Genomic DNA, 113,374 nt, shown 5'->3' with positions numbered 1-113,374 from the left:
CGGCCGAGCACGCCGACCACGCCGTCCGTCCGCTGGCCGAGTGGCGCACCGTGCTCGGCCCCGAACGGCTGGCGCTGCTGGAGGCCGTGGTCGAGGCCCGCCGCACCGGCCGGGCCGCCTACCTGCACGTGCCGCACCCGCGCAATCCGAGCTGAGAGGACCACCGTGTCACCGATCACCGAGGACCAGCACCGCGAGGACCAGCACCGCCGGGCGCTGGAGTTCCGCCGGCTGCACGAGGCCCAGGAGCCCTTCGTCATCCCGAACGCCTGGGACGCCGGCACCGCCCGGCTGCTCACCGGGCTCGGCTTCGCGGCGATCGCCTCCACCAGCGCCGGGCTGGCGCACAGCCTCGGGCGCAGCGACGGCGCCAACCTGGTGAGCCGGGACGAGGTGCTGGCCAACGCCCGCGAACTGGCCGCCGCGACCCACCTGCCGGTCTCCGCCGACCTGGAGAGCGGCTACGGCGCCGACCGGGAGCAGATCGCCGAGACCATCCGACTGGCCGCCGCGGCCGGCCTGGTCGGCGGCTCGATCGAGGACGCGACCGGCGACCCGGACGCCCCGCTGCACACGTTCGCGGAGGCGGTGGGCCGGGTCCGGGCGGCGGTGCTGGCCGCGCGGGAGCTGGACTTCCCGTTCACGGTCACCGCGCGAGCGGAGAACTTCCTCTACGGCCGGCCCGACCTCGACGACACCATCAGGCGGTTGCAGGCCTTCGAGGAGGCGGGCGCGGACGTGCTCTTCGCCCCCGGACTGCCGGACGCCGAGGCGGTGCGGGCGGTCTGCGCCGCGGTCGACCGGCCGGTGAACGTGCTGGTCGCGGGCCCGCTGCTGGAGCTGACGGTCGATCGGCTCGGCGAGCTGGGCGTGCGGCGGATCAGCCTGGGCTCCGGGCTCTCCCGGCTGGCGTTCACCGCCACCATGAACGCCGCCCGGACCATCCGGCACACGGGCTCCTTCGCCCCGCTCACCGAGGCGCTGCCGTACGGCTCGGTCAACGCGCTGCTCGCACCGCAGGACGGTGGGCCGGGCACGGAGTAGCGGGCCGGCGGAGCGGCGGGACACCGGTTCCGGCTCCGGCTCCGGCTCCGGCTCCGGCTCCGGCTCCGGTCAGCCGTGCGCTGTCAGCTGTCAGCTGTCAGCTGTCAGCCGAAGTTGACGACCAGTTGGGTGCCGATCTCCCGGAAACCGAGTGCCACGGCGGCCCGGCGGGAGGCCGGCACCCGGGCGCGCCACTGCGGCAGCAGGTCGTCGGCGAGGGCGTGGGCGGCCGCGGCGGTGCCGGTGACCCGGACCAGTCCGTGCCCGCGCCAGGCCGGCGCGGTGAGCACGCTGATGTGCGCGGTGCGGCTGCGCCAGTGCCGGTAGCCGGCCGCCGCCACGACCTCGCCGCCGACCCGGACCGCGAAGGCCGGTGAGGTGATCTCGTCGAGCCCGGCCTCCCGGCGGTCCTCGTCCCCGGCCGACTCCTCCAGGCGGCGCAGCCCGCGATGGTCGGCGGGCAGCTCCACCAGCTCCCACGCACCCGGCCCGACCGGACGGAAGTCCTCCGCCGCCAAGTAGGCCAGCGCGACCGGGCCGAGGACCCGGACGTCAGGGAAGGCCGCCCCGACCGCACCGGGGTCGGCCAGCCGGCCCGGGGCCACCCCGGCCAGCCGCTCGCGCAGCAGGGCGGCCGCGCGCTCGTCGGGCGCGGTGGCGATCCGGGCGCCACCGAGCTCGATCACGCCGGCCCAGCCCGCCGGCCCGAGGCCCGCCTCCGGGGCTACCACGGGTACCAGTCGGCCCGCCGCGGCGAACTCGATGCCCGGCACCGACGCCATCTCGCACCACAAGCCACGGGCACGAACGATCAGCTGATCATCAGTCATATCCTCGGCCTTGCCCCCGCTCAGGTCCCCGGCGATCTCCCCAGTGGTCTCCCCGGCCATGGCCGCAGTCTGCCGGACTACTTGCCCCGGAGCGACCGAAATCCGGTGTGCACGCCCGGGGTGAGGCCCTGCTCCTCGGCAACCCGGCGCAGCAGGCCGAGCAGCTGCCCGCGCTCCTGCTCCGAGAGCGCCCCGCAGACCTGCTGCTCGTGCGCCACCGCCACCCCGGCCAGCTCGCCGAGCAGGGCGAACCCCTGGTCGGTCAGGTGCAGCGCGTAGAGGCGGCGGTCCTCGGCGTTGCGGCGGCGCTCGATCAGGCCGCGCTGCTCCAGCCCGTCGGCGAACGGCACGAACCGGCTCGGCGGCATGCCCAGGTCGTCGGCCAGCTCGCGCTGGCTGCGGCCGGGGGTCGCCGCCAGCATCCGGAGCAGGCCGGCCTGCGGCGGGGTCAGGTCGAGGGCGGCGATCCGCTGGGCGAAGAGCTCGGTCGCGTGGGCGCCGAGCTGAGCGAGCAGGAAGGCCACGCCGCCGTGCTTCGCGGGGCGGGGGGCACCCTGCGGGCCGGCCGCACTCCCAGGATTCGTAGTCATGCGGACATGGTATCCGCTTGACAACCGTTCCATTCTGTAATCATTATTTTTTGTATAGCGATGACGTCGACGAGCCGGAGCCCCTCATGAGTGCCACCAGCGCCACCCCACCCACCACCCGCACCGGACGCCGACCGCAGCCCGGGCCGCCGCTGCTGCTGCCCGCCACCTCGCTCGCCCTGCTGACCGTCGCCTACACCGTGGTCAACCGGGCCACCCCGCACCCCGACGCCCCGGCCTCCGCCGTGCTCCAGTACGCCGAGCAGCACGGGGGCACCATGCGGCTCGGCGCGTTCCTGCTGCTCGCCGCCGCGATGCCGGTGCTGCTGCTCTCCGCCGTGCTCAACCAGCGGCTACGGCTGCTCGGGGTCACCGGGCCGGGCGCGGCGATCGCCCTGGTCGGCGGAGTGCTCGCGGGCGGCGCGCTGAGCCTGAGCGCCGCCACCGCCTGGGCGGGCAGCCGACTGGCCGCCGACTCGCCCCCGGCGCTGGCCCGCGCGCTGGCCAACCTGTCGTTCGTCTCCGGCGGCCCCGTGTTCGCCGCCGGGTTCGGCCTGCTCGCCGCCGGGATCTCGGTCTCGGCACTGAAGACCGGCCTGCTGCCGCGCGCCCTCGCCTGGAGCGGCGTACTGGTCACCGCCCTCGGCCTGCTCGGTCTGCTCGCGCTGCTGGTCGGCGGGTTCGGCTACCTGCTGCCTGCCGTGCGGTTCGGCGGGCTGGTCTGGCTGCTGCTCGCCGCCTGGAAGCTGCCGCGCACCCGGCGCCGCACCAACGCCTGAAGCACCAAGGCCTGACACACCAACGCCTGACACACCAACGCCTGACGCACCGCCACTCCCATCCGATCCGACCCACCTTCCTTGGAGCACTCCATGTCAGTCACCACCGCTCACCCCAGCCTCCAGGGCAGGACCGTCGTCATCACCGGTGGCTCGCGCGGCATCGGCGCGCGGACCGCGCGGGCCTTCGCCGACCAGGGCGCCCAGGTCTGCGTGGTCGGCCGGGACGCCACCGCGCTGGCCGCCGTCGCCGACGGGATCACCGACGCCGGCGGCACCGCGCTCCCCGCCACGGCGGACGTCACCGACTCCGCCGCGCTCGCCGCCCTGCACCGCACCGTCGCGGACCGGTTCGGGCCGGTCGACGTGCTGGCCGCCTTCGCCGGCGGGGTCGGGTTCCCGGTGAAGTCCACCGAACTCACCGAGCAGCTCTGGCGCGAGTCGCTGGACGCGAACCTGACCTCCGCCTTCCTCACCATCCAGGCCTTCCTGCCGGACATGGTGGAGCGCGGCGCCGGCTCGATCATCACCATGTCCTCCTCGGCCGGCCGCCAGCCCAGTCTGGCCAACCTGGCCTACGGGGCGGCCAACGCGGGCCTGGTGATGCTCACCCGCCACCTCGCCACCGAGCTCGGCCCGCAGGGCATCCGGGTCAACTGCATCGCCCCCTCCTCGATCCTCACCGAGAAGGCCCGCGCCAGCATGCCGCCCGCGGTCCAGGAGCAGGTCGCCGCCGCCCACCCGCTGCGCCGCCTGGGCACCATGGAGGACGTGGCCGAGACGGCACTCTTCCTCGCCTCCGACGCCGCCGCCTACCTGACCGGCCTGACCATCGACGTCGCGGGCGGACGCATCACCAACTGACACCGACTCAGCCGGTATCGTTCACAAATGCCCTTCCCCGACGAGAAGTTCTCCTCCGGCGTGGTCGTCTCCGACTACGACCCCACGTGGCCAGGTGAGTTCGAGCGCCTCTCGCACCGGATCGCCGACCTGCTCGGGCCGCTCGCGCTGACGGTCGACCACGTGGGGTCGACCTCCGTACCCGGGCTGCCGGCCAAGGACTGCATCGACATTCAGGTGCGCGTCGCAGCCGTCGAGCACGACCGCATCGTGCCGCTGATGGCCGCCCAGGGCTACCGCTGCCGCCCCGAGCCGTGGAACCGCACCGAGGTCACGGCCGGGGTGGCGTGCCCCAAGCTGGTGTTCGCCCCGCCACCCGGCGCCCGCGCCTGCAACGTGCACATCCGCCTGCACGACGGCCCCAACACCCGCTACGCCCTGCTCTTCCGCGACTTCCTGCGTGCGGACGAGCGGGCCCGGAACGGCTGGGGCGCGTTCAAGCAGCGCGTGGCCCAGAGCCTGCCCGACCTGATGGACTACGGCCAGATCAAGGCGCCGGCCACGGAGGTGCTGATGTCCGGCGCCGAGCGCTGGGCCGAACAGACCGGCTGGCAGCTCCCGTCCGCTCACCGGCGCTGACGGACGGGCACTACGGTCCGTTCAGCCCGTCGGCGGGCGGCGGGCGACGGACGGCGAACCCCGCGCGGGCCGCGGCGGCGGAGCCGACCGGCCGTCAGCGCTTCAGGTACGCCAGCACCGCCAGGACCCGGCGGTTGTCGTCGGCCGAGGCCTCGATGCCGAGCTTGCCGAAGATGCTGGTGGTGTGTTTGGCCACGGCGCTCTCGCTGATGTGCAGGGTGCTCATGATGGCGGTGTTGGACCGGCCCTCGGCCATCAGCCGGAGCACCTCGTGCTCACGCGGCGTCAGGTCGGCGGTGGTGCCCCGGGCCTCGCTGCGGGCCAGCAGCTTGGCGATCACCTCGGGGTCCATCACGGTGCCGCCGGCCGCGACCGTGCGGGCCGCGTCCATGAACTGGGCGGTGTTGGTGACCCGGTCCTTGAGCAGGTAGCCGACCGCGCCCTGCCCGCCGGCCAGCAGCTCCTGGGCGTAGAGCTGGTCGACGTACTGGGAGAGGATCAGCACCGGCAGACCGGGCCGCTCGCGGCGGGCGTGCAGGGCCGCCTGGAGGCCCTCGTCGGTGTAGGAGGGCGGCAGCCGGATGTCCAGCACCGCGAGGTCCATCTGCTCCTCGCGCAGCGCCTTCCGCAGGGCCGGGCTGTTGTCGACGGCGGCGACCACCTCACACCCGTGGTCCCGCAGGGTACGGATCAACCAGTCCCGGAGGAGGAACTGGTCTTCGGCAAGAACGACGCGCACGGTATCTCCAGGGTCGCGGTGGTCGGTCCGCCCTGCGGACTGTGCAAGGCAAGGGTTCCGTCGAAGCTGCTGAGCCTGCGTTCTATGCCGCGCAGGCCGCTGCCCCGGGCGGGATCCGCTCCGCCGTGGCCGTCGTCGGTGACCGTGATCCGCAGTGCGCCCTCGGTGTGGCGCAGGTCGATCCAGACCTCGGCGGCGCCGGCGTGCTTGCCCGCGTTGGCCAGCAGCTCCCCGAGGGCGAAGTAGCCGGCGGACTCGACCGGCGGCGGCAACCGGCCGGGCAGGCCCACCGTGACGTGCACGTCGAGGAAACTGTCCAGGGCGAGCGAGCGGACGGCGTCGCCGAGGCCGCGGTCGGCGAGCACCGGCGGGTGGATCCCGTGCACCAACTCCCGCAGGTCCTGCAGGGCCCGCTCGGAGGTGGCCCGGACCTGGAGCAGCAGGGTGCGGGCGGCCGCCGGGTCGGTGTCGAGCAGCCGGGTCGCGTCGTCCAGCGTCATGCCGAGGGAGACCAGCCGGGCCTGCGCCCCGTCGTGCAGGTCGCGCTCGATCCGGCGCAGCTCGGCCGCCTGGGCGTCCAGTGCCTCGGCCCGAGTGTCCGTCAACTGCGTGATCCTGCGCTCCAGCTGACTGGTGTACGGGGCGGTGAGGGCGCGCCTGGTCCAGCGGGCGTGCCAGGCGAGGGCGCGCGGGGCGAGCCGGAGGCCGGCGCCCAGGAACGCCAGGCCGAGCGCGGCGGAGGCGAGCATCGCCCCGGTGGAGTGGACGTGGATGAAGGCGTACCAGTTGCCGTCGTCGATCCGGCGCCAGATGAACGGCTGCACCAGCAGGCCGAACAGCCCGTAGTAGAGCAGCGTGAGCGGGAGGACGACCAGCGTGCCGCCGACCCAGGGCTCCAGCAGGGCCCACCGCAGGTCGCGCCAGAAGCCCTCGGAGCCGAGCAGGGTGGCCGGGCCGCGGGCCGACCGCTCCGGGTCGCCGACGGCCGGTGGCTCGGAGGGACCGACCGCGACGCCGGACCAGGTCACCGCGAGGAGCCGCTGCCGGTCGGCGAGCCGGCGCAGCCTCCGGGCCGCCGCGGGCAGCACGCCGAGGCCGACCCGCACCGGGACCAGCGCGAGCACGCAGAGCACCAGCAGGCCGGCGGCCGCGACGACCAGGCCGCCCAGCGAGAGCAGCTGGCACCGCCCGGCGGCGATCCAGCCACCGCCGCCCGGGCGCCCGTCCCCCCTTGCCATGACCACCTGTCGCTCCGTCATGTCAGCGCGCCCCGTGCGCTGCCGGAACCGTCATCCTAACCGTTGGTGCGCGCAGCACCCAGGGCAGCGCAGCGAGCAGGCAGGCCGCGCCGAACAGCAGCATGGCCGTACCGGAGTCGTCCGGCATGAAGACCAGCATCCCGAGGTTGACCAGGGCGTGGAAGCCGCCGGCCAGCAGCAGCCGGTTGCTCCGCACCCGCTCCAGGGCGAGGCCGAGCAGCACCGACATCGCCACGGTGGCGGTCAGGAACCCGCCCGCGTACGCCGGGCCGCGCGTGAACGCCTGCACGTGCCAGCCGCCCCAGACCAGCCCGACCAGCACTGAGGCGGTCAGCGGCCCGAACCGGGTGCGCAGCAGCGGCTGGAGGAAGCAGCGCCAGCCGATCTCCTCCCCGCAGGCGCCGACCAGTTGGGCCGGCACGATGAGCGCGAACGGATCCGCCAGGCCGCGCGGATCGGTGAACGCGAGGCTGCCGTGCACCACCGCGTAGCCGGCGCTGCTGAGCGCGATGATGAGCGGCGCGCAGAGCAGGACCAGCGGCGCGGTGCGGTCCCGCCTGCCGGGCGGGCGCCCGGGCGGCGGGCCGGGCAGGGTGCCGGCGAGGCGCTCGCGGGCCCGGGAGGGGCGGAGCAGAGCCACCATCAGGACCCCGAGGGCGGGCCCGAACTGGGTGAGCTGGAGGACCTCCTCGGGGACCCCCGTCGAGGGTTGGAGCGCGCCGAGCAGGCCCGCGCCGAGGAAGGCGACGAGCACGTACAGGCCTGCCTCGGCCTTCCACCGCGGCCGCCCCCGCTGTCGTCCGACTCCACGGAGGAGGTCCTGCCGGTCGAGTTGGTTGAGCTGGTCGAGCTGGTTGTCGCGTCCGTTCCACATGGGTCCGCCCCTTCCGGGTGTTCGCCGTTCGCCGTCACCATCGACGATCCCGGTTCGCGGGCCCGCTGACACTGCGTCCAGCTGCCCGGTCGGGGTGGGTCCAGACACACCCCTGCCGTGGCCGGCCCGGAGCGCGCGGCAGGCCGGGCGCGGCGCCGGTCCGCCGGTTCCGGGCCCGCCGCGCCTATGCTCGCGGGGGCTGGACCAGGGCGGACGCGCGACCTCGGAGGACCGGGACCGTAGGCATCGACACCGTAGGCATCGACACCGTGGGCGTCAGGACTGCAGGCGTCAGGACCGTGGGCGTCAGGACCGTGGGAATCGACACGTGGGCAACAGGACCGTGGGCATCAACAAGGAACGCATCGTCAGGGCCCTGACCTTCTGGTTACGGCCCGCCTTCGCACTGCGGGTGGTCAACCGCTTCCAGCGGCTGGTCGGCTTCGACCGTTCGATGGCGCTGGCCTCCAGCGCCCTGTCGGCGGTGGTCCCGCTCTCGCTCATCGCGGGCGTCCTGCTGAAGCACTTCGGCTTCCCCGACACCGCCCAGCGGATCATCCACCGCTACCACCTGACCGGCGGCGGCGCGCAGGCCGTCAGCTACGTCTTCTCCCCCGACGCGGACACCACCGCCGGGGTGGGCGTGTTCGGCGTCGTCTTCCTGCTCGTCTCGGTGCTGAGCTTCTCCCGCGCGGTGCAGCGGCTCTACGAACAGGCCTGGGAGCTGCCCCCGCTCAGCGTGCGCAACACGCTCAACGGGCTGCGCTGGGCCCTCGTGCTGGTCGGCTACCTGGCGCTGAGCAGCTGGGTCTTCGCGCTGCTCGGCGCCGGGCCGTTGGGGCTGCTGGCGGCGACGGTGCAGGCCCCGCTCTCCTGCCTGTTCCTGCTCTGGAGCGGCCGGACGCTCACCGCGAAGCGGACCGGCCTGGCGCAGCTGCTGCCGTTCGCCGCCATCGGCGCGGTCGCCGAGGCCGGCTACTCCGTCGCCACCAGCGTGTACCTGCCCCGGGTCTTCGACTCCTCCGCCAACCGGTACGGCGCGATCGGCGCCGTCTTCGCCCTGCTCACGGCGCTGTTCGGGATGATGCTGGTGCTGGTCGCCGCCGCCGCCGCGGGCCGCGAGGTGCGCGACGAGCTGGACCGGATCGGCCGCGGCGAGCGACCGGCCGACGACGAGGTGCGCCGGCAGTGGCAGAAGGTGCTGGCCCAGGCCCGGTTGAAGTGGGCCACGGCCCGCGAGCAGTGGGCCCACCGTCGTGGGCACGAGAGTTGACGTACCGTCGGACAACGGCGCGAGCGACTTGTGCTGGTCGACCGGGCGCCGACGGCGGCCGAGGCGCCCGAGGAGGAGGTCAGGCTCGCCGACCTCCGGGGCCAGGGCGCGGTCGAGGCGGCGCTGGCCGGGGTGGACGCGGTGCTGCACCTCGGCGGGATCGCCGACGAGGCGCCGCTGCCGCAGCTGCTGGAGGTCAACGCGCTGGGCGCGCACCACGTGCTGGAGGCCGCCGTGGCGGCGCGCCCTCACCAGCGCGTGTCGGCGGGGAGTTCCGGGAGGGGCCAGTCGGGGTCGGGCGACCAGCGGGGCCAGCCCCGGGCGAACGGGCCGGCGCGGTCCTCCAGCAGGGCCAGGGCGCGGGAGCGGGCGGTGGCGACCTGGCGGTCCAGCGCGTCGTCGACCATGCCGAGGCGGCGGACCTGGGCGTACTCCTGCTCGTCCTTCCACCACCAGGATCCCAGGTCGGGGGTGGCCAGCAGGTCCAGGCAGAGGTCGAGGGTGTCGATGCCCAGGCCCCGGCGGCGGACGAACGGGAGCTCGAAGTTGACGTACCAGCGCAGGGGTTGGTGCGTGCCGGCGGACTGGAAGCAGTGCACGCTGAAGTGCTCGCCGGTCAGGAAGTACGAGAGGAGCTCGGTGTGCTCCCAGTAGTAGGGCGCCAACTGCCAGCGCCCGCCCGCGAGATCGGTCAGGCCGCGGGCCCGCATGGCGTTGTCGCCGGTGCGGTGGGCGGCGATCCAGGTGATGGGGGCGAGGCCGACGATGCCCGGCCAGTAGGCGAGGGTCAGCACGGCGCCGGTGTCGTCGAGGACGCGTTGCGGCATCGCCGTCCACACCCGCCCCATGTGCACATCGCGGCGAATGGCCGTGTCACCTGCGGCGAACAGGTCGTTGCTCACGTCTGTCATGGTGCCCGGTCCGGGCGGTGACCACTCCTTCGGACGGGCGCACCCGCCGAACCGGGCGCTGCCGGTGCGCCGTTGACCGCCCTTGCCGGGAACTCGGCGGCACCGCACAGACGTTGTCCGGGCCATGAGCATGCTCTTCGGCACCGTGGGCGGCCTGCTGATCCCGGCCCTGGTCACGGCGTTCGCCCTGCTCGCTGGCCTGGCCCGGCGGGTGCTGGCCCGCGCGCGGCCGGCGGCGGAGCGCGGAGCGGCAGCGGGCGCCACCGAGGAACTGCACGCACTGCTCTACCCCGGCAAGCGGATCCAGCTGGAGCAGCGGCAGGTCGAACTGGTGCTGCGGGAGGACGAGCACGACGGCGCGCCGGCCCGGCACGGGATCGACCTGGCCGGCGGGCGGGCGCTGCTGCGGATGCGGCGGAGCGCCGCGAGCGGTGGAACCGAGTGACGGTCAGCTGACGGACCGTCATCTGCGAACGCCACCACGGGCGACTCAGCCACCGCCCCGCTCGCCCAGGCAGACGCCCTCGATCAGCCCCTGTTCGGCTATCCCGGCGAGGAAGGCGAGCACCTGCTCGGCGGCCACCTCGGCGAACTCCGCGCTCAGCGCCGCCGTGATCGCGCCGGCGCCCCGGGAGCCGTCGCAGAGCCGCAGCACGGCGGCGGACCGCTCGTTCAACAGCAGCACGCCCTCGGGATGGAGCAGCACGGGCGGGTCGCACGCCCCGTCCTCGGTGAGTCGGACGCCGGTGCGCAGCCGCCAGCCGATCGGGTGGGCCGGGGAACCACGGCCGACCCAGGGACCGTCCGCGGTCCCCCAGGCTCCGCCCATGGCCTAGACGCCCGCCCCGGCGGACCGGCCCCGGCCGGGTTTCTCGCGGACGGCGCCGCGGACGGCACGGCGGCCGCGCCCGGCGGCGACGGCGCGCCGCTCGCGCAGCCCGTAACGCACTGGGACCGCGATCCCCGCGGTCACGTCGGACGGGCCGGTCGCACCAGTCACACTGGTCAGACAGGTCATGCGGGTCGCACCAGTCCCACTGGGCACACCAGTTGCGCCGACCTCGCCGGTCACCCCTGGCACGCCTGGTGCGCCGAGAACTCCGAACACCCCGGCCGCGCCGGTCGTCTCACGGATGGTCATCCGACCACCACCGCCCCGCGCTGCCTGCGCCCCCGCCGCCCAGCTCCCATCGGCTGCCCCCATTCGTGCTGCAGTGCAGCCATCGGTCCTGCTGCGTATACGGCCGGTTCCATGATTTCGCCAGATGGGGCACCCCGGCAATCACCCCTTGGGGTGAATCCGGCCCGCCGGCCGCATCCGAACCCACGATCAGGCCTTCTCCGGCCCATCCCCCCGAGCGTCCGCCGCCAGTGGGTTGCGATTCCAAACCCACTCCCGCTAGCGTGCGGCCATGCACTCAGTTGGAGAATCAAACCCTATAGCCGACCCACCGGTCCGGCCCTCTGCCGACAGCTCCAGCACCCCCACCACCCAAAGCACCCCCACCCCCGGCACCACTCCCCCCACCCCCGGCACCCCGCGCTCCGTGCTGCTGGTCGTCGCCACCGCAGTCTTCGTCGCCAACCTCGACCTCTTCATCGTCAACGTCGCGCTGCCGGCGATGAACCAGCACTTCCGGGGCAGCACCCTGTCCGCCCTCTCCTGGGTGCTGAACGGCTACGCCATCGTCTTCGCCGCCCTGCTGGTCCCGGCCGGACGGCTCGCCGACCGGCTCGGCCACCGGACCGGCTTCCTGGCCGGCCTGGCGCTGTTCACCGGCTCCTCCGCGCTCTGCGCGCTGGCGCCCGGCGTCGGCTGGCTGGTCGGCGCCCGGCTGCTGCAGGCCCTCGGGGCCGCCCTGTTGATGCCCACCTCGCTCGCCCTGCTGCTGGACGCCACCGCCCCCGAACGCCGCACGGGCGCGGTGCGCGCCTGGGCGTCGATCGGCGGCATCGCGGCGGGGCTCGGCCCGGTGCTCGGCGGCCTGCTGGTCGAGGCCGACTGGCGCTGGGTGTTCCTGGTCAACCTGCCGGTCGGCGCGGCCGGACTGGTGGCCGGCCGACGGGTGCTGCCCCGGCTGCGCGGGCGGGCCGAGGAGCCCTGGCCCGACCTGCTCGGCGCGCTGCTGCTGACCGCCGCGATCGGCCTGCTCGCCGTCGGCCTGGTGCGTTCCGACAACTGGGGCTGGGCCTCGGCCCGGGTGCTCGGCAGCCTGGCCGGCGCCGCCGCCCTGGTGGCCGGCTTCCTGTGGCGCTCGGCCCGCCACCGCGCGCCGGTGGTCGAGCTGCCGCTGCTGCGGGTGCCGGTCTTCGCCGCGGCCAACGCCACCGCGCTGCTCTTCACCGTGGCCTTCGCCGGGATGCTGCTCACCTCGGTGCTCTGGTGCCAGCAGGTGTGGGGCTACTCGGCGCTGCGCACCGGCCTCGCGGTGGCGCCCGGCCCGCTGCTGGTGCCGCCGATCACGCTGACCGCCGCCCCGCTGCTGCGCCGGTTCGGCGCCGGGTGGTTGGCCGCGCTCGGGCTGCTGGCCTTCGGCGCCGGCCTCGGCTGGTGGGTGGCGGCGATCGGCACCGCGCCCGGCTACGCCGCCGAGCTGCTGCCCGGCATGCTGCTCACCGGCGTCGGTGTCGGCCTGGCCCTGCCCACGCTGATCGGTGCCGCCGCCACGGCGCTGCCGCCGACCCGGTTCGCCACCGGCTCGGCGGTCACCACGATGGGCCGTCAGGTCGGCTCGGTGGTGGGCGTGGCGGTCGTGGTCAGCCTGCTCGGCACCCCGCACTCGGCCGCCCAGGCGCTCGACGCCTTCCGGCACGCCTGGTGGGCGCTGATCACGGCCACCGCGCTGGCCCTGCTCGCCGCCGTCGCGCTGGCCGGGGCCCGGCGGCAGGGGTAAACCGCCACTGACGGCTCCTCAACTGACGGTCCACCAGCCACGTGCCCCCGGACGCCCCACCCCGATGGCCCGCCGCCGCCCCCGGTGCCAAGCTCGAACCAGCACCAGCACCAGCACCAGCACCAGCACCCGAGCCCAGCATCCAGCACCCGACGCCCCGTCAGCCCAGCACACCCGAGGAGATCCGCGATGTCCGAGCGAGCCGCCGCCCACCAGGGGGCCGCCGGCCGGGCCCCGGCCGTGGCGGATCCCCAGCACCTGCGCAACGTGGTGCTGGTCGGGGTGAGCGGCTCGGGCAAGACCACGCTGACCGAGTCGCTGGCCCTGGCGGCGGGCGCGCTGACCCGGGCCGGCCGGGTCGCCGACGGCAGCACCGTCTCCGACCACGAGGAGATCGAGCAGCGCCGCCAGCACTCGGTGCGGCTCTCGCTGGTTCCGCTGGAGTGGCAGGGCGTCAAGATCAACCTGATCGACCCACCGGGCCACGCCGACTTCCTGGGCGAGCTGCGGGCCGGGTTGCGGGCCGCCGACGCCGCCGTCTTCGTGGTCTCGGCGACCGACCCGGTGACCGGGCCCGTGCTGGCGCTCTGGCAGGAGTGCGCCGACGCGGGCCTGCCCCGGGTCATCGCCGTCACCCACATGGACGCGGCCCGGGCCGACTTCGACGAGGTGCTGGCGGTCTGTCAGCAGGCCTTCGCCGACGGCCGGGCGGACGCCGTGCAGCCGCTGGACCTGCCGGTGCGCAGCGAGGGCCGGGTGCGCGGCACGGTCGAGCTGATCTCCGGCGAGACGCACGGCCGGGCCGAGCCGCTGCCGCCGACCGGCCCGGCCCGGGAGCGGCTGGTGGAGGCGATCGCCGGCGAGGACGACGAGCTGCTGGAGCGCTACCTGGGCGGCGAGGAGCTGGACCAGGGCGCGCTGACCCGCGGCCTGCGCGGCGCGGTGCTGCACGACGCGATCCACCCGGTGCTGCCGCTGACCGAGGACGGCACCGGCGCGGTGGACCTGCTGGACCTGATCGTCTCCGCCTTCCCGGCCCCGCCGGACCGCCCGGTCCCGGAATCCCTGAACGGCACAGAGCCGCTGACCGCCCCGGCCGGCGACCCGGCCGGCCCGCTGGTCGCCCAGGTGGTGCAGAACACCGGGGATCCGTACGTCGGCCGGCTGAGCCTGGTCCGGGTCTTCAGCGGCACCCTGCAGCCCGACCGGGTGCTGCGCGCGGCCGGTGCCGACGGTGTCGTCGCCGAGGAGCGCTCGGCCGCGCTGACCAGCCCGTTCGGCAAGCAGCAGCGCCCGGTGGACCAGGCCCTCGCGGGTGACCTGGTCTGTGTCGGCAAGCTGACCTCGGCCCGGGTCGGCGACACCCTGGCGGAGCCGGACGGCGCGACGGTCCTGACGCCCTGGCAGCTGCCCGAGCCGCTGCTGCCGGTGGCGATCGAGGCCCGCAGCCGCAGCGACGAGGACAAGCTGTCCCAGGGCCTGACCCGGCTGACCGCCCAGGACCCGACGGTGCGGCTGGAGCAGAACCCGGACACCGGCCAGCTGGTGCTCTGGTGCACCGGCGAGGCGCACGCGGGCGTGGTGCTGGAGCAGTTGGCCGGGCAGCACGGCGTGCAGGTGGACCAGGTGCCGTACCGGGTGGCGCTGCGGGAGACCTTCGGCGGGCCGGCCACCGGGCACGGCCGACTGGTCAAGCAGTCCGGCGGGCACGGCCAGTACGCGATCTGCGAGCTGCTGGTGGAGCCGCTGCCGGGCGGCGCCGGCGTCGAGTTCGTGGACAAGGTGGTGGGCGGCGCGGTGCCGCGGCACTTCGTGCCCTCGGTGGAGAAGGGGGTGCGGGCGCAGTTGGAGCAGGGGGTGGGCGGCGGGCGCCCGCTGGTGGACGTCCGGGTCACCCTGGTGGACGGCAAGGCCCACTCGGTGGACTCCTCCGACGCGGCCTTCCAGTCGGCCGCGGCGCTGGCCCTGCGGGACGCCGCGGCGCAGGCCCGGCTGCGGCTGCTGGAGCCGGTGGCCGAGGTGGGGGTGCTGGTGGCGGACGAGTACCAGGGCGCGGTCTTCAGCGACCTGTCGGTCCGTCGGGCGCGGGTGCTGGGCACCGAGCCGGCCGGACCGGGCCGCAGCCTGCTGCGGGCGGAGGTGCCCGAGCTGGAGCTGACCCGGTACGCGGTCGACCTGCGCGCGCTGACCCACGGCACGGGCTCCTTCACCCGCACCCCGCTGCGCTACGAGCCGGTGCCGCCGGCGGTGGCGGCCAAGCTCGCGAAGGAGTGACTCAGGGCGCGAGCAGCCGCACCGCCTGCTCGCGCATCTCCACCTTGCGGACCTTGCCGGTGACGGTCATCGGGAACCCGTCGACCAGGTGCACGTGGCGCGGGATCTTGTAGTGCGCGAGCCGACCGGTGCAGAAGGCCCGCAGGGCCTCGGCGGTGAGCGGTTCGGCGGCGGGGCGCAGCACGATCCAGGCCATCAGCTCCTCGCCGTACTTCTCGTCCGGCACGCCGATCACCTGGGCGTCCACCACGTCGGGATGGGTGAGCAGGAACTCCTCGATCTCCCGGGGGTAGATGTTCTCGCCGCCGCGGATCACCATGTCCTTGATCCGGCCGGTGATGGCGAGGAAGCCGTCCTGGTCCATCACGGCCAGGTCGCCGGTGTGCATCCAGCCCTCGGCGTCGATCGCCTCGGCGGTCCGCGCCGGCTCCTCCCAGTAGCCGAGCATCACCGAGTAGCCCTTGGTGCAGAGTTCGCCGGCGCTGCCGCGCGGCACGGTGGCGCCGGTGACCGGGTCCACCACCTTGACCTCCAGGTGCGGCCCGACCCGGCCGACGGTGCTGATCCGCTGCTCGAAGGTGTCGTCGCCGCGGGTCTGGGTGGAGACCGGGGAGGTCTCGGTCATCCCGTAGCAGATGGCCACCTCGCTCATGTGCATCCGCTCGATGACCTGCTTCATCACCTCGGCCGGGCAGGGCGAGCCGGCCATGATGCCGGTGCGCAGGCTGGACAGGTCGTGCTCGGCGAAGCCGGGGTCGTTGAGCTCGGCGATGAACATGGTGGGCACGCCGTAGAGCGAGGTGCAGCGTTCGGCGGCGACGGCGGCCAGGGTGGCGGCGGGGTCGAAGGACGGCGCGGGGATCACCACGCAGGCGCCGTGCGAGGTGGCCGCCAGGTTGCCCATCACCATGCCGAAGCAGTGGTAGAACGGCACGGGCACGCAGATCCGGTCGGCCTCGGTGTAGCCGCACAGCTCGGCGACGAAGTAGCCGTTGTTGAGGATGTTGCGGTGCGAGAGCGTGGCGCCCTTGGGGAAGCCGGTGGTGCCCGAGGTGTACTGGATGTTGATCGGGTCGTCCGCCGTCAGTCCGGCCTCGACGGCCGCCAGTTCGGCCGGGTCGCGCAGCTGACCGAGCCTCAGCACCCGCTCCCAGGACTCCTCGCCGATCAGCAGCACCTCGCGCAGCCCGGGGCAGTTGGGCGCGGCCTCGGCGAGCATGCCGGCGTAGTCGGAGGTCTTGTAGACGGGCATCGCGACCACCGTGCGGATGCCCGACTGGCGCAGCACGTACTCCAGTTCGTGGGTGCGGTAGCTGGGGTTGATGTTCACCAGCACGGCGCCGATCCGGGCGGTGGCGTACTGCAGCAGCATCCACTCCGGGCAGTTGGGCGCCCAGATGCCCACCCGGTCCCCGGTCCGCACGCCGAGCGCGAGCAGGCCCAGGGCCAGTACCTCGGTCTCGGCAGCGAACTGCCGGTAGGTCCAGCGGCGGCCGCTGGGGACGTCGACCAGCACCTCGCGCTCGCCGAACCCGGCCACCGCGCGCAGCAGGTTGGCGCCGATGGTGTCGGTCAGCAGGGGGGTGTCGGTGGGACCGCTGGTGTGGCTGGGCGCGGCGAGGGTCATCGGGCGACTCCGGAGGGTGCGGATGCTCTGGCGCTGAGAGGCTGCCACACCGCGGCGGCCGGTACCAGACCCTCCGGCGGATCACTTCAGCAGGCGGGAGAGCCTGCGGTCGGCCAGCGGCTTGCCGCCGGTCTGGCAGGTGGGGCAGTACTGCAGCGAGGAGTCGGCGAAGGAGACCTCGCGGATGGTGTCGCCGCAGACCGGGCAGGGCTGCCCGGTGCGGCCGTGCACCCGCAGGCCGGTCTTCTTCTCGGCCTTCAGCTCCCCGGCGGCCAGCCCCCGGGAACGCTCGACGGCCTCCCGCAGGGTCCCGCCGATCGCCGCGTACAGCGTCGCGGTCTCCTGGCCGGTGAGGGTGGCGGCGAGCTTGAAGGGGGACATCTTCGCCGCGTGCAGGATCTCGTCGGAGTAGGCGTTGCCGATCCCGGCGAGCACGCCCTGGTCCCGCAGCACGCCCTTGAGCTGCCTGCGCTCGCCGGCCAGCAGCTCGTGCAGCAGCTCCTGGCTGAAGCCGGGGTCGAGCGGGTCGGGACCCAGCCGGGCGATGCCCGGCACCTGCTCCGGGTCGGTGACGCAGTGCACGGCCAGCCGCTTCTGGGTGCCGGCCTCGGTGAGGTCGAAGCCCTCGGCGGGGTCGCCGGCCAGCCGCACCCGCAGGGCCAGCGGTCCCTTGCCGGGCTTGGGCGGCAGCGCGGGGAGGTGCTGCTGCCAGCGCAGCCAGCCGGCCCGGGCCAGGTGGATCGCCAGGTACAGGTCGCCCGCGGTGAGCACCAGGAACTTGCCGCGCCGCCCGACGGCACTCACGGTGCGGCCCTCCAGCGCGCTGAGCGGCGGGTCGTAGGTCTTCAGCACGTTGATCGCCACTGGGAGGACCTTGGCGATCTCCCGGCCGACCAGGTGCTCGGTGAGGAAGGCGCTGAGCGCCTCGACTTCCGGCAGTTCCGGCATTCCGTCAGTCTGCCGGGCGCCCGGCGCGGATCCCGGCCGCCACGCCCGCGAGCCCTGGTGCGCGCCCTCGCGGGCGACGACACCCCGGCCCCGGCTCCCTGACGGATCGTGCCCGCACCGCTACGCTGGCCGGGCACCGCGCCTACCGAGGAGCCGCCGATGACCCCGACGCCCCGCGAGGCGCTGCTGACCATCCGTCAGGAGCTCGCCCCCGCCGAGTCGGAGAACCTCCTGGTGCCCCGGCTGGAGCTGGGCCTGGCACCGGTCTCGCTGCTCGCCGAGCTGGCCGCCCAGCAGCACCGGATCATCCGCAGCGACCGGCGCAGCCTGCTGGTGCTGGCCGCCCGCTGCGCCGACACCCCGGCCGGGGGGTACTTCGCGCGGCTGGCCGACGGGGAGTCGCTGGCGCTCGCCGAGCTGCCCGCGCTCGGCGCGGCCTGCGGGCTGGACGAGCGGGCGCTGGCCGAGCGCGAACCGCTGGCCGGCTGCCAGGCCTATCCCGGGCAGCTCGCCTGGTTGGCGCTGAACGGCGAGCCGACCGCCACCGTGCTCGCGCTCACCGCCAACTTCGCCGCCTGGGGCCGCTACTGCGCGATCACCGCGACGGCGCTGCGCCGCCACTACGGCTTCTCCGACCAGGCCTGCGCGTTCTTCGACTTCTTCGCCACCCCGGCCCCGGAGCTGGAGGAGGAGGCGGTCGCCGTGGTCGCTGCGGCCGGACTCGACGAGGCGAAGCTCGCCGAAGGCCGCCGCTACGGACGCCTGTTGCAGTCCTACGAGCTGATGTTCTGGAACACCCTGGCCGCGCTCTCCCCCGCCGCCGAGCCCGCCGTCGACCCCGGACTCGGGCTGGCCTGACCGTCCTTGCCCCACCGGGCCCTGGGTTTGCCCGCCCCGCGCCCCCGGGCGCAGGCTGGAAGGACGGGGGCGGCCGAGGCGCCGCCCACCGCCGGCCCGAGGAGGTCAGGATGCCCACGGTCAGTCCGCGGCGCGCCGAGCACGACGCCGCCGCGGCCGAAGAGGCGGAAGAGGAGGACACCACCCTGCTGGAGGGCGTCACTTCCGAGCAGGTCAGGCACGCGGGCGAGGAGTCCCGCGCAGAGGGTGAGCCCTACGAGGACGCGGAGTGATCGGATGCACACGCTGGAAGAGCAGATCGACCTCGACGTCCCGGTGCAGGTGGCCTGGGAGCAACTGCACCGGGTGCACCAGTACCCGGAGTTCGTCGACGGCCTGAAGCACGCGCACGCGCACGGCAACCACCGGGCCCACCTGGACATCGAGGTGGCCGGCGAGGAACGGGCCTTCGAGACCGCGATCAGCGACCACGGCGGCAACCAGGTGATGGACTGGCGCACCCTGGACGGCGCCCACCTGCACGGCACCGTGGTGCTGCGCCAGTTGGACCCGGGCACCACCCAGCTGCAGGTCCGGGTCGAGTACGAGCCCGAGGCGGTGCAGGAGGCCTTCGGCGGTCCGCACGGGTTCGCCCAGTCCGGCGCGATCGAGCGCACGGTGCGCAGCGACCTGGCGCAGTTCAAGCGCCTGGTCGAGACCGACCGGCCGGTCCCGGGCGGTCCCTGAGCAGCGGTCCCCCGAGCAGCGGGGTCAGCGCCGCGCGGTGACGAAGCTGCGCTGCGGGGTGAGGTAGTCGGCGCCACGGCCGTACTCGCGGGCGAGTTCCGCGCGGTCGTGGCGTTCGGCTTGCCAGCCGTGCCGGTCCAGCCAGGCGACCGGGTCCTCCGCCAGGCCGCCGCGCCAGAGCTCGTAGACCGCGGCGAGCCCGGGGTCCGACTCGGGGGCGGCCGGGATCCGGTCGGGGTGCTCGCTCCTGCCCCGGCCGTGGGTGAGGGCCAGCCGGCTGCCGGGAGCGGCGAGGCCGGTGACGGTGTCGAGCAGGGTGGCGACCTCCGCCGACTCCAGGTAGACCAGCAGGCCCTCCAGCAGCCAGGCGCCGGGCAGTTCCGGGTCGAAGCCGGCGCCGGTCAGTTCGTCGGCCCAGTCCTCGCGCAGGTCCACGGCGAGGGTGGCCCGCGGACCGGCCGGTACGGCGCCGAGGTCGGCCAGCACCCGCTCCTTGAAGGCCAGCACCGGCGCCGTGTCGAGCTCGAAGAACCGGGTGCCCGGCGGCCAGTCGAGCCGGAACGCCCGGGTGTCCAGGCCGGCCCCGGGCAGCACCACCTGGGTGCAGCCGGAGCGGGCCGCGTCGAGCAGGTGGTCGTCGAAGAACCGGGTGCGGATGGTCAGGTGGCGGACCATGTCGCGCAGGCCCGGCGACGGTTCGCCGGTGCGCTCCCGGGTGGCCGCGCCGCTTGCCGCCACGAAGGCGGCGGCGTAGGGGTCGTCGAAGAGGCGGTCCGGCCGGGCGCTCTCCAGCGCCCGCACCCTCGCCACGCCGATCGCGGTCCGGCCGACGCCTTCGGGGATCCGTTCGCTGCTCATGCGGCGCATGCTACGCCGCGGTCCGGACGACGGGCGGCGGGCGCCGGATCCGTCCTGGGGATCCGGCGCCCGCCGTGTGCCGTGGTGCGGCCGTGGAGTTGAGGGGCCGTCAGTGGCCGCCCTCGTCCACCACCTCGACGTCGGAGATGTTGCGCTGGATCGCCTCGGCCGGCAGTGCGACGGCCCGCGCCCAGTAGTAGATCGCCAGCGAGAAGACCGCGATCAGGGCCATGTCCCACCAGAGCGGGATGACGTTCTTGGCGGAGGGGCCGAAGCCGCCCAGCCAGGAGATGACGCCCAGGCCCAGCAGGTAGACCGGCAGCCACTGGGCCGCCTTGAAGGCCATGGTCGGCGCGTTCGGCAGGTTCTTGCTGGTCGCGTACCAGGCGTAGCCGCCCAGCAGCAGGTAGCCGAAGACGATCGCAACGCCGAGGCGCCACAGGGTGTCCCAGCCGGACCAGTAGATGATCAGGCTGGCGACCACGAAGGAGATCGGGGAGATGATCTCGCCGAACGGCAGCCGGTAGGGGCGCGCCATCTCCGGCAGGCGCTTGCGCAGCGCGCCGAAGGCCAGCGGGGCGCCGGCGTACATCAGCACGCTGGCCGAGGTGATGAAGCTGACCAGCTGCTGCCAGCTCGGGAAGGGCAGGAAGCAGACCACACCGGTGACGAAGGAGATGATCAGGCCGAACCACGGCACGCCGCGCTTGTCGGTGCGCTCGAACAGCTGCGGGGCGTAGCCGTTGCGGCTCAGGCCGTAGGAGATCCGGGAGGTGGAGGTGGTGTAGATCAGGCCGGTGCCGCCGGGCGAGACCAGCGCGTCGAAGTAGAGCACCCAGGCGAGGAAGCCGAGGCCCAGGACGGACGCCAGGCCGGCGAACGGGCCGCTGATGCCCTCGTAGGCCAGGTTGGCCCAGCCCTTGGCGAAGCTGGAGCCGGGCAGGGCGCCGATGTAGACGACCTGCAGCAGGGTGTAGATCACGGCGCCGATGGCGACCGAGCCGAGCACCGCGCGCGGGATGTCCCGCTTCGGGTTCTTGCTCTCGCCCGAGAGCTGGATCGCCTGCTCGAAGCCGAGCAGCGCGAAGATGATGCCGCTGGTGCTGATCGCCCCGAGCACGCCCTTGGCACCGAACGGCATGAAGCCGTGCGAGTGGAAGTTCGACGGGTGGAAGTTGGTGATCGCCAGCACGAAGATCGTCACCAGCGGGATGAAGATCTTCCACCAGGTCGCAGCGCTGTTGGTGTGGGCGAGCACCCGCACGCCGAGGAAGTTGACCGCGACGAAGACCGCCATCAGCAGCACCGCCACGGCGAGCCCGGACGGGGTGAGGGTGCCGTTGGCGTGCAGGAAGCCCTCGGCGAAGTGCCAGTGACCGGCGTAGCCGATCATCGCCTCGACCTCGATCGGGGCCACGGTGGCCGCCTGCAGCCAGGAGAACCAGCCGAAGCTCATGCCGGCCAGGCCGCCGAAGGTGTAGTGCGGGTAGCGGGCGGTGCCGCCGGCCACCGGGAACATGCCGCCGAGTTCGGCGTGCACCAGCGCGAGCAGCACGATCGCCACCGCGCCGATCCCCCAGGAGATGACGGCCGCGGGGCCCGCCACCACGACGGCGTTCTTGGCGCCGTAGAGCCAGCCGGAGCCGATGATCGAGCCGACCGAGGCCCAGAGCAGGCCGATCAGCCCGATGTCGCGGCGGAGCTTGCCGCCGGTGCCCGTGCCGGACGCCGCTATTTTGTCAACAACTGCCATGAAAGGGGACCCTCTTCAAAGATGGCGGACGAGAGTGCGGTGAACGCTAGCGGTCGATTAGGCATCTGCAAAGACCCGAGTTCCGAATAGTTATGTTCGACCGGTTCGCTAGCACGCAAAATCCCAAGGCGCCAGCGCCGCCCAGCTGTTGAGATAGCCGCAGGTCAGAGCCGTAGAGCCGGTTAGCCACTTACAGCTGACAAAGTCCGGACCAAGATTTGAGGAGGATTTGAGCTTTTGCCGAATGGCCGCGCCCCCGGAGATCCGCACACGGTCGCGTCCTTCATTCCGGGGGCTTAGCCGGGTCACAATCAGGTGTTCCCCGGGAAGATGCCGGGAAATCCCGGGAGCTGACGGAGCGTCGACTAACCGGCCGGGTTCAGCGTGACGGCCTGGTGCTGGACGACCAGCGGCTGCGGCATCGGGAGGCCGCCGGAGGTGTCCAGGCGCAGCAGGCTGACCTCCGCCTCGGCCGGGCCGCCGGAGTTGAGGGCCAGGTAGCGCGGGGTGTCCTTGCTGCTCCAGGTGTGCTCCGCGCCGTCGCAGACCGCGCGGCTGCTGCCGATGCTCTGCTGGGTGTCGCCGGAGCGCAGGCCGGCGCTGACGAAGACCGCGCCGGGGTCGGTGCAGCGGTAGGTGCCCGAGAGGGTCACCGAGCCGTCGGAGCCGAGCACGGCATCGGGCGAGACGGTCACCTGGTCACTGGATGGGTAAGCGGGGGCGGCGACGGCCGGTACGACCGGTGTCAACCCGATGCAGAAGAGGGCGCCGACCACGGCGGCGCGGGCGGACGGACGGACGGCCATCACTACCTCCGGTCACTGGCGTCACCCGGTGGGTGACGGCTGGTTCGGGCCAGTGGTACCTCGCCGGGGAGGGTTCGTGCCGGATTGTCACCCTTGCGGCGGCGTGTCCCGGTCCGGCCCCCCGGCCCCCTTGCCCCGGCCCCGGCCGCTGGGGCAGGCTCGGGGCGCAGGGGGCACATCGGCGTGCCCCCGACACGACCCGGACAAGGACCTGCCAGATGACGAGCCCTCAGGCCTCCCAGAGCGTGATCCCCCCGCTCTTCGCCGGCCTCTGCGACGATGCGGCGGTCTTCCCGCCCGGCGACCTCCCGCTCGCCGAGGCGGTACCCGCCCACCTGGCGCACCGCACCGCCTGGTACGCGGACCTGGTCGGCCCGTTCCTGGTCGGCGCCGGGCGGCTGGGGCAGCTCACCGAGCAGGTCGGCCAGCAGGTCGGCCAGCAGCAGGTCGGCCAGCAGCTTGACGGGCAGCAGCTTGACGGGCGGCGGCAGCTGGACGTCGGCCTGATCGTGCCGGACGGCAGCGCGGGCCTGGAGCCGGCGCTGCGGCAGGTGGCGGCCGACCCGCGGCTGCGGCTGGCCGGCCTGGAGGTGCTGGCCGACCGGGACGGCACCGCCGCCGAGGGCGTGCGCAAGGTGCGGGCCGAGCTGGACCGGCTGGTGCCGGAGCTCGCCCCCGGCCTGCCGATCGCCGTCGAGGTCCCGCGCGGCCCGGAACTGCTGCTCGCCCTGGACGAGTTGGAGGGCGGCCCGTACCGGGTGAAGTTCCGCACCGGCGGGGTGACGGCCGAAGCCTTCCCCGGCGAGCTGGAGCTGGCCTCGTTCCTCTACGGCGCGGTCTACCGCAAGCTGGCCTTCAAGTGCACGGCCGGCCTGCACCACGCGCTGCGGCACGACGACCCGGCCACCGGCTTCGCCCACCACGGCTTCCTCAACGTGCTGCTGGCCACCCACCTGGCGCTCGGCGGCGCGGAGCACCCGGAGCTCGCGGCGGCGCTCGGGCAGCGCGACGGCGCCCAGGTCGCGCAGGGCCTGTCCGGCCTCTCGCCGGAGCGGACCGCCGCGCTGCGGGCCGCGTTCACCGGTTTCGGCACCTGCAGCATCGCCGAGCCGCTGGCCGACCTGGCCGCGCTCGGGCTGGTGGCCATTCCGCAGAGCTGAGGCCGCGAGAGCCTCTGCCAAAGCCCTTACCAGGGCGGGTACCTGGCAGTAACCTCACGGGTCCCACCCGCTCGGCCGCCCGGGCCGCGCGGGTGCCTCGGGAGGGTCCATGCGCACATCCAGACTCGGCCGCCGCCTGCGCGCGGCGGCCGGCACCGCCCTGCTCGGCGCCGCGCTGCTCGGCCTGGCCGCCGGCCCCGCCGCGGCGGCGACCGGCGAGCCGCACCACACCCGCTACTACCTGGCGCTGGGCGACTCGCTCGCGGCCGGCTACCAGACACTGCCCGGCGGCGGCGAGGAGGTGGGCCACGGCTACGCGCAGGACCTGGCGCGCACCCTGGGCGCCCGGGCCGCGGCCGCGCGGCAGGCCTTCTCGTTCACCGACCTGGGCTGCCCCGGCGAGACCACCGGCTCGATGATCAACGGCGGTTGCACCTTCCCGCACGCCTTCCAGGGCCCGCAGCTGACGGCGGCGACGGCCTACCTGAAGGCCCACCGCAAGGACGACCTGACGGTCACCCTGGACATCGGCGCCAACGACGTGGACGGCTGCGCGAGCGGCGGCTCGCTGGACCCGGCCTGCGCCGCCAAGGGCATAGCCACCACCGGACACGACCTGGGGACCATCCTGCACGCACTGCGGTCCGCCGCCGGCCCGCACACCCGGATCGTCGGCATGAACCTCTACGACCCGTTCCTGGCCGCCTGGATGACCGGCGCCAAGGGCCAGGAGCTGGCCGCCCTCTCGGTGCCGCTGGCCGACACCCTCAACGGCGTGCTGGACTTCCAGGACTGCGTCCACGGCGTGCCGACGGCGGACGTGGCCGGGGCGTTCTCGACCAACTCCCTGCTGCCGCTGGTGGACCTGGGCGGGCAGCGGGTGCCGCTGGACGTGGCGCGGATCATGACCTGGACCAACATGTCGCGCGGCGACATCCACGCCAACGACACCGGCTACCAGGTGATCGCGAACGCCTTCCTGGCGAAGCTGTAGCAGCGCCGCGCGCGGAAGTTCACCCCTGACCGTCAAGCGCGGCGGTGAACTTCCGTGCGCGGCTGGTCAGTACGGACCAGACGCCCTCGGCCACCGCGCCCGGCGGGACGAGCGAGCCGCCGCCGCAGACCGCGAGGGCGCCCTTGGCCAGGAAGGCGGCGGCGTTGGTGAGGCCCACGCCGCCGGAGGCGACCAGCGGGACCTCGGGGAAGGGGCCGCGCAGGTCCGCGAAGTAGTCCGGGCCGAGGGTGCCGGCCGGGAACACCTTGACCGCCGCGGCGCCGAGGTCCACGGCCCCGGCCACCTCGGTGGGGGTCATCGCGCCGAGCACCACCGGCACACCGGCCCGCGCGGCGACCTCGGCCACCTCCGGCCGCAGGCCCGGGGTGACCAGGAAGCCCGCCCCGGCCGCGATGCCCTGGCGGGCCTGCTCCGCGGTGAGCACGGTGCCCAGCCCGACCTGGCAGCCGAGCCCCACCGCCGCGGCGGCCGCCCGTTCCAGCTGGACCATCACGTCCGGTGTGGTGCAGGTGAGTTCGATCCACCGCACGCCGCCGGCCAGCAGCGCCTCGCAGAGCGCGGCGGCATCGGGGATGTGCGGCGCGCGGACCACGGCTATCACCCGGTCGGCGGCGAGCCGGGCACGGAAGTCGGTCGGGTCGGTCGGGTCGGTCGGGTCGGTCGTGCCGGTCGTGTTGGTCATGGTCTTCTCCTTGCGACCCGGCGCCGTCACCCGACCCGCCCGTCCGCCCCGCGCCGCAGCGCCCGGCCCGGGAGCGCGCCGGTGGGCCGGCCGTGCTCCAGCACCGGCGTGCCGTTGACGTAGACGTGCTGGATGCCGGCGGCGGGGCGGCGCGGGTGCGGGTAGTCGGCGCGGTCGGTGATCGTGGCGGGGTCGAACAGCACCAGGTCGGCGCGGTGGCCGGCCCGGATCAGGCCGCGGTCGCGCAGGCCCAGCCGGCGGGCGGGGCGGCCAGTCATCCGGTGCACCGCGCCCTCCAGCGTGAGCACGCCCAACTCGCGGACGTAGTGGCCCAGGTAGCGCGGGAAGGTGCCCCAGGCGCGGGGGTGCGGGCGGGCGCCGACCAGCAGGCCGTCGCTGCCCGCGGTGTGCGCGGGGTGGCGCATGATGGCCCGGACGTTCTCCTCGTGGCCCACGTGCTGCAGGATGGTGCTGCCGAGCGCGTCGGCGAGCAGCAGATCGAAGAACGCCTCGGTGCCGGACTGCCCGCGCTCGGCGGCGAGTTCGGCGATGGTGCGGCCGACCGCGGCGGCCTGCGCCGGGTCGGCGGTGCCGGAGACCTGCACGGTGGTCCAGTCGGCCACCACGCCGTGGCAGCCGTCGCTGCCGGTCTCCTCCAGCTCGTGGCGGATCCGCTCCCGGGCCGCCGGGTCGGCCAGCCGGGCCAGGGTGGCGTCCGGCCCGCCCTCGGCGGCCCAACTGGGCAGCAGGGCGGCCAGGGTGGTGGAGCCGGGCAGGTAGGGGTAGCTGTCCAGGGTGAGGTCGACGCCCTCGGCCAGCGCCGCGTCCAGCAGCTCCAGCAGCTCGCCCGCCCGGCCCTGGTTGACGCCGAAGTTCATGGTGGCGTGGGCCAGGTGGAGCGGGCAGCCGGAGCGCCGCGCGATCTCCACCATCTCGGCGTAGCCGGCCAGCGCGCCCGCCCCGTAGGAGCGCTGGTGCGGCGAGTGGTAGCCGCCGTGCGCGGCCACCACCGAGCAGAGCGCGACCAGTTCGTCGGTGTCGGCGTACATGCCCGGCGTGTAGCTGAGCCCGCTGGACAGGCCCACGGCGCCCTCCCGCAGCCCCTGGGCGAGCAGTTCGCGCATCCGGTCGAGCTCCGCACCGGTCGGCGGGCGCCGGTCCCAGCCGAGCACCAGGGCGCGCAGCGTGCCGTGCGGCACCAGGTAGCAGGCGTTGACCGCGATGCCGCGGTCGAGCCGGTCCAGGTACTCGCCGACGCTGCGCCAGTTCCACTCGAACTCGTCCGGATCGCCGTTCCAGCCCGCCAGTTGGCGCCGCAGCACGGGCAGCGTGCGCTCGTCCACGGGCGCGTAGGAGAGGCCGTCCTGCCCGAGCACCTCGCAGGTGACCCCCTGGGTGACCCGCGACGGGTGCGCCGGTTCGACCAGCATCCGCAGGTCGGAGTGGGAGTGCATGTCGATGAACCCCGGTGCCAGCGCCAGCCCGTCGGTGTCCAGCACCTGACGGGCCGTCAGGTCGTGGCCGACCGAGGCGATCACGCCGTCGCGCAGCAGCACGTCGGCCCGGAAGCGGTCGGCGCCGGTGCCGTCCAGCACGGTGGCGCCGCGGATCAGCAGCTCGGCCATCAGAAGAAGGTCCGCACCAGGTCGACCACCCGGGGTTCGGGGGCGTCGGCGTCGTCGAGCACCGGGATCAGGTTCCACTTGTCGAAGGCCGTGCAGGGGTGCGAGAGCCCGAGCCGCACCACCTCGCCGAGCTCGGCCGGGCTGTCGCGCAGGAAGGCGTGCTGGTCGTTGAGCGCGGTGACCCGGCCGGTCAGCGGGCGGCCCGAGCGGCCGCGCTGCACGGTCGGCAGCCCCTCGTCGTAGGGGAAGTCGCGCTTGCCGCCGTCCAGCAGCGCGAGCGCCGGCTCGGGCCGGGAGACCACCCGGGCCCAGCCGTGCATCGCGGTGCGCAGCGCCCGCGCCCCGCCGCCCCGGGCCAGTGGCGAGATGCCCTGGTAGAAGCCGGAGTCGTGGATCAGGTAGGCACCGGAACGCAGCACGGTGACGGTGTCGGGAACGGCGCCCAGCACCCGGGCGACCTGGTCGAAGTAGGCGCTGCCGCCGGCGCTGAGCAGCATCGGGGCGCGGCCGTCGGTCAGCCGCTCGCGGTGCAGCAGGGCGTGGAGCCGGACCAGCTGGTCCAGGTAGTGCTCGACGGTGGCGAGGCCGGCCGGTCCGGCGTCGTGGGCGAGCGCGCCCTCGTAGCCGCCTAGGCCGGCCAGCCGCAGGCCGGGGGCGGCGGCGATCGCGCGGGCGGTGGCCAGCGCGGTGTCCAGGTCGCGGGCACCGGTGCGCCCGCCGGGCCCGCCGAGCTCGACCAGCACGTCCACCGGCCGCTCCCCGTCGGGCACCGCCTCCTGCATCCGGGCGACGACGGCGGGCGAGTCGGCCCAGCAGGTGAACTCGAACCCGGGGTCGGCATCCAGTTCGGCGCGGATCCAGCGCAGGCCGGCGGGGTCGAGCAGGGCGTTGGCGAGCAGCAGCCGGCGCACGCCGAAGGCCCGGGCCACCCGCAGCTGGGCCGGGGTGGCCAGGGTGATCCCCCAGGCTCCGGCGTCCAGCTGGGCCTGCCAGAGCGCGGGGGCCATGGTGGTCTTGCCGTGCGGGGCCAGCTGGACCCCAGCGGCGGCGCACCAGTCGGCCATGGTGCGCAGGTTGTGGTCGAGGGCGCCCTGATCGAGGGTCAGCAGCGGGGTGGGGAGCTGGTCCAAGGTCGGCCCGAGGGCCAGGTACTGAGCGGCCGTCAGGCCGTGCGCCGCTTCGGGCAGCGCCTTGAACCGCCAGTCCAGCCGTTCCTCGGCCAGTGCGGCCACCTTCGCCCGGTCCACTCGACACCTCCCAGTGCGCTGCAACATGTGCAACGGTCTTTGCACATGCTGCTGTCGCCGTTCTAACATGCGGGCCGAAACGCGGTCAACGATGGGAGCGTGCCTGGTGGAAGCCGTACCCGCAGCGGTCGAGGCGGTCTGCCTCGGCGAGTCGATGGCCGTCCTGCTGCCCGACCGGCCGGGGTCACTGGCCGCGGTCGAGTCCTTCCGCGCCACGGTCGGCGGGGCCGAGTCCAACGTCGCCGGCGTGCTGGCCGCGCTCGGCGTACCGACCGCCTGGGTCAGCCGGGTCGGCGACGACGGCTTCGGCCGGCGCCTGCTGACCGAGCTCGCCGGACACGGCGTGGACACCACCGGGGTCGCCGTCGACCCGGACCGCCCGACCGGCCTCTACGTCAAGGAGGGCGGCCCGCACGGACCCGTCCCCCGCTACTACCGCGCCGGCTCGGCCGCCGCCGCGCTCGGGCCCGAGCACCTCGCCGACCCCGCCGTCGCCCGGCTGCTCGACGGCGCCCGGCTGCTGCACCTGTCCGGCATCACCCCCGCACTCTCCGACAGCTGCCTGGCCCTGGTCCGCGCCCTGCTGGCCCGGCCCGGCCGGCCCACCGTCAGCTTCGACCTCAACTGGCGCCCCGCGCTCTGGCGCCGGCGCGACCCGGCCGTGCTGCGCGAACTGCTCGACGCCGCCGACCTGGTGCTGCTCGGCGCCGACGAGGCCGAGGCGGCGCTCGGCACCGGCGACCCGGCCGAACTGCGCGCGCTGCTGCCCGGCCCCGCCACCGTGGTGGTCAAGGACGCCGGCCACCTGGTGACCGCCGTCGAACGGGACGGCAGCAGCACCAGCGAACCCGCCCTCGCCGTCACCGTGGTGGAACCCACCGGCGCCGGCGACGCGTTCGCCGCCGGCTACCTGGCCGGTACCCTGCGCGGACTGGACCAGCGCCGCAGGCTGCGCCTGGGCCACCTGGCGGCCGCCGCCGCACTCACCTCGACCGGCGACCAGGGCGCGCTGCCGGACGCCGAGCGGCGGGCCGCCCTGCTGGACGCCTCCCCCGCCGACTGGGCGGCCGTGCGGGTCGGCCCCGACGGCTGGTGGCCGCGATGAGCCAGACGGTCGACCGGGCGCTCGCACTGCTCACCGAACTCGCCGAGGGCGAACGCTCGCTGGAGCAACTGGCCACACTGCTCGGGGTGCACAAGACCACCGCGATGCGCCTGCTGCAGAGCCTGGAGCAGGCCCGGCTGGTCCACCGCGACGCCGAGTACCGCTACCACCTTGGCGCCGGCCTGTTCGCGCTCGCCGGCCGGGCCCTGGAGCAGCGCCCGGTGCGCCGCACCGCCGCCCCGCAGCTGGCCGCGCTGAACGCGGCCACCGGGCAGACCGTGCACCTGGCCGCCATGGAGGGCGACGAGGTGGTCTACATCGACAAGTACGAGTCCCGCCAGCCGGTGCGGATGTACTCCCGGATCGGGCTGCCGGTGCCGATGCACTGCACCGCCTCGGCCAAGGTGCTGCTGGCGGCGCTGCCGCCGGAGCGGCGGGCAGCGGTGGTGGCCGGGCTGGAGTTCACCCGGTTCACCGACCGGACCCTGACCACCCCCGCCGAGCTGCTGGCCGAGCTGGCCCGGGTCGCCGAGCGCGGCTGGGCCAGGGACCGGGCCGAGCACGAGCCGTTCATGAACTGCGTGGCCGCGCCGATCCGCGACGCCGGCGGCCAGGTGGTGGCCGCCGCCTCGCTCTCGGTGCCCGACCTGGTGCTGCCGTACGAGGGGGTGCTGGAGCTGCTGCCGCAGCTGCTGGCCGCCACCGCGGCGGCCAGCGGCCTGACCTGACCCGACCTGATGAACCGTCACCCATTCGACCAGGAGCGAGAGATGACCGAGAAGACCGAGATCCGCACGACCGGCGCCCCGGCGCCCGCCTGGGTGTTCTCCCAGGGCGTGCGCAAGGGCCCGATCCTCCAGGTCTCCGGCCAGGGGCCGCAGGACCCGCAGACCGGCGCCTACCTGCACGAGGGCGACGTCCGGGCGCAGACCCGGCGGACCCTGGAGAACGTCAAGGCCGTGCTGACGGCCGGCGGCGCGGGCGTCGCCGACGTGGTGATGTTCCGGGTCTACCTGACCCAGCGCGCCGACTTCGCGGCGATGAACGAGGTGTACGCCGAGTTCCTCGCCGAGAACCTGCCGGACGGCGCGGTGAAGCCGTGCCGCACCACGGTCTTCGTCGAACTGCCGCACGAGGCCATGCTGGTGGAGATCGACGCGCAGGCCGTGCTGGACTGACCGGCCGGCCACGGGTGCCGGGGTCGCCCCCGGCACCCGTCCGCCCCGCGGCTAGACCCGGCAGAGCGAGCGGGCCGAACCCCGCGCGGGCAGCGGCAGCTTGCGCGGGCCGCCCTGGTGCACGGCCACCGGACGGGCCGTCAGCGGCTTGGGCTTGCGCTGCGGCATCGCCTTGGGGGTGATCCGCGGCGGCTCGGTCGCCGGCCCCGGCACGGCGGGCGTGCCGGCCGTGCGGTCGGACATGTAGTCGGAGAGGAACTGCCGCTCCGGGCTGCTCAGCTTGCGCGAACGCCCGGAGGCCCGGTCCCGGGCGACCACCACCGTGCGGGCCGTCATATAGGTGAACGGATCGCGGCAGACGTCCACCCGGACGTGTGCGGAACTGCGGCCCAGCCGCTCCACCGAGAGCCGCACCAGCAGCGGTTCGGGGCGGTGGTGCAACTGCTCCAGATAATCGATCTCGTGCCGCGCGATCAGGAATCCGGCCGGAAAGAGCGATTCCCGCGCGGCCTGCGCGTGGTGCTGAAAGAGGTCGTAGATCCCCTCCTGGATGTAGCCGACCAGCCGGGCATTGTTGATGTGCCCGTTCTCGTCGACGTCGCTCCACCTGGTGGGGCAGCGCAGCACGTGCGCGTTGCGGTTGTCCGGGCGGGCCGGACGGGCGTGCCGGGTCGTGGTCATCGGGCGCTCCACCCTTGCTCGGAGTTGAGGGCCCGCTGCAGCCGGGCGTGGTACGAGGGCGCGGTCTCCCGCATCCGGCCGCTGGTCCAGCCCTCCTCGGCGGCCTCCGCGGCCGTGCGGACGACCAGCGAGTCCATCACCCGGTCGACCTCGTCGCACAGGGCGGCCACCACGCTGATCCGCCCGGCCACGTTCTCCGCTCCGGCCCGGCTGGGGAATTCGGCGAGCGCGCTGACCGCGAGCCGCAGACTGTCGGCGGCGACCGCACTGCTTTCCGGCAGGCAATTGTCGTGCACGGGTTCTCCCGGGGAAATAGCGGTTGGCAGGGACGGCGGCACCCGATTCCCGGGCACCGCCGTGAGACGCAGCGGGCACGACGCTAACCCAGCCCGCCTGCCGTATTCGCCGTTGCTGTGCCGATGGGGGGCACTTCCCCACGTCCGGAGTACGGAGAATTCACCGACATCAGTCAAGTAACCAGCCGAACGGCGGCACTGCCGGAAATTCAGTTCGATCCGGTCAGCCGGCGGCGAGTTCCTTGCCGAGGCAAATGCTCTCGGGCGCGCACCGGTAGACGCCGAACTTGGTGATCGGGGCGTATCCCTCGGAGGTGTACAGCGCGACCGCCTCGGGCTGCTCGGTGCCGGTCTCCAGCACCACCCGGCGCCGCCCGGCCCCGGCGGCGCTGCTCTCCAGGTGGCGCAGCAGCACCCGGGACAGGCCCCGGCCGCGGGCGCCGGGCACCACGAACATCCGCTTCAGCTCGGCGTCGCCGTCCCGCAGGTACTCGTAGCTGCTGTCCTTGGCCCGCCAACCACCGCAGGCCACCGGCTCACCGTCCAGGTAGCCGACCACGAAGACGCCGTGCGGCGCCGCGAAGTGCTCGGCCAGCATCTCGGTGGTGTCGACGTCGCCGTAGCGGCGGACGTACTCCTGCTGCACCGCGGCGGTGAGGGTGACGGCGTCGGGGTGGTCGTAGCCGGTGATGCGAAGTTCCATGGCCGCCAAGCATACGGGCGTCGGATCATCGGATGATTTATCCGGCGAACCGGCTCCGCCCACCCCGTCGCCCCCACGGGCTCAGGCCCGGCCGAACTTCGCCAGCACCTCGGACTTCTGGAACATCTGGGCGGTCGCGAAGGCCGAGGGCTGCCCGGCGTGCGGGTCGGCGCCGGCCGCCAGCAGCTCGTCCAGCACCGCGTCGTGCCCCTTGAAGACGGTGCCCGCCAGCGGGGTCTGGCCGCGGTCGTTGGCCTTGTTCGGGTCCGCGCCGCGGGCCAGCAGCACCGACACCGCCTCGGCGTGGCCATGGTAGGAGGCCAGCATCAGCAGGGTGTCGCCACCCTCATTGGCCAGGTCGACCGGAGCGCCGCCGGCCAGGAAGGCCTCCAGCGCACCCGCGTCCCCGGCCCGGGCGGCGCCGAAGATCCGGCCGGCCAGCTCGACCAGCCGGGCCTCCTCCTGCGCCTCGGGCCCGTCGGGCGTTCCGGTGCTGCCGTTCGATTCGGACATCGCGTTCCTCTCGGTGGTCGGTCGGCCACCGGCACCGTATCCGAGGCGGCCCACCGACCGACAGGGTCACCGACCGGACCGCCGCCGGAGCGGACCCAGCGCGCCGAGTGGCCGAATTTTGCACCCGAGCGGGCGACAACGGGAGAGCCAGGGGACAGAACCACCCATTTGCCCCGTTCCATCATCTATTACTTTTTGTCACGATGAAGGAACATTCCGTGACACTGTCCCCACAGTGACCACCTGTCCCCGCCTCACCGAGGAGCAGACCCGTGATCCTGTCCATCTCCGGCATCGTCCTGTTCGGCACCATCGCCTTCCTCTTCTTCCGGCGGGACGGGCTCAAGGTGTCGCACGCCTTGGTCTGCGCGCTCTTCGGCTTCTACCTGGCGGGCACCGCGATCGCCCCGAGCATCCAGGCCGGCGGCGCGAGCCTGGCCAACCTGCTCGGCGGCATCAAGTTCTGACCCCCCGCCAGCGGCCCGGGCCCGGCGGCCCGGGCCTCCCCCACCGCCGAAGGCCCAGGAGACCATGTCCCTCACCCGCCACCTGACCCGCGGCCGCGACCTCGCCCGCACCGCCGGGGACCACGCCGCCGACATGTTCGCCCCGCTCAGCCTGATCGGGCGCGGCCTGCGGCGGCACGCCGGCTGGACCAAGACCCGCTGGCAGGCCACGCCCAAGGAGAAGCGCGGGCCCACCGCGCTGCTCGCCGTCGCCGCGGTGGTCGGCGTCGTGCTGCTGCCGCACGGCCCGCTGCTGGCGATCGTGGCGCTGCTCGGCAGCGCCGCCTGGACCGGCCGGCAGCCCAAGCCGGTCGCGGCCCCGGCCCCCGACCCCGCCGACGTCAAGCTCCCCGCGCTCTACGCCGCGCTCACCCCCTACCTCGCCGCCCCCGACGACCCCTGCCCGCTCTACCGCCCCGACGGCGGCTACCGCGACGCCTTCGCCGGCTGGGCCTTCGACCCGGACGGCCGGCTGACCGCCCTGGAGATCGGCTACCCCGGCTGGTTCACCGACACCGAGCCGGGCGCCCGCTCCCGGATCGAACAGGTCGTGCAGGGCAAGGCCGGACGGGCCCGCGAGTACCGCTTCGACTGGGACCTGGAGTGCAACCGGCTCCGGGTCACCGCCCTGGCCCCGCTGCCGCAGGACGTGCCCGCCCAGCCCTGGGTCACCGCCCCCGGCGAGGTGCTGCTCGGCTTCACCGACCCGGAGGCCACCCAGCGCCGGATCCCGGTCGCCCACGACGGCGGCCCCGGCCACCAGCCGCCGGTGATCTGGCGCACCGGCCCGCGCTCCGCCGAGCCGCACCTGCTGGTGCTCGGCTCTACCGGGTCCGGCGGCTCCACCCTGCTGCGCACCGTCGCCCTGCAGGCGCTGGCCCACGGCGACCTGGTGGTGGTCGACGGCGCGGGCACCGGCGAGCACGCCTGCCTGGTCAACCGGCCGGGCGTGCACACCGTGGAGACCAGCCTGCACGGCGCGCTGGCCGCGCTGGAGTGGGCCGCCCAGGAGACCGAGCGCCGGCTCGCGGTGCTGAACGCCGCCCGCTACCGCGGCGAGCCCGCCCCCGCCGACGCCACCCGGCCGCTCTGGCTGCTGCTCGACCACCCCACCGAGCTGACCGAGCTGGCCGAGGCCCAGGGGCAGCCGGACCCGCAGGACCTGCTGGAGGTGCCGCTGCGCCACGGGCGGGCCGCCCGGGTCACCGTCGTGGTGGCCGAGTCGATCGAGGCCGCCGACCGGCTCTCCCCCGCGCTGCGCGGCGCGGTCCGGGCCCGGGTGGTGCTCGGCGACCACCCGGCGCCCGAGCTGGCCGACGCGCTCGGCGCCCCGCTCGACCTCACCCCCGCCGCCCACGTCCCGCCCGGGCGCGGCTACGCCCGGATCGGCGCCGGCCCGGCGACCCGGCTGCAGGCGCCGGCCACCGTGGACCCGCTGGACGAGGACGCCCCGGCCCGGCTGCGCGACGCGGTGATCGCCCTGCTCCCGCACCGCGACACCCGGATCGAGGCGCCCGCCCCACCCGTCCCCGACCACCAGCCCCAGGTCCCCGCCGCCCCCGGCGAGCCGGCGGGACGGGTGATCCTGGAGAAGACCCCCGAGGCGAGTCCAGCGCCGCTGCGGTGAACGCCGCACAACAGCTCGGACAAATGGGCAAAAGGAAAGCCGTTCCCGTCACAGGGTGCGAATTCGGCCGCACTCAGGGTGATATCCCATGCCAGATGTGACAAATCGGACGGAGATGGGTACAAACAGGGGCGGCACGACAGACGACGGACGCCCGGCCGGGAATCTTCGTCGGCGGTCGGGCGTTGACCGAACGACGAAGACAGCGACCCCAACTAGTCCTGTGGGCCATAAGCCCTGGAGGCACGATTCATGAGCGAGCGAGCTCTCCGAGGCACGCGACTCGGTGCTACTAGCTACGAGACCGACCGTGGCATTGACCTGGCTCCGCGCCAGACCGTCGAGTACGCATGCCAGAACGGACACCGGTTCGAGGTGCCCTTCTCCGTCGAGGCGGAGATTCCTTCGGTGTGGGAGTGCCGGTTCTGCGGCACCGAGGCCGTCCTGCTCGACGGCGACGAGCCGGAGGAGAAGAAGACCAAGCCGACCCGCACCCATTGGGACATGCTGATGGAGCGGCGGACCCGTGAGGAGTTGGAGGAGGTGCTGGCCGAGCGGCTGGCCGTGCTCCGCTCCGGTGGGATGAACCTCGCGGTGCACCCGCGGGACACCCGCAAGAGCGCCTGACCCCCGCGGCGCCCGGGGTCGGCGCGGAACGAACAGAGAAGGCCTTGGGCCCGATCCTCGGATCGGGCCCAAGGCCTTCTCTGCGTGTGTCTGCGTGTGGTGTCCGCGTGTGGTCTCTCGTCAGGTGCGGTCAGCGCGAGAGCGGCGGCCGCGGGTCGTCGTCCGGGCCGCGCGGCGCGGTCGGGTCGGCCGGGTCGACCACCTCGCCCTGGACCACCTTGCCGTCCGGGCGGTGCATTCGGAACTGCTGCTGCATCCGCAGCGCGTCGGTGAGCGGATCGCCCATCGGGGCGGTGCGGATCAGCTTCTTGGCCGTGCGGCGGCCGACCGCGCGCCACAGCGCCCGGGTCGGCGGGAGCAGCAGGGTGATCGCGATCGCGTCGGACAGGAAGCCCGGCAGGATCAGCAGCAGGCCGGCCAGCACCGTCAGGCTGGTGCCGGTCTCGGCCGAGCCGGACTCCGGCATCCGGCCCTGCTCGAAGGCGGCCGAGGCGTTGCGCAGCGCCCGCAGCCCGGCCCGCTTGATCAGCCGGGAGCCCAGCACCGCGCCGGCCACCAGCAACAGGACCACCAGCAGTCCACTGGTCGCCGAGGCCACCTGGACCATCAGCCAGACTTCCAGCAGCATCCAGGCCACCACCAGCAGCGGCAGCACCCGGCGCAGCCGGCTGCGCCGGGGGGCGCGGGACAGGTCAACGTGCGGGGTCACGGTAGGGATCCACTCCATCGCGGCGCCGGGAACGCGCCGCGCGGGCTTCTCCCGCGCGGTCGGGGCACCACCGGGGACAACGGTTCGGCCCGGCCCCGTGTTCCACCGGAGCCGGGCCGAAACCCCCAGGTCAGGCCGTGGCGGCCGGGTCGGACCCGCTCGGGCGGCGGCGCCGGGAGACCAGCACCGCGCCGCCGCAGGCCAGCAGGCCGATCACCGACAGCGCCCACTCGGGGGCCGCGCCGAGCCGGTCGGCGAGGGTCTTGCCGTCGCGCAGCGGGACGGTGGCGCTCAGCTCGGCGGCGGTCATCTCGGCCGTGCGGCTCTCGATCGTGCCGTCCGGGCGGATCACCGCGCTGATCCCGCTGGTCGCGGCGATCAGCACCGCGCGGCCGTGCTCGACCGCGCGCAGCCGGGACATCGCCAGCTGCTGGTCGGGCTGACCGGTGTCGGCGTAGTCGGCGTTGTTGGTCTGCACCACCAGCACCCGGCCGCCGCCGTTGACGGTGTTGCGCACGATGTCGTCGTAGGCCACCTCGAAGCAGATCACGTCGCCGATCCGGGCCGGGCCGAGCTGCATCACGCCGATGCCCTTGCCGGGGTAGAAGTCGTGGGCGACCCGCTGCAGCCGGGTGATCACCTTCATCAGCACAGAGCGGAACGGCACGTACTCGCCGAACGGCACCGGGTGCTGCTTGGTGTAGTGCGCGCCGGGGCCGCTGATCGGGTCCCAGACGATGCCCTCGTTCTGCACGTGCTGCGCATCCGGACCGTTGACCAGCGCGCCGACCAGGGTGGGCTTGCCGATGGTGGTGACCGCCTCGGTGATCCGGGCGTAGACCGCCGGGTCGCTGTACGGGTCCAGGTCGGAGGAGTTCTCCGGCCAGATCACCACGTCCGGATCGGGCGCCTGGCCGGCCTTGATCGCGGCGGCCAGCCGCTCGGTCTCGCCCGCGTGGTTGTTCAGCACCTGCATCGGGCGGCCGAGGAAGTCCATGCCCGGCTGCTGCACGTTGCCCTGGATCAGCGCCACCTTGACCGAGGCCGGGCCGCCCGCGGTGTCGCCGGTGGTCGGGATCGGCACCAGGGCGCCGCCGCCGGTGAGCGCGGCGGCCGCCAGCACCGCGGCCGTCGGCTTGAGCCAGCCGACCGGACCGGTCGGCGCCGAGCCCCGGTGGACCACCCGCAGCACCAGGTAGGCCAGCAGCGACCCGGTCAGTGCGACCGCGAAGCTCACCAGTGCGGCGCCGCCGAGCGCGGCCAGCGGGGTGAACGGGGTGGCCGTGTTGGCGAAGGCCAGCCGGCCCCACGGGAACCCGCCGAGCGGCTCGCGGTCCCGGACCAGCTCCTCGGCCACCCAGAGGCAGGCGCCCCAGAGCGGCCAGCCGCGCAGCCGGGAGGTGAGCGCCAGCCCGCCGCCGAGCGCCCAGAGGAACATGGCCTCGGCCAGCGAGAGCCCGAACAAGGCGTCCCAGCCGATCACCCGGAGCCAGACCAGCAGCCAGACGAAGAACGGGAACCCGAAGGCGAAACCGGTCCACAGGCCCTGACGGACCGTCCGGCCGTGGGTGAGCAGCGCGAGGGCGGCCACCGCGAGCACCGACAGCGGCCAGATGTCGTAGGGCGGGAAGGCGGCGGCCAGCGCCAGCCCGGCGGCGGCGGCCAGCGCGCTGCGCTTCCAGCCGCCACGGACCTTGGCACGGAACCTGGCCAGCCGGCCCGCTCCCTTCGCCGGGGTCTCGGGGGTCGGGTCGACGGCCGGGCGGGCCGCGTCGACGGGCACTGCCACCTGGTTACCCATCTCTCTGTGGCGGGATCGGTCCTGCCGCACGGCAGGTGTTGGACGAAGGTACCTCCCCGCCCCGGGCCCGCGGTAGCGGCCCCGGGATGAGAAAGCGGCAGGTCAACCGGCCAGGTAGACCGTGCGGCCGCGGACCGCGGTGCGCAGGCAGACCGGCAGCTCGGAGCCGGGGGTGAGGTCGGGCAGGCCAGGGGTGCCGGAGCGCGGATCCGTGGACCAGCCGGCCACCCGGGAATCGGGCGCCTGGACCACCAGCTCGCCGGTGCGCCAGACCGCGTAACTCGCCGGGGCGCCGGGCACCAGCACGCCCTCCTGGTCGCGGCCGAGCGCCCGCCAGCCGCCGCGGGTGTGCGCGGCGAAGGCCGCGCGCACCGAGATCCGGTGCTCGGGGGTGCGGTGGAAGGCGGCGGCGCGCACCGTGCCCCAGGGGTCGAGCGGGGTGACCGGGGCGTCGGAGCCGAAGGCCAGCGGCACGCCGGCCCGCAGCAGGGCGGCGAACGGGTTGAGGCCGGCCGCCCGCTCGGCGCCGAGCCGAGCCGCGTACATGCCGTCCGGGCCGCCCCAGGCCGCGTCGAAGGCGGGCTGCACGGAGGCGGTCAGGCCGAGCTCGACGAAGGCGGCGATCGCCTTCTCGTCCAGCGCCTCGGCGTGCTCCACCCGGTGCCGCAGCGCCTTGACGGCGGGCAGGCCGACCCGGTCGGCGGCGGCCCGCACGCCCGCCAGCACCGCGTCCAGCGCGGCGTCGCCGATCGCGTGGAAGCCCGCCTGGAGGCCCGCCTCGGTGCAGGCCGCGACGTGCTCGGCGACCTGATCGGCCGTCAGGTACGCGGCTCCCGTGGCCCCCTCATCGCCGGCTGGGGCGTCCTGGTACGGGGCGCGCAGGCAGGCGGTGTGCGAGCCGAGGGCGCCGTCCACGAAGAGGTCGCCGCCGGCGCCGACCGCGCCGAGCTCGCGGGCCCGCTCGACGCCGCCGAGCTCGCCCCAGTAGCCGAATACCTCGGGGCCGTCCTCGGCGGCGGCCAGCTCCAGCAGGGCGGCCAGGTCGGCGGCGGAGGAGATCTCCGGGCCGGCGCACTCGTGCAGCGCGGCGATGCCCAGGCTCGCGGCGTGCCGCAGGGTGGCGCGTTGGGCGGTGCGCCGCTGCTCGTCGGTGAGGTGGGCCAACGCGGCCTTGCGGACGGCGTGGTGGGCGTCCCGGGTGAGCGGGCCGTCCGGGTGGTGGCCCGGCAGGTCGGCCAGGCCCGGGGTGGCGGCGCGCAGCGCGCTGGTGGCGAGCGCGGAGTGCACGTCGGTGCGGGACAGGTAGAGCGGGGCGCCGGCGGCTGCCGCGTCCAGCTCGGCGAGGGTCGGCGGGCGGCCCTCGGGCCAGCCGGTCTCGTCCCAGCCGTGGCCGATCAGCACGCCGTCGGTGGCGGCGGAGAACTCGGCGACCCGGCGCAGCGCCTCGGCCAGCGAGGGGCAGCCGGTCAGGTCCAGGCCGGTGAGGGCGAGGCCGGCCGAGGTGGCGTGCACGTGGGCGTCCACGAAGGCCGGGGTGACCAGCGCACCGTCCAGCTCGACCACCTCGTCGGCGACCGCCGCGTAGGCGTCGGCGGCGCCCTCGCTGCCGACCCAGGCGACGTGCTCGCCCTCGATCAGCATCGCGGTGGCGAAGGGGTCGGCCGGGCTGTAGACGTTGCCGCCGCGCAGCAGCACGGTGCGGGGGGTGCGTTCGGTCATGGCAGGAGCTTAAGTCGATCGGGGGGTGGGTGAAGGAGCGGGTCGAGGGCCGAGTCTGGGCGGTGCCGACGAGGGAGTCCATGCGGAGCATTGGCGACCGAGGAGAAGCCGTCCAGGCGAGAGCCATCGGCCCGCGACGCCGCCCCCCGATCGACTTAAGCTCCCGCAGTCTGCACCCGGGTTGTCCCGGTATGGGACAGGGGGCCTACAGCTTGGGCGGGCGGGCCTCGTAGGGGGTGGAGAGCACCACGGTGGTGCGGGTGGAGACGCCGGCCGCGCTGCGGATGCGGGCGAGCAGGTCCTCCAGGTCGCCGGGGGCGCCGACCCGCACCTTGAGGATGTAGTTCTCGTCGCCCGCGACGCTGTGGCAGGCCTCGATCTCGGGCAGCCCGGCGAGGCGCTCCGGCACGTCGTCGGGGGCGCTCGGGTCGAAGGGTTTGACCGAGATGAAGGCGGTGAGCGCGAGGTTGACCGCGTCCGGGTTGATGAGCGCCGAGTAGCCGCGGATCACCCCGCGCTGCTCCAGCCGGCGGACCCGCTGGTGGACGGCCGAGGTGGACAGGCCGGTGGCCTTGCCCAGGTCGGTGTAGCTCATCCGCCCGTCCTGGACGAGGAGCTGAACGATGCGCTGGTCGAGATCCTCCACGAGGAGTAAACCTACCCGACGCCTGGGCTCCGGACGCCCGTCACGTCGGCCGGAGCTCGCCCGCGGCACATGCCTACGGAATGTGGCGAAGGCCACACTCCGGTGCATCACCCTGCGGCCACCTGCAGGGTTATGAGGGTCCGTCAGCGGGAAGTGCTCGTGTTGGCCCCGGCCGCGTCGGCCCGGCCCTGTCCGTAGGACCCCATTCAGGCCCACTCGGTAGCCCCGTTCCAGGGGATTACAGGGCCCCAGTCCCAGGGGGAAATGATGCCTTCCACCGAACCGCGCGCGCCGCGCGCCGAAGATTTCGAGGACACCGAGGGCGAGTATCTCGTCCCGGGTCTCGACCGCGCCCCGGGGGCCGACCCGGGCGAGCCGGAGACCTGGGAGATCGTCCGGGTGGACTGCCCGGAGTGCCACCGTGCGATCGCGCTGGTCGGCGACGAGGAGCAGCTGCCGCAGCACGCGGTGCTCCGGCAGGCCTGGCACCCGTTCTCCCCGGCGCTCTGCCCGGGGTCCGGGGTGCCGACCGACGAACTGGCCCAGGTGCTGCCCGACGCCGACGAGCAGGCCGGCCCGCTGGCCGCGCTGCTCACGCTGCCCGCCCAACTCGACTGGCGCACCCAGCCGTTCTCGCACGCCGACGGTCCGGGCGGCGCCAAGCTCGCGCACCGGGTGCCGCAGATGCGCCAGGCGCCCCGGGCGGCCGTGGCCCACCGCTGAGCGGGGCCGGGCCGGCCCGGCCCGGCCGAGCAACGACGCAGGGCCGGCCCGCGGGCCGGCCCTGCGTTTCTCCGGGGCTCAGACCCGGGTCAGGTGGCGGCCGATCACCAGCCGCTGGATCTGGTTGGTGCCCTCGACGATCTGCAGCACCTTGGCCTCGCGCATGTAGCGCTCGGCGGGGAAGTCCTGGGTGTAGCCGTAGCCGCCGAGCACCTGGACCGCGTCGGTGGTGACCTTCATCGCGGTGTCGGTGCAGAACAGCTTGGCCATCGCGGCCTGCTTGGAGAACGCCAGGCCGGCGTCCTTGCGGCGGGCGGCGGACAGGTAGAGCGCGCGGCCGGCCTCGATCTGGGTGGCCATGTCGGCGAGCATGAAGGACAGGCCCTGGAAGTCGGCGATCGGGCGGCCGAACTGCTTGCGGGTGCCGGCGTACTCCACCGCCAGGTCGAGCGCGGCCTGGGCCACGCCGATCGCGCAGGCGGCGATGCCGAGCCGGCCGGAGTCCAGCGCGGCCAGCGCGATCTGGAAGCCCTGGCCGAGTTCGCCGATCAGCCGCTCGCGGTCCACCTCGACGCCGTCGAAGTGCAGTTGCGCGGTGGGCGAGCTGTTCATGCCCATCTTGTGCTCCGGCGGGGCGGCCGAGAGGTTGGCGGCGTCGCCGGGGACCAGCAGGCAGCTTATGCCGCGCGGGCCGTCCTCCCCGGTGCGCACGATCGCGCTGTAGAAGTCGGCCTTGCCGCCGTGGGTGATCCAGGCCTTGGTGCCGCGGATCACGTAGCCGTCGGCGGTCGACTCGGCGCGGGTGCGCAGCGAGGCGGCGTCCGAGCCGGCCTGCGGCTCGGAGAGGCAGTAGGCGCCGAGCTGGGCGCCGGAGAGCATGCCGGGCAGCCAGGCCGCGCGCTGCTCGTCGGTGCCGAAGCCGGCTAGGGCGTGGCAGGACAGGGTGTGCACGCTGACCCCGAGGCCGACCGCGAGCCAGCCGGCGGCCAGCTCCTCCAGCACCTGGAGGTAGACCTCGTAGGGCTGGTCGCCGCCGCCGAACTGCTCGGGGTAGGGCAGCGAGAGCAGGCCGGCCTCGCCCAGGGTGGCGAACACGTCGCGGGGGAAGCGGCCGGCGGCCTCGTCCTCGGCGGCCCGGGGCTGGAGCTCGCGGGCGACCAGCTCACGGGTGAGGGTGAGCAGCTCGCGGGCCTCCTCGGTGGGCAGCTGACGCTCCACGGGCTTGGCGGATGCGGCGTTCATGAGGGTGGTCGCCTCCTCGGACGGGCCCCGGGATGACCGGTGCGACGGTGGTGGTCTCGCCCGCGACCGGATCGCGGTGAACGGGCGTTCACAGGCATGGCCAGGCGAGTATGCCGCATGGCGCGCCGTTCGTCACGACCCAGGACTTGCGCTGGTCAGCGGGCGTGGACCCGCCGGCGGCCGGAGGGTCTAAGGTGACGGCTCGTGTCCGATCCGAACCCCGCCGACCCGCTCGGTCCGTTGGCCTCCGAACTCCTCGCCCTGCCGCCCTCGCTGGGCCCGGTGCGGCTGGTCGCCGTGGACGGCCACGCCGGCTCCGGCAAGACCACCTTCGCCGGGCGGCTGGCGGCCGCCCTGGGCGGCGCGCCGGTGGTGCACCTGGACGACCTGGCGACGCACGCGGAGTTCTTCGGGTGGGTCGGGCGGCTGCGCGAGTGGGTGCTGGACCCGTTGGAACGCGGTGAGCCGGCCCGGTTCGAGGCGTACGACTGGGTGGCCCAGCGCTTCCGAGGGGCGCGCGAGATCCCGCCCGCGCCCGTGGTGCTCCTGGAGGGGGTGGGTGCCGGGCGGCGGGCGGTGCGGCCGGCGCTCGCGGCGCTGGTCTGGATGGAACTGCCGGCCGCCGAGGCCCGCGAGCGCGGGCTGCGCCGGGACGGTCCGGAGCTCACCGCCTTCTGGGAGCACTGGTCGGCGGCCGAGGCGGCGCACTTCGCGGCCGACCCGAGCCGCCCGTTCGCACAGCTCAGAGTGGACGGTCGCACCGGCCGACCAGGGCACTAAGCGGTCGCTTGACCGGGCGCCGGACAGGAACTAGATTTTCCTCTCAGCGAGAGTAGTTGAGCTCGCAACTAGACGCGGCACCTCCGGCTTGTTCCCCCGTGAGCCGGAGGTGCCGTTTGCCTTCCCCGGGCCCCTGACGAACCGTCGGCACACCAACGGTCTTCCACGCAGCGTGATTTGGCCGCGCCCGACCTGCTCCCGGATCAGCTCCGCCCGGGTACGATTTCCGACAGGCGCAAGGCAGCGTCCCGGGTGCACGGCGCTGGCTCGCCGACGACCGGGCCTCGGTGCACACCACGGGGGGCGTGAGTGATCATCGGTGACAACTTGGGCGCCGGACCGCAGGGCCCGGCCGACCGTGCCTGGCTACGGGCCATGGACGCCTACACGGCCGGCGCCTACGCCCGGGCCGAGGAGGAGTTCCGCACGGCCGTGCGGCTCGACCCCGGGATGGCCGACGCCTGGCTCGGCCTGCACGCGCTGCGCTGCGACACCTCCGGCGCGCTGCTCGCGATGCACCGCAACAAGAAACGTTTCGGCGAGCAGCGCAGCCGCCACCACCGTCCGCTCAGCTCCTGGTACTGGCTCGGCTGGTGGGTCCAGCCCGTGCTGGAGGACGAGCGCGACCTGGCCCTGGCGCACGCCTCGCACTGGCTGGACGGGCGCCACCTGCCCGAGCTCGACCGGGCGCTGACCCAGTGCCCGCCGGTCGAGCAGGACCCCTCGGTGCGCTTCCTGCACGCCTGCCGCTCCTACCTGCTCAAGGACTGGGAGCAGCTGATCCGGGACACCGACCAGCTGCTCGACGACCACCTGCTCGGCATCGAGGCCGGCCTGTTCGGCGGCATGGCCCGGGTCCGGCTGGACATGTGCGCCCAGGCCCAGGCCCCGCTCGCCGCCTCGCTGGCCCGCTGCCGCTCCGAGCAGCCGCAGCGCAAGGAGCTGCGCTACTGGCTGGCCCGGGCCTACGAGGGCGCGGGGCGCAGCGCCGCCGCGCTGCCGCTCTACCGCTCGGTGCACCGGGCCGACCCGGCGTTCATGGACACCGCCGCCCGGCTCGCCGCGATCGCCGCCGAGGACGGGCTCGGCCTGCTGGAGGAGCTGCCCGCGTTCGGTCCGGCCGAGGCGGCCGACTCGATCGCGCTGGACCTGATCGCCGGCCCCGGTCCGGCCCCCATCGACCTGGGCCCGCCCACGCCCGCCGAGAGCCTGCCGGGCGGCCCGCTCACCGAGGGCCCGTTCGCCGAGAACCTGCTCGCCGGCGGCCCGCTCGCCACCGGGCCGTACGCCGACGGGCCCTACGCCGACGGACCGCGCGTCGACGGACCGCTGCCGCTGGCCGAGCGCTCCGGCGAGGGCCCGCGCGAGGGCGATCCGGCCCTCCCCCAGCCGCCGGCCGGGCCGCCGTCCGCGCCGACGGTCCGTCAGGACGGCCCGACCGCCCTGTCGGCGCCCGCCCCCGCGGCCACCCAGCAGCGCCTGGAGGCGGCACTGGGGGCGCTGGAGCAGATGGTCGGACTGGACCCGGTCAAGCGCCAGGTGCGGGCGCTCTCGGCCCAGCTGCGGATGGCCGGGCTGCGCGCCGAGCAGGGCCTGCCGGTGCAGCCGCCCAAGCGGCACTTCGTCTTCTCCGGCCCCTCCGGCACCGGCAAGACCACGGTGGCCCGGATCCTCGGCCAGGTCTTCCACGCCCTCGGCCTGCTCTCCGGCGACCACCTGGTGGAGGCCCAGCGGGCCGACCTGGTGGGCGAGTTCCTCGGCCAGACCGCGGTCAAGGCGAACGAGCTGATCGACTCCGCGCTGGACGGCGTGCTCTTCATCGACGAGGCCTACAGCCTGGCCAACTCCGGCTACAGCAAGGGCGACGCGTACGGCGACGAGGCGCTGCAGGTGCTGCTCAAGCGGGCCGAGGACAACCGGGACCGGCTGGTGGTGATCCTGGCCGGCTACCCGGAGGGGATGAACCGCCTGCTGGCCGCCAACCCGGGCCTCAACTCCCGTTTCACCACCCGGGTGGACTTCCCCAGCTACCGCCCCGCCGAGCTGACCGCGATCGGCAGCGCGCTGGCCGCCCGGGACGGCGACGGCTGGGACGAGGACGCCGCCGACGAACTGGCCAGCATCTGCGCCCACGTGGTGGCCGAGGGCTGGATCGACGACCTGGGCAACGGACGGTTCATCAGAACCCTCTACGAGAAGTCCTGCGCCTACCGGGACCTGCGGCTCTCGCAGTCCCGCGAGCTGCCCAGCCGGGAGGACCTGGCCACCCTGCGGCTGCCCGACCTGGTGCAGGCCTACGGCGAGCTGATCGACGGCGCGGGCTGACCGGCGCCGTCGACCAGTGGGCTGCCGATCGTCAGGCGGCCCGGCGCACGTGGTCCGGGTCGTGCATCTCGCCGACCAGCTCCTCCAGCACGTCCTCCAGGGTGACCAGGCCCAGCGTGCGCCCGGCCGGGTCGGTGACCGCCGCCAGGTGCGCGGCGGCCCGCCGCATCGCGGTCAGCGCGTCGTCCAGCGGCAGCGACTCGGGCACCACGGTGACCGGGCGCCACAGCCGCACCGGCAGCGGCGCGTCCGGGTCCTCGGCCTCCAGCACGTCCTTGAGGTGCAGGTAGCCGAGGATCGCGCCGTCCGGCCCGAGCACCGGGAAGCGGGAGAAGCCGGTGGCCAGCGCCCGCTCCTCGATCTGCCGGGCCGTCACCGCGGTGTCCACGGTGACCAGCCGGTCCATCGGCAGCAGCACCTCGCGGACCGGGCGGTGGCCCAGCTCCAGGGCGTCCTCCAGCCGCTCCCGCTCGGCCTCGGCGAGCAGGCCGGCGGCCCGCGACTCGGCCAGGATCCAGAGCAGCTGCTCGTCGGTCACCACCGACTCCACCTCGGACTTCGGCGCCACCTTGAACAGCCGCAGCACCAGGTTGGCGAAGGCGTTGAGGAACCGGATCACCGGGCCGAGCAGCCGGGCCAGCCGGGCCAGCGGCGGGCCGAGCCACAGCGCGGCCTTGTCCGGCGCGGCCAGCGCCACGTTCTTCGGCACCATCTCGCCGATCACCATGTGCAGGAAGACCACCAGGGCCAGCGCCAGCAGGTAGGAGACCAGGTGCTCCACCCCGGCCGACATGCCGGCCGCGTGGAACGGGCCGGAGAGCAGCTCGGCGATGGTCGGCTCGGCCAGCGCGCCGAGCAGCAGCGAGCAGACGGTGATGCCGAGCTGGGCGGCGGCCAGCATCGCCGAGACGTCGGAGAGCGCGCGCAGCACCGTGCCGGCCCGGCGGTCGCCCGCCTCGGCCAGCGGTTCGAGCTGGCTGCGCCGCACCGAGATCACCGCGAACTCGGCGCCGACGAAGTAGGCGTTGCCGAGCAGCAGCAGGACGGCCGCGAAGAGCTGGAACGCGATCATGCCGTCTCTCCCAGGTGGACCAGCCGGACGCTGGTGGTGCGGTGCCGGTCGACGCCCTGCACGGTGAGCTCCCAGCCGGGCAGGGTCGCGGTGTCGCCGCGCTCCGGGATCCGGCCGAGCAGGTCGGCGAGCAGGCCGGCCAGCGTCTCGTAGGGGCCGTGCGGGGCGTGCAGGCCGATGCCGGCCAGCTGGTCGATCCGGGCCCGGCCGTCGGCCAGCCAGGCCGGGTGGCCGGCCACCGGTGGGACGGCGAGCAGTTCGGGGCTCTCCCCCGGGTCGTGCTCGTCGCGCACCTCGCCGACGATCTCCTCGACGATGTCCTCCAGGGTGGCCACCCCGGCCGTGCCGCCGTACTCGTCGATCACGATCGCCATCGGCTGACGGCGCCTCAGCTGCTCCAGCAGCTGCTCGGCCGAGAGCGTCTCGGGCACCAGCAGCGGGTCGGCGGCGAGCCGACCCACCGTCACCTCGGCGCGCAGGTCGGCGCGGACCCCGAGGGCGTCCTTCAGGGTGACCGTGCCGGTGATGTCGTCCAGGCTGTCCCGGTAGACCGGGAAGCGGGAGAAGCCGGTGGCCCGGGTCAGGTTGACCACGTCCGCCGCGGTGGCGTCCTGGCCGAGCGCGGCCACCTCCACCCGGGGGGTCATCACCGACTCGGCGGTCAGCCCGCCCAGGTTCAGGGTGCGCACGAAGAGCAGCGCCGCGTCCTGCTCCATCGCCCCGGCCTGGGCCGAGTGCCGGGCCAGGAAGGCGAGTTCGTCCGGGGTGCGGGCGTGCTCCAGCTCCTCGGTCGGCTCGACCCCGAGCGCCCGGACCAGCCGGTTGGCGCAGCCGTTGAGCACCCGGATCAGCGGGCCGCAGGCGGCGCTGAACAGCCGCTGCGGGGCGGCGACCGCGCGGGCCACCTGGAGCGGGCGGGAGATCGCCCAGTTCTTCGGCACCAGTTCGCCGATCACCATCTGCAGCACGGTGGCCACCAGCATGCCGACCACGGCGGACAGGCCCCGGGCCGTGCCCTCGGACAGGTCGAGGTCGGTGAGCGGCGAGGTGAGCAGCACGGCGAGGGCCGGCTCGGCGAGCATGCCGACCACCAGCGAGGTGATGGTGATGCCGAGCTGGGCGCCGGAGAGTTGGAAGGAGAGCGAGCGCAGCGCCTGCCGCAGGCCGTGGGCGCGCCGGTCGCCGTCGCGGGCCGCGCGGTCCACCGCGCCCCGGTCCACGGTGACGAAGGAGAACTCGGCGGCGACGAAGAGGCCGTTGGCGAGGATGAGCAGCAGGGCCGCGGCGAGCAGCAGCCAGGCGGTGGTCACAGCGCCGCCTGCCCGGTGGTCACTGGTGTGGGCACGGCGGCGTCGGTACTACCGGACGGATCGTCCATCGAGGGAGGGAGTCACTCCTCAGGTCGCGGGCTTCGGGTCCCCGGGTAGGCAGGGGACGGGGGCGAGAGGTTTTGCCCCGGCTTTACCAGCCTAGACGATACCTGTTCGAATCCCCGCGACCGCTCAGGCCCGCCGCTAGGCGGTGGCCGGCTCGCTGGTCGCGCCGCGCTCGTCGGCCAGGTCGCGCAGTTGCAGCGCGGCCCGCACGGCCTGGTCGCGGCCGCCGCTGGGCTGGATGCCCATGGCGGCCAGCGAGGTGCCGTCGGCCAGGTCCAGGGTGACCCAGGGGTCGCCCTGACGGAGGTTCACCCGCACGATCTCGGCCCAGTGCAGTCGGCGCGAGCGCACCAGGTTGACCACCAGCACGCCCTCCGGGTCGGCCACCACCCGGGGGCGGGCCAGCATCAGGCCGACCCCGGAGAAGACCGCGCCGAGGCAGAGCAGCATGATCCGGTCGTTCAACTGCCAACTGGGCGGGAGCACCAGCGCCATGCCGACGAAGACCGCCGCGAGCAGCGCGCTCGCCGCCAGCAGCACCGCGCGGTTGCGGCGCGGCCGCCAGGTGACGGGCAGGGCTGGCGGGTTCGGCGGTACGGGGCCGGTCATGGTGCTGGTGCTCCAGGCAGGTACTAGAGGCGGCAGGCGTGGATGTTGGTGACCAGGACGCCGCGGGCGCCGATCGCCCAGAGGTCGTCCATGATCTTCTGGGCCTCCTTGCGGAGCACCATCGAGCGGACCGCGACCCAGCCCTCGGTGTGCAGCGGCGAGACCGTGGGCGACTCCAGACCCGGGGTCAGGGCGACCGCGTCGGTCACCTTCTCGGCCCGGATGTCGTAGTCCATCAGCACGTAGCGGCGGGCCACCAGGACGCCCTGCAGACGGCGCAGGAACTGCTCCACCGCCGGGTCGTCGCCGGCGCCCTTGGGCCGGATGACCACCGCGTCGGAGACCAGGATCGGCTCGCCGAAGACCTCCAGACCGGCGTTGCGCAGGCTGGTGCCGGTCTCCACCACGTCGGCGATCACGTCGGCGACGCCGAGCTGCACCGCGGTCTCCACCGCGCCGTCCAGCTTGGTGACGGTGGCCTGCACGCCGTGCTCGGCCAGGTGCTGGGTGACCAGGCCGGTGTACGAGGTGGCGATCCGCATGCCCTGGAGACCGTGCACGTCCTTCGGCGAGCCGGCCGGGCCGGCGAACCGGAAGGTGGAGCCGGCGAAGCCGAGCGCGAGCACCTCGTCGGCGTCGGCGTTGGAGTCCAGCAGCAGGTCGCGGCCGGTCAGGCCGACGTCGAGCCGGCCGGAGCCGACGTAGACCGCGATGTCGCGCGGGCGCAGGAAGAAGAACTCGACCTGGTTCTCGGGGTCGACCAGGACCAGTTCCTTCGGGTCCTTGCGCTGGCGGTAGCCGGCCTCATGGAGCATCTCCGCCGCGGGACCCGAGAGCGAACCCTTGTTGGGGAGGGCGATGCGCAGCATGGGGGCAAGATCCTTCGTTGGGTGCCGGTGCGTGGCGTGGACGGGGGAACGGGTCTGGGTCAGAGGTAGGCGTAGACGTCGTCGAGCGTCAGCCCGCGCGCGACCATCATCACCTGGAGGTGGTACAGCAGCTGCGAGATCTCCTCGGCGGTCTGCTCCTTGGTCTGGAACTCGGCGGCCATCCAGACCTCGGCCGCCTCCTCCACGACCTTCTTGCCGATCGCATGGACGCCCTGCTCGACGAGCTGGGCGGTGCGGGAGGACGCGGGGTCGCCGGTGGCGGCCTTCTGCTGGAGCTCGGCGAAGAGCTCCTCGAATGTCTTCGAAGCCATGATGGGTCACACCTTACGGGGTCCGGCCGAACGGTTCGGCCGCATCCCGGCCAGTGGACACCGCGGTGGACGTCCGGCGCCAGCCGCCGCAGTTGGACACGGCGGCCGGGCCGGTGCGGTCAGCGGGTCAGCGTGCGCAGCGCGGCGGCGGTGGCGACGGCGGCGGTGACCGCCTCGTGGCCCTTGTCCTCGGCGGAGCCGGGCAGGCCCGCGCGGTCGATCGCCTGCTCCTCGTTGTCGCAGGTCAGCACGCCGAAGCCGACCGGCACGCCGGTGCGCACCGAGACCTCGGTGAGGCCGACGGTGGCGGCCTGGCAGACGTAGTCGAAGTGCGGGGTGCCGCCGCGGATGACCACGCCGAGCGCGATCACCGCGTCGTAACCGGCCTCGGCGAGGCGGGCCGCGGCGACCGGCAGCTCGAAGGTGCCGGGCACCCGCAGCACGGTCGGCCCGGCGATGCCGAGCTCCTTGAGGGCGCGCTCGGCGCCGTTCAGCAGGCCGTCCATCACCTGGGTGTGCCACTGGGCCGCGACCACGGCGACCCGCAGGTCGTGGGCGTTCTCGACGGTCAGTACGGGGGCGCCGTGACCGGCCATGTCTTCTCCTCGGTAAGGGGTTCAGCTGGGGGCGGGACGTGACGGTGGTTCAGCCGACGAGCCACGGCAGGTCGTGGCCCATCCGGTCGCGCTTGGTGAGCAGGTAGCGCAGGTTGTGCCGGCCGGCCTGCACCGGGATCGGCTCCCGCCCGCCGACCTTGAGGCCGTGCTCGGTGAGCGCGGCCAGCTTGTCGGGGTTGTTGGTCAGCAGGGTGAGCGAGCGCACCCCGAGGTCGGTGAGGATCTGCGCGCCGGTGCTGTAGTCGCGGGCGTCGGCCGGCAGGCCGAGCTCCAGGTTGGCGTCCACGGTGTCCCGGCCCTGCTCCTGCAGCTGGTAGGCGCGCAGCTTGTGGCCCAGGCCGATGCCCCGGCCCTCGTGGCCGCGCAGGTAGACCACCACGCCGCGGCCGGCCGCGGCCACCTGGGCCAGCGAGGCCTGCAGCTGCGGGCCGCAGTCGCAGCGCAGCGAGCCGAGCACGTCGCCGGTCAGGCACTCGGAGTGCAGCCGGACCAGCACCTCCTCGCCGTCCGGCAGCCGGCCTTCGCCGTCCAGCCCGCCGGCCACCAGGGCGACGTGCTCGGCGCCGGTCAGCACGTCCCGGTAGCCGACGGCGGTGAAGTCGCCGTGCTCGGTCGGCAGCGAGGTCACGGCCACCCGCTCGACCTGGGACTCGGTGCGGCGGCGGTAGGCGATCAGGTCCTCGATCGAGATGATCGACAGGCCGTGCTCGCGGGCGAACGGGACCAGCTCGGGCAGCCGGGCCATGGTGCCGTCGTCGTTGACCACCTCGCAGATCGCGGCGGCCGCCGGCAGGCCGGCCAGCCGCGCCAGGTCCACCCCGGCCTCGGTGTGGCCCGGGCGGGCCAGCACCCCGCCGTCCGCCGCGCGCAGCGGGAAGACGTGGCCAGGGCGGGTGAAGTCCGCGGCGGTGGAGACGGGTTCGCCGAGCAGCCGGATGGTGAGCGCGCGGTCGACCGCGGAGATGCCGGTGGCCTCCACGTCCCGGGCGTCCACCGAGACGGTGTACGCGGTGCCCTTGCGGTCCTCGTTGACCCGGGTCATCGGCGGCAGGCCGAGCCGGTCCGCGTCGGCGTGGGTGACCGGCACGCAGATCACGCCGGAGGTGTGGCGGATGGTGAAGGCGAGCAGTTCGGGGGTGGCGGCGGTGGCCGCGAAGATCAGGTCGCCCTCGTTCTCGCGGTCCTCGTCGTCCACCACGACCACGGCGCGGCCGGCCGCGATGTCGGCGATGGCCCGCTCGACCGGGTCGAGGGTGAGGTCCGTGGTGTGCGTGTCGGCGGTCATGCCGTGACTCCCTGCAGGGTGGGGGCGGGGGTGGGGATCAGGGTGCGCTGCCACCAGGAGCGCAGGCCGAGCAGCACCAGGACGAAGTAGACGACGTAGACCAGGCCGGAGAACGGCAGTCCGCTGGTGAAGGCGAGCGGGACGCCGACCAGGTCCACCGCGATCCAGGCGAACCAGAACTCCACCCAGCCGCGGGCCTGGGCGACCATCGCGGCCAGCGTGCCGACGAAGATGTAGGCGTCGGCCCAGGGCGACCAGGAGAGGTTCCAGTGCTGGAAGACCAGGGCGACGGCGGTGGTGGCCACGGCGGTGCCGAGCACCAGCAGGCCGCGCTCGGTCCAGGTGGCGAACCGGATCCGGATGTCACCGTCCCGGCGCAGGCCGCGCTGCCAGCGGTTCCAGCCCCAGATCGAGGCGGCGATCACCACGAGCTGCTTGCCGACGCCGCCGGACAGGTGGGCCGAGTAGTTGGCGCTGATCAGCACCAGGCCGGAGAGCAGCTGGACCGGCCAGCTGACGATCGAGCGGCGCCAGCCGAGGGCCAGGGCGGCCAGGCCGAGCAGGTTGCCCAGCACGTCGTTCCACTTGAACTCCTGGTGGAACAGGCCGAAGGCGTCGTGGTTCAGCCAGTCCAGCCAGCTCATGACGCGTCACCGGCGATCGCACGGGCGTCCAGCAGCCGCTCGACGTACTTGGCGAGCACGTCCACCTCCAGGTTGACCGGCTCGCCGACCTGCTTGGCGCCCAGCGTGGTGAGCGCCAGGGTGGCCGGGATCAGGCTGACGCTGAACCAGTCGTCGCCGGCCTGGACCACGGTGAGGCTGATCCCGTCGACCGTGATCGAGCCCTTGTCCACCAGGTAGCGGGCGATGTCCGCGGGCAGCGAGAAGCGCAGCACCTCCCAGCGCGGGCGGCCGTCGGCGTCGAGCTCGCCCGGGGCCCGGGAGAGGAGTTCGCCGGTGGCGTCCACGTGGCCCTGGACCAGGTGGCCGCCGAGCCGGGCGCCGAGCGCCATGGCCCGCTCCAGGTTGACCGGGGAGCCGGCCCGAAGTGCGCCCAGGCTCGACCGGGTGAGCGTCTCGGCCATCACGTCGGCGCTGAACTCGCCGTTCTGCTCGGCCAGTTGTTCGGCGGTGTCGACCACGGTGAGGCAGACGCCGTTGACCGCGATGGAGTCGCCGTGCCGGGCGCCGGTGCGGACCAGCGGGCCGCGCAGGCGGATGCGCGAGGAATCACCGTACTCCTCGATGGAGACGACCTCGCCGAGCTCTTCGATGATGCCGGTGAACACCCGGTTCTCCTCGCGCTTGGAGCGCGGTCCGGGGTATGGCGAAGGAAGGCGGATCACGGGTACGCCGAGGACAGAGCGGTGCCCTGCGTCCGGGCCAGAACCCGGCTGCGACACCGCGCACGGCTCCCCGGGAAGAGGACCGTGGTACTGCCGTCGAACCCGTCGCGCACGCCTCCCATCCGGACTTTAACCGTCGGTCCAGGAATTTCACCTGGTCAACCGGCCGCTGGCTTGCGGACGGGTCGCGGACTGTAACCGCCGGTTCGGAGTTTCACCGACCCCGGAGTGCGCTGAACGTCACTGCTTCGTGCAGTGGCCTCATCATGCCACGGTCCGGGAGGGCGACGGGAGAGGGGACCGCTGTGCTGTCTTTCACTCCGCGGGCGGGAATCAGCCCGGGCGGGCCGCTGACACCGGCTCAGCGGCGGACGAACCAGCGGGCCAGGTAGGCCGCCACCTCCTCGGGGTGGTGGGCGGCCAGCGCGATGTGGGAGTCCGGGCGGACCAGTACCAGCGAGTCCGCCGGCAGCAGGTGCTCGTGGCCCAGTGAGGGCAGCAGGGTGTGCACCCGCACCGGGACCGGGAAGGCGGCCAGCAGCCGCTCCAACTGGCGGTCGGCCCGGTCCGAACCGGTCACCCGCAGCAGCGTCCACCGCTGGTAGTCGAGCAGTTCGTGCAGCCGCCGCCAGCGGCCCCGGCACCAGACCGGCAGGTCGGGCAGCCGGTCGCCGCCGGCCGCGCCGACCGAGAGCGCGCTCTCCCGGTGGTGCTGGTCGAGGTCGCTGAGCCGGCTGCGGATCCGGCCGGCGCTGCGCCGACCGCTCACCAGCCGCCCGCCGATCAGCCGCATCGAGAGCATGGTGAACCGGGTCGCGGGCAGCTCCAGCCGGTCCCGCCGGGTCATCCGCAGCACCCGCAGCGCGGTCAGCCGCTGCTCGCTCGCGTAGGTATCCAGCAACTCCTGGCGGGCCCAGCCCAGTTGCACGCCGGCCAGCTTCCAGGCCAGGTTGTGCGCGCCGCGCAGCCCGGTGTTCAGGCCGTGCGCGGAGACCGGCGCCCACAGGTGGGCGCTGTCCCCGGCGAGCAGCCCCCGCCCGGAGCGCAGGGTGCGGGCGAACCGGTCCTGGAACCGGGCCCGGTTGCTCCACGGCGGGTCGGTCGGGGTGAGCCGCAGCCGAGGGGCGTGCGAGACGCGGACCAGGTAGTCGCGCATCTCGTCCACGCTGGGCGGGGCCAGCGGGCGCTGGTCCGGGTCGGCGGTGAAGCCGTAGAACCGGTAGCCGCCGCCGGGGCGCGGGGCGGCGCCGGCCGACATGCCGCGCTCCAGGAACAGGTAGGAGTGGCCGGGCTTCTCCGGGAACGGCCACTCGGCGCGGGCGTTCAGCTGCACCACCTGGAGGTTGGGGCGCGGGCCGCCGTCGAACGGCACGCCGAGCGCCTTGCGGACCAGGCTGTGCGCACCCTCGCAGCCGACCACCCAGGCGCAGCGCAGGGTGCGCGGCGCGCCGTCCGGTCCGCGGGCGTCGACCTCGGCGCCGCCCGGGCCGACCCGGACGGCGACCGCCTCGGTGGACCACTCGACCGCGCCGCCGACCTCCACCAGCCGTTCGCCGAGCAGGCGTTCCATCACGTCCTGCTCGATCGAGAGCGGGTGCGGGAACCGGGTGCCGGGCACGGCCATCCGGAGCACCCCGAGCGGACGGCCGGAGACCACCAACTCCGAGCTGTGCAGCGGGATTCCGTGGGCCAGGAAGCGCTCCGCGCAGCCCAGGTCGGCGAGCACCTCCAGGGCCCGCTGCCAGACCACGCCGGCCCGCGGCTGCCGCTTGGAGCTGTCCTCCTTCTCCAGCACCGCCACCGAGAGCCCGTACTGCCGCAGGCCGATCGCCAGCGCCAGCCCGGTCGGTCCGGCGCCGACCACCACGACGTCGTGGCTCGTCCGTGACATGGCGTCAGTCTCCTTGCAGCATCAGCCTGGACGGGCCGTGGAAGACCAAGTCCCGGGCGTAGCGGAGCGGTTCGGCGGACCGGGTGGACAGCGCGGGGCGCGGGATCCGGGCCAGTAGGGCGGCTAGGCCGAGTTCGGCCTCGGCCCGGGCCAGCGGGGCGCCCACGCAGTAGTGGATGCCGGTGCCGAAGCCGCAGTGCCGGTGGGTGTCGCGGGCCAGGTCGAGCCGGTCGGGGTGCGGGAAGTGGGCCGGGTCGCGGTTGGCCGAGCCGAGCACCAGCACCAGCTTGCTGCCGGCGGGAATGGTGCGGCCGGCCAGCACGTCCCGCTCCCGGGCCCGCCGGGTGATCATCTGCACCGGCGGGTCGTAGCGGACCAGCTCCTCCACCGCGGCCGCGGGCGGCAGCAGGCCGGAGCGCAGCGCGGCCAGCTGCCCGGGGTGGGCGAGCAGGGCCAGCAGGCCCTTGGCGAGCAGGTTGGTGGTGGTCTCGTGACCGGCCGTCAGCAGGTGCACGCAGGTGCCGACCAGGGTGTCCTCGGACAGCCCGGCGCCGTGCCGGAGCATCAGGCCGATCAGGTCGCCGCGGTCGGCCCGGCCCGGGCGGCGCAGCTCGGCCCGGAAGTAGGCGTCCAGTTCGCCGGCGGCCGCCTCGGCCAGGGCGAAGCCGTCGGCCCGCCGGCCGGTGCGGGAGCTGGTCGCCTGCTCCAGGTCGAGGGCGCGGGCCCGGAACCAGTCGCGGTCCCGCTCGGGCACCCCGAGCAGTTCGCTGATCACCAGCACGGGCAGCGGCGCGGCGAACCCGGCCACCAGGTCGGCCTCGCCGTGCCCGGCGAGGGTGTCCGCCAGCTGTTCGGCGAGCCGGGCGGCGATCCGGCGGATCCGCGGGCGCAGCGCCTGCACGGTGCGCGGGGTGAAGCTGCGGGAGACCAGGGCGCGGACCCGGGTGTGCTCGGGCGGGTCCATGAAGACCATCCAGTTGGCCACGGTGCGGCTCAGGTGCGGGCAGTCCTGCGGGATCCGGGCCGGGACGGGGCCGCGCACGTAGTCGCGGCGGCCGGAGAGCACCTGGGCCACCTCGGCGTGGCCGAAGACGTAGTAGCTGCCGTCGGCGGCCAGGTGGACCGGGGCGGCCGTGCGGTAGCGGTGGTAGTGCGGGTAGGGGTCGGTGACCGGGACCTCGGCGGGGGTGAAGCCGGGGAGTCCAGCCGGACCGGGGGCAGCGGCATCGGAGGGCCGTTCGTTCACCGGGCACCGCCGCGCACGGTGTCGGCGAGCGCGCCGGGGTCGGCGGGCAGCCGGTCGCCGCGCCAGGCGACGTGGCCGTCCGGGCGGACCAGCACGTAGCGGCTCGGGTAGACCTCGGTGTGCAGGGCCTGGAACGGGATCCGGCGTTCGGCGAACGCCCTTGCGGTGCCGTCGAGTTCGACGGTCTCCTGGGCGACCATGGTGTAGCCGGGGCCGTAGTGGTCGAGCACCGACTCGCCGCCGGGCAGCCAGGCGTGCGGGGCGCGGGCGCCGGGGAGCGGGACGGTGCGCCAGTCGGCGGCGGGCCCGGCGGGCTCGTGCTCGTGCTCGTGCGCGGCCGGGTCCGGCACGATCAGCGGGGAGGCGTAGCGGTAGCCGAAGTGCACGTCGGGGGCGTCGAACTCGCCGCGCACCTCGCTGCCGGCCAGCCCCTCGGCGAGCCTGCGCCGGGCCCGTTCGCCGGCCGGCGAGTCGAGCACCAGCTCCGGCGGCAGCTCCCGGGCGAGCGTGCGGCGCAGGTTGCGGTTGGCCTCGGTGAGGCTGCGCTCGGCCACCGGGCGGCGCTCGGTGTCGTAGCTGTCCAGCAGGCCCGGCCCAGCCCAGCCGGCCAGCTCGCCGGCCAGCTTCCAGCCGAGGTCGGCCGCGTCGGCCAGCCCGGTGTTCATGCCGAAGCCGCCGGACGGGGAGAGGGTGTGCGCGGCGTCGCCGAGCAGCAGCACCCGGCTCTGCCGGAAGCGTTCGGCCACCCGGTGGGTCAGGTGCCAGACGTTCTCCGAGAGCAGTTCCAGCGGGGTGTCCAGGGCGATCGCCGAGCGGACCAGGTCGAGCGCGGGGGCCGGGCTGTCCTGGGCCACCGTCAGCCGGTAGAGCTCGCGGCCGTCCATCGAGCGCAGCGGGTAGCGCAGGCCCGGCGGCTGGGTGAGGAAGAAGACCAGGGCGGCGCGGTCGCCGAGCTGCTCGCGCAGCCGGGGCGCACGGAACAGGATGTTCCGGAAGACCCGGGTGGTGAAGTACTGCGGGGAGTCCACCCCCAGGTGCTTGCGCACGGTGGAGGAGGCGCCGTCGCTGCCGACCAGGTAGCGGGCGGTGATCGCCACCTTGCCGCCGCCGCGCAGGTCGGTGGCGGTGGCGCGGACCCGGTCGCCCTCCTCGGTGAAGGAGTCCAGCCGGACCCGGCGGCGCAGCGGCCCCGCCGGGTGGCTGCCGACCGCCCCGGCCAGCAGCGGCATCAACCAGTGCTGCGGGCAGACCTGTTCGGGCTCCGGGGTGTAGGGCGGCGCCGTCCTGGTGTCGGCGGTGCCGAAGTCCAGCCGGTGGATCTCGTGGCCGCCGAGCGCGGTGACCCAGGCGATGTCCAGCGGGTGGTCCCCCGGCCAGCCGGCCGCGCGGACCCGCTCGGCCAGCCCCCAACGGCGCATCAGCTCCATCGAGCGCGGGCCGACGGTGCCCACCTTGGGGTGGTTGACGGCGCCGTCGGAGGCGTCGATCACCAGGCAGTCCACCCCCCGGTAGCCGAGGTCCAGGGCCAGCGCCAGGCCGACCGGGCCGGCGCCGACGATCAGTACGTCGGTCTGGTACGCCTCGTGGGTCTGAGCGGTCATCTGAGGGCTCCTCACTTCACCTACCGTGGAAGGACTCGGCCTGTCGCCGGAAGTACCCGGCGTAGAAGCTCATCAGCTCGGCCACCTGCGGCGGGGCCGCCTCGCAGCGCCGGGCCGCGGCGGCCAGGTGCTCGAAGCGCAGCGCCAGCGAGCGGCGGGCCACGTCCGGGCGGGCCACGAAGCCCGGCACCGTCTCCAGCTCGAAGGACGGCCCGGCGGTGCGGCCCGGCCGCCCGGACGGCATGGTCACCAGCCGTTCGGCCAGCGGGCGCAGCAGGCCCGCCATCACGTCGATCGCGGCGTTCATCAGCTTGGACCGGCGCAGGCTGCCGTCCGGTGCCTCGCCGAACTGCTGGACCATCAGCTGGGTCATCAACAGGTAGCTGCGGTTGAAGAGTTGCAGCACTTCCCGGGCGGCCGGGTCGGTTACCCGGGCCTTGGCCCCGTCCGCGCCGTCCAGGGTCGGGTTGCGCAGCACCGGGTGGGCCGGCTCCCAGGGCAGCAGCAGGCCGGCCGGCCCCTTGACCCGCTCGGTGCTCAGCGTCTCGGAGATCCGGCAGAAGGTCTGGAAGTGCGAGACCTCCGGGCCGGCGGCGGCGCTCCCCCGGCCCTCGCCCTGCTCGGTGATGAGGTCGACGGCGACCAGTGCGCCGGCCAGGTCGTCCACCTCCAACTGGTAGTCGGGGTGGGCGGAGTTGACCGACTCGCGCAGGAACAGGTGGTGTTCGCCGCCGCCCCGGCCCGGTTCGACCAGGAAGAGCTCCGGCACCCGCTCCAGCCCGTCCCGGATCGCCGCGTAGAGCACGCTGATCGATCCCCAGCCGCTCGGGCCCGCGGCGCCCGGGCCCCCGCCCACCGGGCCCGCGGCCACCGGGGGCTCCGGCCGCTCGACCGCGACGAACCGCTGCACGCTGCCGATGTGCAGGCCCTCCAGCGCGAAGTCCAGCGGCACCGGCAACTCGGCGCCGATGGTGGCGAAGTCGATCACCGGCAGGTGGAACGGCTCCCCCATCGCGGTGATGATGTTGTTCACCAGCAGGAAGTGGATCATCTCCTCGCGGGCCACCGCGAACAGCGCGCCCCGGATGCCGTCCTCGGTGTCCGCCCCACCGCCGCCGCAGGCCAGCGCGAGCTGGCGCTCCGTCCACCGCCCGCGCCGGACCAGCTCGCGGCCGGCGGCGTGGCCGGGCAGCGAGAAGGCCGCGTACAGGTACTGGAGCATCACGGTCAGCTCCAGGGCGGCGGCCTGCTTGAGCGCCGCCCACAGCCTGCCGCGGGTGCGGATCGGGTCGGCCGCGACCCCGGCCCCGGCCCCGACTCCTACCGCGGCCTGCACCGGTGCGACGGCGGGCACCGGCGCCGGCAGCCGGCGGCGCTGCACGTTGCGCAGGTAGGCCAGCAGCAGCCGGGACTTGGGCTCGCTGAGGTCGCGGCCCGGCGGCATGGCGTAGGTCAGGTGGCGGTTGCGCGGGTCGCACATCTGCCAGATCAGCTCGGCGTAGGCGGCCACCTTGCACTCGTCGGCGAGGCTGAACACCTCGGCGGTCATGAAGGTGGAGAGCTGCTCGTAGAAGGCGAAGACCTCCCGGTGCAGCAGCGCGAAGTCCACCTCGACGTCGGGGACTTCGTCCAGGTGCCAGTCGTCGGGCAGCACCCGGGCGGCGATCGTGTCGTCCGGGCCGAGCAGGAGCAGGCAGCCGCCCGGGTGTTCGCCGCGGACCGCCACCCGGGCGTGGCCGCGGTGGTCGAGGCGCACCTCGCACTGCGGGGCCCAGTCGCCGGAGCCGGGCGCGCGCAGGCCGAGCGGGTCAGGGTGTTCACAGCTGCGGGGGTTGGGCCGGTGGCCGATCCGGACGGTGCGCGGGCCGGCCGGCGCGCCCCGCCAGTAGGCGCGGATCGGCAGCTCGACCGCGTGGTCGCGCTCGCGTGCGGTGTCCCGGTGGTGGAGCAGCAGCAGCGCCTCGTCGGTCTGGACGAGGAGTTCGCGCTCGGTGAGCGCGAAGCCGGCGCCGACCAGGCGCAGCGGTTCGCGGTCGGCGGCCGCCGCGCCGTCCGGCTCGGTGGGGACGGTGACCAGGCCGGCCGTCCGGTCGTCGCGGTACTTGTCGCCGGGCAGGCGGGCGATCAACTCCCCCGAGGCGGTGCGCAGTTCCAGGTCGCCGAAGTCGACGGGCACCAAGTCGGCGCGTTCGGCCAGTGGGATGGCGGAGATCAGGTTGAACTGGGCCGTGCCGTCGGCCAGTCGGACCGTCAGGTGGTGGGGCGTCAGATCCGTTGCGGGGTCCGGGGCCAGCAGGCGGCCCGCCGGGTGGCTGCGCAACTCGGCGGCGTGCCAGGGTGCGACGGTGCCGCGCACCCGCCAGTGGTTCGGGGCGTCGGGCGCCGGCGGGGTGGCCATGGCGTCGAGCGCGAACTGGACGACCAGCCCGTCGGCCCGCTCTGCCGCGGCGCGCAGCGCCCGGACGGCGGGCGAGGCCTCGGCGGCCGGCAGCCAGCTCAGCCCGTCCTCCCGGGCCACCGCGAACTGGTGCACGGCGCAGTAGCGGAACTGCTCGGCGAGCGGGTGCTCGCCGACCTCGCGGATCCGGCGGAAGTCGACCCAGCGCGGCGGCTGCACCCCGCGCACCTCCCCGCTCGCCGCGTACCCGCCCTGGTGCGAGCGCCCGCGCCGGCCGAACGCGAACCGCCCCACCTGCACGGTCATCGACTCCGGGCCGCCCGGGTCGACGTCGAAGACGCGCGCGCGGTTGACGGTGGTGCGCAGGTACGCGTTGTAGTGCCCCCACAGGTCGACGGCGCTGCCGACCACCGGGTCGTCGGCGCTGGGTTCCCCGGCGGCCAACTCGACGGTGCTGACCTGCGCGTCGATCCAGAAGTGGCCGTTCCCCCCGAAGTTCCACCCGCTGGCGACGCTGAACGGCCCGTCGGGGTCGAGCCGCCCGTCGGCGTGGTAGCGCGGCCCGAGCTCGCGCAGGTGGCCGGGGAAGTCGGCGACCTGCGGGCGGACGGTGTGGGTGGTGAAGTCGACCAGCCCGCAGCGGGGGCCGGTGGGGAGCTTGCCGGTGGCGGTGCCGGCGAAGTGCAGACGGGGCAGGTCGAAGACGCTCAACCGGCGGCCCTCACAGGGGTCCTGGGGGCGCGGAAGGCGGTGATCTCCGCGGCGGCGCGCTGCGCGGACTCGATGGCGCCCTCGATCCAGGCCGGCGTGCCGGAGCAGTGCTCGCCCGCGAAGAAGAGGCGGTGCACGGGGCGGGCGGCGCGGCGCAGTTGGTGCTCGGCGTGGGCGGGGTCGAGACCCCAGCGGGTGGCGCAGCCGCCGCTCAGCGGGGACTGCCCCCAGGCGGCGGAGGCCGAGCCCAGCACCATGCCGGGGCGCAGCAGCTCCGGGTGGAACTCGGCCAGCTCGCGCACCACTTGGCGGTGGCGCAGCCGGGGCGGCAGCAGGCCCAGGCCGTCGGCCTCGGCGCCGATGGTGTAGCTGGCGAGGAGGGCGGCGCCGCGCCCCGGGTCGCCGTCGGCCGGCGGGTAGTAGGTCTGCCGCAGCCGGCCGGCGGTGAAGGAGGCGCCGCCGCTGATCCCGGTGCGCTGCCAGAACGGCTCCCGGCAGTGCAGTGCGACCTTGGTGGCCGGGCAGTACACCACCTCGCGGAGCACCGCGAGCTTGTCCGCGTCCACCCCGGTCAGCCGCATCCGCCGGACCGCCGGGAACGGCGCGGTGCAGACCGCGAAGTCGCTCGGCAGCAGGTAGCCCAGCCGGCCGCGCCGCACGTGCAGCAGCACCTCCCCCGCCCGCACGTCGATCCGCTCCACCCGGTGGCCGCAGCGGATCGGCCCGTGCACGGTGCGGGCGAGCCGGCGCGGCAGCTGGTCCATCCCGCCGGCCAGCCGGTGCAGCCCGCTGCTGGTCTCCAGCAGGATGTCGTCCAGGAAGCTGTTCAGCCGGGCGCTGCAGCCGGCCCGGATGCCGGGGTGGCCGGCGAACAGGGCGTGCAGGTCGATCCGGCCGTCCGGGTCCTGCGGCACCGGGTCGATCCGGTCCACCAGGCCGAGCAGTTGGCAGCGCAGGTCGGTCGCCAGCGCCTCGCGCAGCTCGGGCGGGGCGCTGGCGCCGACCACGGCGGTGAACCAGGCGCCGAAGGCCAGGGTGCCCTCCCGGTAGTGGTCGGCGCGCGCGCCGAGGCGGGCCCGCAGGTCGGCGCGGAGCGGGGCGGTGGCCTCGCCGATCCGCACCGGGCCGCCGCCGGTGGCCACGTACGCGTTGGGTTCGGAGAGCAGCGGGCTGAAGGCGGTCAGCCGGTCGCCGAGCCGCAGGCGCTCGATCCAGGCGAGGGTGCGGTGGTGGTGGGCGGGGATGCGCATCGCGCCGAGCTCCACCGTCGGCGCGCCCGGGTCGGTGCCGAAACGGTGCGTCAGGATCCGGCCGCCGATCCGCTGGTCGGCCTCCAGGACGGTCACCCGGTACCCGCTGCGCTCCAGCTCGACGGCCGCCACGAGGCCCGCCACTCCGGCGCCGATCACGGTCACCCGCCGGCCAGGACGCATCGCTCCACCTCTCAGGCTTCACTGGTGCGGATCCCACCGGACACGAAGGGTTCGGGTACGGTGGAACATTGACAGTATTTCAGGGTCCGGGCAGGCCAAACCCGGTGTCGGCGCCGTCCCGGCTCACGGGGTGGCGCCGCCCGCCCCTCCCGTGCTCGTCGAGCCGCCGCTCGCGCCGCCCGAGCCGGTGGCGCCGCCGGTCGCACCACCGGTCGCGCTGGTCGCCCCGGTGGTCCCGGCGCCGCCGGTGGCGCTCGCCGTGCTCCGGGGCGAGCCGGTCGGCGTGCCCGTGCCCGTGCGGGTCGGGCTGCCCGAGCCGCTCGTGCTGGTGCCGGTGCTGGGCCCGGAGCTCGCCGCGGCCGCCCGGTCGCCCGAGCCGTCGGTGCCGACCGGCCGCTCGAAGGGCCGCCCGCTCCCCTGGTCCACCAGCACCAGCGAGTGCACCGGTGCGGGCGCCGGGTTCACCGTGACCACGTGGTCCGTGTGGAACCCGGTCCAGGAGTCGCCGCCGTACTGCGGGGGCGCGGTGTCCGCGACCGGGGGCGTGAGCGGATTGCCGCAGGCGCACCGGGCGCGCGGCACGCCCCGGTCGTCGACCAGCACCGCGGTGCCCGCCTGCAGCACCGACTGGAAGGCCGTCGCCTGGCCGTTGACGAAGCCGTGGTTGGTGACCCGGGTGTCCTGCCGCAGCACCACGGGCGTCAGGGTGTGCAGGTAGTCGGGGATCCCGCTCGGGTCGATGCCCTCGACGCCGGCCCAGGCCCGCCCCTTGTCGGCGTGCGTGGTCAGGAAGTCGGACAGCTGCGGCACGTTGCAGCTGGCGATGTGTTCGGTGCCGCCGTACAGGCCGACGCCGCCGCCGTCCACGGCCGTCGGTCCGGCGCTCGGGGTGGCCGGCGCGGCGCCCGCCGAGCTGGTGGCGGCCACCGAACCGGTGTACGGGTCGCGGCCCGGGGAGCCCACCGCCTGCCGGGTCACCTGCGCGCCGGCGACCGTGCTCTGACCCTTCGACGGCTGACGCTCGATCAGCAGCACCGCCAGCCCCGCCGCCACCGCCACGCCGACCCCGGCCAGCACCAGGGTGCGCGGCCGGCGCCACCACGGCCGGCGCGGCGCGCCGCCGGAGGCACCGACCAGGGTGCGGGCGGGCGGGGCGGGCGGCGGGGGTGCGCCGACCAGCTCGGTGGGGGGCTCACCGGGCTTCGTCGCCTCCCCCGGTTCCGCCTCCCCGGGCTTCGTCGCCCCCGGCTGCGTCGCCCCTGGCGCCGTCGGCGCCGCGCCGGGCTCCGAGGTCGGCCCCGAGGGCGGTCCGGACGGCGCCCCGCCCCCGCCCGACCCGCCCGCCAACGGGCCGGAGGGCGGCCCGGTGGGCGGTTCGGCAGGTCGATCTGACGGGTCTTCAGCGCTCACGCCCCATTCTCCGCGTGCGCTCCGCCGCCCCCGCAACCGCTACTGCGGTGAACGGGGGGCACGCACCACGGCCGCCGCCCACCCCGGCGGCTGCCGCACCGGCCGCACCGGCTCCGCCGCCCGCAGCTCCACCGGCGCCCGCTCCCCCGCCCCGCGCAGCGCCGCCGCCAGCTGGGCGCAGCTGGCGTACCGCTGCTCCGGCTCCTTGGCCAGCGCCCGGGCCAGCACCGCGTCCACCCACTCGCCCAGCCCGGCGGCGGCCGGCGAGTCGTGCAGGTGGGCCCAGATCAGCGCCATGTCGGTGTCCCGGACGAACGGCGGCCGCCCGGTCAGCACCTCCTGCAGCACGGCGGCCAGGCTGTAGACGTCGCACCGCCCGTCCACCGGCTTGCCGGCGATCTGCTCGGGCGCGACGTAGTCCAGCGTGCCGACGAACTGGCCGACGGTGGTGAAGCCGGTCAGCGACAGCGACTTCTTGGTCAGCCCGAAGTCGGTCAGGTAGATGTGCTCTGGGTGGTCCGGGTCGGTGCCCTCGGCGACCAGGATGTTGCCGGGCTTGACGTCCCGGTGCACCAGGTCGTGCGCGTGCGCGGCGTCCAGCGCGGAGGCCACCTGGACGGCGATCCGGACCGTCCGGTCCAGCGCCAGCGGGCCCTCGCGGTCCAGCAGCGCCCGCAGGTCCCGGCCGTCCACGTAGCGCATCACCAGGTAGAGCACGCCGGCCGCCTCGCCCGCCTCGAAGATCGGCACGATGTGCGGGTGGTCGATCGAGGCGGCGATCCGCGACTCGTGCTCGAACCGCTTGCGGAAGACGTCGTTGCGGGCCAGCTCCGGCGCCAGCACCTTGACCGCGACGGTGCGGCCGAGCCGCAGGTCCTCGGCCCGGAAGACCACGGCCATGCCGCCCCGGCCGATCTCCCGCTCCAGCCGGTAGCCGGCGATCCGACGGCCGGTCAGGTCCGACGGCACGGTCCTCGACGGGGCCGCCTCCGAACGGTCCGTGCTCACTGCTCCGGTCCCCCGTCACCGGCGTACGGCCGCAGCCGCCGGCCGTCGCAGTAGCTCCAGCGCTGCTCGGCGGCGTCGAAGAGCCAGGCGTCGGTGCCGTCCAGCACGGCGCCGAGCCGCAGCCCCGCCGTCCGCTCGGCGAACGCCCCGGCGGTCAGCCGGCCCTCGGCCAGCTCGTCGAGCAGCGCCCGGTACTCGGCGAGCGCGGCCTGCACCCGGGCCAGCAGCGGGCGCGGGTCCTCGCCGGGCTCCAGCGCGCCGCCGGCCGGCTCGTGCGGCAGGCCGAGCAGCAGCCGGCCGTCCAGCCAGGTGGCCCAGCCGTTGGCGCACTCCACCCGGGCCCAGTCGCCGCGCAGTTCGAGCAGCCGGACCGGCAGCAGCGGGTCCAGCCGGGCGGCCGGGCGGCTCGGCTCGGGCCCGGCCCAGCTGGGCAGTCCGCCCGGCGGCACCACGTGGGTGGGCCGGAACTCGCGGACCGGATCGGCGACGCTCACCGCCGCCCCCTGCCCCGCATCACGGCCGGCTCGACCCGGCGCAGCAGCCGGTCGGTGAGCAGGCCGAAGGCCAGGCTGAGCACCAGCAGCATCCCCATGTCGAGCAGCCAGGTGTGCGCGGCGTGCCGGAACAGCGGGTCGGCGGTCAGCGTGCCGGGCACGATGGTGTGCAGGCCGACGGTGCCGCCCATCGCGGCCAGCGCCCAGCGGGACGGCACCAGCCAGGAGACCTGGTCGAGCCCCGGCACCCCGTTCAGCCGCAGCAGCGCGCCGCAGAACACCACTTGGACGATGGCCAGCAGCACCAGCAGCGGCATGGTGACCTCCTCCTTGCCGACCAGCGCGGAGACCACCAGGCCGAGCATCATCGCGGTGAAGGAGAGCAGCGCGACGGCCAGCGTGAGTTCGGCCAGCGGCGGCAGGAAGACCCCGCTGCCGCCCTGCGGCCGCAGCTCCACCCCGGCCAGGCCGACCATGGTGAGCACCACCGACTGGAGCACCGTCACCGTGCCGAGCACCACCACCTTGGAGCAGAGGTAGGCGGAGCGGGAGAGCCCGACGGCGCGTTCGCGCCGGTAGATCACCCGTTCCTTCACCAACTCGCGCACCGCGTTGGCGGCGCCGGTCAGCACGCCGCCGACGCAGAGCAGCAACAGGGCGTTGAGCGCGCTGTTCTGGGTGAGCTTGCCGCCGGCCAGCGCCCGGGCCATCGCGCCCATCACGAACGGCAGCGCCACCATGATCGCCACGAAGGTGCGGTCGGCGGCCAGGGCGGCGGTGTAGCGGCGCACCAGGGTGCCGACCTGGCGGTGCCAGCGCTGCGGGGTGGGCTGGTTGAGCGGCGGCGGTGCGGCCGGGGTCGCGGTCGGCGGTTCGACGGCCGGTGCCGCGTACCGGCGGTATTCGGGCGAGGCCCGGTACTCGCCGGACCAGTCCCGGTCCTCCTGGGTCTCGAACTCCTCGAAGGCCTGCGGCCACTGCGGGCAGCCGAGGAACTCCAGGGCCTGGCCGGGCGGGCCGTAGTAGGCGGTGCGCCCGCCCGGGGCGAGCAGCAGCAGGCGGTCGCAGAGGTCGAGGCTGAGCACGCTGTGGGTGACCACCACGACCGTGCGGCCGTCGTCGGCGAGGGCGCGCAGCATCTGCATCACCGAGCGGTCCATCCCCGGGTCGAGGCCCGAGGTGGGCTCGTCCAGGAAGAGCAGCGAGGGCTTGGTGAGCAGTTCCAGCGCGACGCTGACCCGCTTGCGCTGGCCGCCGGAGAGGCTGGACACCACCTGGTCGGCCCGCTGCTCCAGGCCGAGTTCGCCGATCACCTCGGTGACCCGGGCGGCCCGCTCGGCCGGCGCGGTGTCGCCGGGGAAGCGCAGTTCGGCCGCGTAGCCGAGGGCCTGGCGGACGGTGAGCTGGGTGTGCAGGATGTCGTCCTGCGGCACCAGGCCGATCCGGCGGCGCAGTTCGGCGTAGTCCAGGTAGAGGTCGCGCCCGTCGTAGCGCACGGTGCCGGAGTCGGCCGGGCGCAGGCCGGTGAGCGCGTTGAGCAGGGTGGACTTGCCGGAGCCGCTCGGGCCGGCGACGGCGAGCAGGCAGCGCTCGCCGACCGGGAAGCTGATGCCGTCCAGCAGTCGGCGGCCGTCCGCGACGGTGACCACCAGGTCGGTGACGTCCAGGGTGATGTCGCCGGTGTCGGCGAACTCCTGGAGCTCGCCGTCCACCAGGCAGAACACCGAGTGGCCGATGCCGAGCAGGTCGCCCGGGCCGATCGTGGCGCGCTGCACGGCGCTGCCGTTGAGGTAGGTGCCGTTGTGGCTGCCGAGGTCGGCGATCTCGTAGGCGCCGGTCGGCCCGGTGCGCAGTTCGGCGTGGTGGCGGGAGACGGCGAGGTCGTCGACCACCAGGTCGTTGTCGTGCGAGCGGCCGATCCGGACGGTGCGGACCTGTTCGGCGAGGCGGTAGACGCTGGTGGGCGGGCGGTAGGAGCCGGTGATCGCGGTCAGCGCGGTGGGGCGGGCCGCCACCTTGGTCGCCCGGGGCGGTGGCGGGGTCACGGTGAGCTCCACCTCGGGCCCGTCGCCCGGGCTGCCGAACCGGAGCACGCTCTCCGGGGCGGTCTCCAGCAGGTCGAGGTGGGTCACCCGGTGGCCGTCCAGGTAGGTGCCGTTGGTGCTGTCCAGGTCGTCGAACTCCCAGTGCCCGTCGTCCACGTGGAGCACCGCGTGGTGGCGGGAGACCCGCTGGTCGGCGAGGACGATCTCGCAGTCGGGGTCGCGGCCGAGGCGGTAGGAGCGGCTCGGGCTGAGGACCTGCGAGTCGCCGGCGGTGTGCAGGACCAGCTGCGGCGCGGTGGGCGCGATCTGTCGCTCTCCCATACCTCGACCTTAGCCCGGGCGCGAGCGGGCAGCGAGCCATCGAGTGACGGACGGAGGCCTGGATGATCACCGCTCGTGCTATCCTCGTCACACAGCGCACTTGCGGAACTTCCGCACCGTGCGCCTCTGGAGTCCCATCAGAACCGCGCGGCAAGGGGGCCGAGGACGGATGCGTGAGGACACACTGCTGCGACCGGCCGCCTCAGCGACCACCGCGCCGCTGGCGGGGGTGCCACTGGCGGTGGCCGGCCGGAGTCCGGCGATCGACCTGGCGGTCCGCCAACTGGGCTGTTTGGGTGTCGAGCTGACCGACCGTCAGGATGACGGTCCGTGGCTGCTGCGGCTCGGGCACGGGCCGCAGGCGGTGGAGTGCGCGCTCGACTGGGCCGGCCGGGTGGCGCTGCCACTGGCCGGCGAGGCGGATGTGCAGGCCGCCTGCGGCATCGCCGCCGTCAACGGACGCCGCCACGGCGCGCCGCAGCAGCTCGGGATCGGCTACGCGAGTGCGGTGGCCGGGGTGTTGGCGGTGCAGGGCCTGCTCGCCGCACGCTACGCGGCGCTGCGCGGCGCACCGGTGCGGCGGGTGCGGACCTCGGTCGCGGACGCCGCGCTGCTGGCGGTCGGCCAGTACCTGGCGGCGGCCACCGCCGACGAGCCGGCCGAGCCGCTGGCCCACGCGGCCGGGGCGCCGCCGTTCACCAGCGCGGACGGGGTGCGGTTCGAGATCGAGGCGCTGGAGCCCGGCCAGTGGCTGGCGTTCTGGACGGCGCTCGGGGTGGACCGGCGGGTGGTGGGCCGGGGTTGGCCGCCGTTCCGGCTGCGGTTCGCCAGCGGGTGCTGCGTGCTGCCGGCGGAACTCGGCTCCGCCACGGCCGCGTTGCCGTACCGTCAGCTGGCGGATGCCGCCGGGGCGGCCGGGGTCGGGATCATGCCGGTGCGGACTGCGGGGCCGGGCGCGCGCGAGCGTGGGGGTGCGGGCGGGGGTGCGACGGCGCCGTGGCAGATCGAGCCGGTGGAGTCGGGGGATCACACGGGAGCCGAGCCGCCCGTGTCGCCCGGTGCCGGGCCGCTGGCCGGGCTGAGGGTGGCCGAGATGACCCGACGCCTGCAAGGTCCGCTGGCCGGGCACCTGTTAGCGCTGCTCGGCGCCGAGGTGGTGCGGGTCGAGCCGCTCGGCGGGGACCCGCTGCGCGGGGTGCCGCCGATGACCGGCGGGGTCTCCGCCCGGTTCCACGCGCTCAACCGGCACAAGCGGGTCCTAGAGGCCGATCCGCGCTCCGCCGAGGGCCGCCGGGCGATCCGCGACCTGGTCGCCGGATCCGATGTCTTCCTGCACAACCTGGCACCCGGCAAGGCCGAGCAGTTCGGCCTCGGCGCCGCCGAACTCCTCGCCGTCCGGCCCGGATTGGTGCACGCCTGGGCCTCCGGTTGGGGCGCGGAGCTCGGCGCCGGCGCGCCGGTGGGCACCGACTACCTGGTGCAGGCGTACAGCGGGCTGGCCTCCCTGGTCACCCCGCCGGGTCGACCGCTCGCGCCGACCCTGATGACGGTGACCGACATCTTCGGCGGGCTGGTCAGCGCGACCGGCGTGCTGGCCGCGCTGGTGGCCAGGGCGAGCGGCGGGGGCGGGCAGCGGGTCGAGTCCTCGCTGCTCTCGGCCGCGCTGGCGCTGCTGGACACCGCCGTGCCGCCCGGCGCGCCGCCGGCCCGGCTGCCCGCCGCCACCCCCGCCGAGCTCGCCCGGGACCCGCGCTTCGCCGCCGCACTGCACCGGGACGGCTGCGTACTGCCGTGCAGCCCCTGGGAGTTCGGCCCCCGCTGAGCCCGCCGGCCCGCCACCTACGATCGTTGGAGCGACCCGCCATGACCTGGACCTCCCGCCAGGGCCTCACCCTGCCCGACCTCGTCGGCGCCGCACAGCGCCGGGCCTGGGCCGCCGACGGGCACTACCTCGACGTGGACCTGTACCGGATGTTCCGCCAGCGGGTCCAAGCCCACCCCGACCGGCCCGCCGTGATCGACCCCCGGGCCACCGTCAGCTACGCCCAACTGGACGTCGCCGCACGCCGGTTCGCCGGGGTGCTGCGGGCCGCCGGGGTGTGCGACCGGGAGATCGTGGCGATCCGGCTGCCGAACGGCTGGCCGGCGGTCGCGGCCGAGCTGGCGGTGGCGCTGCTCGGCGCGGTGGCACTGACCTTCCCGGACGGCCCCGGCAGCGGCGAGGCCCGGTCCCTGCTGGCCCGCTCCCGGGCCACCGCACTGGTCACCGACCGCGACTTCGCAGACACTGAACTTCCGCACGTCAAAGCCGTTCTGACGACGGAACAGCTCCAGGCCGGCACCGACCTCGCCGTTCCCGCACCGGCCGCCGACCCCGACGCGCCGGCCCGGATCCTGGTCTCCTCCGGCTCCGAGTCCGAGCCCAAGATGATCGCCTACTCGCACAACGCGATGGGCGGCGGCCGGGGCAACTACCTGCGGGCGATCTACGCCGGCCGGCCGGACCCACGGGCCCTGATCCTGGTGCCGCTCTCCGCCTCCTACGGCTCACTGGGCACCGTCTCGGTGCAGCGCCACGGCGCCACCCTGGTCCTGCTGGACCGGTTCGACCCGGCCGCCGCCCTGGCCGCCATCGCCGAGCACCGGATCACCCACCTGTTCGGCGTGGCCACCATCCTGCGCCGCATGACCTCCCAATCGGCCGAACCCGACGAGGACTTGAGCAGCCTGGACGCGGTGATCGCCAGCTGCGACGGCCTGCCCACCCCGGTGCTGGCCGCCGCGCTCGACCGGTTCGGCTGCCCGATCAGCAACCTCTACGGCTCCTCGGACGGCGTCAACTGCCGTGGCGAGTACGACGCTCCGGGTGTCGAGACCACCGCACTGTCCCACCCCGACCTGGCGGTCTGCGACTTCGAGGTGCGGGACGAGCAGGGCCGGGCGCTGCCCGCCGGCACCCCCGGCGAGCTGTGGGCGCGCGGCCCGATGACCCCGCTCTGCTACGTCGGCGCGCCCGACCTGGACGCCGGGCGCCGGGATCCGGCCGGCTGGGTGCGCTCCGGGGACCACGGGCTGCTCGACTCCGAGCGGCGGCTCCACCTGCTGCGCCGCAACAGCGCGGTGATCAAGCGCGGCGGCTTCACCATCAGTCCCGCCGAGGTCGAACGGCACGCCGGTGCGCACCCCGCGCTGGCCGAGGCGGTCTGCGTCCCGGTGCCGGACGAGGACCTGGGCGAGCGGCTCTGCGTCTGCGTGGTGGCGCGCCCGGGTGCCCCGGCGCCCAGCCTGGCCGAGCTCAACCTCTTCCTGGTGGAGCAGCGCGGCCTGGAACGCCGCAAGCTGCCCGAGCAGTTGGTGTCGCTGGCCGCGCTGCCGCTGGGAAGCACCGGCAAGCTCTCCAGGGTCGAGCTCTCCAGGCTGGCCGCGGCCCGGACTTGATGTGATGCCGCGTCAGCCGATCGAGGTCATCTGCTGCGAGCCGATCACCTGGAGCAGCTCCAGCCGTCCGGCCGACTCGCTGCCGGGGCGGGCCGTGTAGACCAGCAGCCGCTGGCCGCCCTCCCCCACCCGCAGCACCTCGCAGTCCAGCTCCATCGCCCCGACCACCGGGTGCAGGACCGTCCCGTGGTGCGCGTGCGGCGCCGCCCCCGACTCCCCGGGCCGCTCCCAGAGCTCAGTGAACTCCGCACTGGCCGCCAGTAGTTCGGCGACCAGCTCGGCTCCCTCCGGGCAGTCCGGGTCGGCCGCGCGGACCGCGCGGAGCTCGGCCACGAGACCGTGGGCGAGGCGCTCGTGCTCGGCGGGCGCGAACCTCGCGCGGCTCGCCGGGTCGGTGAACCAGCTCCAGGCCAGGTTCCGCTCGCGCGGCGGCTGCTGGGAGCGGTCACCGAACAGCGCCACCGCCATCCGGTTGCGCGCCAGCACGTCGCCGAGCCGGGAGAGCAGCTGCGCCGGGGTGTCGTGCAGCCGGTCCAGCAGGAGCAGCAGCGCGGGCGACAGGTGGGTGAGCGCCCGGGTGGTGCGCGGCGGTTCCTGGCCGGCCAGGCGGAAGAGGTGGTCCCGCTCCCGCGCGGTCAGCCGCAGCGCCCGGGCCAGCGCGGCGAGCAGCGGCGCCGAGGGCCGGTTGCCCCGGCCCTGCTCCAGCCGGGTGTAGTAGTCCACCGAGAGCCCGGCCAGCTGGGCCACCTCCTCGCGGCGCAGGCCCGGGGTGCGGCGCCGGACGCCGGGCGGCAGTCCCACGTCGCCCGGGGCCAGGCGGGTGCGGCAGCGGCAGAGGAAGTCGGCGAGTTCCGGACGGTCCGTCATGCGCCCAGCATCGCGGGCCGGGTCGGTGGCGATCCAGGGCCGGGTTATCCGGGGACTCCGGATCCCCGGATAGCGGCACCCACGACAACGGCCCGCCACGGCACCCTGCCATGAGACCCCTGTCCAACCCTTGCGCTGACCGGAAATCAGACCCACTTAAGGGTCGGCGTATTGACGCACCTCATTGGTCTCTACCAATGTGGTGGAGCCGCGGCACGCCCCCACTGTCCCTGGCAGCGGGCCCCCGGTCCGCTGCCCGCACGCCGAGGAGGACCCGCCCATGAGGCGCGTCACCCTGCCCGCATTCGTGACCACCGCTCTGCTCGCCGGCGCGGTGCTGCCGCTCGCCCTGCCGGCCGCCGCCCAGGCCGACGCGGGCGTCTCCGGGCTGGTCGCCACCGCCAGCTCCCCGCAGAGCTGGTCCACCGGCTTCGAGGTGGACTACACGGTCACCAACCACACCAACACCACGGTGAACTCCTGGTCGATCACCTTCGACCTGCCCGCGGGCGAGAGTGCCGGCAGTGCCTGGAACGGGACGCTGACCAGCAGCAACGGCCACTACACCATCACCTCCCCGAGCTGGGCCGCGCCGCTGGCCCCCGGCGCCTCGGCCCCCGTGGTCGGCATGGACGTGAGCACCACCGGCACCCAGGCGCTGCCGATCAACTGCCTGATCAACAACCAGCCCTGTGCCGGCGGCCCGGTGGACACCACCCCGCCGACCGTGCCCACCGGCCTGGCCGTCTCCGGCACCGGCCCGGACGCCGTGTCGCTGAGCTGGCACGCCTCCACCGACAACGTCGGCGTGGCCGGATACCACGTCTACGAGGGCAGCACCGTGGTCGCCTCGACCACCACCGGCACCTCCGCCACCGTCGCCGGCCTGCTCGCCGGCAGCAGCCACACCTTCACCGTCACCGCCTACGACGCGGCCGGCAACGAGTCCGCGCAGTCCGCCGCGGTGACCGGGGTGGCCGGCAGCGGCACCACCCCCGGAGTGGCCGCGCCCTTCGTCGACCTCGGCGCCTACCCGACCCCGAGCCTGACCCAGATCGCCGCCGCGACCGGCCTCAAGCAGTTCTCGCTGGGCTTCATCGTCAACGGCACCACCGCGTGCACCGCCAGCTGGTTCAACGCCTACGACCCCGGCACCGCCTGGGACAAGGCCGACTTCGACGCCTTCCGGGCCACCGGCGGGGACATCCGCCCGTCCTTCGGCGGCGCCAACGGCACCGAGCTGGCCCAGTCCTGCACCGACGTGCCGAGCCTGACCGCCCAGTACCAGAAGGTCGTCGACGCCTACAACCTGGACCGGATCGACTTCGACATCGAGGGCTCGGCCGTCTCCGACCACGCCTCGATCGACCGCCGCTCGGCCGCGATCGCCGCCGTGCAGGCCGCCCAGCGGGCCAAGGGCCGCGACCTGAAGGTCACCCTCACCCTGCCGGTGCTGCCCAGCGGCCTGACCACCGACGGCGTCTACGTGCTGCAGTCCGCCAAGGCGGCTGGCGTCAACGTCGACGCGGTCAACGTGATGGCGATGGACTTCGGCGACACCGAGGCCCCCAACCCCTCCGGCCAGATGGGCGCCTACGCGATCCAGTCGGCCCAGTCCACCCGGGCCCAGATCGCCTCGGTGTGGACCAACCTGACCACCGCGCAGACCTGGGCCATGGTCGGCGTCACCCCGATGCTGGGTCAGAACGACAACGCGGACGAGGTCTTCGGCCTCTCCGACGCCCAGCAGCTGCTCACCTTCGCCCAGCAGAACCACCTCGGCGAGCTCTCCTTCTGGGAGGTCACCCGGGACGGCAACGCCTGCACCGGCGCGCTCTTCAAGTGCACCAACATCAGCCAGACCCCGTACCAGTTCTCCAAGCTGTGGGCCGGCTACAACGGCTGACGCCGCGATACGCGCAGGGGCCCCGGCGCGCGCCGGGGCCCCTGCGCGTCATCACCTACCAGCTGGAGTGCAGCGGCTTGCCCTCGGCGTAGCCGGCCGCGCTCTGCACGCCGACGATCGCCTTCTCGTGGAACTCCTCCAACGTGTTCGCGCCCGCGTAGGTGCAGGAGCTGCGCACGCCCGCGATGATCGAGTCGATCAGGTCCTCGACGCCCGGGCGGGCCGGGTCGAGGAACATCCGGGAGGTGGAGATGCCCTCCTCGAAGAGCGCCTTGCGGGCCCGGTCGTAGCCGGACTCCTCGGCCGTGCGGTTGCGCACCGCGCGGGCCGAGGCCATGCCGAAGCTCTCCTTGTACTGCCGGCCGTCGGCCGCGGTCTGCAGGTCGCCCGGCGACTCGTAGGTACCGGCGAACCAGGAGCCGATCATCACGTTGGACGCACCGGCGGCCAGCGCCATCGCGACGTCGCGCGGGTGCCGCACGCCGCCGTCGGCCCAGACGTGCTTGCCCAGCTTGCGGGCCTCGGCCGCGCACTCCAGCACGGCGGAGAACTGCGGCCGGCCGACGCCGGTCATCATCCGGGTGGTGCACATCGCGCCCGGGCCGACACCGACCTTGAGGATGTCCGCGCCCGCCTCGACCAGGTCGCGCACACCGGCGGCGGAGACCACGTTGCCGGCCACGATCGGGATCTGCGGGTCCAGGCCGCGCACGGCCCGCAGCGCGCTGATCATCGACTCCTGGTGACCGTGCGCGGTGTCCACCACCAGCACGTCGGCACCGGCCTCGATCAGCGCCTTGGCCTTGCCCGCCACGTCGCCGTTGATGCCGACGGTCGCCGCGATCCGCAGCCGGCCGGCCGCGTCCACCGCGGGGGTGTAGAGCGTCGCCCGCAGCGCGCCCTTGCGGGTCAGGATGCCGACCAGCTTCCCGTCGGCGTCCACCACCGGGGCGAGCTTGCGGTGACCCTCGTTCAGCTTCTCGAACGCGGCCCGCGGCTCCACGTCCTGAGCGAGCAGCAGCAGGTCACGGGACATCACCTGGGACACGCTGGTGAACCGGTCCACCCCCTGGCAGTCACCCTCGGTCACCACGCCAACCGGCCGACCGTCCTCGACGACCACCAGCGCACCGTGCGCCCGCTTCGGCAGCAGCGCCAGCGCGTCCGCCACGGTCGCCCCCGGGCTCAGCGTCACCGGCGTGTCGAACACCAGGTGCCGCTGCTTGACCCACCCGATCACCTCGGCGATCACCTCGGTCGGCAGGTCCTGCGGAATGGCCACCAACCCCCCGCGCCGGGCCACGGTCTCGGCCATCCGCCGCCCCGCGATGGCCGTCATGTTGGCCACGACCAGCGGGATCGTCGTCCCGGTCCCGTCGTTGGACGCCAGGTCGACCCCCTGCCGGGAGCCCACGGCGGACCGGCTGGGGACCATGAACACGTCGTCGTACGTGAGGTCGTACGCGGGCTTGAGGTCGTTCAGGAAGCGCATTGAAAGGCTCTCTGGCTGGGCGGTAGGTACACCGGGGGCGCTGATTGCGGCTCGGCCGCGGGGCGCTCTCGGGCGCCCCGCACCCAACCGTCGAGTCTGACTCCTACCCGGTTCGAAAGCCAGTTCACACGCGAACGTTGAAGATCCACACAATGAAGATCACCAATACGGCTCAGCGGCTCATAGGAACATCCAAATGCCGTGTCGGCTGGTCAGGCCGTCGCGTTCGCCGGCGTCGACCTTGCCGGGGCCGCCCCTGATCAGAGGTGTCCGTCAAACCCAATAAAGCCGAGGCGGCGAGCACACCTCTGTGTGCTCGCCGCCTCGGTCCGTCAGGTCAGCCGGAGTCGGTCATCGTGGCTGGTCGGATGGCAGCGCGTACCGTTCCAGGACGTCGGCCAGCTCGGCCAGGACCCGGGCGAATTCCGCCCGCGCCGCCGCGAACGGTGCGTTCGAGGGGAGGTTTCGAACGGCTTCCCGTTTCGCCTGCCTGCCCTCGGCCCTGTCCAACGCCGCCGAGCGCTCCCGCGCACGGGACTTCCCGTGCGCGTTCAGTTCGCGCCAGGCGTGGCGGACCCGGGACCAGCCGCCGTCGATGAGCTCCAGCCCTTCGATGAGCTCCTCCGGGTCCGCCGATTCCGGCTGCCGGTCGGGGCGGCCGATGTACGAGCGGGCGGAGGCGCTGAGCACGCGCCCCACCTGGTACTGCGCCTCGGAGTCGAGGTAGCCGCTCGACAGCACCTGGCCGAGGAGGCCGTTCCCGGTGGGGGCCTCATGGTCGAGGTCGTTCTGTCCGGTCATCAGATCGCTCCCGACATCAGGCCTTCGGGGCGCGTGGCGGAAGCAGTTCCCGCCAGTCGATCCCGAAGAGCTTCGCGAAGTCCCGAACGCCGCTGGCTTCCAGGCCTCCGGCTCGGCCGACGTCCATGCAGTGGGAGAAGCAGCTGTTGGTGATCACATCGTACTCACCGAAGCCGTCCTCCTTCATCTGGTCCCGCTGGAACTGCATGGCTTCCTGGGGATCGGGGAGGTCGATCGTGATCGAGTCCAGCTTCGTCAGGCCCTCCGGGTCGTGGTAGTCGATCCAGGTGTCGTCGTACTCCTCGGTGTGGAACTGCTCGGTGTGCAGGGACCACCGGCCCTGGGAGACCTCGACGCTGAAGTGCGGGGGCTCGGACGGCGTCTCCGGTGCGTACTTGTGGACCGTGATGCGGCCGCCGGAGCCGGTCTTGCCGCCCCCGTGGGGACGACCGCCGCTCCCCTGGGGACGTCCGCCCCCGCCCTTCCCGCCGTTGCCGTCGGGGTCGGCCTTGCCGGCGTTGCCGGGGTTTCCGCCATCGTTCCCGGGGCCGCTGCCACCGCCGTCGTCGCCGTCCCGGGCGCCGAGTTCGCGCTGGTTCTTCGCCGCCCGGTTCGGGTTGGCGGCGCCGTCGTCGGAGGACGCGGCATCGTTCCCGCCGCCACCACCGCCGCCGGAGTCGTCCGTGTTCCGGGCCTGGCTGATGTCGTTGCTGAGGCCGATGGTGCCGTGCGCGGTCACCGCGAACCCGGCGGCCATCGTGGTGAACCCGATGGCGGCCACACCAAGACCGCCGGCGCAGGCGGCGCCCGCGGTTTCGATGCCGCCCAGGACGCAGACGCCCACACCGCCGAGGAACTCGCTGCCGCCCTCGACCATCCCGGCGGCGCCGCCGAGGATCTGCGCGGCGTTCGACCACGAGTCGGGGTTGGTCAGGGCCCGGGTGACGCTGTTGTGGGTGAGCTTGTGCCACGCCCCGCCGAAGGAGAACAGGCCGGTGGGGTCGCTGTCGGTGCTGGGGTTGTCGCCCGCGTAGGCGTACCCGCCCATCTGGTTGGGATCGCCCGCCTCGAACACCGGGTCGACGCTGAGGAAGCGACCGGTGGACGGGTCGTACTGGCGGGCGCCGAGCAGGTCCAGGCCGGTGGTCGGGTCGGCGGGCCGGCCCAGGTACCCGTGGTTGTCGGCCCAGGTGCTGGGCGCGGTCCCACGGGCGTTGCCGTACGGGTCGTAGGAGCGGCGGGTGACCGTCAGCGTCTTGCTGTCGACCTCCAACTGCGCCGTGCCCTGGGTGTTGGTCGGCTGGTAGGTGACGGTGCCGCCGGTGGCGCGGACGATGACCGTGCCGTCCGGGTTGGCGTAGTACCGGCTGCCGGTGACCGTGGCGCCGGTGAGGGTGAGCTGCTCGGCTCCGCCGAAGAGGTAGAGGACCGTGCTGCCCGGCCCGCGCTGGATCAGCAGCTGGCCCTGTGCGTCGTACAGGTAGCCGGTGGTCTGTGCGCTGTTGGTTCCCACCGTCGTGCTGACGGTGGCGGTGCGGCCCTCCTGGTCGTAGGTGAAGGTCTGGCTGCCCGCGCCGACCCCGACGGTGGCGCGGCTGGTGGTGTTGCCCGCCGGGTCGTAGTGCGGGGTCTGGGTGCTGGTGCCGGTCGGGCCGGTGGTGGTGATCCCGGTCGCCGTGTTCGGCTGGGCCGCCGCAGCGGTGCCGTTGCCGGGGTGGCTGACGGACTGCGTGACGTCGTTGGCGGTGTTGCCGGTCACGTCGTGCTGGACCAGCTGGGTCCGGTCGCCGAGCAGGTCGTAGCCGTAGCTCTGCCAGTAGGCGGCCGGGCCGCCGATCGTGGCGGGGGTCGGGCCGCTGCTGGTGCAGTGCGCGAGCTGACCGGCGGTCGGGCTGCTCTGGCCGGCGGTGTCCGTCCAGGCCTGGGTCAGCCGGCGCAGGCCGTCGTACTGGAAGCACTGGGTGTCGAAGACCTGGTCGGTGCCGCCGGAGGACTGCAGCTCGCTCGTGGTGGTGAGGTTGCCCTCCTGGTCGTAGCCGTAGGTGGTGGACGAGATGGGGTTGGTCGACGCGGTCTGCAGCGACACCCGGTTGGTGGCCAGCCGGCCGGTGGCGTCGTCGTAGGTCTGCGCGGTGCGCAGCTGCTTGCCGGACACGCCGAAGGTCGACTGCTCGATCTGGCCCAGCGGGCTGTACGAGGCCACGTCCAGGTACGGCGTGAACATCGTGCCGGTGGAGACCAGGCCGCCCTGCAGGTTGTACCCGTAGCCGACGTCCTCGGACGGGAGGCCGCCCTCGGTGCCGAAGATGCTGTCGGAGAGCAGACCGGTGTTCGCCGTGTACTTCGACGTCATCGTGTAGCTGCCGGCCAGCTTGCCCTCGGCGGCCGGGATGGTGACCGTGCTGCCGGTCGGCTGGTACGCGGTGTCGTAGCCGGTCACCGCCTGGGTGTAGGCGCTGCCGCCGCTGCCCGATCCGCCGACGTAGCGGGTCGAGGAGGTCGGGTAGCCCTTGGCCAGGCTGTCGTAGGTCCAGCCCGCGAGCTGCTTGGTCGGGTCGGTGGTGGCCGTGCCGTCGTACTCGCCGGTGGGCCGGCCGAGCAGGTCGTAGCTGTAGGCCAGGCTCTGTCCGCGGGCGTCGGTCGTCGTGGCGATCCGGCCCAGTTGGTCGAACGTCGTCGAGGAGGTGCCGCTGTCCGGGTCGGACTGCGAGACCTTACGGCCCATCAGGTCGTACTGGTACGACCAGGTGTTGCCCGTGGTGTCCTTCACCGTGGCGACCTGGCCGGCCGGAGTGTAGGCGTAACTGGTCGTCACGTCGCCGGTGCCAGTGCCGCCGTGTGCCACCGTGGAGGTGGTCCGGCCGCGCGCGTCGGTGAAGGTGCTGGTCGGCGTGCCGCCCTGCGGCGGGGTGCTGTCGGTCTCGTCCGCGCCCGGGTAGGCGGTGGTCCAGGTCCACAGCTGCTGCGCCTTGGAGTACAGCGTCTGGCCGACCTGGCGGCCCGTCCCGTCGTAGGCGGTGACGGTCTCGGTGGGCAGGGTGTTCTCCTGCTCCACGAAGAGCGTGCTGCCCGGCGCGGTCGTGGTGTCCACGAACGCCGGCACGGTGCTGTGCGTGAGGCCGTGGCTGTCGTAGTGGGTGGAGGAGACCAGGCGGCCGGTGGAGTTGTCCGCGGTGGTCGTCTGGGTCTGGCGCCGCTGCAGGAAGCCGTCGTAGATGTCGACGGCCGTGGCGTAGGAGTTGTCCTCGCGCAGCGTCTGGGTGGTCACGCTGGACGGGTCCGGGTTGGATCCGGCGCCGTGCACCGCGTAGGCGAACGTCCGGTCCGGGGTCTGGGTGCCCTCGGTGCGGCCGGGCAGCCAGGTCTGCGTGAGGCGGCCGAGCGCGTCGTAGGTCGAGTCGGTGACCCGTCCGTTGACGTCCACCGCGTGGGTGACCAGGCCGCGGGCCGGCGCGATGGTATCCGTCGCGGTCCAGCCGGCCGGGTTGGTGGTCGCCTCGGTGCTCGGCAGGGTGCCGGTCGCCGGGGTGTAGGCGGTGCTGGCCGCCGAGCCGGCCGGGTCCAGGACCTTGGTCACGCGCCCGTACTGGTCGTACGTGGTCGCGCTCGTGGTCTGGAAGACCGGGTTCCCGGAGCCGTCGTAGGACTGCACGGTCTGCGCGGCCGTCGCCAGGCCCAGGGTCGAGCCGTTCGCGCCGAGCTGTCCCAGCGTGCCCGGGTTGGCGATGGTGCCGTCGCCGTCGTAGAAGACCCGGTTGTCACTGATCGTGGTGCTGCTGCCCGGCGCCGTGCCGCAGGCACCCGAGACCACGATGGTCTCGCTCGGGTAGGACAGCATCATCGGATTCGACGGCGGCGCGTTCGCGTAGCTGGTGGTGGTGCAGGCCTCCTGCGCCGGGGCGCTGAGGTCGCCCTTGTTGTCCACCTGCTGAGGGCGGCCCAGGCTGTCGTACGTGGTGTCGGTCCGGGTGCTGCGCCAACTGCCGTTCGCCAGCAGGCTCAGCCCGCGGCTGGAGCTCGACTGGACCAGACGGGCCGTCAGCGGCGGCAGCACGGACAGCTTCGCCGGGGCCGGGGACTTCGAGGTCCAGGCCGTCCGCGGGCTGCTGACCGTGGTGGTCACGGCCGGCGCCCCCGGCAGCGACTTTGCGATGACGGTGCCGCCGGCCTGGTTGTAGAGGTCGACCTCCTGCGGCAGCCCGGCCAGCCAGGCGCTGTCGGTGACGGAGGTGCCGGTGGAGTCGGTCAGCGAGACGCTGCGCTGACTGCCGTCCGACCTGTAGTCGCCGTCCATGCCCTGGAAGTAGGACGTGGTGCTCTGCGAGATCGGATCCGGCGCGGCGCCGGTGGTGACGGTGACCGTGCGGTAGCCGCGGAACTGGTTCCAGGTGCGGTACTGGTCGTCCGTCAGGTCGGAGTCGTCGCGGTGCCAGGCCGCGCCACCGGAGTAGGCGTAGCTGGTGACCTTGGCGGGCGAGCCGGCCTTGGTGGCGTCGTTGTCCGAGATCTGGGCGACCAGCGTCTTCTGGAACCAGTCCGCCATGGGCTGCGTGGCGCCGGGCGTCGCCCAGTACGCCTGGTAGCAGGCCATCGTGTCGCTGTCCGGCGAGGCCGGCATCGTGTTGTTCACCCGCGAGCACTCGGGCGCCCGGTAGGTGACCGCGATCGACTCGCCCGACTCGGTCTGGATGCTGGAGATCCGCGGGTGGTACAGCGGCGGCGCCGGCGGATTCGACCCGTCCACGCGGTTGTCCATCTCGACACCGGTGAAGGTGATCGGGTCCAGCGCGATGTTGCCGGTGCCGCCGGCGCTGGTGTCCAGACCGGTGTGCTGGATCTGCGACAGCCACATGACCGACTGCAGCGAGCCGGCGTCCTTGGGGTCGACGGTCGCCCCGGTGACCGGGTCCACCGTGGCGCCCGCGTCCGAGAACTGGTGGGTCAGCGTCCAGGAGTCGACGTCCTGCCAGGCGGAGCCGCTCTTCACGGAGGTCTTGATCGACTGCAGCCGGTTGGTGGACCAGAAGCTCGGCGCCGCGATCTGGCACACGGTGCTGCCGGTGCCCGAGGTCGCCATCCCCTGCGTGCAGTTGAGGTCGTACGGGGTGTCCGGCCAGTTGGCGGCGGTGTTGGCGTTCAGGTTCGAGGCCTGGCACGTCGTCGGGTCGGTGGTGCACCGCTGCGCGGGGGTGAAGACCACCTTCGCCGCCGGGTCGTGGCCCGCCTGCTCGTCGGCCAGCTTGTAGCCGTAGGAGATCTGCTGCAGGTAACCGCCGCGGGTGTAGGCGGTCATCGCGCCGCCGCTGCCGTTCGACTGCCCGGCACCCATGTTGTACCAGTTGGCCTCGTTCGCCCAGTCGTAGCGCTGCACGTTGCCGTTCGGGTCGACCACGAAGTCGAGGTTGAACCGCCAGCCCGGCTCGGCCGAGCACTGCGACGCGTTGCCCTTGGACGAGTCGTAGCAGGGGTCGCCCGGCTTGGGCATGTAGACCGGCACGCCCCAGGCGCTGTTGGTCGCCGGGTCGGAGGTCGTCCCGGGGGAGTGGTTCAGGCCCAGGTAGTACTGCGTACCGTCGGTCGTGGTGACCTTCCAGTACTCGCCGTTCCACATCCCGTTCGACGCACCGGACAGGTCCTCGATCCTGGTGCCGTCGTCACCCTGCAGGTGGTAGACGCCGTTGCCGTCCCGCACCAGCTGGCCCGAGTGCGAACCCAGCGACAGGGTGGCGTTGTAGCCGGCCCAGCACTCGTCGCCCGAACCCGTGATCCCGTCGGCCGAACACGGCTTGTACGAACGCTCGATGAAACCCGGACTGTAGTCCCAGCCGTCACCGATCCAGGAGGACTGCGAGTTGCGGGCCGAGGTCTCGCCGTCCACCGACTGCGAGTCGTACGACAGCGCGACCGCCGGCGCCGAACCGCCCAGGGACGGCGGCACCGCGACCGGCACGGTGTAGGCGAACGCGCCCGAGGAGGACTGCGACCACGAACCGGAGGCCGACAGCGAGGTCGCCGCGTAGTTGCCCTGCGAGCTGCTGAGCCCGGAGACCGCGGCGACGGCGGTGCCCGAGCTGGTCGCCACATCGGTGGCGCTCGCCCCGGCCGGCTCCGTCAACGCGGCCGACACCGCCCTGCCGCCGCCCGCGAACGCAGCCGCCGGCAGCGTGCTCCCGCCACCCGGCAGGTCGACGGTCGCGGTCAGCTTCCGGCCCGGCTCGTCGTTGCTCGTCACCAGCGGCGTCTGCGTGCGGCACTGGGCCAGCTGCGGCGTGGTCAGCGCACACGCCGGCATCGCCACCAGGTGCAGCCGCGAAGCCCAGGCACCGCCGTACGCCTGCGCGATCGAGCTGTAGTCGACCGAGACCGACACCTTGCCGGACGCCGACGAGCCGTCAGCCCGCGACAGGCCCACCAGCAGACCGTCCACGTCGGCTGCCCGTGCCGTGTCGCGGTCCGCCGTCCGCACCCGCACCGACGTCGGCACGCCCGGGGCCGCCGCGTCGGCGCGAGCTGCGGCCTTCGCCGCTCCCGGAACCGCAGCCGGTGCCGCGCCAGGTGCCCCGCCCGGTGCTGCTGAGGGCGCCGCCACCGACACCGGGGGCGTCACACCGGTCGTGCCCGCCGCGCCGGACGGGGCACCGGACGAACCGTCCCCGCCCGCGACGGCCACCGTTGCCGTCGAGGCGTCCGGCCACTTCGGCGTGGCCACCTTGGACTTGTCGACCGGTCGGGCTCCCGCCGGCTCCGCCGCCGGCTCCGCCGCCTTGCGACCGGTGGCCGGATGCCCCAGCACCTTCGGCTGCGCCTGCAGCGGGTCCGCCGACCAGACCTTCCCCTGGTACCGGTACCCGCCGACCACCGTGTCGGCCTCCGCCAGCGGGACCACCAGCGCCATCGCCGCAACGACGGCCACCAGCACGGTTCCGCCGCGGGCCTTGGTTCTGCCTCCGGGAGACGAGAACCAGCGTGCGCGTGATCGCACGTCAAACCCCCCACACTATGAACTTCTCACTGTTGCTTGACCAGGACCGGGGTCATTTTTCATGATCCAGTCGGCTGAACCGTACCGTCGCTCGAACGCCCGCTGCGATCCGCCCCTGGGCCACCCGGCCCGCCGGGGCCGCCGGGGCCGCCTCCGGGCCCGAGGGGGGATCGCGGTGCCGGTCACCGAAGTCGGCGTCCGACTCGACGCCCTGGTCAGGGGCCCGTGGCACCGCCCGTCAGCCGGCAGGAGCCCTCCGGGCCCGGGCGCCGTCACGCGTCGGCGGGCGGGGCGGTCCGGTCCGGCTCGGGTGAGGAGGTGTCAGCAGTCCTCGGGCGGTGGCCCAGCGGCTGGCGCGGCATCCGCGGGCCGGATGGCAAGCGGGCGGACCTCCTCGGCGACCTGGCCATGGAACTGCTGAACATTGGTGACACATGGATCTCCGACCAAATGTCCATCGTTCCACCGGCGGAGGTCGCCATCTCCGCCGGCGGGCGAATGACGTCACGTCAGGTCGTGCGCGGGCTTGCGGGAGCACCGGCTGTGACCAGGGATCAGGGGTCAGGGGTCAGGGGTCAGGGGTCAGGGGTCAGGGGTCAGGCGAAGGTGCGGGCGGCGCCAGTTCGGGCCCGGGCCGTCACGAGCCGACGACGGCGGTGTCCTGGTGACTGCTGGTGATCTCGATCCCCTCTCCCAGCAGGCCGCGCAGGATCAGCCCGATGCTCTCGATCAGGGCGCGCATGGCGACCGGGTTGATGATCGGCTCCAGGCTGGGGATGCCCATGTCGAACTCGCAGGAGAACAGGACCACGACGTCGTCGCCGGTCTGCCGGACGTCCCAGGTGCCGACGAAGCGGGCGAAGTCGCCGGTGAGCTGTTCGAAGGTGATCGCGCGGGCGGGGGCGTCGATCACGTCGCGTTCGGTCCAGCGCAGGACGCCGCCGCGGAAGTTCACCGCCCAGGCGGAGTCGACCGTGCCCGCCTGGTCGGCGGTCACCGTGACCTCGCGCACGGCGTCGGTGTGGTCGGCGTAGCGCTCGAAGTCGCGGATGCGGTCGAAGACCTCGTCCGCGTCCTGCCCGGAGAGCAGTCCCTCGACACGTATCAAGCAAGGCATTGCGGGTTCCTTCCAGAGAGTTGGGCGCCAGGAGAGCGGGCTCGGTCAGCCGAGCACCAGCGGTCCGCCGGCGTAGGCCGTGCACAGTGCCTGGCCGGACCAGGCGCGCGACGGCGGGTGGAACTTCAGGGCGGCCGCGCAGGCGGCCAGGTATGACGTCTCGTCACTGGAGACGTACGACATGCCGCCGAGCGCCTCCAGGCAGCGCGGCACCACCCGGTCGATGGTGTCCTGCGCCGAGAACCGGACCACCAGCGACTGCAGCAGTTCCGCCTGCCCCACCGGGCCGTCGCCGTCGAGCGGCGCCGCGGCGCCGACGACGGCGCCCATCGCGGCCTCCAGCTCCACCAGGATCTTGGCCCGCTCGGTGGCGTCCGCCCGGTCCTGGGCGAGCACCCGTTCCGCCAGGGCGCTGGCCATGCCCAGGTAGGAGGCCGCCATCATCAGCTCGAACCAGATGAAGCCCACGGTCTGGATCCGGTCCAGGCTGCCGTCCTCGCCCAGCTCGGTGCGGACCACCATGTCGGCCGGCACCCGGACGTCCACCAGCCGCACCTCGTCGCTCTCGGCGCCGGCCAGCGCGGTGGTCGCCCAGAACGGGTGCACCGAGATGCCGGCGCTGGCGGCGGGCACCAGCGCCACAGCAAGCTGCGGGCCGCTGTCGGTGTCGAGCGTCACGGAGGCGGTCAGCAGGTCCATCGACGCGGACAGGCTGCACGGCTTCTTGGACCCGTTGAGCACGATGTCGGCGCCGTCCTGCCTGGCCGTGATCGAGGACGCCAGGATCGACTGCCCCGACCTGCCCTCGGCGAACCCGGAGGCCATCAGCAGCTTCTGCTCGGCGACCGCCTCCAGCAGCATCCACTCCAGGCCCTTGGTGGCCTCGTACGCCTGGATCAGGCCCGCGACCGAGAAGTGGTGCATGGTCGTGGCCACCGCCAGGGACGGGCTGCGCGAGGCCACGGCCCGCTGCACCCGGACGGCCTGCACGGCGCTCGCGCCCAGGCCGCGGTGCTCCGAGGGCACCACGAGCCCGGGGCCGCCCGCCTCCTTGAAGAGGGTCAGGGCCGGGCCCTGCGGCCGTTCCCGTTCCTTCAGCGGCAGGGCGGCCAGCCGGTCGTCCAGTCCGGGAAGGAGCGTCTCCAGAGTCTCGCGCTCCGGGTCAAGAAACCGCATTGCTGTCTCCTGCGGGTCCGTGCCAGGGCTCGCCCGCGAGCGTGGTGTCGATCCATCGGCCGATCTCCCTGGCGATCGGCTCGGGCCGGTTGGCCCAGGCGGTGTGGCTGAGCCGCTCGGCGAGGTGCCAGCGGGACACGTCGGCGCCGGGCATCAGCCCGCACAGCGCGTCCACCGCGCCGGGCGGGGCCAGCGAGTCGTTGCCGACCGACACCGCCAGCACGGGCAGGCGCAGGTCCGCGATCAGCTGGTCGTAGTCGGTGTCGGCGCCGGCCGGGCGGTAGCGGCCGGACCGGGCCATCCGGGCCCAGTCGCCGACCAGCACCCGGGACTGGCGGCCGGCGAAGCCCAGGACGTCGCCGGGCCAGTAGCCGCGCAGCCGGGCGACACCCGCGATGGCGGTGGTGCCCAGCAGCGGGACCAGCGCGGTCAGCCCCGGGTAGCTGCGGTAGTGCGGCGTGCCGGCCGCGACCAGCAGGATCCCGTCCAGCTCGGCCGGGTTCCGGGCCGCGTACATCAGGCCGATCTGCCCGCCGAGGCTGTGCCCCAGCAGGAACACCGCGCTGCCCGGCGCCCGCTCGCGCAGGGCGCCGAACACGGCGGGGTAGTCGACGGTGGCGAGCTCGTGGTAGCCGTACCGGGCCGAGGAGTTCGGCCTGGGGCGGCTGTCGCCGTGCCCGCGCAGGTCGGCGACCGCCACGCCGAGTCCGTGCGCGGCCAGCGCAGCGGCGAAGCGCCGGTAGAACCGGGCCGGCACGCCGATCGCCGGCCACACGACCACCAGTGGGGCTCCGTCCGGGCCCGGCCAGTGGAGCACCGCCAGCTCGGCTCCGTCGGGCAGCGGCACCGTCAGCCGCTCTGCCGCGGCGTCCGCTGCCGGACGCTCCGGCAGACCGGTCACTCGCCCATCCCCATGTAGGCCAGGCGGGAGGTCTGGGTCCGGGCGGACCACTCCAGGGCGGTGCCGATCCGCTCGTCCGGGGTGCTGTCCAGCAGGCGGCGGCCCGGCCAGATCTCGTGGTCGCCGATGAAGCCGGCGATCTGCTGGATGCCCTCCTGGAACAGCTCCTCGCGGCGCTGCAGCACCGCGAACACCGGTAGCGTGCCCCACAGTTCGTTGCCGCGCCGGACCACGTCCGCCAGGTGCTCCTTGAGCGAGGGGTCCCGCTCCAGGTGCCGCTTGACGATCTCGCTGCCGACGGTCAGGTGCCGGATCTCGTCGATGCCCGCGCCGCGCTCCACGCTCGCCGCCGCGGGGTCGACGATCTTCCACTTGTGCTCGCTGAGTTCGCCGGTGGGCGCCAGGATCCCCTCGACCAGGATGGTCAGCACCGCGACGCCGGAGACGAAGGCGTGCGGCCCGTTCATCACCTCCAGGCCGAACTCTTCGAGCGGGTTGAGCACATTGCGCTCGTGCTCGCCCGCGTACTCCTCGATGACGTCGTCGAGTTCCGCGGCGGGGACGCCGACCTCCAGCATGTGCGCGCGGAACGCCTGGGCGTGCCGGGCCTCGTCGATCAGCTGAGTGGCGTAGAACTCCATGGACTTGACGTCGGGAGCGGTCTGTACCAGGGAGGTGATGGCCCGTGCGGCCTTGTCCTCGGCGATGGAGCGGAAGGAGAACTCGGAGAGCAGCGCGTCGCGCAGCGGACCGGGCTTGAGCATGTGCTCGGGCGTCACGGCGTCCGGGCGGTGGCCGTTGACCAGCCCGCGCAGCGTGCCCTGGGCGACGTTGGCGATCCAGTAGTCCAGGTCGCACTGCTCGGGGCTGAGCCGGAGGTCCCGGGCGCCGGCCAGCACGTCGGGGGCCAGGTCCCAGTCGGTCTCGGGTGCGCCGGTGGGGTGATCCTTCGTCGTCATCCTGTGATCCTCGTGATTGTCGGTACTTACGACTACCTAGGTATGACTGTCCGTCAGATTGCGTTGGTGATGCGGAACAGCTGCCAGAGCGAGGACGGCCGGGGTCCGCCCCGGAAGGCCACGTACTCCGGTTCGATCACCTGCGGCGCCCACTTGAGCTTGAACGCCTGCTGGGTGCGGGCCGGGTAGATGAAGGCGCCCCGCTCGGCGATCAGCGGCACCATGCGGCCGAGCAGCGGGCTGGCGTTGGCCGGCTCGGGCCCGAGCCCGGCGAACGGGGTCAGCCCCAGGTGGAGCCACTCGGCCCCTTCCTCGGTGAACGTCTGCAGGGCGGTGAAGTTGATCAGCTCGATCGTGCCGACCGACGCCTGCGGGGTGCGCCTGGTCAGGTCGTACAGCCAGCCGGGACGGCTGCCGTACGACGGCGAGTAGGAGATGTAGCCGATCACGGCCCCGTCCCGCTCGGCCACGAACAGCCGCCGGTGCGGGATGCCCCGGCCGGTGCGCTCGCCCACCAGGAAGGTCATCCGCTTGACGTGCCAGCCCTTGTCGCGCAGCCACCTCTTGTCGATCTCGTCCAGCGCCGGCGGCGGGTCGGCGGCCGGCACCTCGCGGACCGTGACCCCCTCCCGCCCGGCCCGGGCCATGTTCTGCCGGATCTTGGCCAGCGCCTTGCCCTTCAGCGAGAAGGCGGCCAGGTCGATGCTGTAGGAGCTGCCCAGCTGATTGACCGTCCAGTCCCGCCCGGCGAACACCTCCAGGTCCCCGGCCCGGACCTGTGCGGCCACCAGGCGGCGCCGGCCGCCGACGACCCGCTGCTGGAACTCGGCCAGCAGCGCGCCGCGGTGCTCGGCCGGCGCGAACGGCCCGCCGAAGGTGAACACGGTGCCCCCGCGCCGCCGGTAGGCGATGACACCCGGCACGGACGCGGAAGTGAAGTGCTCGACACCGTCGTTGTAGGCGAGGAACGCGCTGGGGTGGTCGGCGTACGCGGCGATGCTCTCCAGCGCGTCCAGCCGGGTGGCCGTCATGCGGCCTGCACCTCCGTCTGCCGGGCGGCGTCCGCCTGCCGCGCGGCGTGGAAGGCCTTCTGACGGGCCGTCTCGAAGTGCTCGAACGGCTCGCTGATCGGCTTGGTGTAGTTGCCCAGCAGGCCGCGGTCGCCGAACAGGTGGATCGGGACGACCAGCAGCGCCCACTCCGGACCCACCAGCCAGGCCCACAGCAGGACCACGACGCCGGCGGACAGCCAGGTGTGCATGACGTTGTACAGGACGTGGAACACCGGGTGGATCCGGCCGTCCTTGGAAAGGCTGAAGGCGATCAGGCCCGGGATGTAGCCGATGACGTCGATGTAGACGAACAGCAGGATCGCCGGTCCCCAGCGCACGTCGCCGATGTGCCACAGGAAGGCGGCGGCGGCCACGACCAGCGCGCCGAAGTACTCCGCCCGCGTGGTGCGGTAGTTCTGCCGGTGCCCGAAGGCTTGCTCCGCGCTCATGGTTTCCTTCCGGTTCTTGGAGGATCAGGTGCTCGGGCTGTCAGGTGTTGGGCCGTCGGATGTTGGGGCGTCAGGCCGTGGCGTAGACGCTGTACCGGTTCTGGATCATGTGGCGGATCGAGGCCCGCCACGCGCTCTCGCTGGCCCCGACGTCCGCCGCGGACTCGCAGCCGGGGATCTCGGTGAGCGAACTGGGGATCGGGTGCTCGTGGAAGAGCACGGCGCTCATGTCCAGCAGCCGGTCGAGCCGGGTCTTCGCCCAGGTGGGCACCACGTCGAAGAACGCGGGGCGCACCAGGCGTTCCACGATGTCCGGGGCGAGCACCCGCAGCGGGTTGACCGTGATGCCCTGGGCCGCGGCCTCCTCGATGATCACCTCGGTCAGCCGGTTGGTGGTGAGCGCGTGGGACCCGCTGCTGATCCAGTACTCGCCGTCCCGGACGTCCCCGTCCAGGAGCGTCACGATCGCCCGGGCCACCAGGTCCTGCGGCACGAAGTCGACGTAGCCCATGGGGGCGCTGGGCACGAAGGGCAGCCGGTTGCGCAGGACGTTGTGGGCGAAGGTGTGCAGCCCCTGCCCCTCGGAGATCTCCCCGGTGACGGAGTCGCCGATGATGATCGACGGCCGCACGATCACGGCCTGCGCGCCGCTCTCCCGGACGATCTGCTCGCCGGCCACCTTGGACGTCACGTACAGGGACGGACTGCTGCCGGCCCGGCCGGTCTGGTCCCCACCCGCCGCCCGGATCTCCTCGGCGCGCGCGACGTAGGCCGTGCTGACGTGGATCAGGGGTGCGTCCGCGTCCACGGCGAACTGCGACATCCCGCGCGCGCCTTGGACGTTGAGGGTCTCCATCTCCTCCGCGGTGCTGCTGAACTTCACCATGCCCGCGGCGTGGATCACGACGTCCACCGCTTCGCAGAGCTCGCGGTAGGCGGCTTCGTCCAGGCCCAGCAGCGGCTGGGAGACGTCGCCGTGCACCACCTCGGCGCAGCCGGCGGGGGGCTTCCGATGGGCCAGGGCGATGACGCGGTGGTGCCCCAACTGCGGTATCAGCGCGGTGCCGAGCACTCCGGAGCCGCCGGTGAGCAGGACGGTCTTGGTTGAAGTGGACTTACTGGAAGTGGTCTTGCCTGATGTTGCCGAGTTCATGGTCTTCCGAAGCTGTCGGAGTGACGGGACGGACGGTCTCAGAACTTCTTCGCCATGGCCGACAGCGCCCCGTCCACTGCTTCCAGCAGCTGGGTCTCCTCGTCGGGGGTGATGACGGCGGGCGGGGTGAAGCGCACCACCGGGTGCGCGTTGAGCGAGTGGTTGACCACCACGTGACGGTCCACCAGCTCCAGCAGCAGTTCCCCGGCCTGGCTGGCGTCGACGAGTTCGACCCCGATGAGCAGGCCGGCGCCGCGCACCTCGCGGACCAGGTGCGGGGCCCGGTCGGCGGCGATGGCGCGCAGGGCCGCCAGCAGCCGAGCGCCGGTCTCGGCGGCCCGGTCGACCAGGTGCTCGTCGCGGATCACCTCGACGGTGGCGCGCGCGGCGGCCATCGCGATCGGCGCCCCCGAGTAGGTGGACGTGTGCAGGAAGGGGTCGGCGTCGAAGGGCGCGAACGCCTCCGGGGTGGCCAGCGCGGCCGACACCGGAACCACTCCCCCGGACAGGGCCTTCCCGATCAGCAGGACGTCCGGCCGGACCTCCGCGAGGTCGCAACCCCACCAGGCGCCCAGTCGGCCCAGTCCGGTCATCACCTCGTCGACCACCAGGAACGCGTTGTGCTCCCGGCACAGGGCCGCCACCTCCTTGAGGTAGCCGGGCGGCGGCACGATCACGCCGGCCTCGCTCTGCACCGGTTCGAGCACGACGCAGGCCTCGCCGTCGCCGGATGCGAGGGCCGCGGCCAGCGCCGCGGTGTCACCGAAGGGGATGTGCTCCACGTCGGGCAGCAGCGGCCGGAACGGGTCCTGGTAGAAGGACTTGGCCGTCAGGGAGAGGGCACCGATGGTCTTGCCGTGGTAGCCGTTCTCCGTCGAGATCAGCCGGCGCTTCCCGTGGGCCCTGGCCAGCTTGATGGCCGTCTCGGTCGCCTCGGTACCGGACCCGGCGAAGTGCACCCGGTCGAGCCCGGCCGGTGCCACCGAGGTCAGCGCCTGGGCGGCGAGTCCCACGACTGGGTCGAGGAAGAGCCGGGTGGAAAGGGCCTGCTTCTCCAACTGCTCCTTCACCGCCGCGACGATGCGCGGGTGCCCGGCACCGGTGAAGAAGACTCCGTAGCCGCCGCAGTTGAGGAATTCCTGGCCGTCGGTGGTGGTCACGCGGGCGCCCGACGCGGACTGCTCGACGAGACTGCCGAACATCGCGGCGAGTTGACTGCGCCCCTTGCTCAGATGTGCGCGGTGCAGGGCGATCGCTTCGTCGGTGGATATCGTGGATATGCTGCCGTCTACCGCGGGTGTGTTCATTCTGATGTTTTCTCCAGGAAGGCGGCACGTTGCTCGCCGCTCACGGACGGGAACTCATCCTCGCTCTCGCTCCACCGCGGTCTTGAGCCTGCTCAGCGTGGCGCGCATGCCCTCCCGGTTGACCGCGCGCCGGCGCTTCGGCGGGGTGCCCGTGAAGACCAGGCCGAGGAGCTTGGCGACCGGCGCGCTGCGACCGGACCGCAGGTCCTCCCAGTACTCGGTCACCAGGCAGCCGTCGTCCTGACTCTCGAAGCGGTAGCCCCACAGCGCCACCGGCATGCCGAACGTGCTCACCCGGAAGGCGAAGTCGCGTGCGGTCTCGGCGCGCACGACGGTGCACGAGGTGAACCAGAACCACAGTCGCCTGCGATTCCACCCGATGAACCGCGTCCCCGCCTCGAACCGCCGGCTCCGGGACCACACACCCACGCATTCCGGGCTCCACTCGCCCATCCGCCGGACATTGCTCACCGCGCCGTAGACGGACTCCGCAGAAGCCATGACGAGGATCGTTTCCTCGACTCGCGGTGGCTGGTTCATCGACGCTCCAAACGCATGCGGGAGGTGTCGTTCTCGAATCGGAAATCGACCGGATTTGTTCGCCGAGATGCTGCCCATGGACGCTACACGCGTGCGGCCGGTTCTGCAGGGGAAAGCCGGATTCAATACGTGATTTTTTACGTGATTTTTTGGTCCGCAGCCGAGGCACGGGTGGATGGCTCCCCGCGACGGAGATCACGGTGCCAACTGTAGCTACCTTGATCCAATCGTCAAGGGAACTATTGCGCCAACACGAGAGAACCGCCCGTGGATGTTTATCCTCTCGGCGGCGGGTAAATTGTGACCGCCGAACGCCGGATGAAACGGGATCCACCGGAGTAAACCCGACCCCTCTTGGTACCGCTGATCATCCGTGATCCCCGCCGAGGGTCAGGGGAAGGAGGGATTCCGGCGGCGGATTGGGCCGAGATCCGTCTACCGCACGGAGCGGGGAGATGCCGGTGCGGGTGATCACCTGAAACACGGGCAACTTGAGGAACACGAGGAGACTGGCTCCGGCCACCCGCCCCCTCGGAGAGACCCGCGTCGCGGGCGTCGCGCAGCCGGCGGACGGCTGTCCGCATCTCCGCCGACTCGTCGTCGGTGGCACTTCCAGGGGGCCGCCGTGCCCGGCCGTCCGAGGACCCCGGCAGGCGAACGCGCGCAGTCCGGCGCCCGCGACCCACTTCGGCACATTCCTCTGACACACTTCACACTTGAGGCGGCCGGACAGCGGACACCGACCGCTCCATCGCCAACCCCACTACCACCTAAGGGTTCTGACGATCCGTCGGATCCTCGACCGAGCCTCGCCCGGGTTCGAGGCGCGCCGCCCGAGCCTTCAGGGCGTCGGCCTCCTCGTCCCAGTCGGGCCCGAAGCACCGGAGGTCGGCCGCAGCTTCACGCAGCAACTCAAGGTCATCCGGGCGTTGCAGGCAGGCGAGCCTGAAAGCGAGGTTGCGAGCCCAGACCGGCAGGGCCATCCAGTCCTCGGTGAGCGATCCACGCAGTGCGGGGAGAATATCCTCCGCAGCGGCGAAAGTAATCTCCTCAATGAAGTGCCTGACGGCATCGGGGATTTCTGGGTCAATGCCCCCGTACACCGATGACATCAGATTCTTCATTGGCTCGCCCATTTCAGGCATGATTCGCTCCCCCAGGTCGGCCAGTAGGTCGCCAGTCGCTATGTGTCGTACGCGAGACCCACGAGGTCACATGGGCGGCAGCAGATCGCTCTCGCTCACGGTGTACGTCAGCAGGGGGTAGCTGAAGTCCGTTTCGTTGTTCTCGCGGCGCCGCAGTCCGTAGAACTCTCGCCGCTGCTCGTCGTCGGCCGAGGTGAGGCGCGCGCCGTGCGGGAGGTAGGCGTGTCCGTCGCGGAACCGGACGGCGGTCTTCGAGGTCCGGAAGGTCACGCCCAACCACTGGTTGTCCGTGGTCGGGACGGGCTTGGCCAAGACGATCTTGTGTCGGAGCCGTCGGTTCGCGTCGACGGAGAACGCGACGACGCTGTTCTGGACGAGGGGGATCTCGAACCTGTCGCCATCACCCTCCTCCTTCACCTCCTTCACCTCCTTCTCCGCCTTCGCCTCCTTCGACTCGAAGAGCAGCTTCCTCGGCGGGCCCGCGTCGGGGTGCTGGTAGCAGGAGAAGACGGCGATGAACGAATCGTCGGCCAGGTCGAGTGCTTGGTCGGAATGACCGCCCATGGTGGTGTAGGCGTTCGTGTAGCTCTCGATGAGGGCGTTGTTGAAGCCGACCGGAATTGTCAGGCGTTCCTGGATCCGCTGCGCCAGGCGTTCATGCACTGCCCGGAAACGCTGCGCCGGGCTGCCGTACTGCGTCGTGGTGCGGACGAGGGGTACACCACCCGCCTCGTCGATCCTGGTGAGCACGGCACCGCGCCGGCCCTTTCCCACGTCTTCCATGGGAGTGGACTCGGACAGCTCGGCGAAGGGATTCACCTCGGCGGGCAGGACGAACGAGACGATCTGGTCCGAGATCCTAGAAGCGCGGGGCAAGGTAGTCCCCCGTGTTCATGCTGAAGCGGAATTCGTCACCGTAGTCGATGAAGGACGAGGCGCGGTTCTCCTCGGCGTACCGGCGGCGCAGCTCGTCCATGCCGGCCTCGGTGGGTGGCTCCAGCTCCACCAGGCCACCGGCGAGCTTGAGGAACGTGCGCCCGTCCTTGTGGACGGCCTCGGTGCTCGAACACCGCACCACGTATCCCAGGCGGGTCGGGAGCAGTTCGGCGTCCAGCATCGAGGGCCGGATCTCGTGCGTGTAGCGGCGGTTGGTGGACAGCGGCATGAAGAACACCGAGCCGGGATGGAGGGTCACCGTGAACTGGGGCGGGAGCGCGGCCCCGTCGTGTTCCGCGGCCGAGTCCTTGAGCCGGAAGTGCAGTCTGGTCAGCCCGCTGACACCCTTCAGTCCGTGGTCGAAGGCGTCGTCGGCGAGCGGCTGCAGCTTGTCGAGCCCGTCGTAGAAGGTGCAGAACGCCATGATGCCGTTGGCGGGCATGTCCTTGGTCTTGTCGGCATGGGCCGAGATCCTGGCCTTGGACTGCTTGCGCTCGGGCGTGGCACGGGTGTTGTGGTAGATCTGCGCCAACACGTGGTTCAGCGGCGCCTGGTGGCGGAAGACAGCCGCGGCCTCGCGGTTCAGGGCCTCGACGATCTGCGTGTCGGTCGGGCGGAAGCTCTCGGTCGGGCCCGAGAGGTTCGTGGAGCACCGGAGCAGGCGGAAGTGCAGTTCGTCGTCGTCGTTGCGGGTGACGGGCGTCAGGTAGATTCCGCTGCGATGGGCGGTGCCGGGCTTGGTGGACTCCGTCAGGGACTGGAATTCGTGTTCGGAACGGATCCGGCCGAAGTGATCCTCGCCGAGTTCGAAGAAGCGGCGGTAGTACACGCCGACCCCGTGCACGCGCAGGGGAACCCGGCCGAGGTCGATGAGGGTCCAGGGTTCGCCGGCATCGGCGTCGTGGTGACCGTGTGACAGCTCGCGGATGACGAACACCCGGTCGGCCGTGCGCAGTTGGCGCCTACTGAGGCCGGATATGTCGCCGCACAGGTAGACGGTCTTCCGCGCGAGGTCGGGCGAGTCGGCGGCGAGGGCTTCCGGTGTCGTCGCGGAGCCGAAGAACTCCCCGACCAGGTCGTCGTCTTGCATGCTCGAAGGCGCGACCAGGATGTTGTCCGCATCCTCGATGCGTGCTTCTGCCAGCTCTGGTGTGTACATCGACTTGATGCTCTCACGGGGCCACCGGGAGGGTGAACCGCCCCAAGGCAGTCGAACGTCCATCAGGTATGGACCACAAGTACCACGCCCTCACCGGTACCCGTGGGCGCCGGGCCGGGCTGGGCGCGGCCGCCCTGCTGGTGGCCGCCACCGTCACGGCCGGACTGCTGGGCTGGCCCCCGTTCGACTCGGCCTCAGCGAACCGCCCGCTGCGGTTCACCACCGCGGCCGGCGGATCGGGACGGTTCGGCACTGCGGACCGCCTCTACCGCTACAAGGTGCGGGTGGAGGACGGACTCCCGGATTCCCCCGCACAGTTCGCCGCCGCCGTGGACGCCGTCCTCGGCAACACCCGGCGCGGCTGGGCGGCCGGCGGCGACGTCTCGTTCCAGCGCATGCCCGCCGACCCGGTGGACTTCACCGTCTACCTGGCCACCCCCGCGACCACCGACCGGATCTGCGGACAGTACAAGCTGGACACCGGAGGCACCGTCAACTGCGGCGTCGGCCACCAGGTCGTGATCAACGACAAGCGCTGGACCGAACTCTCCCCCTACTACCCGGGCCGCCCCGACGACTACCACGCCCTGGCCCTCAACCACGAGGTCGGCCACGTCCTCGGCCACGGCCACGCCGACTGCCCGGGGGCGGGCCAACCCGCGCCGGTGATGATGCAGCAGATCCTCGGCCTGCACGGCTGCGTGCCCAACGTCTGGCCCTACTCTGACGACGGCACGCTGCTCACGGGGCCGCCGGCGCCTTGAGCCGTGGGTTCCGGTCACTCGGGTGCGGTCCTCTGGTGATCAGGCACGGTGCTGCTGGCGATGGCGGAACAGCACCGGAGAGGGGCGGGACGCGTGATTGCGCCCCGCCCCTCTCTGCCTGTGAGGCTGGGTCAGTTGTAGGTACCGGTCGACCAGAGGCCTACGCCGTCGTTGCGGTAGATGATGAGGTTGCCGTCGGGTTGGAAGAACATGACGTCGTTGGTGTCGCCGTTGGTTCCGCTGCCCCAGAGTGCGGTGTTGAAGGTGTGGGCGGCCTGCGGGTAGATGACGAGGTTGCCGTCGCTTTGCAGGGTGAGGACCGAGTTGCTGTTGCCGGCCCCGCCCTGGCTCCAGGTGCTGGAGCCACTGCCGGTCTCGGTGACGGTGAGCGTGCCGTTGGCGAAGGTCATGGTGCCGCGGGCGGTGGCCCAGGTGCTGCCACTGGGGTAGTTGGTGCCGTCACTGGGGAAGAGGTAGTAGCCGGGGGTCCCGGACAGGTACGCGACCTGGGTCGGGGTGAGGGCTGTGCCTGCCCACACCTGGATGTTGGAGACAGTGCCGTTGTAGTACGACTGGCGCACGCCGTTGTTCAGGTAACTGCCGGTGGCGAAGTTGCCGTTGAAGCCCGCGACCGGGGTGTGCGTCATGGTGGCGATGTCGATGCCGTTGGTGTAGAGGGCCATGACGCCGGTGGTGGCGTTGTAGGTGGCGGTCAGGTGGGTCCAGATACCGAGGCGGATTCCGCCTCCACCGTGGGCGCAGTCGTATGGCCAGCCGGTGGTGTCGGCGGTGGCCATGCAGAAGTACCACTGGTTGGTGGTGGTGTCAGGGTAGATGGTGAATCCGGCTGTCTGGGTGCCGTCCTGGGTGGCGACGACGCCTCCGGTGGCGTTGGGTTTGGCCCATACCGAGACGGTGAAGCTTGCGGAGGTGGACAGGGCCGGACCGGACGTGCTCATGGTGGTGGCGTTCAGTCGGACGTCCGGATTGAAGAGGTCCTTGGTGCTCCAGGTGGCGCCGGTCTGGCCTGCGAGGGGCAGAGCGCTGGTGCCGCCGGTGGTGTCGGCGGCGGTGGTGACGGTGGCGCCGTCGGTGCTGCTGTCGTTGAGCGGCCAGGTGTGAGTGGGAGCGAACGCTGACTGTGCGGCGCCGGTGTTGGTGCTGACGCCGCTGCCGGTCATGAGGTCGGTGGTGATGGCGCCGGTGGGGCTGACGGTCCACAGGTCGGGGGTGCCGTCGCCGTTGATGTCGGCGGCCTGGATGAGGGGGCTCTTGGTGCTGGAGTCCCAAGTGGAGGAGATGAGTTGCGGGGTGGTCGAGCCCGAGCCGGTGGCGAGGTTCAGCAGAGTGGTGGGGTTGTAGTAGTAGAGGCCATTGCCGGCGTCGTTGCGGGCGAAGAGGGCGGGCATGCCGTTGACGAGGGCGCTGGTGATGGTCCAGCCGGTCCAGTCGCCGGTGCCGGTGGGGTTGGTGGCACTCAGGGGCAAGTCGTAAGTGGTGCCGCCGTAGACGCCGGGGGTGCCGAATGCGGGGTCGTCGTAGAGGATGCCGTCGGCGATGATCAGGAGATCAGGGATGCTTGGCGCGAGGGAGTTGGCGGCGGCGTAGAGGTTGCCGCCGTTGGCTACCTGGGTGGCGAAGTGGGCAGGGTTGGTGGGTGACTGGAAGGAGTTGGCGAGGATGCCGACGTGGTTGCCGGCGGTCGGTTGCAAGGTTGATCCGTCGCCGGCGCCGAAGAGGATCTGACCGGTGCCGTTGGCGGGGTTGTAGTCGAGGACGTCGTTGAAGCCGGCGCCGGAGGCGAAGTGGCCGACGATGGCCTGGGTGCCGTTCCAGTCGGTGGGTGAACCGCTTCCGCCGGCTCCGGTGCCAAGGGCTCCGATGTCGTTGGCGGCAGCGTTGACGCTGCTCGCGGTGATGCCGGAGGAGAGCCACAAGCCGGGCGGCAGGCCGAGTTGGTTGCCGACGACCACCAGGTCGGGGCGGCCCGCACCGGTCATGTCGTGCTCGACGGCGGTGGCCGGGGCGGCGGCGTTGAGGGTCAGGTTGGCGGTGTCGCCGATGTTGCCGCCGGGTGAGACGGCGGTGAGGGTCAGGACGTTGACCCGTCGGGTCGGCTTGATGGTGACGGTGGCGTTGCCGTTGGTGGCGCTCACGCTCTGGGGGTTGGCGCCGTTGAGCTGGTACAGGTAGCTGGCGGGCGTGCTGCCGGTGGCGTTGGGGGCGATGGTGAAGCCCGCAGCTGTGCCGACCGTGTAGCTGGTCGCCTGCTGCGTGATGCTCGGTGCACCCGGGTGGGTCGGGTCGAAGGTGAACTTGCACATGGCGCTGGTCGGGCTGTTGAGTCGGCCGTCGGTGGTCCACACGTTCCACTGGTAGGTGGTCAGTGCACCGTTGGCGTTGCCGACCAGCGTGGACCTCGGAACGAAGAGTGCGGTCGTCGTGCCGGAGGTGGCTTGCAGGCTGGAGGTGTCCGAGGAGGCGATCTGCTGGCCGGTGCCGCTGTTGACGAGGCTGAACGCCACGCCGAGGTTGCCGCCGTCGGGGTCGCTGACGCCCGCGTAAAGGGTCACGTCGCCGTTGCCGATGACGGTGGGCGGGTTGGCGCCGCAGGAGGTGGCCGGCGAAGTGGTCAGCGGGCCTGGGGTGTTGGGAGCGTGGTCATAGGTGGTGGACATCGACATGCTGGACGGCTGGAACCGCTTGAAGCCGTTGGGGTCGCCCTCATTGGAGGCCTTGAGGCCGAGGGTGACGCTGGGCCAGGCGCTGTTGGCACCGTTCTGCATCAGCGCGGTGGTGTCCCAGCCGACGCTTGCACTGGGACAACTGCTGCTGTAGCCGTAGGCGACGGTCCTCGTCGCAGCCTTGAAGTTCCACCCGGGCTGGTTGTTCCAGGTGGTGGACTGATTGATGCCGTACGTGCCCCAGAGCTCGACGTCGCTGGCGGTGCAGGAGGGCGACCAGGTCTCGGTCGCGTAGAACGTCGAGCTGATGACGTTGGCGCCGTAGATCTGCGGGGAGACCGAGACCTGCGCGTAGGCACGGGAGAGGAAGTTCGGCGAGACCCAGGCCTGGTCACCGACACGCAGGCCTTCGGAGTCGGTGGTGTTCCAGTAACTGGTTGTGTTGTAGTAGGAGTTGACGTATGTCCAGGCCTGGATCTGACCGCCGCCGGCGCTGTAGCTGGGGTCGATGTAGAGCGGCCAGACGGTGTTCGTGCCGGACAGCAGCGCCGGGTCCGGGGTCAGGGTGATCGTTCCGGGGCTGTAGGTGTCCTTGATCGCGGCGACGTGCGCGGCGGCGCCGGGCCCATTGGCACTGGAGGCGGCGGGCGCGCCGGTGCGCGCGTCGAGCAGAGTCCCTGCCGGGTTGGTGACGGTGGGGGCTGCGCTGTTGGTGGCGGAGTCCCACATGCCGCGGGTCGGGGCGGGGGCGGAGAAGACGAGGGCGCCGTGCGGGTCCTTGGCGGTGATGTTGCCACCGGCGTCGGTGCCCAGGTCCAGCCCGCTGGTCTGGGTGGTGAAGGCCAGTGAGGCCAGCGCCGGGTTGGCTGCGGCCGCGGCGTTCTTGACGACCAGGACCTCGGAGAAGCCGCCCTGCAGATCGGCGGTGAGCTGCAGGTCCACGCCGTCGAGCAGGGAGTAGGTGGCGGTCGGCCCGGACAGGGTCGGCGCGGGGAGCGAGGCGAGCAGCGAGGCCGGCAGGGTCAGTGAGAGGGACCGGGTGCCGGACTTCATCGTCGCCAGTGGGCCGTTGCCACCGGCGGACAGGGTCAGATCGCTGGTGGTGAGGGCGGGCGCGATGGTGCCGTCGGAGCGCTTGAGCAGGGTGTTGTCCAGCGGCTTCCAGGCACCGTTCTGGCGCTTGCGGACCGGGGCCAGGGCCTGGTTCAGGGTGAAGGTGCCGTCGGTGTTGGCGGTCAGTTGGTTGGTGGCGGTCGTGGCGATGTCCACGGGCACTGCCTTGCCGGTGGCGCGGGCCTGGGCTGAGGCCTGATCGGCGGTCAGCGCCGCGGATGCGACGGGCCCGGTGGCCGGCGCGCCCGGGGTGTCCGCGTGGGCGGGAGCGGCCGTGGCAGCCAGTGCGAGGGTGGTGAACAGCGCGGCGGTGGCTGCGGTGAGCCTGCGTCGTATCTGTGTAGATCGGTACACGGTGGGCCTTTCGGTCCTCTTGAGCGGTCGGATCGGGGCCGCGAGTAGGCGACTGCTGGTCAGGAGCGTCGCACGCGCTGGTGACTGACACTGCAGGTGGGCCACGGCAAGCATGTTTGATATGTCAGATATTGCCCGTGAGCGCTCGATTTGCCCTCCCCGCTTCATGAAAAGCTTTACTTTTTCTTGAGTTTGAAAGTCTTGGTTCCTGCCATAGTCGTGCCGACTCGGCCCGATCTCCCCGGGCCGAGCGAGGCTTCTGCCTGCCCGTCAGGCAGCCGAGAGTCAGGGGTGGATTCGGCATGCGCCGAAACAGAAGTAAGCGCGACGACGCCGTTGTGGCGCCGTACGCGCGCGGTTGGGCCGGGCGAATACTGCGCAGTGCAGGTGCCGGAGCCCTACTGGCAGCAGCGATCGGCGTGCCGGCCCAGGCCGCCGCCGCCGGTCCGGGTACGCCAGTGGCGCCGAAGGCCTCCAAGGGCTACGCGGTGACGGGCGGCAAGACGCTGTCGCCGCACCTGATCCACCCCGATGACCAGACCAAGAAGCCGTTCCAGGCCAAGGCCGTGGCGCTCCCGCCCGCCGCTGCCGGAACGGCAGCGCTGCCGGCCCCGGAGACGGGCCGTCAGGACGGTGCGCGAACGGCGGTGTCGGGCACACCGGTCTGGGCCCAGTCGGCCACCGGCGGTACGGCAAGCGCCACTTCGGTGGGTGTGCACGTGCTGGACCAGCACAAGAGCGCCCAGCTCGGCGTCTCCGGTGTGGTGTTCAGCGTCGACGGCGGTTCGGGCCAGGCCGGCCGGGCCCGGGTCGGCGTGGACTACTCGGCGTTCACCGAGGCATTCGGCGGCAACTACGGCAGCCGCCTGCACCTGGTGTCGCTGCCCGCTTGTTCACTGACGACGCCGCAGGTGGCGGCCTGTCGGGTGCAGACGCCCTTGGCGACAGATCACGATGTCGCGGGCAAGTCCGTCTCCACCGTCCTCGACCTCGCCTCGGCCACCGGAAGCGCCATTCCGGCTTCACAGGGCGGTGCGAAGGGGGCGGTTGTTCCCGCCACCTGGTCCGGTGCGGGTACGGCGGCGACGACTGCAGCGACCGGGTCCAGTGGGAGCGTGATCGCTGCGACGGACTCCACCGGTCAGGAGGGCGGGGCGGCGGGCAGTTACGCGGCTGACGCGCTGAAGCCGAGCAGCAGTTGGACCGGGGGTGGTTCAACGGGCTCGTTCAACTACCAGTACCCGGTGACGCTTCCTGGGGCTTCTTCCACTCTGGTCCCCAGTGTCGGTCTGGGGTATGACTCGTCTTCGGTGGATGGGCAGACGACCTCGACCGAGGCACAGTCCTCCTGGGTCGGTGACGGCTGGGGGACTGCGGACTCCTACATCGAGCAGACTTTCACGCCCTGCACCGACAACCCCGAGGGCAGCGCGTCGCCGTCGTCGACCAACGACGAGTGCTACGCCGGTCCGATCCTGACGCTGTCGCTGAACGGCAACACGACTTCCCTGGTCTGGGATTCGAGTAAGGGCACCTACACCCCAGCCGACAACGGCGGTGAGGTTGTCACCCACGTGACGGGTGCCAACAACGGCACGGGGACGTACAACACGGACTACTGGACCATCACCGACCGCTCGGGCACGGTCTATGAGTTCGGTCTCAACCAGTTGCCCGGGTGGTCGGCCGGCAAGCAGGCCACCAACTCGGTGGACACCGAGCCGGTGTACTCCGCGCACCCGGGCGACCCGTGCTACAACGCGGGCGGATTCAGCTCCTCGGTGTGCACCACGGCCTACAAGTGGCACCTGGACTACGTGAAGAACCCTCACGGCCAGGCGATGTCCTACTACTACCACCAGGACACCAACTTCTACGGCCAGAACCTGGGTGCCTCGAACACGAGCTACGTGCGCGACTCGTACCTGTGGCACATCGACTACGGGTTCACCGACGGCAACGCGTACGGGACAGTGCCGGACCAGGTGTACTTCAACACCGCGCCGCGCTGCACGGCCACAACCTGCGACCCGCTGTCCTCCACGAGCGCGGCCACCGAGTACCCGGACGTGCCCTTCGACCTGGTCTGCGCCCAGGGCGCTACCTGCTCCTCGTACGGACCGAGCTTCTTCTCCACCGTGCGGCTGGCCTCGATCAGCGCCCAGCAGTGGTCCACCGCCTCCTCCCAGTACCTGCCGGTCGACTCCTACGCGCTGTCGCAGTCCGAACCGGCCACTGGCGACGGCACCTCGCCGACGCTGTGGCTGGCTTCCATCACCCGCACCGGCAGCGACACCACCGCAGGGGGCTCCAGCAGCGCGATCACCATGCCGCCGGTCACCTTCACCGGCCAGGACCTGCAGAACCGGGTCGACACCACCAACTTCCCCGGCCTGTACCGTTACCGCATCTCCAGCATCACCACAGAGCTGGGTGAGGTCATCGGCATCACCTATGGCCTGCCCACCCCCTGCACCGCCGCATCCGTGGCGACACAGGATCCGTCGACGAACACCGCGTCCTGCTACCCGGTGTACTGGACGCCGAAGTTCTACACCGCGCCGGTGCGCGACTGGTTCGAGAAGTACGCCGTCACCCAGGTGCTGGAGAACGACACCACCGGCGGCGCGCTGAAGAAGCAGACCAACTACACCTACAACGGCGCGGCCTGGCACTACGACGACAACGAGGTCGTCCAGGCCAAGTACCGCACCTGGGGACAGTTCCACGGCTACGCGAGCGTCACCACCACCACCGGCGACCAGGCCAACGACCCGCAGACCCAGAGCACCACTGCCTACTACCAGGGCATGGACGGGGACTACCTCACTCCAACCTCCAACCGCTCGATCACGCTGACCGACTCCCAGGGCGGCACCCACACCGACAGCCCTCAGCTGACGGGCAGCGCGCTGGAGACCACCGCCTACCAAGGCGCCGGCGGCCCGGTCAACAACTCCGTCATCACCTCGTACTGGGTGTCATCACCCACTGCCTCCCGTTCCCGGACCGGTCTGTCTCCGCTCACTGCGACGATGACGAGGACCGCCGAGACCTACACCCGCCAGGCGCTGACCGACAACGGCACCACCACCTGGCGCTACACCGAGTCCGACACCAGCTACGACCCCAACACCGGCCTGAAGACCGCCAGCTACACGCACACCGTGCCCGCGAGCCCCGCCTACGACCAGTGCTCCACTACCACGTACGCGCCCGCCAACACGGCGGTGAACATCATCGGCCTGCCCGCCGGTCAAGAGACCGACTCGGTAGCCTGCTCCGGCTTCACCGAAGGAGCCTCACCCTCGGCGCCGGCCGGCTACAACACGCTAGGCGCACCAAGCTCGGTGAACCGGCCCGCGCAGGTCGTCTCCGCCACCCAGACCTTCTACGACGACCCCACCTACTCGACCACCTTTCCGCAAGCCACCGCGCCGAACGCGGGTAGCGTCACCATGGTGCGCCAGGCAGCCGACTACACGGGCGGCGCCTTCACCTGGCAGACCGTCAAGCGCGCGACCTACGACTCCTACGGCCGCGTGCTGGTCGCCTACGACGGCAGAGGGAACGCCACCACCACCAGCTACACCGTCAACCCGGTCGGCCTGACCACCGGCGTGAGCACGACCAACGCCAAGAGCCAGACCCAGAGCACGACTCTGGACCCGACCCGCGGGTTGACGCTGACCACCACCGACGCCAATGGCGTCGTCAGCACGGTCCAGTACGACGCGCTCGGCCGCACCACCGCCGTCTGGAAGGATTCCCGGGCGACCTCGACGCCTGCCAACGAGTTGATCGGCTACACGGTCTCCAACACCTCGCTGTCGGGCACGACGACACAGACCATGCTGGAGTCCGAGGCGTACGCGACCTCGGTCACCATCGACGACGCCCTCGGACGCGTGCGCCAGACCCAGGCTTCGACCCCGCAGGGCGGGCGTCTGATCACCGACACGATCTACGACTCCCGCGGCTGGGTCCGCAAGAAGAACAACCCCTACTGGGACTCCACCACCAACCCCACGATCGCGGCCGCCTCCTTCCAGACCTACCAGGACTCCAAGGTCCCCAGCCAGGACGTCTACACCTACGACGGCCTAGGCCGCGCGGTCATCGACCAGTCCTACGCCTTCGCCATCGCCAAGGAGACCAGCACCACCGTCAACACCGGTGACAACACCACCGTCTTCCCGCCCACCGGCGGCGTCGTGAAGACCACCGGCACCGACCCGGTGGGCCGCACCAGCACCGTCACCGAGTACGCTACGGCCCCCACACTGGTCACCCCAGCGAATACCTTCACTGGCACCTGGTACACCACCGGTGGCACCCCGGCCAGCACCATCGCCTACGGCTACGACGGCCACGGCAAGCAGAACACCACCAGCAATGCCGGCTCCACCTGGACCACCACCTACAACCTCCTCGGCCAGATCGTCAGCAAGACCGACCCCGACGCCGGCACCAGCACCATGGCCTACGACGGCAGCGGCAACGTCACGCAGACCACCGACGCCCGAGGTGCCGTCAACTCCTTCACCTACGACGTCCTCAACCGCAAGACCGCCGCGTACGCTGCCGCCACCACCGCACAGGCGCCGGCGAACGAGAGCGCGTCCTGGGTCTACGACAACGACAACACCGTCAGTGGTGTGGCCGACGCCATCGGCCAGGTCACCACCAGCACCTCGTACAACAGCGGCAACGCCTACACCAACCAGTCACTGGGCTTCAACGTATTCGGCGAGTCCCTCGGCGAGACCATCACCATCCCCGCCGCCCAGGGGGCGCTCGGCCGCTCCTATACCTTCAAACACACCTACTCCGTCTACACCGGCCTGCCCGCCAGCGATACCTACCCGCTCGCGGGTGGACTGCCCAACGAGGTCGTCGGCCGCTCCTACACCAACCTCGACCTGCCCAACGGCGCAGGCATCATCGGCACCGGTTACGTCCAGAGCACCAACTACGACGCCTACAGCCGCGTCACCCAGGAGACCTTGGGCACCACCACCAACCAGGCCTTCATCACCAACACCTACGACACCCACACCGGGGCCCTCACCGACCAGCTCGTCTCCCACGCCGTCGGCACCGCCGCCCCGACCCCCACCGACGAACAGGCCTACACCTACGACCCGTCAGGCAACCTGCTGCGCCAGGACAGCACCCGCAACGGCGCCAACACCCCGTCCGAGTCGCAGTGCTACACCTACGACACCCAGGACCGCCTCAGCTCGGCCTGGACGGCCACCGACAAATGCGCCACCACTCCGGCCACCGGCTCCACCGCGACCGTCGGCAGCGGCCTCGGCACCGCCAGTGCGTACTGGACCAGCTGGACCTACACCCCCACCGGCCAACGCGCCACCCAGACCCAACACGGCCTGAGCGGCACCGCGGACACCACCACCAACTACACATACAACGGCAACAACACCGGCCAGGCCCACACCCTGACCTCCGACAGCACCGGCGCCCCCAGCACCGGCGACAGCTACGCGTACGACGCCGCCGGCAACATGACGACCCGCAACACCCCCGCCTCCGGCAACCAGACCCTCACCTGGAACACCGCCGAGCAGCTGCAATCCATCACTACCGCCACCAGTGGCGTCTCCTACATCTACGACGCCGACGGCCAACTCCTGATCAAGGCCGACCCGACCAGCGTCAACCTCTACCTGCCCGGCGAGCAGCTCACCCTCAACACTGCCAACAACGCCAACACCACCAGCGGTGTCCGCTACCTCCCCCTGCCCGGCGGCGGCACCATGGTCCGAACCGGCACCGGCACCAACTACAACTTCGAAATCCCCGACCCGCACGGCACCGCCAGCCTCACCCTCGACAACACCGCCCAGACCCCCACCTGGCGACAGTTCACCCCCTACGGGGCGCCTCGCGGCACCACCGGCACCTGGATCGACGACCGCGGATTCCTCAACGCGCCCACCGACAAAACCGCTGGCCTGACCACTCTCGGCGCCCGCGACTACGACCCCAACACCGGCGCCTTCATCAGCCTCGACCCCCTCTTCGAAGCGACCAGCACACAGGAACTCAACGGCTACACCTACGCCGCCAATAACCCCATCGGCGGCAGTGACCCCAGCGGCCTCATGCGCCAGCCGGCCGATACCTCAGGAGAGGCTTGCACCAACGGCTGCACGGACTCCAGTGGCGACAACTCGAACTTCAGGCTGAACGCAACTTTGCAGGCCGCGGCCCCTGCCCCTGCCCACGTCAGCAAAAACGGCGGCGCCGGTAGCGACATGGACATTCTCTATGGGCTGGGAATGATCCCCGTCTCAATTGGTAGCTGGGTCCACAAAGCACTGTATTTGGGCTCTGCTCCAGGTGAGGACCCAAACCCGGATCCGACCGGCGACTACATCCGCTGGGTTCGTCAGCGCGGTGGAGACCCTGATAGCACTAACTTCGACATCTCGTCAAATATCCTTGCCGCGGATGGCGGCAGCATGGATGCCCCGGACGAACTTCCGGGCATACCTGACGCAGCCGGCGCGGCGGGCGACAGCGCCGTAGCTGACGCCATTAACGAGAACACAATCGAATCGGACCCCGACGGAATCTACGCAATCCTCGGCTGCCGTAACAGCTTTCCGGCCGGCACACTAGTCCTTCTCGCCGACGGAACCGCAAAGCCCATCGACACCCTCTCCAAGGGCGACATGGTCACCGCCACCGACCCGCAGGCCGGAAAGACGAGCTCCGAACCTGTTCTTGCGACCATCGTCACCCCCAACGATCAGAATTTCACTGACCTCACCATCCAAACGCCCAACGCCCCCACTGTCGATGCCGCCACGCTGACCTCCACCCAGCACCACCCCTTCTGGGACATCACCACCCAGACCTGGACCGACGCCGGAAACCTCAAGCGCGGCGACCAAGTCCGCGCAGAAGACGGACAGCCCGCCGACGTCCTGAACGTCCGCAATTACCACACTGCACCCCACACCGCCTACAATCTCACTGTGGATCACCTCCACACGTACTATGTGCTCGCAGGCACCACGCCGGTCCTCGTGCACAATACGTGCGGGGGAACAAAGCTCAAAGATGGTGAGCAGTACGTATATCGCGCGGTGAAGGACGACGAGCTGAAGCAGATATTGGACACTCGGCGCTTTAAAAATGCCCCAGGAATCGAATCGAAGTACTTCTCGTCGACCCCCGAGGGTGCTGCTCTTTATGCCAAGTCCGCCTATGGGACGTTCCCTCAGGAGGGGCCGTATACGCTGGTGCGTGGGGCAATCAGGTCTGATCAAATTCCTGCAGAGAGTAGGATTGAGCACCTTGCCGACGGCGGTGGCGGAATTGATGCATTCGCTCTCTGGGAGGATTCCATGAGTACCATTGGCCGAGTTCGAATTCTTCCCTACATGCCGATCCCCTAGGTGACTCGATGAAGATGTACGTGACGTCGCGCCAACAGGCGACCCTAGACCTCTGGTCCCGGTTGCTACCCGCATCGATGGCCATCGACTTCGTCAATGAAGACGTCCGGTCGATTCGGGCTGATGTACTCGTGATGTCAGGAGTTTGGGCATTTGACCGCTACGGTGGCAGCCCGAACAGGGAAGCGGCTCAGGTGTTGTCGAACGCGACGGGGGACGGCTTGCCAGAGTGGATTGTCGTCCCACCGTTTCGTCCGATTGTTGAGCGGGATGGCAAATTCATTATCAGAAGGGATTTCCAGAAAATCAGTCCCGCATATCATGCGATCCTCGAATCTCTTCGCGTAGTGAAAAATGAATTTGGGGATTCGGTTCGCGTTGCGCTCGATCTTCCGATGCTCGGGATGGATGATCCGTGCGATGAATCAACCCCGACCTCCGCGGCCAGTGCAATCGAGGTATTCCTGAATGCATGAGTAGAAGCCCCACCGGAACATCCTCCGGTGGGGCTTCTGTGCGTCTGACGGCAGTAGTTGACGGCAACGTCAGCGGACGGGTGCTGCACAAAGCGGTGGGTCGTCGCCATCGTCAGGCTCGACGGAGCTCTCGGCGAGGTTGCCGAGCGCTTGGCCGAGGAGGTCGATGGCGTCTCGCTGGAGGCGGAGCCGGACGTGGGCGTACACCGTGGCGGTGACGCCGATGTGGGCGTGGCCCAGCAACTCCTTGATGACGACGAGTTCGACGCCCTGTTCCAGGAGCAGGGTCGCAGTCGAGTGCCTCAGGTCGTGGAACCGGATCGCTCGCAGGCGGGAGCGGTGGAGCAGTGCGTTGAAGTGCCTTGTGAGGGTGGCGGGTTCGATGGGGTGACCGTCCGGGCGGGTGAAGACGAGGCCGTTGTGCACCCACTCTGCGTCGGCCTGCTGCTTCACGCGGGCCTGCCAGTCATTGTGCGCGCGTAGCGAGACGACGCACGCGGCCGGGAGGACGATGCGGCGTTCCGAGCTGATCGTCTTGGTGGGCAGGGTAGTGAGGCCGCCGGTGCGGGTGCGTTGGAGAGTGCGGCGGATGCTGGCAGTGCCGGCGTCGAGGTCGAGGTCCTCCCAGCGCAGGCCGAGGAGTTCGCCCTTCCGGAGACCGGTGCGCAGGGCGAGTTCGAAGAGAGCCTGGAGGTGGTGACCCTGCGCGGCTGCGAGGAAGTGCTGGGCCTCGTCGGCGGTGAGGGGGTTGAAGCGGCGAGGGCGGGGTGTGCCGGTGCGGACGTTGCGGGCGACGTTGCGCGGGATCTCTTCCTCGCGCACGGCGTGTTCCAGGGCGGATTTCAGTACGGAGTGGATGTATGCGAGCGTCAGCGGCGAGAGGCACTTGCGGCAGCACTTCCCGATGGCGCAGCAGCGCGGGCGGCGGCCGGCCTGAGCGTCTGGCTTCCGCCGGGCGTCGATGCCGCGTGCGCAGCACTGGCAGATGGTCCGCAGCCCGTTCAGCCAGCTCCGGATGTCCTTGGCGGTGAGCTTGGCGAGCTTCTTCTTGCCCAGGCCGGGGATGAGGTCTGGTTGACACAGGCGGTGTAGCGGGTGTGGGTGGTCTCGCGGAGCTGGTGGACGGCGACGTTCTCCAGCCAGTACGTCAGGTAGGCGGCCAAGCTGCCCTGCGCGGAGACGACCGGGACACCGCGGTTGCTCGTGGCGATCTTCTCCGTGAGCTTGGACAGCGCCTCTTTGCGGGTGATGCCGTAGACACGGATGCGCTTGCGGGTGTCGCCGGGGGCAAGGACGTATCCGGCGGCTTCCCAGCGGCCATCCTTTCGCTGGTAGACGGTTCCGTCGCCGTTGGCGCGGCTGCGGCGGGAGGCGGTGGTGTCGCGGGGTGTGGTCATCAGGCGGCTTCCTGTTCGAGTCGGGTGCGGATGAAGTCGGTGAGGGCATGAGCGGGGGTGCGGCGGGCGCGGCCGAGGGTGATGGAGGCGAGTTGCCGGGAGCGGAGCAGGTCGTAGACGGCGGAGCGGCCGAGCTGGAGGCGGGCCATGACCTGGGGGACCGTCAGCAGGTCTTCGCTCGCGCTCGGCCCAGTGAGCAACGTGGTCATCAGCAGCCGCCCTCTGCGGTGAACTGCCGTTCCAGTTCTCTGCGGTGCCAGACGGCGGCGGCGAGGAGTTCCGTGCCGGGGCTGTAGCCCGAGCCGTGGTAGGCCCAGTGGCCGATGACGAGGGTCGTGCTCGGGTCGAGGTCGGGCAGGCCGGCGTGTGCGCGGGCCTGTTCGGTACGCCAGGCCCGGCGGGCGTCGCGCAGAGCGCCGAGGGTGGAGTAGCAGCGGGACTTGGTGGAGAAGTGGCCCCGGAAGCCGAGCATGTGCGCCCACTTCCAGAACTTGAGACCGGCGAACTCCGGGCACTTGCCCAACTCCCACCAGGAGCGGATCATCTGCCGCACGTGGCGTTCGACGGCAAGGCGAGGCAGAGGGCGGGCCTGCCCGGTGCCGGTGCAGGCGGGCACTGGAGCGGGGTTCCGTGGCGGGTCAGGGTCATGCCGCGTCCCTGGCAGGGGCGGCAGAACAGGGCGCGGTCGAGAGCACCGGATGAGTCGGCGGACTTGGTGGCGGACTTGGCCACGTAGACGGCGACCGCGTGATCGGTCAGCTCAGCGCCGGTGTCGATTGCAGCGATCTCGCGTACGTCGAGCTGTTCACCCCAGGCGAGTTCCCGTGCCCCGACCACGTCCAATGCGCCGGGCGGTGATTAGCAAAGTCCTCAACGGTAGTCGGCCGAGAGGCGAGCGCTGTCCTGCTGGCCGACCACGAGCGCGGGCTCATGGCTGGGGCAGACGCCGGGTCAGAGGCCGGGACGAGGGCGAGTACCGGTGCGGGGTCGGGCGACGCGATCGGGGCCGGGAGGTACCGAAGGCCTCACTAGGCCTAGCTCCCTGCTTTAGGGATGTCCGGACCCGCCAGAACGTCGGCGCCACTCAGCCGTGGGAGCAGAGCAGGTGGTCACCGGCCGCCTGCTCCCGTACCCGCCGTCGTGAACGACTCGCGGTGGGTCAGGATCTCGTGGATGTGGGTGACCGACCAGTGGGCGATGGCGGTGGTGAGGGTGCCGGCTTCGTGGCCGAGGGGGGTGAGGGCGTACTCGACGCGGAGGGGGGAGGTGGGGAGGACGGTGCGGGAGATCAGGCCGTCGCGTTCGAGGGCGCGCAGGGTTTGGGTGAGCATCTTCTGGGTGACGCCGTCGAGTTGGCGCCGGAGTTGGTTGAAGCGCAGCGGGGCGCCGTGGGCGGAGGCTTCGCGGAGGGCGGCGAGGACGTAGAGGGTCCACTTGTTGGCGAGGAGGTCGACGACGGTGCGGGTGGGGCAGTCGCGGCCGTAGCTGACGGCGGGTGGCGGTGCTGGCTTGTTCATGGGTAACGAGGTATCAGAAAGGTACCTACTGTTCAAGGGATACCTGCGGCGGCCAGGATGGATGTGCGGCGGACGACCGTGCGCCGCTCAGGACTGTTCAGGGGGATCCGGCCGTGTCTGTGTCCGTGGAGTGGGATCAGCAGCGCATGCTCGCCGTCGTGCAGGACGGCTACGGCGGGCCGGAGGTGTTGCGGGTGGCCGAGGTGGCGCGGCCGGTGCCGGGGCCCGGGCAGGTGTTGGTGCGGGTGGCGGCCGCGGGGGTCAATCCGGCCGACTGGCGGATCCGGGCGGGTGAGGTGCGCCGGTTCGGCGAGCCGCCGTTCACGATCGGGTTGGACCTGGCGGGCGAGGTGGCCGGGCTCGGGGCGGGGGTGTCGGACCTGCGGGTCGGGGAGGCGGTGCTGGGGATCGCGTTTCCGCCGCGCGGCGCGTACGCGCAGTACGCGGTGGTGGCGCGCGAGCACCTGGCCGTGTTGCCGGCGGGGTTGGACCCGGTGCACGCGGCCGCGTTGCCGACGGCCGGACTGACGGCCTTTCAGCCGCTGACCCACGTCGTGCCGGTGGCGGCCGGGACCCGGGTGCTGGTGCACGCCGCCGCCGGTGGCGTCGGGCACCTGGCGGTGCAGGTGGCCAAGGCGCGCGGCGCGTACGTGATCGGTACGGCGCGGGCCGAGAAGCACGCGTTCCTGCGGGAGTTGGGGGTGGACGAGGTGATCGACCACACCCGGGAGGACTTCGCGCGGGCGGTGCGGGAGGTCGACGTGGTGCTGGACCCGATCGCGGGTGACTACGGGCCGCGCTCGCTGTCCGTGCTCGCTCCGGGCGGCACCCTGGTCGACACCCGCGGCACCGGGCCCGACCGGACCGAAGTGCGTGCGCTGGCGGCCGAACGCGGGCTGTGGTACGTCGAGTTCGGGTTCACGCCGGTGGGCGCGGACCTCGCGCGGCTGGCGGAGCTGGCGGCCGAGGGGACGGTGCGGGTGGCCCTCGCCGAGGTCCTTCCGCTGGCCGAGGCGGCGACGGCGCACCGGTTGAGCGAGGGCGGGCGGGTGGCGGGCAAGATCGTGCTCACGCCCTGACAGACCGGAACCCGGCGACCGGGAAGCCGGCCGCCGGGCGCAGAGGAGGCGGTCAGAAGGCGAAGATCCGGCCGGTCGCGCGCTGGAGCGCGCAGGTGTTGGTGAACGTCTGCTGGTACGTGACGGTCTGACCGTCCCACAGGCCGACGGCGGTCGCGGTGACCGGCAGGTAGAGCTCGGGACAGAAGGTGTGGGACGGCGTCAGGGCACTGAAGTCGCCCTGGGCGCCGAGCAGGTCGGCGCAGGCGGCCGCGGCGTCGGGGTGGTCCCCGGCCGGCGTCGCGCCGTCGCAGTCGAGGGTGGCCGTGCGGGCCGCGGCGGTGTTCGGGGCGGTTCCGGCCACGGTGAGGAGCAGCAGGTCGGGCGCCGGGGTGTCGGCGGCGGCGAGCGGGGCGGCGCCGGCCAGCAGGGCCGCGGCCGCGACGGTGCCGACAACTGCCTTGAGGACACTGCGAGTACGCATATCGAACTCCTTTGGTCGATTGTCCGGACGGACTCGGCAGTATCAGCACAGGTGGTTGTCATGGACACAATTCGGGGGGCGCGCGGCGGCCACCGGCGGCGGCCGTCCCAATGGCCGGATGCCGCCTGCACGGGCGTCCCTGGAGTCACTCCCGCCCCGCTGCGCACCGCCGCGCCGAGTGCGCGGCGGCGTCGCCTCGGCGAGTCGGCCACGACCGAACGGCCGAGATGGCCACCATGCGTGGATGCCCGGTCCACGCATGGTGACGAGGGGTCGGCACGACGAAGGCCGGCCACCGCGTGCGGTGGCCGGCCGGTGGAGCAGGTGCCGGCGGCTGAGTGGGGTCAGCCGGTGGAGCGAGAGGTGAGGATCAGCCGCTGAACGCCGCGGTCCCGTTCGGGGTGCCGAGACCGGTCGGGCCGTCGTAGCCCGGGCCGGCGGTGCACAGGTAGGACGGGTCGCAGGTGCCGTTCGAGCCGGTGGTGACGTCGTTCAGCGCCGAGGTGTTGGCGTAGAGGTCGGCGGCCGGGGTGGTGTTCGCACCCGGGTTGCCGGCCAGCGCGTAGACCGAGGCGATGATCGGCGAGGAGGCGCTGGTGCCGCCGTAGACGTTCCAGCCGGAGGCCTGGTAGGTGTCGTACACGGCCACGCCGGTGGCCGGGTCGGCGACGGCGGAGACGTCGGCCACGGTGCGGTTGCTGCAGCCGCTGTCGGTCTGCCAGCTCGGCTTGGCCTCGTAGGCGGAGCAGCCCGAACCGGTGCCCTCGGTGGCGCTGGTGCCCCAGACCGACTCGCTCCAGCCACGGGCGCTGGAGTCCTGGGTCAGCGAGGTGCCGCCGACGGCGGTGACGTACGGCGAGGCCGCCGGGTACTCGACGCCGTAGGCGCTGTCACCGGCCGAAGCGGTGATCGCGACGCCCGGGTGGTTGTAGTACGAGCTGTCGGCCGAGGTCTCGTCGGAGGACTCCGAGCCGCCGTAGCTGTTGGAGACGAACTTCGCGCCCATCGAGACCGCCTGGTTCACCGCGGTGCCCAGGTCCTGGGTGCTGGCCGAGGTGGCCTCGACCAGCAGGATGTTGCAGTTCGGGCAGGTGGCGCTGACCATGTCGAGGTCGAGCGATATCTCGCCCGCCCAACCGGAGTCGGGGGACGGGTAGTTGGTCCCGCCATTCTCGTCCACCTTGCTGAAGCAGCCGTTGGCGCTGCTGCACTCAGG

Annotated in this window: 95 protein-coding genes, 2 pseudogenes and 1 riboswitch (2 of these 98 only partly in view); of the genes and pseudogenes, 31 read left to right on the top strand and 66 right to left on the bottom strand. The window is 72.8% G+C overall.

Annotated features, from left to right (window positions below):
• A protein-coding gene (locus FHX73_RS37375) for an NUDIX domain-containing protein (RefSeq protein WP_145910497.1) crosses the window boundary here: on the top strand, positions 1–155 show its final stretch. It extends 349 nt beyond the left edge of the window; only the last 155 of its 504 coding nucleotides appear in the window; its start codon lies off the left edge, out of view; its stop codon occupies positions 153–155.
• Between the two features lie 10 nt (positions 156–165).
• Entirely contained in the window at positions 166–1,044 is an 879-nt protein-coding gene (locus FHX73_RS37370) for an isocitrate lyase/PEP mutase family protein (protein ID WP_246214124.1), read from the top strand.
• A 104-nt stretch (positions 1,045–1,148) separates the two neighbouring features.
• On the opposite strand, the gene FHX73_RS37365 is transcribed toward FHX73_RS37370, so the two are convergent.
• Positions 1,149–1,934: a GNAT family N-acetyltransferase gene (locus FHX73_RS37365; protein WP_246214123.1), complete on the bottom strand. Its 786-nt coding sequence runs from the start codon at positions 1,932–1,934 to the stop codon at positions 1,149–1,151.
• Positions 1,935–1,951: 17 nt separating this feature from the next.
• Positions 1,952–2,464, bottom strand: a complete 513-nt coding sequence (locus FHX73_RS37360; RefSeq protein WP_145910496.1) for a MarR family winged helix-turn-helix transcriptional regulator — start codon at positions 2,462–2,464, stop codon at positions 1,952–1,954.
• Between the two features lie 86 nt (positions 2,465–2,550).
• Between FHX73_RS37360 and FHX73_RS37355 the strand changes: the two genes are divergently transcribed.
• From FHX73_RS37355 to FHX73_RS37345, 3 genes are all read left to right on the top strand, one after another.
• Positions 2,551–3,243 (top strand): DUF4386 domain-containing protein, encoded by a 693-nt coding sequence (locus tag FHX73_RS37355; protein ID WP_145910495.1) that lies wholly within the window; start codon positions 2,551–2,553, stop codon positions 3,241–3,243.
• 93 nt (positions 3,244–3,336) lie between these two features.
• Positions 3,337–4,107, top strand: coding sequence for an SDR family NAD(P)-dependent oxidoreductase (locus FHX73_RS37350; protein ID WP_145910494.1), 771 nt, complete (start codon positions 3,337–3,339; stop codon positions 4,105–4,107).
• Positions 4,108–4,134: 27 nt separating this feature from the next.
• Positions 4,135–4,725: a GrpB family protein gene (locus tag FHX73_RS37345; protein WP_145910493.1), complete on the top strand. Its 591-nt coding sequence runs from the start codon at positions 4,135–4,137 to the stop codon at positions 4,723–4,725.
• A gap of 94 nt (positions 4,726–4,819) precedes the next feature.
• On the opposite strand, the gene FHX73_RS37340 is transcribed toward FHX73_RS37345, so the two are convergent.
• The 3 genes from FHX73_RS37340 to FHX73_RS37330 are packed head-to-tail and all read right to left on the bottom strand — an operon-like array spanning position 4,820 to position 7,597.
• Positions 4,820–5,464: a response regulator transcription factor gene (locus tag FHX73_RS37340; RefSeq protein ID WP_145910492.1), complete on the bottom strand. Its 645-nt coding sequence runs from the start codon at positions 5,462–5,464 to the stop codon at positions 4,820–4,822.
• Entirely contained in the window at positions 5,416–6,723 is a 1,308-nt protein-coding gene (locus FHX73_RS37335) for a sensor histidine kinase (RefSeq protein WP_246214122.1), read from the bottom strand. The genes FHX73_RS37340 and FHX73_RS37335 overlap by 49 nt, the downstream gene beginning before the upstream one ends.
• A 1-nt stretch (position 6,724) precedes the next feature.
• Positions 6,725–7,597, bottom strand: a complete 873-nt coding sequence (locus FHX73_RS37330; protein ID WP_145910491.1) for a CPBP family intramembrane glutamic endopeptidase — start codon at positions 7,595–7,597, stop codon at positions 6,725–6,727.
• Positions 7,598–7,925: 328 nt separating this feature from the next.
• Here FHX73_RS37330 and FHX73_RS37325 point away from each other — a divergent pair, with 328 nt between their 5' ends.
• Together FHX73_RS37325 and FHX73_RS47570 are read left to right on the top strand one after the other, a co-directional pair.
• Complete coding sequence (locus tag FHX73_RS37325; protein ID WP_246214121.1) at positions 7,926–8,870, top strand: YihY/virulence factor BrkB family protein; 945 nt, start codon at positions 7,926–7,928, stop codon at positions 8,868–8,870.
• 30 nt (positions 8,871–8,900) lie between these two features.
• A pseudogene (locus FHX73_RS47570) lies at positions 8,901–9,086 on the top strand (NAD-dependent epimerase/dehydratase family protein); the annotation flags it as partial.
• A gap of 32 nt (positions 9,087–9,118) precedes the next feature.
• Here the strand turns inward: FHX73_RS47570 and FHX73_RS37320 are convergent.
• A complete protein-coding gene (locus FHX73_RS37320) occupies positions 9,119–9,772 on the bottom strand; it encodes a DUF402 domain-containing protein (protein ID WP_170305255.1) in 654 nt (217 codons plus the stop codon).
• A 133-nt stretch (positions 9,773–9,905) separates the two neighbouring features.
• Between FHX73_RS37320 and FHX73_RS37315 the strand changes: the two genes are divergently transcribed.
• On the top strand, positions 9,906–10,226 hold the full coding sequence (locus tag FHX73_RS37315; RefSeq protein WP_145910489.1) for a DUF6191 domain-containing protein: 321 nt from the start codon (positions 9,906–9,908) through the stop codon (positions 10,224–10,226).
• A gap of 45 nt (positions 10,227–10,271) precedes the next feature.
• Here FHX73_RS37315 and pqqD read toward each other — a convergent pair whose 3' ends face one another.
• A complete protein-coding gene (gene pqqD / locus FHX73_RS37310; protein WP_145910488.1) occupies positions 10,272–10,610 on the bottom strand; it encodes a pyrroloquinoline quinone biosynthesis peptide chaperone PqqD in 339 nt (112 codons plus the stop codon).
• A gap of 718 nt (positions 10,611–11,328) precedes the next feature.
• Between pqqD and FHX73_RS37305 the strand changes: the two genes are divergently transcribed.
• Positions 11,329–12,675, top strand: a complete 1,347-nt coding sequence (locus tag FHX73_RS37305; protein WP_246214120.1) for an MFS transporter — start codon at positions 11,329–11,331, stop codon at positions 12,673–12,675.
• Positions 12,676–12,864: 189 nt separating this feature from the next.
• Complete coding sequence (locus tag FHX73_RS37300; RefSeq protein WP_145910486.1) at positions 12,865–14,949, top strand: elongation factor G-like protein EF-G2; 2,085 nt, start codon at positions 12,865–12,867, stop codon at positions 14,947–14,949.
• A 1-nt stretch (position 14,950) separates the two neighbouring features.
• Here the strand turns inward: FHX73_RS37300 and FHX73_RS37295 are convergent, their stop codons facing one another.
• Both FHX73_RS37295 and FHX73_RS37290 read right to left on the bottom strand, forming a co-directional pair.
• Entirely contained in the window at positions 14,951–16,576 is a 1,626-nt protein-coding gene (locus FHX73_RS37295; protein ID WP_145910485.1) for an AMP-binding protein, read from the bottom strand.
• 81 nt (positions 16,577–16,657) lie between these two features.
• Complete coding sequence (locus tag FHX73_RS37290) at positions 16,658–17,524, bottom strand: Fpg/Nei family DNA glycosylase (RefSeq protein ID WP_145910484.1); 867 nt, start codon at positions 17,522–17,524, stop codon at positions 16,658–16,660.
• A gap of 159 nt (positions 17,525–17,683) precedes the next feature.
• Between FHX73_RS37290 and FHX73_RS37285 the strand changes: the two genes are divergently transcribed.
• The 3 genes from FHX73_RS37285 to FHX73_RS37280 all read left to right on the top strand — a co-directional run bounded on the left by FHX73_RS37285 (position 17,684) and on the right by FHX73_RS37280 (position 19,108).
• Complete coding sequence (locus FHX73_RS37285; RefSeq protein ID WP_145910483.1) at positions 17,684–18,382, top strand: thiaminase II/PqqC family protein; 699 nt, start codon at positions 17,684–17,686, stop codon at positions 18,380–18,382.
• Positions 18,383–18,492: 110 nt separating this feature from the next.
• Complete coding sequence (locus tag FHX73_RS45190) at positions 18,493–18,654, top strand: hypothetical protein (protein WP_170305254.1); 162 nt, start codon at positions 18,493–18,495, stop codon at positions 18,652–18,654.
• A gap of 4 nt (positions 18,655–18,658) precedes the next feature.
• Positions 18,659–19,108 (top strand): SRPBCC family protein, encoded by a 450-nt coding sequence (locus FHX73_RS37280; protein ID WP_145910482.1) that lies wholly within the window; start codon positions 18,659–18,661, stop codon positions 19,106–19,108.
• A gap of 24 nt (positions 19,109–19,132) precedes the next feature.
• Here FHX73_RS37280 and FHX73_RS37275 read toward each other — a convergent pair whose 3' ends face one another.
• The 3 genes from FHX73_RS37275 to FHX73_RS37265 all read right to left on the bottom strand — a co-directional run bounded on the left by FHX73_RS37275 (position 19,133) and on the right by FHX73_RS37265 (position 22,525).
• On the bottom strand, positions 19,133–19,966 hold the full coding sequence (locus tag FHX73_RS37275; protein ID WP_145910481.1) for an SAM-dependent methyltransferase: 834 nt from the start codon (positions 19,964–19,966) through the stop codon (positions 19,133–19,135).
• Positions 19,967–20,075: 109 nt separating this feature from the next.
• Positions 20,076–21,719, bottom strand: coding sequence for an APC family permease (locus FHX73_RS37270; RefSeq protein WP_145910480.1), 1,644 nt, complete (start codon positions 21,717–21,719; stop codon positions 20,076–20,078).
• Positions 21,720–22,084: 365 nt separating this feature from the next.
• Positions 22,085–22,525 carry a DUF6299 family protein gene (locus FHX73_RS37265; protein WP_145910479.1) on the bottom strand — a complete coding sequence of 147 codons (441 nt, stop codon included), beginning with the start codon at positions 22,523–22,525 and terminating at the stop codon, positions 22,085–22,087.
• Between the two features lie 218 nt (positions 22,526–22,743).
• On the opposite strand from FHX73_RS37265, the gene FHX73_RS37260 reads away from it, so the two are divergent.
• Together FHX73_RS37260 and FHX73_RS37255 are read left to right on the top strand one after the other, a co-directional pair.
• A complete protein-coding gene (locus FHX73_RS37260; RefSeq protein ID WP_211786456.1) occupies positions 22,744–23,685 on the top strand; it encodes a hypothetical protein in 942 nt (313 codons plus the stop codon).
• Positions 23,686–23,794: 109 nt separating this feature from the next.
• A complete protein-coding gene (locus FHX73_RS37255; RefSeq protein ID WP_145910478.1) occupies positions 23,795–24,679 on the top strand; it encodes an SGNH/GDSL hydrolase family protein in 885 nt (294 codons plus the stop codon).
• Positions 24,680–24,698: 19 nt separating this feature from the next.
• On the opposite strand, the gene FHX73_RS37250 is transcribed toward FHX73_RS37255, so the two are convergent.
• Genes FHX73_RS37250 through FHX73_RS37240 form a run of 3 tightly spaced genes read right to left on the bottom strand, consistent with a single transcriptional unit; the run spans position 24,699 to position 28,254 of the window.
• Positions 24,699–25,382, bottom strand: coding sequence for a bifunctional 4-hydroxy-2-oxoglutarate aldolase/2-dehydro-3-deoxy-phosphogluconate aldolase (locus FHX73_RS37250; RefSeq protein ID WP_145910477.1), 684 nt, complete (start codon positions 25,380–25,382; stop codon positions 24,699–24,701).
• 26 nt (positions 25,383–25,408) lie between these two features.
• On the bottom strand, positions 25,409–27,007 hold the full coding sequence (locus FHX73_RS37245; RefSeq protein ID WP_145910476.1) for an N-acyl-D-amino-acid deacylase family protein: 1,599 nt from the start codon (positions 27,005–27,007) through the stop codon (positions 25,409–25,411).
• A complete protein-coding gene (locus FHX73_RS37240; RefSeq protein ID WP_246214119.1) occupies positions 27,007–28,254 on the bottom strand; it encodes an alanine racemase in 1,248 nt (415 codons plus the stop codon). The genes FHX73_RS37245 and FHX73_RS37240 overlap by 1 nt, the downstream gene beginning before the upstream one ends.
• Before the next feature lie 91 nt (positions 28,255–28,345).
• Between FHX73_RS37240 and FHX73_RS37235 the strand changes: the two genes are divergently transcribed.
• From FHX73_RS37235 to FHX73_RS37225, 3 genes are read left to right on the top strand one after another with little or no spacing between them, the layout of a single operon-like run.
• Positions 28,346–29,359: a sugar kinase gene (locus FHX73_RS37235; protein ID WP_145910474.1), complete on the top strand. Its 1,014-nt coding sequence runs from the start codon at positions 28,346–28,348 to the stop codon at positions 29,357–29,359.
• Entirely contained in the window at positions 29,356–30,087 is a 732-nt protein-coding gene (locus FHX73_RS37230) for an IclR family transcriptional regulator (protein WP_145910473.1), read from the top strand. The genes FHX73_RS37235 and FHX73_RS37230 overlap by 4 nt, the downstream gene beginning before the upstream one ends.
• 42 nt (positions 30,088–30,129) lie before the next feature.
• Positions 30,130–30,537: a RidA family protein gene (locus FHX73_RS37225; RefSeq protein WP_145910472.1), complete on the top strand. Its 408-nt coding sequence runs from the start codon at positions 30,130–30,132 to the stop codon at positions 30,535–30,537.
• A gap of 51 nt (positions 30,538–30,588) precedes the next feature.
• On the opposite strand, the gene FHX73_RS37220 is transcribed toward FHX73_RS37225, so the two are convergent.
• The 4 genes from FHX73_RS37220 to FHX73_RS37205 form a co-directional block, all read right to left on the bottom strand.
• Positions 30,589–31,218, bottom strand: a complete 630-nt coding sequence (locus FHX73_RS37220) for an acyl-CoA thioesterase (protein WP_145910471.1) — start codon at positions 31,216–31,218, stop codon at positions 30,589–30,591.
• Entirely contained in the window at positions 31,215–31,514 is a 300-nt protein-coding gene (locus tag FHX73_RS37215) for a hypothetical protein (protein WP_145910470.1), read from the bottom strand. The genes FHX73_RS37220 and FHX73_RS37215 overlap by 4 nt, the downstream gene beginning before the upstream one ends.
• A 223-nt stretch (positions 31,515–31,737) precedes the next feature.
• Positions 31,738–32,217 (bottom strand): GNAT family N-acetyltransferase, encoded by a 480-nt coding sequence (locus tag FHX73_RS37210; RefSeq protein WP_145910469.1) that lies wholly within the window; start codon positions 32,215–32,217, stop codon positions 31,738–31,740.
• 81 nt (positions 32,218–32,298) lie between these two features.
• Positions 32,299–32,730, bottom strand: a complete 432-nt coding sequence (locus FHX73_RS37205) for an ankyrin repeat domain-containing protein (protein ID WP_145910468.1) — start codon at positions 32,728–32,730, stop codon at positions 32,299–32,301.
• A 272-nt stretch (positions 32,731–33,002) separates the two neighbouring features.
• Between FHX73_RS37205 and FHX73_RS37200 the strand changes: the two genes are divergently transcribed.
• The 3 genes from FHX73_RS37200 to FHX73_RS37190 all read left to right on the top strand — a co-directional run bounded on the left by FHX73_RS37200 (position 33,003) and on the right by FHX73_RS37190 (position 35,490).
• On the top strand, positions 33,003–33,197 hold the full coding sequence (locus FHX73_RS37200) for a hypothetical protein (RefSeq protein ID WP_035840595.1): 195 nt from the start codon (positions 33,003–33,005) through the stop codon (positions 33,195–33,197).
• Positions 33,198–33,261: 64 nt separating this feature from the next.
• Positions 33,262–34,863, top strand: coding sequence for an FtsK/SpoIIIE domain-containing protein (locus FHX73_RS37195; protein WP_145910467.1), 1,602 nt, complete (start codon positions 33,262–33,264; stop codon positions 34,861–34,863).
• A gap of 252 nt (positions 34,864–35,115) precedes the next feature.
• Positions 35,116–35,490: an RNA polymerase-binding protein RbpA gene (locus FHX73_RS37190; RefSeq protein ID WP_101384134.1), complete on the top strand. Its 375-nt coding sequence runs from the start codon at positions 35,116–35,118 to the stop codon at positions 35,488–35,490.
• Positions 35,491–35,620: 130 nt separating this feature from the next.
• Here the strand turns inward: FHX73_RS37190 and fxsA are convergent, their stop codons facing one another.
• The 4 genes from fxsA to FHX73_RS37170 form a co-directional block, all read right to left on the bottom strand.
• Complete coding sequence (gene fxsA, locus FHX73_RS37185; RefSeq protein ID WP_145910466.1) at positions 35,621–36,217, bottom strand: FxsA family membrane protein; 597 nt, start codon at positions 36,215–36,217, stop codon at positions 35,621–35,623.
• Between the two features lie 112 nt (positions 36,218–36,329).
• Positions 36,330–38,000, bottom strand: coding sequence for an apolipoprotein N-acyltransferase (lnt, locus tag FHX73_RS37180; RefSeq protein ID WP_145910465.1), 1,671 nt, complete (start codon positions 37,998–38,000; stop codon positions 36,330–36,332).
• A 102-nt stretch (positions 38,001–38,102) separates the two neighbouring features.
• Positions 38,103–39,719, bottom strand: a complete 1,617-nt coding sequence (locus tag FHX73_RS37175) for an amidohydrolase (protein ID WP_145910464.1) — start codon at positions 39,717–39,719, stop codon at positions 38,103–38,105.
• A gap of 205 nt (positions 39,720–39,924) precedes the next feature.
• Positions 39,925–40,365, bottom strand: coding sequence for an Lrp/AsnC family transcriptional regulator (locus FHX73_RS37170; protein WP_145910463.1), 441 nt, complete (start codon positions 40,363–40,365; stop codon positions 39,925–39,927).
• 267 nt (positions 40,366–40,632) lie between these two features.
• On the opposite strand from FHX73_RS37170, the gene FHX73_RS37165 reads away from it, so the two are divergent.
• Positions 40,633–41,088, top strand: coding sequence for a hypothetical protein (locus FHX73_RS37165; protein WP_246214117.1), 456 nt, complete (start codon positions 40,633–40,635; stop codon positions 41,086–41,088).
• Between the two features lie 78 nt (positions 41,089–41,166).
• On the opposite strand, the gene FHX73_RS37160 is transcribed toward FHX73_RS37165, so the two are convergent.
• Positions 41,167–42,330, bottom strand: a complete 1,164-nt coding sequence (locus tag FHX73_RS37160) for an acyl-CoA dehydrogenase family protein (protein ID WP_145910462.1) — start codon at positions 42,328–42,330, stop codon at positions 41,167–41,169.
• Positions 42,331–42,534: 204 nt separating this feature from the next.
• Between FHX73_RS37160 and FHX73_RS37155 the strand changes: the two genes are divergently transcribed.
• Both FHX73_RS37155 and FHX73_RS37150 read left to right on the top strand, forming a co-directional pair.
• Complete coding sequence (locus FHX73_RS37155; RefSeq protein WP_145910461.1) at positions 42,535–43,110, top strand: uridine kinase family protein; 576 nt, start codon at positions 42,535–42,537, stop codon at positions 43,108–43,110.
• Between the two features lie 375 nt (positions 43,111–43,485).
• Positions 43,486–45,435, top strand: coding sequence for an AAA family ATPase (locus FHX73_RS37150; RefSeq protein ID WP_145910460.1), 1,950 nt, complete (start codon positions 43,486–43,488; stop codon positions 45,433–45,435).
• A 31-nt stretch (positions 45,436–45,466) separates the two neighbouring features.
• Here the strand turns inward: FHX73_RS37150 and FHX73_RS37145 are convergent, their stop codons facing one another.
• The 18 genes from FHX73_RS37145 to FHX73_RS37060 all read right to left on the bottom strand — a co-directional run bounded on the left by FHX73_RS37145 (position 45,467) and on the right by FHX73_RS37060 (position 67,501).
• The gene (locus tag FHX73_RS37145) at positions 45,467–46,507 is read right to left on the bottom strand and encodes a hemolysin family protein (RefSeq protein WP_145910459.1); all 1,041 of its coding nucleotides are present in this window, start codon (positions 46,505–46,507) and stop codon (positions 45,467–45,469) included.
• Entirely contained in the window at positions 46,504–47,817 is a 1,314-nt protein-coding gene (locus tag FHX73_RS37140; protein WP_145910458.1) for a hemolysin family protein, read from the bottom strand. The genes FHX73_RS37145 and FHX73_RS37140 overlap by 4 nt, the downstream gene beginning before the upstream one ends.
• Before the next feature lie 204 nt (positions 47,818–48,021).
• Positions 48,022–48,492 carry a PH domain-containing protein gene (locus FHX73_RS37135; protein WP_145910457.1) on the bottom strand — a complete coding sequence of 157 codons (471 nt, stop codon included), beginning with the start codon at positions 48,490–48,492 and terminating at the stop codon, positions 48,022–48,024.
• Between the two features lie 23 nt (positions 48,493–48,515).
• A complete protein-coding gene (hisG, locus tag FHX73_RS37130) occupies positions 48,516–49,361 on the bottom strand; it encodes an ATP phosphoribosyltransferase (RefSeq protein ID WP_145910456.1) in 846 nt (281 codons plus the stop codon).
• Positions 49,362–49,420: 59 nt separating this feature from the next.
• The gene (locus FHX73_RS37125; RefSeq protein ID WP_145910455.1) at positions 49,421–49,693 is read right to left on the bottom strand and encodes a phosphoribosyl-ATP diphosphatase; all 273 of its coding nucleotides are present in this window, start codon (positions 49,691–49,693) and stop codon (positions 49,421–49,423) included.
• A 119-nt stretch (positions 49,694–49,812) separates the two neighbouring features.
• Positions 49,813–50,289, bottom strand: a complete 477-nt coding sequence (gene ribH / locus FHX73_RS37120) for a 6,7-dimethyl-8-ribityllumazine synthase (protein WP_145910454.1) — start codon at positions 50,287–50,289, stop codon at positions 49,813–49,815.
• A gap of 49 nt (positions 50,290–50,338) precedes the next feature.
• The gene (locus FHX73_RS37115; protein ID WP_145910453.1) at positions 50,339–51,595 is read right to left on the bottom strand and encodes a bifunctional 3,4-dihydroxy-2-butanone-4-phosphate synthase/GTP cyclohydrolase II; all 1,257 of its coding nucleotides are present in this window, start codon (positions 51,593–51,595) and stop codon (positions 50,339–50,341) included.
• Complete coding sequence (locus FHX73_RS37110) at positions 51,592–52,239, bottom strand: nicotinamide mononucleotide transporter family protein (protein ID WP_145910452.1); 648 nt, start codon at positions 52,237–52,239, stop codon at positions 51,592–51,594. Before FHX73_RS37110 ends, FHX73_RS37115 begins: the two co-directional genes overlap by 4 nt.
• The gene (locus FHX73_RS37105; protein WP_145910451.1) at positions 52,236–52,886 is read right to left on the bottom strand and encodes a riboflavin synthase; all 651 of its coding nucleotides are present in this window, start codon (positions 52,884–52,886) and stop codon (positions 52,236–52,238) included. The genes FHX73_RS37110 and FHX73_RS37105 overlap by 4 nt, the downstream gene beginning before the upstream one ends.
• Positions 52,887–53,049: 163 nt before the next feature.
• Positions 53,050–53,178: riboswitch (FMN riboswitch) on the bottom strand.
• A 126-nt stretch (positions 53,179–53,304) separates the two neighbouring features.
• A complete protein-coding gene (locus FHX73_RS37100) occupies positions 53,305–54,834 on the bottom strand; it encodes an FAD-dependent monooxygenase (protein WP_145910450.1) in 1,530 nt (509 codons plus the stop codon).
• A gap of 4 nt (positions 54,835–54,838) precedes the next feature.
• A complete protein-coding gene (locus FHX73_RS37095) occupies positions 54,839–56,080 on the bottom strand; it encodes a cytochrome P450 (protein WP_145910449.1) in 1,242 nt (413 codons plus the stop codon).
• Positions 56,077–57,681: an FAD-dependent monooxygenase gene (locus FHX73_RS37090; RefSeq protein WP_145910448.1), complete on the bottom strand. Its 1,605-nt coding sequence runs from the start codon at positions 57,679–57,681 to the stop codon at positions 56,077–56,079. The genes FHX73_RS37095 and FHX73_RS37090 overlap by 4 nt, the downstream gene beginning before the upstream one ends.
• 16 nt (positions 57,682–57,697) lie before the next feature.
• Entirely contained in the window at positions 57,698–60,790 is a 3,093-nt protein-coding gene (locus tag FHX73_RS37085; protein WP_145910447.1) for a ferritin-like domain-containing protein, read from the bottom strand.
• On the bottom strand, positions 60,787–62,223 hold the full coding sequence (locus FHX73_RS37080; RefSeq protein WP_145910446.1) for a flavin monoamine oxidase family protein: 1,437 nt from the start codon (positions 62,221–62,223) through the stop codon (positions 60,787–60,789). Before FHX73_RS37080 ends, FHX73_RS37085 begins: the two co-directional genes overlap by 4 nt.
• Before the next feature lie 123 nt (positions 62,224–62,346).
• The gene (locus tag FHX73_RS37075; RefSeq protein WP_145910445.1) at positions 62,347–63,633 is read right to left on the bottom strand and encodes a DUF6777 domain-containing protein; all 1,287 of its coding nucleotides are present in this window, start codon (positions 63,631–63,633) and stop codon (positions 62,347–62,349) included.
• Positions 63,634–63,672: 39 nt separating this feature from the next.
• Complete coding sequence (locus FHX73_RS37070; RefSeq protein WP_246214116.1) at positions 63,673–64,641, bottom strand: serine/threonine-protein kinase; 969 nt, start codon at positions 64,639–64,641, stop codon at positions 63,673–63,675.
• Positions 64,638–65,135 (bottom strand): hypothetical protein, encoded by a 498-nt coding sequence (locus FHX73_RS37065; RefSeq protein WP_145910444.1) that lies wholly within the window; start codon positions 65,133–65,135, stop codon positions 64,638–64,640. The genes FHX73_RS37070 and FHX73_RS37065 overlap by 4 nt, the downstream gene beginning before the upstream one ends.
• On the bottom strand, positions 65,132–67,501 hold the full coding sequence (locus FHX73_RS37060) for an FHA domain-containing protein (RefSeq protein ID WP_145910443.1): 2,370 nt from the start codon (positions 67,499–67,501) through the stop codon (positions 65,132–65,134). The genes FHX73_RS37065 and FHX73_RS37060 overlap by 4 nt, the downstream gene beginning before the upstream one ends.
• Before the next feature lie 169 nt (positions 67,502–67,670).
• On the opposite strand from FHX73_RS37060, the gene FHX73_RS37055 reads away from it, so the two are divergent.
• Both FHX73_RS37055 and FHX73_RS37050 read left to right on the top strand, forming a co-directional pair.
• On the top strand, positions 67,671–69,323 hold the full coding sequence (locus FHX73_RS37055) for a CoA transferase (protein ID WP_145910442.1): 1,653 nt from the start codon (positions 67,671–67,673) through the stop codon (positions 69,321–69,323).
• Between the two features lie 41 nt (positions 69,324–69,364).
• On the top strand, positions 69,365–70,939 hold the full coding sequence (locus FHX73_RS37050; RefSeq protein ID WP_145910441.1) for a class I adenylate-forming enzyme family protein: 1,575 nt from the start codon (positions 69,365–69,367) through the stop codon (positions 70,937–70,939).
• A 12-nt stretch (positions 70,940–70,951) separates the two neighbouring features.
• On the opposite strand, the gene FHX73_RS37045 is transcribed toward FHX73_RS37050, so the two are convergent.
• Positions 70,952–71,806 (bottom strand): helix-turn-helix transcriptional regulator, encoded by an 855-nt coding sequence (locus FHX73_RS37045; RefSeq protein ID WP_145910440.1) that lies wholly within the window; start codon positions 71,804–71,806, stop codon positions 70,952–70,954.
• Positions 71,807–72,086: 280 nt separating this feature from the next.
• Between FHX73_RS37045 and FHX73_RS47415 the strand changes: the two genes are divergently transcribed.
• Positions 72,087–73,712, top strand: coding sequence for a cellulose binding domain-containing protein (locus FHX73_RS47415; protein WP_145910439.1), 1,626 nt, complete (start codon positions 72,087–72,089; stop codon positions 73,710–73,712).
• Positions 73,713–73,767: 55 nt separating this feature from the next.
• On the opposite strand, the gene FHX73_RS37035 is transcribed toward FHX73_RS47415, so the two are convergent.
• From FHX73_RS37035 to FHX73_RS36960, 15 genes are all read right to left on the bottom strand, one after another.
• A complete protein-coding gene (locus tag FHX73_RS37035) occupies positions 73,768–75,204 on the bottom strand; it encodes a GuaB1 family IMP dehydrogenase-related protein (RefSeq protein ID WP_145910438.1) in 1,437 nt (478 codons plus the stop codon).
• A 351-nt stretch (positions 75,205–75,555) separates the two neighbouring features.
• Positions 75,556–76,005 (bottom strand): hypothetical protein, encoded by a 450-nt coding sequence (locus FHX73_RS37030; RefSeq protein WP_145910437.1) that lies wholly within the window; start codon positions 76,003–76,005, stop codon positions 75,556–75,558.
• Positions 76,006–76,021: 16 nt separating this feature from the next.
• Complete coding sequence (locus tag FHX73_RS37025) at positions 76,022–82,918, bottom strand: RHS repeat domain-containing protein (RefSeq protein ID WP_145910436.1); 6,897 nt, start codon at positions 82,916–82,918, stop codon at positions 76,022–76,024.
• Positions 82,919–83,624: 706 nt separating this feature from the next.
• Positions 83,625–84,095 carry a type II toxin-antitoxin system RatA family toxin gene (locus FHX73_RS37020; RefSeq protein ID WP_211786455.1) on the bottom strand — a complete coding sequence of 157 codons (471 nt, stop codon included), beginning with the start codon at positions 84,093–84,095 and terminating at the stop codon, positions 83,625–83,627.
• 54 nt (positions 84,096–84,149) lie between these two features.
• The gene (locus FHX73_RS37015; RefSeq protein WP_145910434.1) at positions 84,150–85,280 is read right to left on the bottom strand and encodes an acyl-CoA dehydrogenase family protein; all 1,131 of its coding nucleotides are present in this window, start codon (positions 85,278–85,280) and stop codon (positions 84,150–84,152) included.
• Entirely contained in the window at positions 85,267–86,181 is a 915-nt protein-coding gene (locus tag FHX73_RS37010; protein WP_170305252.1) for an alpha/beta hydrolase family protein, read from the bottom strand. The genes FHX73_RS37015 and FHX73_RS37010 overlap by 14 nt, the downstream gene beginning before the upstream one ends.
• On the bottom strand, positions 86,178–87,140 hold the full coding sequence (locus FHX73_RS37005) for a ferritin family protein (RefSeq protein ID WP_145910432.1): 963 nt from the start codon (positions 87,138–87,140) through the stop codon (positions 86,178–86,180). Before FHX73_RS37005 ends, FHX73_RS37010 begins: the two co-directional genes overlap by 4 nt.
• A gap of 53 nt (positions 87,141–87,193) precedes the next feature.
• Positions 87,194–88,171 (bottom strand): bifunctional lysylphosphatidylglycerol flippase/synthetase MprF, encoded by a 978-nt coding sequence (locus FHX73_RS37000; RefSeq protein WP_145910431.1) that lies wholly within the window; start codon positions 88,169–88,171, stop codon positions 87,194–87,196.
• Positions 88,168–88,641: a hypothetical protein gene (locus tag FHX73_RS36995; protein WP_145910430.1), complete on the bottom strand. Its 474-nt coding sequence runs from the start codon at positions 88,639–88,641 to the stop codon at positions 88,168–88,170. Before FHX73_RS36995 ends, FHX73_RS37000 begins: the two co-directional genes overlap by 4 nt.
• 70 nt (positions 88,642–88,711) lie before the next feature.
• Positions 88,712–89,794: an SDR family oxidoreductase gene (locus FHX73_RS36985; RefSeq protein WP_145910429.1), complete on the bottom strand. Its 1,083-nt coding sequence runs from the start codon at positions 89,792–89,794 to the stop codon at positions 88,712–88,714.
• Between the two features lie 38 nt (positions 89,795–89,832).
• A complete protein-coding gene (locus tag FHX73_RS36980; RefSeq protein ID WP_145910428.1) occupies positions 89,833–91,101 on the bottom strand; it encodes an aspartate aminotransferase family protein in 1,269 nt (422 codons plus the stop codon).
• A gap of 54 nt (positions 91,102–91,155) precedes the next feature.
• Positions 91,156–91,641, bottom strand: coding sequence for an SRPBCC family protein (locus tag FHX73_RS36975; RefSeq protein ID WP_145910802.1), 486 nt, complete (start codon positions 91,639–91,641; stop codon positions 91,156–91,158).
• A gap of 770 nt (positions 91,642–92,411) precedes the next feature.
• A complete protein-coding gene (locus FHX73_RS46790; RefSeq protein ID WP_246214114.1) occupies positions 92,412–92,786 on the bottom strand; it encodes a hypothetical protein in 375 nt (124 codons plus the stop codon).
• 66 nt (positions 92,787–92,852) lie between these two features.
• Entirely contained in the window at positions 92,853–93,662 is an 810-nt protein-coding gene (locus tag FHX73_RS36965) for a hypothetical protein (protein WP_145910427.1), read from the bottom strand.
• Positions 93,646–94,881, bottom strand: coding sequence for a hypothetical protein (locus FHX73_RS36960; RefSeq protein ID WP_145910426.1), 1,236 nt, complete (start codon positions 94,879–94,881; stop codon positions 93,646–93,648). The genes FHX73_RS36965 and FHX73_RS36960 overlap by 17 nt, the downstream gene beginning before the upstream one ends.
• A 68-nt stretch (positions 94,882–94,949) precedes the next feature.
• Here FHX73_RS36960 and FHX73_RS36955 point away from each other — a divergent pair, with 68 nt between their 5' ends.
• Positions 94,950–95,645: a DUF3152 domain-containing protein gene (locus FHX73_RS36955; RefSeq protein ID WP_145910425.1), complete on the top strand. Its 696-nt coding sequence runs from the start codon at positions 94,950–94,952 to the stop codon at positions 95,643–95,645.
• Between the two features lie 131 nt (positions 95,646–95,776).
• Here FHX73_RS36955 and FHX73_RS36950 read toward each other — a convergent pair whose 3' ends face one another.
• Positions 95,777–99,796, bottom strand: coding sequence for a hypothetical protein (locus FHX73_RS36950; RefSeq protein ID WP_145910424.1), 4,020 nt, complete (start codon positions 99,794–99,796; stop codon positions 95,777–95,779).
• 302 nt (positions 99,797–100,098) lie between these two features.
• Between FHX73_RS36950 and FHX73_RS45185 the strand changes: the two genes are divergently transcribed.
• Entirely contained in the window at positions 100,099–107,226 is a 7,128-nt protein-coding gene (locus FHX73_RS45185; protein WP_170305251.1) for a polymorphic toxin-type HINT domain-containing protein, read from the top strand.
• 8 nt (positions 107,227–107,234) lie between these two features.
• Positions 107,235–107,702 (top strand): hypothetical protein, encoded by a 468-nt coding sequence (locus FHX73_RS36925; RefSeq protein WP_145910423.1) that lies wholly within the window; start codon positions 107,235–107,237, stop codon positions 107,700–107,702.
• A gap of 69 nt (positions 107,703–107,771) precedes the next feature.
• Here the strand turns inward: FHX73_RS36925 and FHX73_RS36920 are convergent.
• The 5 genes and pseudogenes from FHX73_RS36920 to FHX73_RS36905 form a co-directional block, all read right to left on the bottom strand.
• Positions 107,772–109,099: pseudogene (locus tag FHX73_RS36920) on the bottom strand (tyrosine-type recombinase/integrase).
• A complete protein-coding gene (locus FHX73_RS36915) occupies positions 109,099–109,308 on the bottom strand; it encodes a helix-turn-helix domain-containing protein (RefSeq protein WP_145910422.1) in 210 nt (69 codons plus the stop codon). Before FHX73_RS36915 ends, FHX73_RS36920 begins: the two are co-directional and overlap by 1 nt.
• Positions 109,308–109,643, bottom strand: a complete 336-nt coding sequence (locus tag FHX73_RS47725) for a replication initiator (RefSeq protein WP_145910798.1) — start codon at positions 109,641–109,643, stop codon at positions 109,308–109,310. The genes FHX73_RS36915 and FHX73_RS47725 overlap by 1 nt, the downstream gene beginning before the upstream one ends.
• Positions 109,640–109,936, bottom strand: coding sequence for a replication initiator (locus FHX73_RS47720; protein ID WP_425461477.1), 297 nt, complete (start codon positions 109,934–109,936; stop codon positions 109,640–109,642). Before FHX73_RS47720 ends, FHX73_RS47725 begins: the two co-directional genes overlap by 4 nt.
• Positions 109,937–110,208: 272 nt before the next feature.
• Positions 110,209–110,616, bottom strand: a complete 408-nt coding sequence (locus FHX73_RS36905) for a winged helix-turn-helix transcriptional regulator (protein ID WP_145910421.1) — start codon at positions 110,614–110,616, stop codon at positions 110,209–110,211.
• A 113-nt stretch (positions 110,617–110,729) separates the two neighbouring features.
• On the opposite strand from FHX73_RS36905, the gene FHX73_RS36900 reads away from it, so the two are divergent.
• On the top strand, positions 110,730–111,695 hold the full coding sequence (locus tag FHX73_RS36900) for an NADP-dependent oxidoreductase (protein WP_342795357.1): 966 nt from the start codon (positions 110,730–110,732) through the stop codon (positions 111,693–111,695).
• 52 nt (positions 111,696–111,747) lie between these two features.
• Here the strand turns inward: FHX73_RS36900 and FHX73_RS36895 are convergent, their stop codons facing one another.
• Positions 111,748–112,158, bottom strand: coding sequence for an SSI family serine proteinase inhibitor (locus FHX73_RS36895; protein ID WP_145910420.1), 411 nt, complete (start codon positions 112,156–112,158; stop codon positions 111,748–111,750).
• A gap of 370 nt (positions 112,159–112,528) precedes the next feature.
• Positions 112,529–113,374, bottom strand: partial view of a S53 family peptidase gene (locus tag FHX73_RS36890; RefSeq protein WP_425461475.1) — the 3' portion only. It continues 459 nt past the right edge of the window; 846 of the gene's 1,305 nt are visible here — the last part of the coding sequence; its start codon lies beyond the right edge, outside the window; the stop codon is at positions 112,529–112,531.

This window comes from Kitasatospora viridis (genome assembly GCF_007829815.1).
Classification (GTDB): domain Bacteria; phylum Actinomycetota; class Actinomycetes; order Streptomycetales; family Streptomycetaceae; genus Kitasatospora; species Kitasatospora viridis.
The sequence above is the reverse complement of the archived record's forward strand: the minus strand, read 5'-3'. Positions and strand labels throughout refer to the sequence as shown.

Coding starts and splice junctions, on each gene's coding strand:
- fxsA (WP_145910466.1), bottom strand. CDS start 36,217: ATGGAGTGGATCCCTACCGTGACCCCGCACGTTGACCTGTCCCGCGCC.
- FHX73_RS37235 (WP_145910474.1), top strand. CDS start 28,346: ATGGGAGCGTGCCTGGTGGAAGCCGTACCCGCAGCGGTCGAGGCGGTC.
- FHX73_RS37015 (WP_145910434.1), bottom strand. CDS start 85,280: ATGCGGTTTCTTGACCCGGAGCGCGAGACTCTGGAGACGCTCCTTCCC.
- FHX73_RS37165 (WP_246214117.1), top strand. CDS start 40,633: ATGCCTTCCACCGAACCGCGCGCGCCGCGCGCCGAAGATTTCGAGGAC.
- FHX73_RS37100 (WP_145910450.1), bottom strand. CDS start 54,834: ATGTCACGGACGAGCCACGACGTCGTGGTGGTCGGCGCCGGACCGACC.
- FHX73_RS37230 (WP_145910473.1), top strand. CDS start 29,356: ATGAGCCAGACGGTCGACCGGGCGCTCGCACTGCTCACCGAACTCGCC.
- FHX73_RS47415 (WP_145910439.1), top strand. CDS start 72,087: ATGAGGCGCGTCACCCTGCCCGCATTCGTGACCACCGCTCTGCTCGCC.
- FHX73_RS37350 (WP_145910494.1), top strand. CDS start 3,337: ATGTCAGTCACCACCGCTCACCCCAGCCTCCAGGGCAGGACCGTCGTC.
- FHX73_RS37125 (WP_145910455.1), bottom strand. CDS start 49,693: ATGGCTTCGAAGACATTCGAGGAGCTCTTCGCCGAGCTCCAGCAGAAG.
- FHX73_RS37115 (WP_145910453.1), bottom strand. CDS start 51,595: ATGACCGCCGACACGCACACCACGGACCTCACCCTCGACCCGGTCGAG.
- FHX73_RS37045 (WP_145910440.1), bottom strand. CDS start 71,806: ATGACGGACCGTCCGGAACTCGCCGACTTCCTCTGCCGCTGCCGCACC.
- FHX73_RS37060 (WP_145910443.1), bottom strand. CDS start 67,501: ATGGGAGAGCGACAGATCGCGCCCACCGCGCCGCAGCTGGTCCTGCAC.
- FHX73_RS37315 (WP_145910489.1), top strand. CDS start 9,906: ATGAGCATGCTCTTCGGCACCGTGGGCGGCCTGCTGATCCCGGCCCTG.
- FHX73_RS37270 (WP_145910480.1), bottom strand. CDS start 21,719: ATGGCAGTTGTTGACAAAATAGCGGCGTCCGGCACGGGCACCGGCGGC.
- FHX73_RS37330 (WP_145910491.1), bottom strand. CDS start 7,597: ATGTGGAACGGACGCGACAACCAGCTCGACCAGCTCAACCAACTCGAC.
- FHX73_RS37360 (WP_145910496.1), bottom strand. CDS start 2,464: ATGACTACGAATCCTGGGAGTGCGGCCGGCCCGCAGGGTGCCCCCCGC.
- FHX73_RS37090 (WP_145910448.1), bottom strand. CDS start 57,681: ATGACCGCTCAGACCCACGAGGCGTACCAGACCGACGTACTGATCGTC.
- FHX73_RS36995 (WP_145910430.1), bottom strand. CDS start 88,641: ATGAGCGCGGAGCAAGCCTTCGGGCACCGGCAGAACTACCGCACCACG.
- FHX73_RS37280 (WP_145910482.1), top strand. CDS start 18,659: ATGCACACGCTGGAAGAGCAGATCGACCTCGACGTCCCGGTGCAGGTG.
- FHX73_RS37285 (WP_145910483.1), top strand. CDS start 17,684: ATGACCCCGACGCCCCGCGAGGCGCTGCTGACCATCCGTCAGGAGCTC.
- FHX73_RS37030 (WP_145910437.1), bottom strand. CDS start 76,005: ATGACCGGACAGAACGACCTCGACCATGAGGCCCCCACCGGGAACGGC.
- FHX73_RS37300 (WP_145910486.1), top strand. CDS start 12,865: ATGTCCGAGCGAGCCGCCGCCCACCAGGGGGCCGCCGGCCGGGCCCCG.
- FHX73_RS36955 (WP_145910425.1), top strand. CDS start 94,950: ATGGACCACAAGTACCACGCCCTCACCGGTACCCGTGGGCGCCGGGCC.
- FHX73_RS37335 (WP_246214122.1), bottom strand. CDS start 6,723: ATGACGGAGCGACAGGTGGTCATGGCAAGGGGGGACGGGCGCCCGGGC.
- FHX73_RS36915 (WP_145910422.1), bottom strand. CDS start 109,308: ATGACCACGTTGCTCACTGGGCCGAGCGCGAGCGAAGACCTGCTGACG.
- pqqD (WP_145910488.1), bottom strand. CDS start 10,610: ATGGGCGGAGCCTGGGGGACCGCGGACGGTCCCTGGGTCGGCCGTGGT.
- FHX73_RS37250 (WP_145910477.1), bottom strand. CDS start 25,382: ATGACCAACACGACCGGCACGACCGACCCGACCGACCCGACCGACCCG.
- FHX73_RS37190 (WP_101384134.1), top strand. CDS start 35,116: ATGAGCGAGCGAGCTCTCCGAGGCACGCGACTCGGTGCTACTAGCTAC.
- FHX73_RS37050 (WP_145910441.1), top strand. CDS start 69,365: ATGACCTGGACCTCCCGCCAGGGCCTCACCCTGCCCGACCTCGTCGGC.
- FHX73_RS36960 (WP_145910426.1), bottom strand. CDS start 94,881: ATGTACACACCAGAGCTGGCAGAAGCACGCATCGAGGATGCGGACAAC.
- FHX73_RS37355 (WP_145910495.1), top strand. CDS start 2,551: ATGAGTGCCACCAGCGCCACCCCACCCACCACCCGCACCGGACGCCGA.
- FHX73_RS37205 (WP_145910468.1), bottom strand. CDS start 32,730: ATGTCCGAATCGAACGGCAGCACCGGAACGCCCGACGGGCCCGAGGCG.
- FHX73_RS37150 (WP_145910460.1), top strand. CDS start 43,486: ATGGACGCCTACACGGCCGGCGCCTACGCCCGGGCCGAGGAGGAGTTC.
- FHX73_RS37295 (WP_145910485.1), bottom strand. CDS start 16,576: ATGACCCTCGCCGCGCCCAGCCACACCAGCGGTCCCACCGACACCCCC.
- FHX73_RS37000 (WP_145910431.1), bottom strand. CDS start 88,171: ATGACGGCCACCCGGCTGGACGCGCTGGAGAGCATCGCCGCGTACGCC.
- FHX73_RS37035 (WP_145910438.1), bottom strand. CDS start 75,204: ATGCGCTTCCTGAACGACCTCAAGCCCGCGTACGACCTCACGTACGAC.
- FHX73_RS37275 (WP_145910481.1), bottom strand. CDS start 19,966: ATGAGCAGCGAACGGATCCCCGAAGGCGTCGGCCGGACCGCGATCGGC.
- FHX73_RS37365 (WP_246214123.1), bottom strand. CDS start 1,934: ATGGCCGGGGAGACCACTGGGGAGATCGCCGGGGACCTGAGCGGGGGC.
- FHX73_RS47725 (WP_145910798.1), bottom strand. CDS start 109,643: ATGATCCGCTCCTGGTGGGAGTTGGGCAAGTGCCCGGAGTTCGCCGGT.
- FHX73_RS37080 (WP_145910446.1), bottom strand. CDS start 62,223: ATGCGTCCTGGCCGGCGGGTGACCGTGATCGGCGCCGGAGTGGCGGGC.
- FHX73_RS37175 (WP_145910464.1), bottom strand. CDS start 39,719: ATGACCGAACGCACCCCCCGCACCGTGCTGCTGCGCGGCGGCAACGTC.
- FHX73_RS36975 (WP_145910802.1), bottom strand. CDS start 91,641: ATGAACCAGCCACCGCGAGTCGAGGAAACGATCCTCGTCATGGCTTCT.
- FHX73_RS36985 (WP_145910429.1), bottom strand. CDS start 89,794: ATGAACTCGGCAACATCAGGCAAGACCACTTCCAGTAAGTCCACTTCA.
- FHX73_RS37160 (WP_145910462.1), bottom strand. CDS start 42,330: ATGAACGCCGCATCCGCCAAGCCCGTGGAGCGTCAGCTGCCCACCGAG.
- FHX73_RS36905 (WP_145910421.1), bottom strand. CDS start 110,616: ATGAACAAGCCAGCACCGCCACCCGCCGTCAGCTACGGCCGCGACTGC.
- FHX73_RS37005 (WP_145910432.1), bottom strand. CDS start 87,140: ATGACGACGAAGGATCACCCCACCGGCGCACCCGAGACCGACTGGGAC.
- FHX73_RS37145 (WP_145910459.1), bottom strand. CDS start 46,507: ATGATCGCGTTCCAGCTCTTCGCGGCCGTCCTGCTGCTGCTCGGCAAC.
- FHX73_RS37255 (WP_145910478.1), top strand. CDS start 23,795: ATGCGCACATCCAGACTCGGCCGCCGCCTGCGCGCGGCGGCCGGCACC.
- FHX73_RS37225 (WP_145910472.1), top strand. CDS start 30,130: ATGACCGAGAAGACCGAGATCCGCACGACCGGCGCCCCGGCGCCCGCC.
- hisG (WP_145910456.1), bottom strand. CDS start 49,361: ATGCTGCGCATCGCCCTCCCCAACAAGGGTTCGCTCTCGGGTCCCGCG.
- FHX73_RS45190 (WP_170305254.1), top strand. CDS start 18,493: ATGCCCACGGTCAGTCCGCGGCGCGCCGAGCACGACGCCGCCGCGGCC.
- FHX73_RS37245 (WP_145910476.1), bottom strand. CDS start 27,007: ATGGCCGAGCTGCTGATCCGCGGCGCCACCGTGCTGGACGGCACCGGC.
- FHX73_RS36980 (WP_145910428.1), bottom strand. CDS start 91,101: ATGAACACACCCGCGGTAGACGGCAGCATATCCACGATATCCACCGAC.
- FHX73_RS36895 (WP_145910420.1), bottom strand. CDS start 112,158: ATGCGTACTCGCAGTGTCCTCAAGGCAGTTGTCGGCACCGTCGCGGCC.
- FHX73_RS37055 (WP_145910442.1), top strand. CDS start 67,671: ATGCGTGAGGACACACTGCTGCGACCGGCCGCCTCAGCGACCACCGCG.
- FHX73_RS37110 (WP_145910452.1), bottom strand. CDS start 52,239: ATGAGCTGGCTGGACTGGCTGAACCACGACGCCTTCGGCCTGTTCCAC.
- FHX73_RS45185 (WP_170305251.1), top strand. CDS start 100,099: ATGCGCCGAAACAGAAGTAAGCGCGACGACGCCGTTGTGGCGCCGTAC.
- ribH (WP_145910454.1), bottom strand. CDS start 50,289: ATGGCCGGTCACGGCGCCCCCGTACTGACCGTCGAGAACGCCCACGAC.
- FHX73_RS37290 (WP_145910484.1), bottom strand. CDS start 17,524: ATGCCGGAACTGCCGGAAGTCGAGGCGCTCAGCGCCTTCCTCACCGAG.
- FHX73_RS37345 (WP_145910493.1), top strand. CDS start 4,135: ATGCCCTTCCCCGACGAGAAGTTCTCCTCCGGCGTGGTCGTCTCCGAC.
- FHX73_RS36925 (WP_145910423.1), top strand. CDS start 107,235: ATGAAGATGTACGTGACGTCGCGCCAACAGGCGACCCTAGACCTCTGG.
- FHX73_RS37210 (WP_145910469.1), bottom strand. CDS start 32,217: ATGGAACTTCGCATCACCGGCTACGACCACCCCGACGCCGTCACCCTC.
- FHX73_RS37265 (WP_145910479.1), bottom strand. CDS start 22,525: ATGGCCGTCCGTCCGTCCGCCCGCGCCGCCGTGGTCGGCGCCCTCTTC.
- FHX73_RS37220 (WP_145910471.1), bottom strand. CDS start 31,218: ATGACCACGACCCGGCACGCCCGTCCGGCCCGCCCGGACAACCGCAAC.
- FHX73_RS37195 (WP_145910467.1), top strand. CDS start 33,262: ATGTCCCTCACCCGCCACCTGACCCGCGGCCGCGACCTCGCCCGCACC.
- FHX73_RS46790 (WP_246214114.1), bottom strand. CDS start 92,786: ATGCCTGAAATGGGCGAGCCAATGAAGAATCTGATGTCATCGGTGTAC.
- FHX73_RS37260 (WP_211786456.1), top strand. CDS start 22,744: ATGACGAGCCCTCAGGCCTCCCAGAGCGTGATCCCCCCGCTCTTCGCC.
- FHX73_RS37135 (WP_145910457.1), bottom strand. CDS start 48,492: ATGACCGGCCCCGTACCGCCGAACCCGCCAGCCCTGCCCGTCACCTGG.
- lnt (WP_145910465.1), bottom strand. CDS start 38,000: ATGGGTAACCAGGTGGCAGTGCCCGTCGACGCGGCCCGCCCGGCCGTC.